At 55.3% G+C, this 115,343-nt stretch carries 105 protein-coding genes, 1 tRNA gene and 2 pseudogenes (1 of these 108 running past the window's edge); 35 read left to right on the top strand and 73 right to left on the bottom strand.

Annotated elements, in window-relative coordinates:
- From BM485_16770 to BM485_16735, 8 genes are all read left to right on the top strand, one after another.
- On the top strand, window positions 1-1,384 hold the end of the coding sequence (locus tag BM485_16770; protein ID OKY73923.1) for a DEAD/DEAH box helicase. 1,865 nt of this gene lie to the left of the window's left edge; only the last 1,384 of its 3,249 coding nucleotides appear in the window; its start codon lies off the left edge, out of view; its stop codon occupies window positions 1,382-1,384.
- Window positions 1,385-1,402: 18 nt separating this feature from the next.
- Window positions 1,403-2,410 (top strand): cell filamentation protein Fic, encoded by a 1,008-nt coding sequence (locus tag BM485_16765; protein OKY73922.1) that lies wholly within the window; start codon window positions 1,403-1,405, stop codon window positions 2,408-2,410.
- A 130-nt stretch (window positions 2,411-2,540) separates the two neighbouring features.
- Complete coding sequence (locus BM485_16760; protein OKY73921.1) at window positions 2,541-2,894, top strand: hypothetical protein; 354 nt, start codon at window positions 2,541-2,543, stop codon at window positions 2,892-2,894.
- Between the two features lie 125 nt (window positions 2,895-3,019).
- Window positions 3,020-3,622 carry a hypothetical protein gene (locus BM485_16755; protein OKY73920.1) on the top strand — a complete coding sequence of 201 codons (603 nt, stop codon included), beginning with the start codon at window positions 3,020-3,022 and terminating at the stop codon, window positions 3,620-3,622.
- A 3-nt stretch (window positions 3,623-3,625) separates the two neighbouring features.
- Entirely contained in the window at window positions 3,626-3,940 is a 315-nt protein-coding gene (locus BM485_16750) for a hypothetical protein (protein ID OKY73919.1), read from the top strand.
- 13 nt (window positions 3,941-3,953) lie between these two features.
- Complete coding sequence (locus BM485_16745) at window positions 3,954-5,003, top strand: cell filamentation protein Fic (GenBank protein OKY73918.1); 1,050 nt, start codon at window positions 3,954-3,956, stop codon at window positions 5,001-5,003.
- Window positions 5,004-5,124: 121 nt separating this feature from the next.
- Entirely contained in the window at window positions 5,125-5,910 is a 786-nt protein-coding gene (locus BM485_16740; GenBank protein OKY73917.1) for a hypothetical protein, read from the top strand.
- Window positions 5,911-6,005: 95 nt separating this feature from the next.
- Window positions 6,006-6,191: a hypothetical protein gene (locus BM485_16735; protein ID OKY73916.1), complete on the top strand. Its 186-nt coding sequence runs from the start codon at window positions 6,006-6,008 to the stop codon at window positions 6,189-6,191.
- Here the strand turns inward: BM485_16735 and BM485_16730 are convergent.
- Window positions 6,188-6,382, bottom strand: a complete 195-nt coding sequence (locus tag BM485_16730) for a hypothetical protein (protein OKY73915.1) — start codon at window positions 6,380-6,382, stop codon at window positions 6,188-6,190. The two genes, BM485_16735 and BM485_16730, sit on opposite strands and share 4 nt — an antisense overlap.
- 50 nt (window positions 6,383-6,432) lie before the next feature.
- Here BM485_16730 and BM485_16725 point away from each other — a divergent pair, with 50 nt between their 5' ends.
- Both BM485_16725 and BM485_16720 read left to right on the top strand, forming a co-directional pair.
- Window positions 6,433-7,770, top strand: coding sequence for a hypothetical protein (locus BM485_16725; GenBank protein OKY73939.1), 1,338 nt, complete (start codon window positions 6,433-6,435; stop codon window positions 7,768-7,770).
- A gap of 1 nt (window position 7,771) precedes the next feature.
- Complete coding sequence (locus BM485_16720; GenBank protein OKY73914.1) at window positions 7,772-8,743, top strand: calcium/sodium antiporter; 972 nt, start codon at window positions 7,772-7,774, stop codon at window positions 8,741-8,743.
- A gap of 40 nt (window positions 8,744-8,783) precedes the next feature.
- On the opposite strand, the gene BM485_16715 is transcribed toward BM485_16720, so the two are convergent.
- A complete protein-coding gene (locus BM485_16715; protein OKY73913.1) occupies window positions 8,784-10,409 on the bottom strand; it encodes a hypothetical protein in 1,626 nt (541 codons plus the stop codon).
- A 587-nt stretch (window positions 10,410-10,996) separates the two neighbouring features.
- On the opposite strand from BM485_16715, the gene BM485_16710 reads away from it, so the two are divergent.
- The 3 genes from BM485_16710 to BM485_16700 are packed head-to-tail and all read left to right on the top strand — an operon-like array spanning window position 10,997 to window position 16,039.
- Entirely contained in the window at window positions 10,997-14,263 is a 3,267-nt protein-coding gene (locus BM485_16710; GenBank protein ID OKY73912.1) for a glycosyl transferase family 51, read from the top strand.
- A 12-nt stretch (window positions 14,264-14,275) separates the two neighbouring features.
- A complete protein-coding gene (locus BM485_16705; GenBank protein OKY73938.1) occupies window positions 14,276-15,016 on the top strand; it encodes a monofunctional biosynthetic peptidoglycan transglycosylase in 741 nt (246 codons plus the stop codon).
- A 45-nt stretch (window positions 15,017-15,061) separates the two neighbouring features.
- Entirely contained in the window at window positions 15,062-16,039 is a 978-nt protein-coding gene (locus tag BM485_16700) for a calcium/sodium antiporter (protein ID OKY73911.1), read from the top strand.
- A 9-nt stretch (window positions 16,040-16,048) separates the two neighbouring features.
- On the opposite strand, the gene BM485_16695 is transcribed toward BM485_16700, so the two are convergent.
- Window positions 16,049-17,713 (bottom strand): hypothetical protein, encoded by a 1,665-nt coding sequence (locus BM485_16695; protein OKY73910.1) that lies wholly within the window; start codon window positions 17,711-17,713, stop codon window positions 16,049-16,051.
- On the opposite strand from BM485_16695, the gene BM485_16690 reads away from it, so the two are divergent.
- Entirely contained in the window at window positions 17,699-17,878 is a 180-nt protein-coding gene (locus BM485_16690; GenBank protein OKY73909.1) for a hypothetical protein, read from the top strand. The two genes, BM485_16695 and BM485_16690, sit on opposite strands and share 15 nt — an antisense overlap.
- A 100-nt stretch (window positions 17,879-17,978) precedes the next feature.
- Entirely contained in the window at window positions 17,979-21,791 is a 3,813-nt protein-coding gene (locus BM485_16685) for a phosphoribosylformylglycinamidine synthase (protein OKY73908.1), read from the top strand.
- Window positions 21,792-21,915: 124 nt separating this feature from the next.
- On the opposite strand, the gene BM485_16680 is transcribed toward BM485_16685, so the two are convergent.
- Window positions 21,916-22,833, bottom strand: a complete 918-nt coding sequence (locus BM485_16680; protein OKY73907.1) for a hypothetical protein — start codon at window positions 22,831-22,833, stop codon at window positions 21,916-21,918.
- Between the two features lie 233 nt (window positions 22,834-23,066).
- Between BM485_16680 and BM485_16675 the strand changes: the two genes are divergently transcribed.
- Window positions 23,067-23,312 carry a hypothetical protein gene (locus BM485_16675; protein ID OKY73906.1) on the top strand — a complete coding sequence of 82 codons (246 nt, stop codon included), beginning with the start codon at window positions 23,067-23,069 and terminating at the stop codon, window positions 23,310-23,312.
- A gap of 144 nt (window positions 23,313-23,456) precedes the next feature.
- Here BM485_16675 and BM485_16670 read toward each other — a convergent pair whose 3' ends face one another.
- Window positions 23,457-24,149, bottom strand: coding sequence for a hypothetical protein (locus tag BM485_16670; protein ID OKY73905.1), 693 nt, complete (start codon window positions 24,147-24,149; stop codon window positions 23,457-23,459).
- Between the two features lie 374 nt (window positions 24,150-24,523).
- Here BM485_16670 and BM485_16665 point away from each other — a divergent pair, with 374 nt between their 5' ends.
- Window positions 24,524-24,934, top strand: coding sequence for a hypothetical protein (locus tag BM485_16665; protein OKY73904.1), 411 nt, complete (start codon window positions 24,524-24,526; stop codon window positions 24,932-24,934).
- Window positions 24,935-24,990: 56 nt separating this feature from the next.
- On the opposite strand, the gene BM485_16660 is transcribed toward BM485_16665, so the two are convergent.
- Window positions 24,991-25,392 carry a hypothetical protein gene (locus BM485_16660; GenBank protein ID OKY73903.1) on the bottom strand — a complete coding sequence of 134 codons (402 nt, stop codon included), beginning with the start codon at window positions 25,390-25,392 and terminating at the stop codon, window positions 24,991-24,993.
- Between the two features lie 360 nt (window positions 25,393-25,752).
- Between BM485_16660 and BM485_16655 the strand changes: the two genes are divergently transcribed.
- Together BM485_16655 and BM485_16650 are read left to right on the top strand one after the other, a co-directional pair.
- On the top strand, window positions 25,753-26,109 hold the full coding sequence (locus BM485_16655) for a transcriptional regulator (GenBank protein OKY73902.1): 357 nt from the start codon (window positions 25,753-25,755) through the stop codon (window positions 26,107-26,109).
- Window positions 26,110-26,201: 92 nt separating this feature from the next.
- Window positions 26,202-27,305, top strand: a complete 1,104-nt coding sequence (locus BM485_16650; protein OKY73937.1) for a hypothetical protein — start codon at window positions 26,202-26,204, stop codon at window positions 27,303-27,305.
- Window positions 27,306-27,400: 95 nt separating this feature from the next.
- On the opposite strand, the gene BM485_16645 is transcribed toward BM485_16650, so the two are convergent.
- Together BM485_16645 and BM485_16640 are read right to left on the bottom strand one after the other, a co-directional pair.
- Entirely contained in the window at window positions 27,401-28,510 is a 1,110-nt protein-coding gene (locus BM485_16645) for a hypothetical protein (GenBank protein OKY73901.1), read from the bottom strand.
- A 357-nt stretch (window positions 28,511-28,867) separates the two neighbouring features.
- Window positions 28,868-29,839, bottom strand: coding sequence for a hypothetical protein (locus tag BM485_16640; GenBank protein ID OKY73936.1), 972 nt, complete (start codon window positions 29,837-29,839; stop codon window positions 28,868-28,870).
- Between the two features lie 176 nt (window positions 29,840-30,015).
- On the opposite strand from BM485_16640, the gene BM485_16635 reads away from it, so the two are divergent.
- Both BM485_16635 and BM485_16630 read left to right on the top strand, forming a co-directional pair.
- A complete protein-coding gene (locus BM485_16635) occupies window positions 30,016-30,423 on the top strand; it encodes a hypothetical protein (protein ID OKY73900.1) in 408 nt (135 codons plus the stop codon).
- 34 nt (window positions 30,424-30,457) lie between these two features.
- The gene (locus BM485_16630) at window positions 30,458-31,708 is read left to right on the top strand and encodes an MFS transporter (protein ID OKY73899.1); all 1,251 of its coding nucleotides are present in this window, start codon (window positions 30,458-30,460) and stop codon (window positions 31,706-31,708) included.
- A gap of 140 nt (window positions 31,709-31,848) precedes the next feature.
- On the opposite strand, the gene BM485_16625 is transcribed toward BM485_16630, so the two are convergent.
- Window positions 31,849-32,319 (bottom strand): hypothetical protein, encoded by a 471-nt coding sequence (locus BM485_16625; GenBank protein ID OKY73898.1) that lies wholly within the window; start codon window positions 32,317-32,319, stop codon window positions 31,849-31,851.
- A 125-nt stretch (window positions 32,320-32,444) separates the two neighbouring features.
- On the opposite strand from BM485_16625, the gene BM485_16620 reads away from it, so the two are divergent.
- Window positions 32,445-34,853 carry a hypothetical protein gene (locus BM485_16620; GenBank protein ID OKY73897.1) on the top strand — a complete coding sequence of 803 codons (2,409 nt, stop codon included), beginning with the start codon at window positions 32,445-32,447 and terminating at the stop codon, window positions 34,851-34,853.
- Window positions 34,854-34,861: 8 nt separating this feature from the next.
- Here BM485_16620 and BM485_16615 read toward each other — a convergent pair whose 3' ends face one another.
- Window positions 34,862-35,683: a hypothetical protein gene (locus BM485_16615; GenBank protein ID OKY73896.1), complete on the bottom strand. Its 822-nt coding sequence runs from the start codon at window positions 35,681-35,683 to the stop codon at window positions 34,862-34,864.
- Window positions 35,684-35,863: 180 nt separating this feature from the next.
- Window positions 35,864-36,046 (bottom strand): hypothetical protein, encoded by a 183-nt coding sequence (locus tag BM485_16610; GenBank protein ID OKY73895.1) that lies wholly within the window; start codon window positions 36,044-36,046, stop codon window positions 35,864-35,866.
- Between the two features lie 187 nt (window positions 36,047-36,233).
- On the opposite strand from BM485_16610, the gene BM485_16605 reads away from it, so the two are divergent.
- Window positions 36,234-38,093 (top strand): hypothetical protein, encoded by a 1,860-nt coding sequence (locus BM485_16605; protein ID OKY73894.1) that lies wholly within the window; start codon window positions 36,234-36,236, stop codon window positions 38,091-38,093.
- Between the two features lie 24 nt (window positions 38,094-38,117).
- Here BM485_16605 and BM485_16600 read toward each other — a convergent pair whose 3' ends face one another.
- A complete protein-coding gene (locus BM485_16600; GenBank protein ID OKY73893.1) occupies window positions 38,118-39,101 on the bottom strand; it encodes a dihydrouridine synthase in 984 nt (327 codons plus the stop codon).
- Between the two features lie 344 nt (window positions 39,102-39,445).
- On the opposite strand from BM485_16600, the gene BM485_16595 reads away from it, so the two are divergent.
- Window positions 39,446-40,414 carry a hypothetical protein gene (locus BM485_16595; protein OKY73892.1) on the top strand — a complete coding sequence of 323 codons (969 nt, stop codon included), beginning with the start codon at window positions 39,446-39,448 and terminating at the stop codon, window positions 40,412-40,414.
- Between the two features lie 12 nt (window positions 40,415-40,426).
- On the opposite strand, the gene BM485_16590 is transcribed toward BM485_16595, so the two are convergent.
- The 3 genes from BM485_16590 to BM485_16580 all read right to left on the bottom strand — a co-directional run bounded on the left by BM485_16590 (window position 40,427) and on the right by BM485_16580 (window position 42,417).
- Window positions 40,427-41,632 (bottom strand): hypothetical protein, encoded by a 1,206-nt coding sequence (locus tag BM485_16590; protein ID OKY73891.1) that lies wholly within the window; start codon window positions 41,630-41,632, stop codon window positions 40,427-40,429.
- 175 nt (window positions 41,633-41,807) lie between these two features.
- Complete coding sequence (locus BM485_16585) at window positions 41,808-42,215, bottom strand: hypothetical protein (GenBank protein OKY73890.1); 408 nt, start codon at window positions 42,213-42,215, stop codon at window positions 41,808-41,810.
- A 125-nt stretch (window positions 42,216-42,340) separates the two neighbouring features.
- Window positions 42,341-42,417 (bottom strand) — tRNA-Arg (locus BM485_16580).
- A 135-nt stretch (window positions 42,418-42,552) separates the two neighbouring features.
- On the opposite strand from BM485_16580, the gene BM485_16575 reads away from it, so the two are divergent.
- Entirely contained in the window at window positions 42,553-42,894 is a 342-nt protein-coding gene (locus tag BM485_16575; protein ID OKY73889.1) for a hypothetical protein, read from the top strand.
- A 91-nt stretch (window positions 42,895-42,985) separates the two neighbouring features.
- Here the strand turns inward: BM485_16575 and BM485_16570 are convergent, their stop codons facing one another.
- Window positions 42,986-44,413 carry a DUF4139 domain-containing protein gene (locus tag BM485_16570; protein OKY73888.1) on the bottom strand — a complete coding sequence of 476 codons (1,428 nt, stop codon included), beginning with the start codon at window positions 44,411-44,413 and terminating at the stop codon, window positions 42,986-42,988.
- 159 nt (window positions 44,414-44,572) lie between these two features.
- On the opposite strand from BM485_16570, the pseudogene BM485_16565 reads away from it, so the two are divergent.
- Both BM485_16565 and BM485_16560 read left to right on the top strand, forming a co-directional pair.
- Window positions 44,573-45,020: pseudogene (locus BM485_16565) on the top strand (peptidase S24).
- Window positions 45,021-45,026: 6 nt separating this feature from the next.
- Window positions 45,027-46,295: an SOS mutagenesis and repair protein UmuC gene (locus BM485_16560; protein OKY73887.1), complete on the top strand. Its 1,269-nt coding sequence runs from the start codon at window positions 45,027-45,029 to the stop codon at window positions 46,293-46,295.
- Between the two features lie 96 nt (window positions 46,296-46,391).
- On the opposite strand, the gene BM485_16555 is transcribed toward BM485_16560, so the two are convergent.
- From BM485_16555 to BM485_16490, 14 genes are all read right to left on the bottom strand, one after another.
- Window positions 46,392-48,722 (bottom strand): cysteine--tRNA ligase, encoded by a 2,331-nt coding sequence (locus BM485_16555; protein OKY73886.1) that lies wholly within the window; start codon window positions 48,720-48,722, stop codon window positions 46,392-46,394.
- Between the two features lie 285 nt (window positions 48,723-49,007).
- The gene (locus BM485_16550) at window positions 49,008-49,187 is read right to left on the bottom strand and encodes a rubredoxin (GenBank protein ID OKY73885.1); all 180 of its coding nucleotides are present in this window, start codon (window positions 49,185-49,187) and stop codon (window positions 49,008-49,010) included.
- A 23-nt stretch (window positions 49,188-49,210) separates the two neighbouring features.
- Window positions 49,211-49,540 carry a hypothetical protein gene (locus BM485_16545; GenBank protein OKY73884.1) on the bottom strand — a complete coding sequence of 110 codons (330 nt, stop codon included), beginning with the start codon at window positions 49,538-49,540 and terminating at the stop codon, window positions 49,211-49,213.
- A 17-nt stretch (window positions 49,541-49,557) separates the two neighbouring features.
- Window positions 49,558-49,788, bottom strand: a complete 231-nt coding sequence (locus BM485_16540; GenBank protein OKY73883.1) for a hypothetical protein — start codon at window positions 49,786-49,788, stop codon at window positions 49,558-49,560.
- Between the two features lie 191 nt (window positions 49,789-49,979).
- A complete protein-coding gene (locus tag BM485_16535; protein OKY73882.1) occupies window positions 49,980-51,161 on the bottom strand; it encodes a menaquinol oxidoreductase in 1,182 nt (393 codons plus the stop codon).
- A gap of 11 nt (window positions 51,162-51,172) precedes the next feature.
- Entirely contained in the window at window positions 51,173-52,015 is an 843-nt protein-coding gene (locus BM485_16530) for a 4Fe-4S ferredoxin (GenBank protein ID OKY73881.1), read from the bottom strand.
- Window positions 52,015-52,410, bottom strand: a complete 396-nt coding sequence (locus BM485_16525) for a cytochrome C (GenBank protein ID OKY73880.1) — start codon at window positions 52,408-52,410, stop codon at window positions 52,015-52,017. The genes BM485_16530 and BM485_16525 overlap by 1 nt, the downstream gene beginning before the upstream one ends.
- Window positions 52,411-52,414: 4 nt before the next feature.
- Complete coding sequence (locus tag BM485_16520; GenBank protein ID OKY73879.1) at window positions 52,415-53,983, bottom strand: menaquinol oxidoreductase; 1,569 nt, start codon at window positions 53,981-53,983, stop codon at window positions 52,415-52,417.
- Window positions 53,984-54,045: 62 nt separating this feature from the next.
- The gene (locus BM485_16515; GenBank protein ID OKY73878.1) at window positions 54,046-55,041 is read right to left on the bottom strand and encodes a menaquinol oxidoreductase; all 996 of its coding nucleotides are present in this window, start codon (window positions 55,039-55,041) and stop codon (window positions 54,046-54,048) included.
- Between the two features lie 83 nt (window positions 55,042-55,124).
- The gene (locus BM485_16510) at window positions 55,125-55,739 is read right to left on the bottom strand and encodes a hypothetical protein (protein ID OKY73877.1); all 615 of its coding nucleotides are present in this window, start codon (window positions 55,737-55,739) and stop codon (window positions 55,125-55,127) included.
- 110 nt (window positions 55,740-55,849) lie between these two features.
- Window positions 55,850-56,275, bottom strand: a complete 426-nt coding sequence (locus BM485_16505; protein ID OKY73876.1) for a hypothetical protein — start codon at window positions 56,273-56,275, stop codon at window positions 55,850-55,852.
- Window positions 56,276-56,287: 12 nt separating this feature from the next.
- Window positions 56,288-58,471 carry a hypothetical protein gene (locus tag BM485_16500; GenBank protein ID OKY73875.1) on the bottom strand — a complete coding sequence of 728 codons (2,184 nt, stop codon included), beginning with the start codon at window positions 58,469-58,471 and terminating at the stop codon, window positions 56,288-56,290.
- Window positions 58,472-58,502: 31 nt separating this feature from the next.
- Window positions 58,503-59,420: an MBL fold metallo-hydrolase gene (locus tag BM485_16495; protein ID OKY73874.1), complete on the bottom strand. Its 918-nt coding sequence runs from the start codon at window positions 59,418-59,420 to the stop codon at window positions 58,503-58,505.
- 28 nt (window positions 59,421-59,448) lie between these two features.
- Window positions 59,449-60,336, bottom strand: a complete 888-nt coding sequence (locus BM485_16490; GenBank protein ID OKY73873.1) for a metal-dependent phosphohydrolase — start codon at window positions 60,334-60,336, stop codon at window positions 59,449-59,451.
- A 122-nt stretch (window positions 60,337-60,458) separates the two neighbouring features.
- On the opposite strand from BM485_16490, the gene BM485_16485 reads away from it, so the two are divergent.
- Together BM485_16485 and BM485_16480 are read left to right on the top strand one after the other, a co-directional pair.
- Window positions 60,459-62,102: a hypothetical protein gene (locus BM485_16485; GenBank protein ID OKY73872.1), complete on the top strand. Its 1,644-nt coding sequence runs from the start codon at window positions 60,459-60,461 to the stop codon at window positions 62,100-62,102.
- Window positions 62,103-62,369: 267 nt separating this feature from the next.
- On the top strand, window positions 62,370-65,474 hold the full coding sequence (locus BM485_16480) for a hypothetical protein (protein ID OKY73871.1): 3,105 nt from the start codon (window positions 62,370-62,372) through the stop codon (window positions 65,472-65,474).
- Between the two features lie 48 nt (window positions 65,475-65,522).
- Here BM485_16480 and BM485_16475 read toward each other — a convergent pair whose 3' ends face one another.
- The 12 genes from BM485_16475 to BM485_16420 all read right to left on the bottom strand — a co-directional run bounded on the left by BM485_16475 (window position 65,523) and on the right by BM485_16420 (window position 77,528).
- On the bottom strand, window positions 65,523-66,854 hold the full coding sequence (locus tag BM485_16475) for a two-component system response regulator (GenBank protein OKY73870.1): 1,332 nt from the start codon (window positions 66,852-66,854) through the stop codon (window positions 65,523-65,525).
- 4 nt (window positions 66,855-66,858) lie between these two features.
- Window positions 66,859-68,409: a hypothetical protein gene (locus tag BM485_16470; GenBank protein OKY73869.1), complete on the bottom strand. Its 1,551-nt coding sequence runs from the start codon at window positions 68,407-68,409 to the stop codon at window positions 66,859-66,861.
- 2 nt (window positions 68,410-68,411) lie between these two features.
- Window positions 68,412-68,846 carry a hypothetical protein gene (locus tag BM485_16465; protein OKY73868.1) on the bottom strand — a complete coding sequence of 145 codons (435 nt, stop codon included), beginning with the start codon at window positions 68,844-68,846 and terminating at the stop codon, window positions 68,412-68,414.
- Between the two features lie 226 nt (window positions 68,847-69,072).
- Window positions 69,073-70,938: a tRNA uridine-5-carboxymethylaminomethyl(34) synthesis enzyme MnmG gene (locus BM485_16460; GenBank protein OKY73867.1), complete on the bottom strand. Its 1,866-nt coding sequence runs from the start codon at window positions 70,936-70,938 to the stop codon at window positions 69,073-69,075.
- Window positions 70,935-72,443, bottom strand: coding sequence for a potassium transporter (locus BM485_16455; protein ID OKY73866.1), 1,509 nt, complete (start codon window positions 72,441-72,443; stop codon window positions 70,935-70,937). Before BM485_16455 ends, BM485_16460 begins: the two co-directional genes overlap by 4 nt.
- A gap of 8 nt (window positions 72,444-72,451) precedes the next feature.
- A complete protein-coding gene (locus BM485_16450; GenBank protein ID OKY73865.1) occupies window positions 72,452-73,798 on the bottom strand; it encodes a Trk system potassium transport protein TrkA in 1,347 nt (448 codons plus the stop codon).
- Between the two features lies 1 nt (window position 73,799).
- Window positions 73,800-74,618, bottom strand: a complete 819-nt coding sequence (locus BM485_16445; GenBank protein OKY73864.1) for a hypothetical protein — start codon at window positions 74,616-74,618, stop codon at window positions 73,800-73,802.
- 15 nt (window positions 74,619-74,633) lie between these two features.
- Window positions 74,634-74,948, bottom strand: coding sequence for a transcriptional regulator (locus BM485_16440; protein OKY73863.1), 315 nt, complete (start codon window positions 74,946-74,948; stop codon window positions 74,634-74,636).
- A 9-nt stretch (window positions 74,949-74,957) separates the two neighbouring features.
- The gene (locus BM485_16435; protein ID OKY73862.1) at window positions 74,958-75,647 is read right to left on the bottom strand and encodes a methyltransferase; all 690 of its coding nucleotides are present in this window, start codon (window positions 75,645-75,647) and stop codon (window positions 74,958-74,960) included.
- Window positions 75,648-75,722: 75 nt separating this feature from the next.
- Window positions 75,723-76,535, bottom strand: coding sequence for an undecaprenyl-diphosphatase UppP (locus tag BM485_16430; GenBank protein ID OKY73861.1), 813 nt, complete (start codon window positions 76,533-76,535; stop codon window positions 75,723-75,725).
- A 121-nt stretch (window positions 76,536-76,656) separates the two neighbouring features.
- Window positions 76,657-76,863, bottom strand: a complete 207-nt coding sequence (locus BM485_16425) for a hypothetical protein (protein OKY73860.1) — start codon at window positions 76,861-76,863, stop codon at window positions 76,657-76,659.
- Between the two features lie 164 nt (window positions 76,864-77,027).
- Window positions 77,028-77,528: a cytochrome c biogenesis protein (TlpA) gene (locus BM485_16420; protein ID OKY73859.1), complete on the bottom strand. Its 501-nt coding sequence runs from the start codon at window positions 77,526-77,528 to the stop codon at window positions 77,028-77,030.
- A 156-nt stretch (window positions 77,529-77,684) separates the two neighbouring features.
- Between BM485_16420 and BM485_16415 the strand changes: the two genes are divergently transcribed.
- Entirely contained in the window at window positions 77,685-79,142 is a 1,458-nt protein-coding gene (locus BM485_16415) for a hypothetical protein (GenBank protein OKY73858.1), read from the top strand.
- Here the strand turns inward: BM485_16415 and BM485_16410 are convergent.
- The 3 genes from BM485_16410 to BM485_16400 form a co-directional block, all read right to left on the bottom strand.
- Window positions 79,104-80,141: a hypothetical protein gene (locus BM485_16410; protein OKY73857.1), complete on the bottom strand. Its 1,038-nt coding sequence runs from the start codon at window positions 80,139-80,141 to the stop codon at window positions 79,104-79,106. The genes BM485_16415 and BM485_16410 overlap by 39 nt on opposite strands.
- Entirely contained in the window at window positions 80,128-81,969 is a 1,842-nt protein-coding gene (locus BM485_16405) for a hypothetical protein (GenBank protein OKY73856.1), read from the bottom strand. Before BM485_16405 ends, BM485_16410 begins: the two co-directional genes overlap by 14 nt.
- 180 nt (window positions 81,970-82,149) lie before the next feature.
- Window positions 82,150-83,394 carry a YeeE/YedE family protein gene (locus tag BM485_16400; protein OKY73855.1) on the bottom strand — a complete coding sequence of 415 codons (1,245 nt, stop codon included), beginning with the start codon at window positions 83,392-83,394 and terminating at the stop codon, window positions 82,150-82,152.
- 365 nt (window positions 83,395-83,759) lie between these two features.
- On the opposite strand from BM485_16400, the gene BM485_16395 reads away from it, so the two are divergent.
- The 3 genes from BM485_16395 to BM485_16385 all read left to right on the top strand — a co-directional run bounded on the left by BM485_16395 (window position 83,760) and on the right by BM485_16385 (window position 84,761).
- Window positions 83,760-84,017 (top strand): preprotein translocase subunit TatC, encoded by a 258-nt coding sequence (locus tag BM485_16395; protein OKY73854.1) that lies wholly within the window; start codon window positions 83,760-83,762, stop codon window positions 84,015-84,017.
- Window positions 84,018-84,113: 96 nt separating this feature from the next.
- Window positions 84,114-84,431 (top strand): peroxiredoxin, encoded by a 318-nt coding sequence (locus tag BM485_16390; GenBank protein ID OKY73853.1) that lies wholly within the window; start codon window positions 84,114-84,116, stop codon window positions 84,429-84,431.
- A 9-nt stretch (window positions 84,432-84,440) separates the two neighbouring features.
- Entirely contained in the window at window positions 84,441-84,761 is a 321-nt protein-coding gene (locus tag BM485_16385; GenBank protein OKY73852.1) for a hypothetical protein, read from the top strand.
- A 301-nt stretch (window positions 84,762-85,062) separates the two neighbouring features.
- Here BM485_16385 and BM485_16380 read toward each other — a convergent pair whose 3' ends face one another.
- The 12 genes from BM485_16380 to BM485_16325 all read right to left on the bottom strand — a co-directional run bounded on the left by BM485_16380 (window position 85,063) and on the right by BM485_16325 (window position 97,019).
- On the bottom strand, window positions 85,063-85,395 hold the full coding sequence (locus tag BM485_16380) for a hypothetical protein (protein OKY73851.1): 333 nt from the start codon (window positions 85,393-85,395) through the stop codon (window positions 85,063-85,065).
- Between the two features lie 10 nt (window positions 85,396-85,405).
- Window positions 85,406-87,595 carry a type II secretion system protein GspD gene (locus BM485_16375; GenBank protein ID OKY73850.1) on the bottom strand — a complete coding sequence of 730 codons (2,190 nt, stop codon included), beginning with the start codon at window positions 87,593-87,595 and terminating at the stop codon, window positions 85,406-85,408.
- A 121-nt stretch (window positions 87,596-87,716) separates the two neighbouring features.
- The gene (locus BM485_16370; protein ID OKY73849.1) at window positions 87,717-88,487 is read right to left on the bottom strand and encodes a hypothetical protein; all 771 of its coding nucleotides are present in this window, start codon (window positions 88,485-88,487) and stop codon (window positions 87,717-87,719) included.
- Window positions 88,480-89,043: a hypothetical protein gene (locus BM485_16365; GenBank protein ID OKY73848.1), complete on the bottom strand. Its 564-nt coding sequence runs from the start codon at window positions 89,041-89,043 to the stop codon at window positions 88,480-88,482. Before BM485_16365 ends, BM485_16370 begins: the two co-directional genes overlap by 8 nt.
- Window positions 89,040-90,182, bottom strand: a complete 1,143-nt coding sequence (locus BM485_16360) for a hypothetical protein (protein OKY73847.1) — start codon at window positions 90,180-90,182, stop codon at window positions 89,040-89,042. Before BM485_16360 ends, BM485_16365 begins: the two co-directional genes overlap by 4 nt.
- Complete coding sequence (locus BM485_16355; GenBank protein OKY73846.1) at window positions 90,179-91,114, bottom strand: hypothetical protein; 936 nt, start codon at window positions 91,112-91,114, stop codon at window positions 90,179-90,181. Before BM485_16355 ends, BM485_16360 begins: the two co-directional genes overlap by 4 nt.
- A 67-nt stretch (window positions 91,115-91,181) precedes the next feature.
- Window positions 91,182-91,526, bottom strand: a complete 345-nt coding sequence (locus tag BM485_16350; protein OKY73845.1) for a hypothetical protein — start codon at window positions 91,524-91,526, stop codon at window positions 91,182-91,184.
- Window positions 91,516-92,106 carry a hypothetical protein gene (locus BM485_16345; protein ID OKY73844.1) on the bottom strand — a complete coding sequence of 197 codons (591 nt, stop codon included), beginning with the start codon at window positions 92,104-92,106 and terminating at the stop codon, window positions 91,516-91,518. Before BM485_16345 ends, BM485_16350 begins: the two co-directional genes overlap by 11 nt.
- A gap of 10 nt (window positions 92,107-92,116) precedes the next feature.
- The gene (locus tag BM485_16340; GenBank protein ID OKY73843.1) at window positions 92,117-92,593 is read right to left on the bottom strand and encodes a hypothetical protein; all 477 of its coding nucleotides are present in this window, start codon (window positions 92,591-92,593) and stop codon (window positions 92,117-92,119) included.
- A 1-nt stretch (window position 92,594) separates the two neighbouring features.
- Complete coding sequence (locus BM485_16335; GenBank protein ID OKY73842.1) at window positions 92,595-93,818, bottom strand: hypothetical protein; 1,224 nt, start codon at window positions 93,816-93,818, stop codon at window positions 92,595-92,597.
- The gene (locus tag BM485_16330) at window positions 93,805-95,481 is read right to left on the bottom strand and encodes a hypothetical protein (protein ID OKY73841.1); all 1,677 of its coding nucleotides are present in this window, start codon (window positions 95,479-95,481) and stop codon (window positions 93,805-93,807) included. Before BM485_16330 ends, BM485_16335 begins: the two co-directional genes overlap by 14 nt.
- 152 nt (window positions 95,482-95,633) lie before the next feature.
- Window positions 95,634-97,019: a pyridine nucleotide-disulfide oxidoreductase gene (locus tag BM485_16325; GenBank protein ID OKY73935.1), complete on the bottom strand. Its 1,386-nt coding sequence runs from the start codon at window positions 97,017-97,019 to the stop codon at window positions 95,634-95,636.
- 286 nt (window positions 97,020-97,305) lie between these two features.
- On the opposite strand from BM485_16325, the gene BM485_16320 reads away from it, so the two are divergent.
- On the top strand, window positions 97,306-97,788 hold the full coding sequence (locus BM485_16320; protein ID OKY73840.1) for a chemotaxis protein CheX: 483 nt from the start codon (window positions 97,306-97,308) through the stop codon (window positions 97,786-97,788).
- A 95-nt stretch (window positions 97,789-97,883) separates the two neighbouring features.
- Here BM485_16320 and BM485_16315 read toward each other — a convergent pair whose 3' ends face one another.
- The 12 genes from BM485_16315 to BM485_16260 form a co-directional block, all read right to left on the bottom strand.
- On the bottom strand, window positions 97,884-98,303 hold the full coding sequence (locus BM485_16315; protein ID OKY73839.1) for an ATP synthase F1 subunit epsilon: 420 nt from the start codon (window positions 98,301-98,303) through the stop codon (window positions 97,884-97,886).
- 22 nt (window positions 98,304-98,325) lie between these two features.
- Window positions 98,326-99,744, bottom strand: a complete 1,419-nt coding sequence (locus BM485_16310) for a F0F1 ATP synthase subunit beta (GenBank protein ID OKY73838.1) — start codon at window positions 99,742-99,744, stop codon at window positions 98,326-98,328.
- 78 nt (window positions 99,745-99,822) lie between these two features.
- Complete coding sequence (locus tag BM485_16305) at window positions 99,823-100,695, bottom strand: ATP synthase F1 subunit gamma (GenBank protein OKY73837.1); 873 nt, start codon at window positions 100,693-100,695, stop codon at window positions 99,823-99,825.
- A 17-nt stretch (window positions 100,696-100,712) separates the two neighbouring features.
- Window positions 100,713-102,236: a F0F1 ATP synthase subunit alpha gene (locus tag BM485_16300; GenBank protein OKY73836.1), complete on the bottom strand. Its 1,524-nt coding sequence runs from the start codon at window positions 102,234-102,236 to the stop codon at window positions 100,713-100,715.
- Between the two features lie 3 nt (window positions 102,237-102,239).
- Window positions 102,240-102,785, bottom strand: a complete 546-nt coding sequence (locus tag BM485_16295) for an ATP synthase F1 subunit delta (GenBank protein ID OKY73835.1) — start codon at window positions 102,783-102,785, stop codon at window positions 102,240-102,242.
- A complete protein-coding gene (locus tag BM485_16290) occupies window positions 102,785-103,414 on the bottom strand; it encodes an ATP synthase F0 subunit B (GenBank protein ID OKY73834.1) in 630 nt (209 codons plus the stop codon). Before BM485_16290 ends, BM485_16295 begins: the two co-directional genes overlap by 1 nt.
- Before the next feature lies 1 nt (window position 103,415).
- Window positions 103,416-103,841 carry a hypothetical protein gene (locus BM485_16285; GenBank protein ID OKY73833.1) on the bottom strand — a complete coding sequence of 142 codons (426 nt, stop codon included), beginning with the start codon at window positions 103,839-103,841 and terminating at the stop codon, window positions 103,416-103,418.
- Window positions 103,842-104,074: 233 nt separating this feature from the next.
- The gene (locus tag BM485_16280) at window positions 104,075-106,720 is read right to left on the bottom strand and encodes an alanine--tRNA ligase (GenBank protein OKY73934.1); all 2,646 of its coding nucleotides are present in this window, start codon (window positions 106,718-106,720) and stop codon (window positions 104,075-104,077) included.
- 161 nt (window positions 106,721-106,881) lie between these two features.
- Complete coding sequence (locus tag BM485_16275) at window positions 106,882-107,937, bottom strand: recombinase RecA (protein OKY73933.1); 1,056 nt, start codon at window positions 107,935-107,937, stop codon at window positions 106,882-106,884.
- 121 nt (window positions 107,938-108,058) lie between these two features.
- Complete coding sequence (locus tag BM485_16270) at window positions 108,059-109,312, bottom strand: hypothetical protein (GenBank protein ID OKY73832.1); 1,254 nt, start codon at window positions 109,310-109,312, stop codon at window positions 108,059-108,061.
- Entirely contained in the window at window positions 109,309-110,625 is a 1,317-nt protein-coding gene (locus BM485_16265) for a tRNA (N(6)-L-threonylcarbamoyladenosine(37)-C(2))-methylthiotransferase MtaB (GenBank protein ID OKY73831.1), read from the bottom strand. Before BM485_16265 ends, BM485_16270 begins: the two co-directional genes overlap by 4 nt.
- Window positions 110,626-110,628: 3 nt before the next feature.
- Window positions 110,629-111,636 carry a tRNA 2-thiouridine(34) synthase MnmA gene (locus BM485_16260; protein OKY73932.1) on the bottom strand — a complete coding sequence of 336 codons (1,008 nt, stop codon included), beginning with the start codon at window positions 111,634-111,636 and terminating at the stop codon, window positions 110,629-110,631.
- 195 nt (window positions 111,637-111,831) lie between these two features.
- On the opposite strand from BM485_16260, the gene BM485_16255 reads away from it, so the two are divergent.
- Window positions 111,832-113,088 (top strand): peptidase U32, encoded by a 1,257-nt coding sequence (locus tag BM485_16255; protein OKY73830.1) that lies wholly within the window; start codon window positions 111,832-111,834, stop codon window positions 113,086-113,088.
- An 18-nt stretch (window positions 113,089-113,106) separates the two neighbouring features.
- Here BM485_16255 and BM485_16250 read toward each other — a convergent pair whose 3' ends face one another.
- The 4 genes and pseudogenes from BM485_16250 to BM485_16235 form a co-directional block, all read right to left on the bottom strand.
- Window positions 113,107-113,376, bottom strand: a complete 270-nt coding sequence (locus tag BM485_16250) for a hypothetical protein (GenBank protein ID OKY73829.1) — start codon at window positions 113,374-113,376, stop codon at window positions 113,107-113,109.
- Window positions 113,377-113,663: 287 nt separating this feature from the next.
- Window positions 113,664-114,746, bottom strand: coding sequence for an IS91 family transposase (locus tag BM485_16245; GenBank protein OKY73828.1), 1,083 nt, complete (start codon window positions 114,744-114,746; stop codon window positions 113,664-113,666).
- Complete coding sequence (locus BM485_16240; protein OKY73827.1) at window positions 114,746-114,940, bottom strand: hypothetical protein; 195 nt, start codon at window positions 114,938-114,940, stop codon at window positions 114,746-114,748. Before BM485_16240 ends, BM485_16245 begins: the two co-directional genes overlap by 1 nt.
- Window positions 114,853-115,343: pseudogene (locus BM485_16235) on the bottom strand (hypothetical protein). The gene BM485_16240 and the pseudogene BM485_16235 overlap by 88 nt, the downstream one beginning before the upstream one ends.

Genomic DNA, 115,343 nt, shown 5'->3' with positions numbered 1-115,343 from the left:
CCGCCTGATCAAGGAAGGCATCGACCTGCCGGAGGCCATGCGGAAACAGCCGCAGTTCCAGAACATGCAGCGGCTGTCGCTGGACGATGCGTTCAAGGCCGAGGAGCACCCGTTTCGCGTTGCCATCGTCTGCGCTATGTGGCTGACCGGTTTTGACGTTCCCTGCCTCTCGACTTTGTACCTGGACAAGCCGCTCAAGGCGCACACGCTGATGCAGGCAATTGCCCGGGCGAACCGGATCAACGAGGGCAAGAACAACGGGATGATCGTCGATTACTGCGGCATCCTGAAAAACCTGCGCAAGGCGCTGGCGACCTTTGCCGGAACTGGCGATGACGGGCGCGGAGGCAACGGCGGCGAAACCGAACCGGCCAAGCCCGAAGAGGAACTGCTGGCCGATCTTCGTGAAGCGATTGCCTTTGTCCGGTCCTTTCTCGACGAGCGGAGCGCGTCGTTGGATGGGATTATCGGGCAGACCGGATTTGTCCGAAATGCGGCGATTCTTGCGGCCAAGGAGGCGGCGAACGAAAACGACGAGACGAGAAAACGCTTTGAAGTGATGTGCCGGGCGGTGTTCTCGAAGTTCAAGGCCTGCATCACCATCGAAGGCGTCAATGCTTGCCGGGGCGACTTCGACGCGATCAACATCGTCTACAAAAGCTTGCAGCAGGACCGTGAGCAGGCGGATATCACCGACATCATCCGTCAACTACATCAGGTTGTGGATGAGGCAATTGGGACCAGGGACAGCGGTCCCGAGAGCGTCACCGGCACATACGACATCAGCAAGATCGATTTCGACCGGTTGCGCCGGGAGTTTGAGCGCAGCCCGGCCAAGCGCACCACCGTGCAGAACCTGAAAACCGCCATTGAACAACGCCTGCAGCGTCTGCTCCGGCAGAATCCCTTGCGGACCGATTTCCAAAGGCATTACGAGGAGATCGTCGCCGAGTACAACCGTGAGAAGGATCGGGTGACCATCGAGAAGACTTTTGAAGCGCTTCTGCAGATCATGGATGAGATGGGCGATGAGGAGAGCCGCGCCGTGCGGGAAGGGCTCGATGAGGAAAGTCTCGCCGTATTCGACCTGCTGAGAAAGCCAAACCTGACGTCCGGTGACATCAAACGCATCAAGGCCGTGGCCGTTGACCTGCTCGAAACCCTCAAGGCGGAAAAACTGCGAATCAATCACTGGCGCGACAAGGAATCCACCCGGGACGCGGTCCGACTGACGATTCAGGATTATCTCTGGAGCGAGCAAACCGGGTTGCCGGAAACCTATTCGGAGGAGGACGTGCGGGACAAGACAGAGGCGGTTTTCGTGCATGTCTTCCGGGCGTACCCAACGGTGCCGTCACCCTACTACACCAGCATGGCGTCGTAGAGAGTAGCGAAGGACGATATGAAATATCAGCCACCCTACACCATCACCCCCGAGATCCTGAACCGGGTCGCCGCGATCAGCGAGGCCATCGGGCGGTTGACCGTGCTCACCGATCAGGCGAGAGCCTTGCGGCTACGGCGCATCAATCGCATCCGCACCATCCACGGCTCGCTGGCCATCGAGGGCAACACCCTGAGCGAGGCGCAAATCACCGCGATCCTGGAGGGCAAGCGGGTCATCGCCCCGCCCCGCGAGGTGCAGGAGGTGAAAAACGCCCTGGCCGCCTATGACCGATTCGACAGCTGGAAGCCAGAGTTCGAAAAGGACCTGCTGGAGGCGCACCGGGTTCTGATGTCAGGCCTGATCGATGAGGTAGGGCTGTATCGGCACGGCGGTGTGGGGGTAATGGCGGGCCAGCAGGTGATCCACATGGCCCCGCCCGCCGACCGGGTGCCGCATCTGATGAGTGACCTGTTCTGCTGGCTGGCCGCCACCGATGCCCACCCGCTCATCGCCAGTTCGGTCTTTCACTACGAGTTCGAGTTCATCCACCCCTTCGCCGACGGCAACGGCCGTATGGGGCGGCTGTGGCAGAGCCTGATTCTGGCCCGCTGGAATCCCCTGTTTGCCGACATCCCGGTGGAAAGCCTGATCTTCGAGCACCAAGCCGAGTATTACCAGGCCCTGCAGGAGAGTAACCAAAAGACCGATTCCGCCCCGTTCATCGCCTTTATGCTGCGGATGATTTTGGATACGGTGACCACCACCGCCCCCCAAGTCAGCCCTCAAGTCACCCCCCAAGTCGGCGAGCTGCTGGCCGCGATCCAGGGCGAGATGGGCCGCGAGGCGCTGCAAGCCGCCCTGGGGCTTTCGGACCGCAAATCATTCCGTGAGCGCTACCTGAAACCGGCCCTGACCGACGGCCTGATCGAGATGACCATCCCCGACAAGCCCAACAGCCGCTTGCAGAAATACCGCCTGACCGACAAGGGCCGCCAGTGGCTGGCGCAGAATGGCGATGGATAACTTGCGACAAATTTGCCTGGAGCAAATTTGGACAGCCGAAAGGCTGGTCCCGAAGGGACGGCCTCCAGGGATGGAGGCCGCACAAACTCGCGACAGGATGATGGACTGATATTCAACAACAGGAGACCCTATGGCGCGTTATTCCGAACACGACACTTCCAGAATTTACGAGGCGGCGGATGCATTCCGAAACAACTGCCTTCTGCGCAATGGCTCTCTGCTTTTCGAACAGGCCAACCTTTGGCGACCCGAGCTGTTGGATAGCATCCACAAGGCGTTTGTCGCCACGCCGGATGAGGGGGACCGCTCCTTTATCGACAAGTTCAGGGACCAAATCCAACCGGCGGGTACAGAGGTTATCCGGCTCGCCGCCGAGGTGACAACCTGCGGGAAACCCATCTGCTCTCACAGGCCTTCGAACACGGGATCGGCAGTGGGGGGCACGGCTACAATACGCGCCGCCCCTTTGAGATCGCCTTTCTGATTGAATTCGCCAAGGGATGGAAAGCACTGTCCTCCGAACAGCAACAAACGGCAGCGAACGATCCGTGGAAATTTCAGGAACTTGTCGACGCCACCGAGGACGCCGAATCGAAGCAGCTCCGCCACATGCTGCTCCATCTGTTGTTCCCCGACTTCTTCGAGCGCATCGCCAGCGGCAATCACAAGCGTCGTGTCATCGCGGCTTTTACCGGTCTCGTGCAGGATGGACACGAGGACGAAGACCGTCAGCTGCTGGCCATTCGCCAAGGGCTCCAAGCCCTGATGCCGAAAAAGACACTGGATTTCTATTGGCCGCCGCTGGAAGCTGCCTGGTATGACAGCAGCGAAGGCGGTCTGGCGGATGGTGCGCCACTGGAAATCATTCAACATAAGAAGCAGGTTGTGTTGTATGGCCCGCCGGGCACCGGGAAAACCTATCGCGCCAAGCGCCTGGCGGAGAGAATTATTCGTTCATCGGCCCTGGTCACCATGGGTCCCGCTCGCTATTTTCAGTCGCAATCCGCCATTGAAAAAGCCCTCAAATCGAACATCCACCGCCTGCAATTGCATCCGGCCTACAGCTACGAGGATTTTGTCCGGGGCCTTCACATTTCGGCCAATGGTGCGACTGAATACCGGCCCGGCTATCTGCTCAGGCTGATCGATGCCATCAACCAGGAGCCAAGGGATACACGGCTGCTGCTGGGTGCTGTGATGGCGGAGGTATAGCCAATGAAACGCATTCTGTCATCCGTCATGCCCGCGCAGGCGGGCATCCAGAATCAAAACCACTGGGTTCCCTTCCCCGCCTTCGCGGGGAGAGACCCTTTGTGCGCGGGAACGACGGGATGGACTTCCCTTCGCGTCTTCGCGCCTTCGCGTGAGGCTTCTTGCTGTAGGAAGCTGCCATACGTCTCAGCCGATGAGGCCAAGCCTATCTTGAAAGCTGGCCTGACTGCTGAAGACCCTCAGGTTCGCGAAAATGCTGAACGTGCCCGGGAAAATCTGTTGCGGCTCGGCCGCTTTGATTATCTGGACGTGGAATGAGGGGGAACATGCCATGACCGACCGCGACAAAAAACTGATTCGCAACTCCACCGCTGAATTCCTGATCTTCACCGGTCAGACGGGTGAACAAAGCATTGAGGCTCGCTATGAAGATGAGACCATCTGGCTGACCCAGCAGTTGATGGCAAAGCTTTTTCAATCCTCTAAGCAAAACATCAGCCATCATATTCGAAGCATTTTTGAAGAGGGAGAGCTGAACCCAGAGGCAACTGTCAAAAAATATTTGACAGTTCGCCAAGAGGGGAAGCGGCAGGTTCAGAGGGAGCTGGAATATTACAATCTGGACATGATCATCTCCGTTGGCTACCGGGTCAATTCGGTGCGGGCTACCCAGTTCCGCCAGTGGGCCACACAGGTTTTGCGCGAGTTTGCCATCAAGGGCTATGTGCTGGACAAAAAGCGCATGGAAAACGGCGCGTTTCTGGGTGAGGATTATTTCGAGCGCCTGTTGGAAGAGATCCGCGAGATCCGCCTCTCGGAGCGGCGCTTTTACCAGAAGATCACCGACATCTATGCCACCAGCGTCGATTACAATCGGGACGCGCCGACCACCAAGGCGTTTTTCGCCAAGGTGCGGAACAAGCTGCATTTTGCCATCCATGGCCATACCGCTGCTGAGTTGATTCTGCAGCGGGCCGACAGCACCAAGGCAAACATGGGGCTGACCACCTGGGAAAAGGCCCCTGACGGCAAGATTTTGAAAACCGATGTTGCGGTGGCCAAAAACTATCTGGCCAAGGAGGAGCTGGAAGCTCTGGGGCGGATTGTGAATGCCTATCTTGATCTTGCCGAGGAACGCGCACTGCGCAAAATCCCCATGACCATGGAGGACTGGGCCAAGCGGTTGGACGCCTTCCTGGAGTTCACCGAGCGTGACATTCTGCAGCACAGTGGCAAGGTAAGCGCGGATATCGCGAAGGCCCATGCCGAAAGCGAGTTCGAGAAGTACCGTATCGTGCAGGATCGGCTGTTTGAAAGCGACTTCGACCGGATAGTGAAGCAGATCGAATCCGCCGGAGAGGAAAAACCCGAGAAAGAATAAGACGGCCCGCTTGGGGGCTGACTTGAGGGGGGGGAACTTGCGACAAACCAACAACACGGCTTGCGACATGACTGGCGCAGCGACCAAGTAACCGATCAAGTAAATTTCTGAAAGAGAGTTTATGATGTATCCTGCCTTCCAACGTTATATCGGCATCGACTACTCCGGCGCGGAAACCCCGGATTCCAGTTTGAAGGGGCTTCGGGTTTTTGAGGCCGGCAGTGATTCTTTGCCGGTTGAAATAGAACCGCCGCCCAGTCCGCGAAAATACTGGACCCGGCGCGGTCTGGCGCAATGGCTGGCGCAGCAGTTATCCGGGGAAGTGCCGACCATCGTTGGTATCGACCACGGCTTTTCCTTTCCCCTGCGGTATTTCGAGGTCCATTGGCTGGAACCGGACTGGCCGACCTTCCTCGATGATTTCCAGAAACATTGGCCGACCGATCAGCCAAACACCTATGTCGACTTTGTCCGCGACGGTCTGCGGGGCAACGGCGAGGCCCGTTCCGGCAGCCCCCGCTGGCGACGCATCACCGAGGAGCGGGCCGGGGCCAAGTCGGTCTTTCACTTCGACGTGCCCGGCTCGGTGGCCAAATCAACCCACGCCGGACTGCCCTGGCTGAGGTATTTGCGCAATCAGCTTGGGGACCGGGTCCACTTCTGGCCTTTTGACGGCTGGAAGATCCCTTCCGGAAAATCCGCGCTGGTCGAGATCTACCCGTCGCTGTGGAGCAAGAGCACTCCGCGGGAGGGCCGCACCCCCGACCAGCATGATGCTTACGTTGCTGCTGCCTGGCTGCGGCAGGTGGATACGGATGGCAGCCTCGATAAATTCCTCAAGCCCGACATGCTGCCCGGCGAATACCATGTCGCCCGGGTCGAAGGGTGGATTCTCGGTGTGATGTGATCGGGGCGGTCTGTATATTTTCGAAACGGCCGTTACCATTGAAACACTGTTGCCTCAATTCGATGAATTGATAAACAAAATCAGTTCGGTTAAGTTTGCCCGATATAAAATCGCCCACCTCGGCCGGTGTCACGGTGAGTATCGGCGTTTCCGCGATGTATCTTTCCCAAAAATTAAAAAAAGAAGCAATATTGGAAAAAACAGACATGCTTTTTTATCAAGCGAAAGAAAATGGCGGAAATCGAATCGAATACCAGGCCGGGGCGATCTTAAAAAATTAGCGCAATCGCATCCTTGAGAAAACGACGTCAATTTTTCGCCGCGCAATTGCAGCAATTCGACTGAAAATTATGTTATGATGTCCTGATTCGGATCTTCTTGTGACGGTTAATTTTTCCGCAAATTCATTCGCATCGAAATGAGCCGCCCGGTCCTTTCTTTGAATTTTTTTGTGATTTTTATGAGTCGGCATTGGTGAGATGCGCACCTGCCTGACGCCAAGGGGGTAAGCTTTATATGGATATGGATATTGCCATACTCTTCGGACTGATATTGCTCAACGGTGTATTCGCCATGTCGGAAATCGCCCTGGTGACCGCGCGCAAAAGCCGGCTTCAGCGACTGGCCGAGGATGGAGACAAATCCGCTGCTATCGCGATGCGCCTCGGGGAGGCACCGACGCAATTCCTTTCCACGGTGCAAATCGGCATCACCGCCATCGGCATCCTGAACGGTATCGTGGGCGAGGCCGCGCTGGCCGGCCCGCTTGCCGAAATACTGCGTGGTCTGGGCCTGGAGGAAAAGGCAAGCGCCATGGGCGCAACCACCATCGTGGTGGTGGGCATTACCTATTTCTCCATAGTCGTCGGTGAGCTGGTTCCCAAGCGGATTGCGCAATTCAATGCCGAGGGGATCGCGCGGGTCATGGCGCGTCCGGTGGCGACCCTGGCAAAACTGTCGCGCCCCTTTGTCTGGTTGCTTTCCGTCTCGACCGACGGCATTTTGCGGTTTATGGGCAAAAAGGAGCTGAGCAGCGCCAATCTGACGGAAGAGGATATTCACGCCATGCTGGCTGAAGGGTCGCAGGCGGGTTTGATCGAGAAACAGGAACACGAGATGGTGCGTAACGTGTTCCGGCTGGATGACCGCCAGATAGCCTCCCTGATGACGCCGCGCAGCGAAATTATCTTCATGGATATCGAACAGCCTGTTGAAAGCAGCCTGGAAAACCTGATCAACTCCGATCACTCCCGTTTTCCGGTATGCCGGGGCGGCATGGACGACGTGCTGGGCATTATCACCGCCAAAAGATTGCTCAAGCAGCGCATTAAGGAAGAGGCCACCGATATCCGGGAATATCTGCAGCCCGCCGTCTACGTGCCCGAGTCGCTGACTGGAATGAAACTGCTGGAGCACTTCCGGGAATCCGGCGTGCAAATGGTCTTTGTTGTTGACGAGTATGGGGAAATTCTGGGCCTGATTACCTTGCAGGATGTCCTGGAAGCACTGGCCGGTGAGTTCAAGCCGCGCCACCCGGAGGATGTGTGGGCCGTTCAGCGCGAAGACGGCTCATGGCTGCTCGACGGTTTGATTCCCATTCCGGAGCTCAAGGATCGGCTCGCTTTGAAAGGCGTGCCCGAGGAACACAAGGGCAGGTATAACACCCTGAGCGGCATGATGATGTGGTTGATCGGCAGCCTGCCCCGCACCAGTGATGTCGCCGAATGGGAGGGATGGCGGCTTGAGGTGGTTGACCTTGACGGCAACCGGATCGACAAGGTGCTGGCCAGCCGTTTGCCGGATTCGGGGAGCGAACCGGAGAGTCCGGCATCTGTTCCCAGCATGGAAGGGGGGCATTGATATGGTCATGCCTTTTCTCGCAATCGTTTGCGGCCTGGCGCTGCTTGTCTGGAGCGCCGACCGTTTTGTCGAAGGCTCAGCCGCCACCGCGCGTCATTTCGGCATGCCGTCGCTTTTGATCGGCATGGTGATCGTCGGATTCGGCACCTCCGCGCCGGAAATGGTGGTTTCCGCACTGGCTGCTTCACAAGGAAACCCCGGCATTGCCCTGGGGAATGCCTATGGTTCGAATATCACCAATATTGCCCTCATCCTCGGCCTGACGGCGCTGATCAGCCCCATCGCCGTCCATTCGCAGGTATTGCGCAAGGAACTGCCCATTCTCACCGCCATTACGGCCCTGGCCGCATGGCAGCTTTGGGACGGAGAAATCACCCGTGTCGATGCCCTGGTGCTGCTTGGGGTATTTGCCGGCTTGATGGCCTGGACCATTCGGCAAGGCAAGCGGGGCAAGGCCGATGCGTTGGGCAGCGAGATGGAGCAGGAACTGGCGGTTCATGCCATGCCGGTTCGCCGGGCGGTCACCTGGCTTGTCATCGGCCTGGCCCTGCTGATTGTCAGCTCCCGCATCCTGGTCTGGGGCGCGGTGGAGATCGCCCATGGGTTCGGTGTCAGTGACCTGATCATCGGCCTGACCATCGTCGCGGTCGGCACCTCCCTGCCGGAGCTGGCGTCATCGATCATCGCCACCCGCAAAGGCGAGCACGATATCGCGCTGGGCAATATCCTGGGCTCCAATCTGTTTAACACCCTGGCCGTGGTGGGGATCGCCGGCGTGATTCATCCGATGTCGGTTGGGCCGGAGGTTTTTTCCCGGGATATCATGGTCATGGCCGTGCTGACCCTTTCCCTGTTCGTCATCGGCTATGGGCTGCGGGGGCCGGGCCGGATCAACCGTTTCGAGGGCGCGGCCCTGCTGGCCTGTTACATCGGCTACACCGTTTATCTGGTGAGCACGATCTTCACGGGGTGAAGGGGGGCAATGCGATTTTCCCTTTTGTTTGGTTATGCCTTTATCCCCTCACCCGAATCCATTTTCCTTGCTGGGTGCATATGGCGTCGATCCTTTCCCAGCATTGCAGGAAAAGGGTGAAATCAAAGCGGGGCAGCAGCGCATAGCCCTGCCGGGTTGCGGCATGAAGCTTTCCTTCGGCAAACAGCCGGTTGAGCAAGGCAATTCCCTGGCTGGTCCGCTCATCGGTCGGGGTCATGGCCAGCACCTGGGCCAGCGTGGTTGTTTCCGCCGGCAGCCGTAACCCTTTGAGAAAATTGATAATCCTGGCGCTGAGAAAAAGGGTGTAGAGGGCGTCGCGGCTGCATTGGGCCGAGGTGACGGCCATGGCGGAGGAACGCGCCAGGAAGAAATCCGTCTCGGTCATGGGGGGAAATTCCGTTGCAATCGGTGCTCCGGGGGTAAGATAAAAGACGCTGACGCCGATCAGCACCGGCAGCCGGGCCAGAAAAGCAAGGCCGGCGCACATGCTGTCCACGCTTTCCCCCGGCAGCCCCAGGATCTGATGGGCCAGGACGGCAAAACCAAGCGCAAAGGCATCGGCCACGACCCGGGGAAAATCCTCCACCGGGTGCGGCCGCCTGACGCGGGCCAGCACTTCGGAACTTGCGCTGACCAGGGCGAGGTTGAGGTGACTGAATCCCGCTTGCCGCATCAGGGAAAGGGTGTCGCGGTCAAGACAACGGTAGGAGACGCCGTTCATGGCCAGGAGCTCCACCTCTTTTTCCCGGAACTCCCGGATGATGGCGCGGCACAGGTCGCGGATCGCCTCGCGGTCAAAGGTGAGGTTGTCATCCTCGAAATCAAAGACCCGGTAGCCGTCCTCCCAGCGCCTCCGCATTTCCTGGACAATGGCCTGGTTGGAGCGCCTGCGGTAGGTGCCGAAGGTGGTGTGCACCGAGCAGAAGGCGCAGCGGTGAGGGCAGCCCCGGGTGCTGAGCAGCATGGCAACGGGCTTTCCTTCATAAAGATACCGGGCAGGGAGCAGATCGCTCATATCGGGCATCGGCAGTTCGTCCAGGGGAAAATTTTCCGCAAGATCATTCAGCCGGTATTGCCCCCCGTCCTTCCAGCCCAGATTCGGCACCGTCGCCAACCCCCTTCCCCTTTTCCAGGCATGAAGAAAGGAAATCAGGGGCCGCTCTCCTTCGCCGCGGATGACGAAATCGATGGCCGGATGGCAAAGAATCGACAGCGGATCGGCCGAGACATGGGAGCCGCCGGCAATGATGACGGCTTTCGAGCAGGCGCGGATGGATTGGGCGGTGCGCAGCCCTTCCCGGAAATAGGGGGTAAAAAGAAACGAGATGCCGACGATGTCGGGGGCAAGTTCGGCGACCATGCGGCCGATGGCGTCATAATCCGCGCCGAAGCGAAAGTACTGATGGAAGGAACGGAAAGGCCCGGCGTCCGGTGAGCCGTAATAGGCCTTGAGGGGGCGGAGCTCCGGCGGCAGGGCGATGGTGGCGCGGCCATGCCCCTTGTGGAAGTCGAGAACCGTGACCTCCAGGTCCGCATGATGCCGCAGCACCGCGCTTTTCAGTGAGCAGAGGCCGATGGGCTGCAGCCGGATATCGGTATCGTAAAAATCCTCGATGGGCGGCTGGAGAAGGACAAGACGGGGCATGGTTATTCCTGGTGTATGGAGAAAATGAGGGCTTTCCTCGCCACATTAGCGGCAAACACTTGCAAAAACAAGACATCTTCGTAGCAGGCAGAGCCGGCCGGGCGGAACAGGCGCGCGGGTCGTGCATGGAAAGGTGCCGGTTTTTGCCGGCGCGGTGAAACGGCGTTTTTGTTTTTCCTGGAAAAAAATGGAATAACATCATAAAACTATGCAAGATCATAACGTTGTTGTATAAACAATCGTGCATTTTTTATGAGTGATTTTCACGGACACGAGCATGTTTTGCGCAAACAAACAATTTATTTCGGGGATTTTTTCCGGCTCCCCCTGCCGTTGTGCCTGTCTCGGAAGAACCACGTGCAAATTCCTGCTCAACCACCGGTTTGCCGCTGAAAGTACTTTGCCGGCAATAAGTTCTCTTTCCTTATCCCGGTCATGCGGTCCGGTTCGCGAGGTGGGAGCATTGCAGTGAGCATCACGGTGCGGAAGGGCGTCGGGCGGAGACGATCACGTGGTGAATTCCTGCTCCGTCTTCCGTGGACGCAGGGCAGTGGGATCATCGGAACGTCAATCGGGAATAACAATACGTGTTTGGAACACCTCATCATCGGATAAAGAAACCCTCCATCGGCAAAACCATATTTATTCTTGCCGTGCTGCTTGTCATTATAGCGGCAGTTGGAACTCTGACTTTGTTTTTGACCAATGAGTTCACCACCTCCCGCTATCAGGCGAAATATCTGGCTGAATTCGGCAAAAAACTTACCTTTCAGCTGGAAGAGGGGCCGAGTTCGTCCATTGCCTATCCGCAATATGGAATTTATGATACCCGCCTGGGCTATACCCGCCTTCCTGATCACCTGAAGTCCCTTACCGGCCGGGGGTATACGGTGGAGCGGCAGACCCGTTTTTCCCCCGAACTGCACGATGTGACCCAATGGGGCATTTTCCCGCCTTATCATGAAAAGGTAAAGGGCGGCCTCACCATCCTCGATGCTGGCGCCAAGCCCCTTTATTCCGTTTCCTTTCCTGAACGGGTGTATCCGGATTTCGCAGCCATTCCCAAGGTGCTGGTCGACAGTCTGTTGTTTGTCGAGAACCGGGAATTGATGAATATGAAGCATCCCACCCGCAACCCGGCCATTGAATGGGACCGGCTGGCCAAGGCCGTGCTGGATAAGGTGGTTCAGGTTTTCCGGCCGGACCATAATGTGCCGGGGGGCAGCACCCTGGCCACCCAGATCGAAAAATACCGGCATTCCCCCGACGGCATGACCCGCACCCCGCTCGACAAGCTGCAACAGATGGCTTCAGCGTCATTGCGGGTCTACATTGACGGGGAAAACACCGAAAACGCCCGGCGGCGCATCGTCTATGAGTATATCAATACCGTGCCGCTGTCGGCCGCGGGAGGGGTCGGCGAGGTCAACGGCATCGGCGACGGCATGTGGGCCTGGTACGGGGTGGATTTCGACACCTTCAACCAGGGCTTGCGTGCCGAGGAAACCGGTCCGGGACTGACGGAAAAGGCGCGGATGTTCAAGCATGCGCTCAGTCTCATGGTGGCCCAGCGCCGGCCCTCCGGTTTTTTACGGGAAGGACCGGAACAGCTTGAAAAGATGACCAATGGCCTGCTGCGGCTGCTCGCCGGCGAGAAAATAATCAGCGACAAGCTGCGGGACGAGGCCTTGCAGGTGGCGCTGCAGTTTAACACAAACCGCCCCACCGTTGAATCCGGCTCGTTCATCAACCGGAAGGCCTCCAGCATGGTGCGGGTGCAATTGGGCGAGATGCTCGGCATGAGCCGTTTTTATGATCTGGACCGTCTCGATCTGACCGTGTCCACCACCTTGAATGAACAGGCCCAGAAGGCGGTGACCGAATTTCTGCTGCAAATGAAAGATCCGGAATTTTTGCGTCAAAACGGTTTGACGGCCGATCGTTTGCTGTCCAAGGGTGATCCGGCCAAAGTCATATACAGCCTCAACCTCTATGAACTGGGACCTTACGGCTCCATGCCCCGGGTGCAGGCGGACAACCTGGATCAACCCTTTGATATCAATGTCGGCACCAAGCTTGATCTGGGGTCAACGGCGAAGTTGCGCACCCTGGTTACCTATCTGGAAATTATCGCCCGCCAGCATGAGCAGTATGCCGGACTGGACGACAAGGCGCTGGGCAAATTGCAGATCAGCCCCAATGACCGTCTTGCCCGCTGGGCGGTGGATTACCTGTTGACCGCCGAGGACCGCGGCCTCGCGGCCATGCTCGATGCCGCGCTTGAACGCCCGTATTCGGCCAGCCCCAAGGAGGTCTTCTATACGGCGGGCGGCAACCATACCTTTTCGAATTTCAACCATAAGGATGATGAAAACATCCTGACGGTACGCATGGCCATGCGTAATTCGGTGAATCTGGTCTTCATCCGCATGATGCGGGATATTGTTCGTCATTACGTGCTGCAGGTGCCGGGGTCAACCGGCCGCATCCTGGAAGATATGAACAATCCTCTGCGCCGCCAATATCTTGAACGCTTTGCCGAGCAGGAAAGCAAGGTCTTCATGAGGCGTTTTTATGACAAATACAAAGGAAAAAATCGAGAGCAGATCCTGGAAATTCTGGTGTCGGGCATCCGTTCAACCCCGCGCCGGCTGGCGGGCATCCACCGTTATCTTGTGCCGGAAGCAACCTTTGAGCAGTTTACCGCTTTCATGGCGGACAATCTCTCCGACGCCAATGACCCGGGCGGCAAGAACCTGAAAAAATATTATGATCAGTTCGGGCCGGATAAATTTTCCCTGGCGGATCAGGGCTATATTGCCCAGGTGCATCCGCTGGAGCTGTGGCTGGCCAATTATCTGTCTTCCCATCCCCAGGCCGGATGGGAGGAAATTGTTGCCGACAGCCGGAAAGAGCGGCTTGCGGTTTACAGCTGGCTGATGCGCAGCAGCAGGAAGAACGCCCAGGACCGGCGCATTCGCAGTCTGCTTGAAGTGGAGGCCTTTCTGGAGATCCATAAGGACTGGAAACGACTTGGCTATCCTTTCAACTCCCTGGTTCCCTCCTTTGCCACCTCAATCGGCAGCTCGGCGGATCGGCCGGCCGCCCTGGCGGAACTGATGGCCATTCTGGTCAACGATGGGGTGCGGCCGCCCTCCGCCCTGATTGAATCCTTGCATTTTGCCCGGTCAACGCCCTATGAAACCATTGTCCGGCGCAAGCAGGCGGAGGGAGAGCGGGTCATGCCCGCTGAAGTGGCGCGGGCGGTGCGGGTCGTGTTGCGCGATGTCGTTGAAAACGGGACGGCCGGCCGGATTAATCATGCCCTGGTACTGCCCGACGGCAGCGAAATTCCCATCGGCGGCAAGACCGGCACCGGCGATCACCGCTATGTAACGTATAAAAAGGGGGTGGGAAAAACTTCCAGGGTGGTCAACCGCTCGGCCACGTTTGTTTTTTATATCGGCGACAGGTTTTACGGCACGCTCACCGCCTTTGTGCCCGGCGCCGATGCCGCCGGCTATTCTTTTACCAGTGCCTTGCCGGTCAACATTCTTCGTTTGATGCTGCCGCGACTGCAACCCCTCGTGGCCGCCGAGCATCCCGAACTTTTTCCGCAGCAAGGGACGCCCCCCCCAGCCGCTGCGACCCTGCAACCGGTCGAGGTTAAACCGGCAGGCGAACCTGTTCCCCTTCCGGTTGCGGCGAATGGTGCCGCGTCTGTCCGGGTCATTGAACCGTTGCAGAGCAAAAAAATAAAAGCTCAGCCAAAAACGGAGACGCAGCGCAACATAAAGGTTCTTTCAGGCACTGCCCGAAAACAGAAAGTGGGAAAAGAGTTGCAGCGTCACTGAGTGTCCGTTTTCATGAAAAGTTCATCACACAGACGTGTGAAAAAAAATGGTCGCCGCGGAGCGGGGAAGATCGTTTTTTTTCTCGGACGTATCCTTTTTCTTGCCGTATTTCTTTCAATCGCGACGGTTCTCGCTTTCCGCTGGCTGCCGCCGCCGACCAGCGCCTTTATGATGCAAAGCCGTGTGGCCGGATTGTTCAGTGGTGAAGGAAAGAGTTCCATTCGTTATCAATGGTGTGACTGGGACGATATTTCACCGTATCTGCCCCTTGCCGTGGTGGCCGCGGAAGACCAGAAGTTTGTCCGTCATTCCGGCTTTGATTTCGACTCCATCGCCAAGGCAATGGAGTCGAACAAAAAGGGCCGTCGGTTGCGGGGGGCGAGCACCATCACCCAGCAGGTGGCCAAGAACCTTTTTCTCTGGCCGGGCCGCAGCTACCTGCGCAAGGGCTTTGAGGCATATTTTACCGTGCTGCTTGAGTTGCTGTGGCCGAAGAAAAGAATTCTCGAGGTCTACGTCAATATTGCCCAATTCGGCGACGGGGTTTATGGCGCCCATGCAGCGGCGGAAAAGGTGTTTCGTAAAAAACCGGCAAATCTGAAAGAAGGTGATGCCGCCCTGCTGGCCGCGGTTCTCCCCAATCCGATGGTGTTGAAGGCAAACAAGCCTTCGCCGTATGTGCTGGAAAGAAGGCGCTGGATCACGACGCAGATGCGACAGTTGAATGGGACGAGCTATCTGCGGAATTTGTAACGATTGACTTGCCGAAGGCGGCAAGCGAAAAGGAAGGAAAATTTCATGGTTCCGGCATTTCTGGCGGTTGTTTGCGGCCTGGCCCTGCTGGTGTGGAGCGCTGATCTGTTTGTCGAGGGTGCCGCCTCCACGGCCCGCCATTTCGGCATGCCGCCGCTGTTGATCGGCATGGTCATCGTCGGCTTCGGCACCTCGGCTCCCGAGATGGTCGTTTCCGCCATCTCTGCCTGGCAGGGGAATCCCGGTATTGCGATGGGAAATGCCTATGGTTCGAACATTACCAACATTGCCTTGATTCTGGGCCTCACCGCCCTGATCAGCCCCATCAGCGTCCATTCCCAGGTTCTGCACAAAGAACTGCCGCTGTTGATCGGAGTCTCCATGCTGGCTGTTTTTCAGCTATGGGACACGGAGTTGAGCCGAACCGATGCCTGGATGCTGCTGGCTGTTTTCGCGGGGCTGATGTCCTGGTCGATCCACCAGGGGCTGCGGGGGCGGGATCCCTTGGGGGATGAAATCGAACAGGAGCTGGTCGCGCATCCCATGTCTCGGGGCAAGGCCCTTTTCCTGCTGATGTCCGGGCTGCTGCTTTTGCTCGCAAGCTCCCGCATCCTGGTCTGGGGTGCGGTGGAGATCGCCCGCGGCTTCGGGATCAGCGACCTGATCATCGGCTTGACAATCGTGGCGCTGGGCACCTCACTGCCGGAACTGGCCGCTTCCCTGATTGCCTGCCGCAAGGGAGAGCACGATATCGCTCTCGGCAACGTGATCGGTTCCAATCTCTTCAACACCCTTGCCGTGGTGGGAATTGCCGGGGCGATTCATCCCATGACGGTGGCGCCCGAGGTTCTTTCCCGGGACATGGTTGTCATGGGCGGTCTGACCCTTTTACTCTTTGTCGTCAGTTACGGATTTTTCAGAAGGCCGGGGCGGATCAATCGTTTCGAAGGCGGTCTTTTGCTCTGCGTCTACATCGCCTACAATTTCTATCTGGTGAAACAGGTTGTTGGTGGAACCGCCTGAACGGTTTTTTTATCCGGACGGCTTTGTCATGACCGGAATTTCCGCGGCAGAGACGACAAACTCCGTTTTGCAGACCAGACCGGTGCTTTGGCAGACATGGTCCGCGTAACCGGCCCCTGCCTCGGCGTAGATATTATAGGCGGCAATGGCGCCTGCCTCCAGCAGTTCGATTTTTTCATCCTCAAAACGGGACGTGGCGGTCACCGGTCCCTGGAAACCGGCCGAGCGGATCTCCTTTAAAGCCAGCAGGCTTGCCTGGTGCTTGTTCATGGCCAGCATGATCAGTTTGATCTTGCCCGGATTGATTTTGCGCCAGAAATCATAATCAGTGGCATCCCCCCAGATCACCCGACGGCCGAACCCTTTCTGTTCCTCAACCTTTTTTTTGTTGTAATCCACGGCCAGAATCTTGTCGCCCTGGCGTTCCCGGATGATGTCATAGGCCATGGAACCAAAGGCGCCCATGCCGAAAAGAAGAATCTCCGCCGGCCCAAGATTGATTTCGACATCACCGGCATGACGGGTTTTGGTTTCAAACCGGCGAAGCGGGGCGGCGTATCGTTCATAAACGGCATTGGCCTTGCTGTTCAAGGGTGCGGCGGCCAGGAAGGAAAAAGTCAGGGCCAGGGCGATGATGATCACCCATTCGGGTCCGAGCCAGCCCTTTTTCAGGCCGATGGCGGCAACCAGCAGACCGAATTCGGAGTAATTGGCAAGTGAGAAAGCCGCAAGCAGGCTGGTCCTGGCCCGCAGGCGGAAGCGGGTGAGAATGAAGAAGTAAAAAAGCGATTTGACCGCAAGCACCGGCAGCAGACCCAGGGCAATGAGGACATGTGCGATACCCGGCATGCCGGTCAGGCCGATCTGGAAAAAGAAGCCGACAAGAAAGAGATCCTTGAAGCTGTAAAGAGAGGCGGACAGCTCGGTGGAACGGGAATGGGAGCCGAGCAGCATGCCGAGCAGCAATGCACCGAGATCCGGTTTCAGTCCCACCAGGGAAAAGCTGGTGGTGCCGACGGTAAGGGCAATGAAGAAGCCGCTCAGGGGCAGCAGCTCGCCATGGCCGATATGATCGATGATGTACATGAGAAGCGGACGGATGGCGAGGAGAAAAAGCGGCAGGGCCAGGGCCCAGGGGGAGGGAAATTCTCCCTTGGAGATGGTGAGAAAGAAGACGGCCATCAGGTCCTGCATGATGAGGATGCCGATGGCGGCCCGCCCGTGCAGGGCGTTCAGCTCCCCCTTTTCCTCCAGGAACTTGACGGCGAAAACCGTGCTGGAAAAGCTCAGGGCAAAGCCGAGGAGCGCGGCCCGGGCCAGATCGAGATCGGCCAACCAGGCGATGCCGAGGGTTCCCGCGGCGAAAATCACCCCGGTTATGAGAAATATCGTCAGCAGGGCATGAACGGTTGCTCCGCCCCATATCTCCGGTTTTGTCAGACCCTTCAGGTCCAGTTTGAGGCCGATGGTGAACAGCAGCAGTATAATTCCCAGGTCGGCGATGGTGTCGAGCGCCAGGGTGCCGCCGGTCAGCCCGAGAAAATTCATGAGAAAGCCGGAGATGAGAAAGCCGAGCATCGGCGGCAGGTTGAGGCGTTTGAAGCCGAAGCCGAAAAGAAAGGCGCTGCCGATCCAGGCACTGTTGATAAATGTTGCCGAATGAAGAAATTCCATAATCTTTGCCTTCAGGGAAGCGGATGGGGAAGAAAAATGATGATGCAAAGGCTCCTGTTTCTCTTTCCGTTAAAGAACAATAAGCGGTTTTTTGCCGAAAATGAAAGGGAAAAAAACGCGAAATTTTTTCATGGGCGTGGGGCAAAGGGAGTATCGGTTACGTGAAAATTATGTTACGCTGATAATCATTCCAGACAGACTCCGGCGCTTCGTGGATGAAGCCGCCGGTTAAATTTTTGATGACTTGAAACATGCAGGTGTGAGGATGGGAAAGACGGTTTGCCGGCTGTATCGGAAAATAAATGACGGGATGGAGTATTGCTTCAATATAGAATCCGCGGGGCCGCTTTCCGGCCAAGATCTGACCCAGTTGCAGCTCTTGCTGGCCGACGGTTTCATCGGGGAGACGGTACGCGAAACGCCTCATTTCCAGGGTGACCGGGTGGCTGAGGTGGGACCGCGGCTTAATTTCGCCACCGCCTGGTCCTCCAATATGGTTTCCATCTGCCGGGCCACCGGGCTTGACACGGTCAGCCGGGTGGAACGGTCGCGTCGGTATCGTGTCGCCGAAGGCATTGACATCAAAGCATTTATCGCAGCGCACCACGACCGGATGACCGAATGCCCCTACCCTGCCCCTCTTTCCACCTTTGAGACCGGTATTGTCCCGGAGGCCGTTTACGATGTGGATCTGCTCGGCAAGGGACCGGACGCCTTAAGCGAAATTCCCGGAATTTCCATGGATGACTGGGATCGCAATTTCTATTATGACTATTTTGTCAAAAAGCACGGCAGAAACCCGACCATTGTCGAGATCATGGATCTCAACAACGCCAACAGCGAACATTCCCGCCACGGCTTTTTCCGGGGCAAACATGTGATTGACGGCCAGGAGCAGCAAGAAACGCTTTTTGACATCGTCCAGGCCACCTTCCAGGCCAATCCGTCCAACAGCATCATCGCCTTCAAGGACAACTCAAGCGGCATCACCGGCCGCGATATCCAGACCATTATCCCGCAAACACCCGGAGAGCCTTCGCCGCTGGCAATGCAGAATGTCACATACCACATTCTCTTTACCGCCGAGACCCACAACTTTCCCACCGGCGTGGCCCCTTTCCCCGGGGCGGAGACCGGCACCGGCGGACGGATCCGCGACGTCCAGGGCACCGGCAAGGGCGGTTTTGTCGTGGCCGGCACCGCCGCCTACTGCGTGGCAAATCTCCATATCCCCGGCTATGAACTCCCCTGGGAGGAAAAATATGAGTGTCCGGCCAATCTGGCCGGCGCGCTTGACATAGAAATCGAGGCCAGTAACGGTGCCAGCGATTACGGCAATAAATTCGGCGAGCCGCTGATCGGCGGATTTACCCGTTCCTTTGATCTGCGCCTTGCCACCGGCGAGCGCTGGGGCTTTTTGAAGCCGATCATGTTCACCGGCGGTATCGGCCAGATTGACAGCCGTCATACGGAAAAAGAAGAGGCCAAAAAAGGCATGCACATCGTTCAGGTGGGCGGGCCCGCCTATCGGGTCGGCTTCGGCGGCGGCGCGGCTTCCAGCATGCTGCAGGGCGACAACGTCGCGGACCTTGATTTCAATGCCGTGCAGCGCGGCGACGCGGAGATGGAACAGAAGATGAACCGGGTTATCCGGGCCTGCAACGAGATGGGCGATAAAACGCTCATCGAGGTTATCCACGACCAGGGCGCGGGCGGACCGGGCAATGTCTTGAAAGAGCTGGTGGAAAAGGCCGGCGGCCGGATCGGTATCCGCAAGATCAAGGTGGGCGATCCCACCATGTCGGTGCTGGAAATCTATGTGGCCGAGTACCAGGAGCGCAACGGTTTTCTCATCAGCGCGGCAAATATCGAAAAATTTCAGGCCATCTGCGAGCGGGAAAAGGTCAACTGCGAGGTGCTGGGCGAGGTGACCGGCGATATGCGTTTCGTCGTTTATGACGAGTTTGACGGCACCACCCCGGTTGATCTTGAGCTCAATGAGGTTTTAGGCAACATCCCCCGCAAGACCTTTATTGACAACCGGTGCACGCCGAATTTGCCGCCGCTCACCCTGCCCGTTGATCTGACGGTGAAAGCCGCGCTCGACAAGGTGCTGCGGCTGGTGTCGGTGGGTTCCAAGCGTTTTTTGACCAATAAGGTGGATCGCTGCGTTACCGGACTCATTGCCCAGCAGCAGTGTTGCGGGCCTTTACAGTTGACGGTTGCCGATGTGGCGGTCATCGCCCAGAGCCATTTCAGCAGAAGCGGCGCGGCAACCGCCATCGGCGAGCAGCCGATCAAGATGCTGGTGGATGCCGGGGCCGGGGCGCGCATGGCGGTGGGCGAGTCGCTGACCAATCTTGTCTGGGCAAAGATTGACGGGCTCGACGGGGTGAAATGTTCGGCCAACTGGATGTGGGCGTCGAAGCTTGCCGGCGAGGGCGCGGCCCTCTATGACGCGGCGGACGCCATGCGCCATGCCATGATCGCCCTGGGTGTCGCCGTTGACGGCGGCAAGGACAGCCTTTCCATGGCAACCAGGGTTGGCGCGGAAACGGTGAAGTCGCCCCGGGAGCTGGTCATCTCGGTTTATGCCGCCATGCAGGATATCGGCATGGTGGCCACTCCGGACCTGAAAGCCCCGGGGGAAAGCGTGCTTTGTTTTATTGATCCGGCCGGCGGCCGAAACCGTCTCGGCGGTTCCGCCCTGGCCCAGGTGGTGAAGCAGCTCGGCAACGAGTGTCCGGACATGGATGACCCGCTGCCCTTGAAAAAGGCCTTTAACGCGGTGCAGGATCTCATGGCCCGCGGCCTGATCCTTGCCGGACATGACCGCAGTGACGGCGGACTCATCACCACCCTGCTCGAAATGGCCTTTGCCGGCAACTGCGGCCTGGCCCTTGACCTGACGGGCAGCCACAGTGTCCTGGAAGCCCTTTTCTCCGAAGAGCTCGGCCTGGTGTTCGAGTGCCGGGAAACGGATCTGGCGGAGGTGCGGGAAATACTCAGCCGTCGCGAGGTTGCGGCTGTCGTACTGGGGAAAACAACGGCAGCAAAGCAGATCACCATCACCTACAACCATGAGGTGGTGCTTGATGAGGATATGCGCGATCTCCGGGGGATATGGGAAGAAACCAGCCATCAGCTTGAATTGCTGCAGGTTGATCCGGGCTGCGCCGCACAAGAAAAAGCCGCCATCTTTGACCGCCGGGGCCCGCGCTATCATCTGAGCTTTGTGCCGGCAGCGACGCCCGCGGAAATTCTCGCCCGAACCGCCAAGCCCAGGGTGGCCATTCTCCGCGACGAGGGCAGTAATTCCGACCGGGAAATGTCCTCCGCCTTTTATGCCGCCGGTTTTGAGCCGTGGGACGTCAGCATGACCGATCTGCTCAGCGGCCGCATTTCCCTTGATATGTTCCGGGGGCTTGCCGCGGTGGGCGGTTTTTCCTATGCCGATGTGCCGGAAAGCGCCAAGGGCTGGGCCGCCACAATCCGCTTTAATGACAGGCTGCGTCGGATGTTCACCGATTTTTACAACCGGCCCGACACCTTTTCCCTTGGAATCTGCAACGGTTGTCAGCTCTTCGGTCTGCTCGGCTGGATCCCCCGGCAGGGCATTGATCCGGCAAGGCAGCCCCGTTTTGTGCGCAATACCTCGGGGCGTTTTGAATCGCGCTGGGCCACGGTGAAGGTGCTGAAAAGCAAGGCCATCATGCTGCAGGGCATGGAGGATCTCGTTTTCGGCATTCACGTTGACCACGGCGAGGGCAGACTTGTCTTCCCTGATGCGGCAATGCTGGATGAGGTAAAGCAAAAAGGCATGGCAACCCTGGCCTATGTCGACGACAACGGCCAACCCACCGAGTCCTACCCCTTCAACCCGAACGGGTCACCGGAAGGGCTCACCGGGCTGTGTTCACCGGACGGCCGCCATCTCGCCATGATGCCCCATCCCGAGAGGACCTTTCTCCCCTGGCAGGCCCACTGGCTGCCGTACGAGATGAAAAAAGAGCTGCAGGCCTCTCCCTGGCTGCGCCTGTTTCAAAATGCCCATGCCTGGTGTGTGAACAAGGCCTGATTTGTTGCGGGCGGGGGTGTGGGTCTGAAAAAAGGAGGGACGGCAGATGTGCCGGGCCCTCTTTTTTATTGGTGACGGGGAAAAGGGTTTTGACGCAAAAATCGGTGAACCGGGGCTCCCCCGGTTATTCCTGCATGATTTCAAAGAGTTTTTCGTAAAGCATATTCGCCGTGTACGGTTTGACCAGACAATGGCACAAATTTTCCTCCAGGACCGACTGACCTTTTTTTTTCTCGGCGTTATTCAGAAGGAAAATGAAGGGGGTTGTTTTCATGTTGGGAAGTGCACGAATTTTTTCGATAAAATCAAGCCCTGAGAGTTTGGTCAGATTGAAATCAGCGATGATAATGTCTATTTTCTGCACCGTCAGGGTCTTCAGCGCGCTTTCTCCATCAACGGCTTCAAGGATATCCTTGAATTTCAGCTCCCGCAGCAGTGAACGCAGTATTTTTCTTGTGGCCTCCATTCCATCGACAATGAGAACCGTTTTGAGTTTTGCCGGTTCCTGGGGGGATTTCGAGCCTTGCGTCAAAGCCTGGGTAACGGGTTTTGAACTTTTCAGGATCTGATTTTCTTTATGCAGCCTGACGTTTTTTTCCGTGGTTTCCCTGAGCCGAACCGCCAGCACTTCGGCAAAAGCACGGTAAATGATGTAGCAGAAATTCATATCCCGGCAATTGAATTTCCGCTCGATAACTTCCGCATCAAATCCGACCAGCAGTGATTTTGAATGGGCCATAATCGTGGCGGAGCGGGGAGAGCCGTCGATGATCCCCATTTCGCCGAACATATCCCCGCACCTCCGCAGCATGCCGATCGTATGGTCCCCTTTCCTGATTTCCAGGGTTCCGGAAATGAGGAAATAAAGCCAGCAGTCGGAAGCGCCTTCCTGGATGATTATTTCCCGGGGTTGATATTCACGCAATTTTCCCGCTTCCAAAAACTCCAGCAGTTCCTTGGATTCAAATTCCTTGAATTTTTCAATCTTGCGGATAAGCTTGATGACGGTCTGGTTTTCCGCGGCGATCTGGATTTCTTTCATAAGCAGGATCGGAAGTTGATTTTCATCGGGATGGGAGCACGAATGGTGAAAACGATCCCAGTTGCGGGTGTAAGCGAAGCGGCGGCAAAATTTTTTTTATAATACCACAAAAAAAGCAGGACTAAATGAAAATTTTTTATGTTGCATGATGCCGCGACATAAGCGATATTGTTTTTCAGAATCCCATCACTGTTTCAAGTGTCCCTAAAAAAGAGTATCATTTTTCGTTCATCATGATAAAGAAAATTGTTTTTTTGGTTTTTTTGTTTCTGGCGGCATGCGGATCAAGCCCGAAAGAGCTCTTTGAAACGGCTGAGCTTGAGCTGCTGCAAACCAATTATCCCCATGCCTCCATGCTGTACCGGGAGATCATTGACAAGCATCCGGACAGTGAATTCGCCGGCAGCGCCCGCAGGCGGCTGACCGAGATCCAAGACCTGCTTGAGAAACAGCAACGCCCGCAGGCGCCGGGAAAGTAATCGGCTGACGAGGAACGTGCCATGAGCAACTGAAAACAAAGAACCACGGTATCTCCGGATGAGATAAAAAATATGTGGCATACGGTAAAGCCCATCATTCTGGGCATAGCCGGATTATGCCTGCTGGCCTGGCTGGTGAGTTTTTTATAGGCGCGGCGCAAAACCGACCACTGCCGGCAGGGTGATATGGGCGGGAAAAACAATCCTTTCGCCCTTTTTTCCGGCAGCGGCGATGGCCTGCCTGATCCGTTTCATTCCTTCGCTAAATTCATCCAACGGCAGCAGGGCGAGCTGCGAAACCCCGTTTTTGTGTAAAATGGGGTCGGCAAAGACCTCATCCCCCCTGAAATCATAATGAAGCGTCGCGCCCTGCATCAGGGTGCATCCCTCCAGACCCTCCTCCCGCATGACCCTGACAAGATTTTCAGTTGAAGGATAGCGCACAAGACCGGTTTCATGGGTTCCGGTAAAGTAATCGTAGACATACCAGCGGTCCCTGTTGCGGTGGGGATCCATGCCGATGACGGCAAGAGCGCCGCCGGGCCTGAGCAGCATCCGGGCGGCATCGCCCCGGACAAGGTTCAGGCCGCCGCCTTTTTGTCCGGCTTGACGGAGCATGCCCTGGGAAAGATCAAGGCCGAATTTTTGCGGGCAGCCCTGAAGCTGTGCAAGCCAGTGGCCGGTGCCGCATGCCGCTTCAAGTATTGTCCGCGCTCCGGTTCTCGCGGCCAGGGTTTGCAATATTTCCGTTACCCCGGTTGGCCCGGCTGCGTAACGTTTGTCATAGTCCGCCGAGCAGGAGTCGTAATCTGCCCGCTGGTGTCGATTGTTTGTCATAATGCAACCACGATATCTCCGCCGGGTTTCATCCTGTCGCGACAATGATGCTGAACAGTTTGCCCGGACCGACAGCAATGTGCTACTATGTTGTGAGTTCGGGACCGGCAATGAACGTATCGCCCGCCCTTTCAGAGAAAAAGATACTGTGCGTCGGAAATGATAAATTTGAGCCGTCATGATATCTCCGCCGAGCCCTTCACCGGCAGATTCCTGCTGGTGGATGACGACAAGGAGCACCTTGCCATGCTTGAGCGTTCCCTGTCAAGCATGGGATATCTCTTTGCCTCAGCCGCGGAGCATGGTCGCGTCCTTTAGCCGAGGCAGCCATTGCCGTTGTCTTTTTTTGTCGTAATTTTTCCAGGGAGAAAAACATGAAAAAAAACAAACTGTTGCCGACCGCTTTTTTATTTCTTTTGTTGGGTGCGCAACCGCTTGCCGCGGAAGAAGTGCTGCAATGGGAGATGCTGGAAAACCTGCCCGATGGCCGCAGCTATAATTATTCGCCGACATCGATACGCACCGTCAGCGCTTCCATCAAGGAGGTCTACGATGGGGTGGCCAGTGAAAACGGCAAGGATATCCGTCAGCTCTGGATTGATTGCGCGGAAAAAAAATGGGCGATCGGCGAGACAAAGTCCTGGCGGAACGGGGAGCAAGTCCCCTCGCCCAACCTGAGCGAAAACGGCTGGGTCTGGCACCCGATGGAAGGCACCCTCAACACAAAGCTGATCTCTCTTGTCTGCGGCGAGGAAAAAAAGGGGAAAGAGGAGCAAAAACCGTAAAGCTCGCGGCGCCACGGCCGCCTATGGCCGGGGCTTCTCCTTGGCAATGAGAAAAATCATTCCTGGTCGGCCGTTGGGATGACATTTATGACCATAATGTCGGTCTGGCCGAAAAATGGTTTCTCGTCAACCGTTATGCCGTCAAGGGTAAGCGAGTTGTAATCATTGTGATAGAGGGGGAGCGCCTTGATTTCTTCCATCTGAAACTTGCCGACGAAATTTCCCCGGTCATCAGCCTTCCAGTCGGAGATTGAGACGCCGTTCAGATAAACCGTATGGGCCGCGACATCCTCATAGGCGATCGAGGTGTGGACGGTAACCACCTGCCCTTCGGCGTTCTGGATGTTGAGGAAGTAGGGTGCCACGTCAATAGATATTTCAAAAGCGGAAGAAGCCGCGGGCAAGGGAAAAAGAAGCAGTACGACAATCCATGCCGGAAGCAGCAATATCCTGTTCATATTGTGTTCATCTCGTTTCACTGTCTTTCCCTTCGGCAGCGTGAATAGCGCGGATTTTCCCTTTGTTCAATCGAGAAAAACCTTCTTGGTCCAAAAAATGATTTTGGCGGCATATTAAAAGCTTTTTTGCGGAAAAAGAAATGTGGCAAATTGCCGCTGAGCGATGGAGCTGTCTTTTCTGCCGGTCAACAAAGAAGAACCGGGCTCATTTTTACATAACGTCGTTTTTTGCCGAAAGGTTTCATCCGGGGGGAAAAAATCATCGATGCCATGCAACCGCGGGGCACCTCCCCGACTTGACAATCAGAACTTGAATTGTTATATATGAGCAAATGCTCATATGTTGCTTAAGGGGAAGTTATGGTGGAAAGTGAAGATCGCTGCCGGCTTCGGGTTATTCATGAAGAACGGGTTGCAAACGCTCGAAAAGATATTCTCGCCGCCCATGAAATCGAGGATCTGTCCCTCTTTTTTAAGGCAATGGCGGACCCGACCCGTTTGAAGATAGTTTTTGCCTTGATGGCGGCGGAAATGTGTGTTTGCGATCTGGCCGCATTTCTGGAGATATCCGAATCTGCGGTCAGCCATCAGCTCCGCTTTCTCCGCCAGTTGAAGCTGGTCGTTAACCGGAGGCAGGGGCCGATTTTATATTATCGGCTGAGCGATGATCATGTGAGCAGAGTCGCGCAGCTCGCGCTTGAGCATATCCGGGAGTAAAACGGCCGGCGGAAGTTCGTCTGACCATTACAAGGAGGCAATTTGTGGATTTTATTTCTTTTCTTGTGTCGGTTTTGACGGCCACCTGGCACATGCTTGTCGAATCATCCGTCTATATTCTCTTCGGACTGTTGGTGGGAGGGCTGCTGAAGATGTTTCTTTCTCCGGCCTATGTGGCCCGGCATCTGGGCCGGGGAAGATTTCTGCCGGTATTCAAGGCCGCCCTTTTCGGCATTCCCATTCCGCTTTGTTCCTGCGGCGTGCTGCCGGCCGCCGCCACCCTGAAAAAACAGGGCGCAAATAACGGAGCCACTGCCGCGTTTCTCATTTCCACCCCTGAGTCCGGAGTGGACTCCATCTCCATCAGTTATGCATTGCTCGACCCCATCATGACCATTGCCCGTCCGGTTGCGGCCTTTGTTTCCGCCATGGTGGCCGGAATCGCCGAAAATCTGTTGCATCCGCCGAAACAGACGCCGGTCGATGTCTCTCCGGTCCGCGGCAGCGCAAACGAAGCCTGCTGCGGCGAGGACGATTCTCCCCCTCTCTCCTGGCGGCGTAAGGTGGGCGCGGCGCTGAAATACAGCCACGATGAACTGTGGGGCGATCTGGCAGGCTGGTTTTTTCTCGGCCTGCTGGCCGCGGGACTCATCACCGTCCTTGTTCCGGATGATCTGATAGCCGTTTATTTCGGCGGAGGCTTACGGTCAATGCTGTTGATGCTGCTTGTCGGCATCCCTTTGTATATCTGCGCGACAGCCTCCACGCCGATTGCCGCGGCAATGATCCTGAAAGGAGTGAGTCCCGGCGCCGCCCTTGTTTTTCTCCTGGTGGGACCGGCCACGAATATCACCTCCATTTCGGTTCTTTTCGGCATCCTGGGCAAAAGAGCGACGGCTCTCTATCTGCTGTCAATCAGCCTGGTCAGCGTGATTTGCGGTCTGCTGCTTGATTTTATCTACCTTCAGTTCGGTTTGTCGGCCAAGGCGGCCATCGGCCAGGCGGCCGAGGTTCTGCCGGTGGAGGCAAAGATGGTCGCCGTCGTCATATTGCTCCTGCTTTCCATCAAGCCTTTCGGCCGGAAAATAAGGAAGGTCATGGGCAAAAACGACACGAGTACGGGGTGTGGTTGCGGGGGGACGTGCGCGGCTCCTTCGCTTTCCTCCTTGCCCGTGGAAAACGGGCGAAAAGGATAACAGCCGGCGGTGTTGATAAATTCACAAAAAAAACCTGACAGGCCGGGTGGCCCGTCAGGTTTTTTTGTTTCAGGTCAGGGATACGAAAAAATGTATCAGTATTGTGCCGTGGCCGAAATAACCGCGACAACCCGGCGATTTTCCTGGCGTCCCTGATCGGTTTTGTTGCTTGCTATCGGTCGTGAAAAACCATATCCCTGGGTGGAAAGGCGGGCAGGGTTAATGTTGAATTTTTCCACCATGTATTTTTTGACGCTTTCCGCTCTTTGCAGGGAAAGGCGGTTGTTGTATGTCTCGGAGCCGTAGTTGTCGGTATGGCCTTCCAGCACGGCGCTGGTGTTGGGGTATTTGCTCATGAAGGCGGCAAACTCAGCCAGGCGGTCTTGGGCTGACGGACGAATGGTTGCCTTGTCGAAATCAAAAAGGACCTTCAGATCCATGGTGACGGTTTTTTCCAGCACCGGCGGAGCAACAGCTCGTGGCGCAACAGGCATTTCTTTTTTCTCGAGGAAAACTTTTTCGACAAAATCAGCCATGCCTTCCCCGGTTGCAACAGCGGCTGCGGTGGTGGCAAAGCCGCAATTTCCCGCCGCGGCAATATCTTCCATGGTTTTCTTTCCAGCCGGGCTGCTGCCGATAAGGATTGTGTAGATGCAGATCCTGTCGCCATAGGCTGTTTTCAGGTTCTGAGCAGCCTCAACCGGAGATTTTGTGTTGGTGTCCACTCCGTCGCTGACGATGATGACGGCAATTTTCCCCTGGCTGTCTTTCAGGTCGTCGATGCTTTTGGTGATCGGCTTCGCAAGCGGGGTCAGCCCGCCGATCTTGACGGTCTTGACGGCGTCGGCCAGAGCCTGTTTGTCATAGGCGGACATGCCGTAGATGAGTTTGCTGTCTTCAAGACTGGGTCCCACGGTGGGGCCGAAAACATGCAGTCCGGCCTGGATGTTTAAGGGCGGCATCGTCTCATTCATGTGCAGAACGACATTTTTTGCCTGAATGCCTTTCTGCTGCCCTGCCTCCACGTCATACATGGACGTCGAGGCGTCCAGGATGATCACGGCATTGTCCACCTTCTGTTGATAGCCCTGGGCAAGCTTTGCCGAGAGATCAACCGGGGTGAAGCTAGTGTCGCCCGCGTGCATGGCGCAGCCGGCCAGGAAACCTGCGAGAAGTAAAATCCATAGTGATGCCCATTTCTTCATTTTGTTACTCCTTTTCTGTTAAGTGAATGTTGTAACCTCGTTCCTTTGGAAACGCGATTGTCATTTTTTTCCATTCCTCAGGTTACGGGGGGTCATCCGCAAAACCGGAGAGAAATTACATTTTAGTTGACGCCAAACAGCAAGTCAAGCAGACAAGCGAGATGGGCGGACAGGGAAACGGGCGGAATTGTCCTCGGGAATTGTTGCAAAAATCGTGTTCATGCGCCCATTTTTTTATCGGGCGAGATTTTTTATGGCTGAGATTATTTTTATAATGGCGGAAAGAATGTGTCAAGAAGTATTGCGGGAGAGTGCTCCTCCTCGCGTGGAGGAATCGTTCTCCCGCAATGATGGGAATCAGTCGCGCAAAAAATGGCAGCTGTAACCGGAAGGGTTTTTCTGCAGATAATCCTGGTGGTATTCCTCCGCCGGATAAAACGGAGCGGCGGGTGATATTTCCGTCACCACCGGATCGGGCCATTTGCCGGAAAGGTTCACCTCTTCTTTTTTACGTTCAGCCGTTTGCCGCTGCTGTTCGGTATGAAAAAAAATCACCGAGCGATACTGGCTGCCGACATCATTATGCTGGCGGTTGACGGTGGTGGGGTCGTGCAGCCGGAAAAAATAATCAAGAATGGTTTCATAGCTCACCTTGGCCGGGTCAAATTCTATCCGCACCACCTCGGCATGCCCCGTTGTTCCGCGCGAAACCTGCTGATAGGTGGGCGTTGGAATGGTGCCGCCCGAGTATCCCACGGTTGTTGTCATCACTCCGGGTATCCGGCGGATTATTTCTTCCACTCCCCAGAAGCAGCCGGCGCCCAGCAGAGCGGTTTCGGTTCGGCCTGTGCCATCTTCCGTGAGAACGGAAGAATCAGCAAAAAGGTTCCGGTAGCGACCATAATTTTCTCCCGGCAGATTTTCCGCCGGGATAAAGCGGAGAGCGGCGGAGTTGAGACAATAGCGTTTGCCGGTGGGCGGAGGCCCGTCGTCAAACACATGGCCCAGATGGGAGTCGGCGTGTTTGCTGCGCACCTCGGTACGTTGCATGAAGAGGCCGGAATCTTTTTTTTCGACGATGTTGTCCGGTTCCAGAGGGGCGGAGAAGCTCGGCCAGCCGGTCCCGGAATCGAATTTGTCCCGCGAGCTGAAAAGGGGCTCGCCGGAGACGATATCGACATAGATACCCTCCTTTTTGTTATCCCAGTATTCGTTGCGGAATGGCGGCTCCGTGCCTTCCTGCTGAGTGACCTTGTACTGGAGAGGGGTGAGACGGGTTTTCAGATCCTCTTTGTTGATGGGATTTGCTTTCCATGGTTCATCAGCCATAAGCGCACCTGTAAAAAAAAGTGAAAGAAAAAGAAAAAACGGCAAAAGAAGTGACTGTCCGCGCATAAAATGTTCCTCCCGCAGCTTTTGCTGCTTGGGTTTTCGGCAAAAAAAAGATATTGTCTCATTTTGTGAGAGTCCCCTTTGGGGAAAAAAGTTCAGCCAAGAGGCTCAGTATGACCCTGCAAAGCGATACCCACAGCAAGACCATCGGCTATATTTTGTGGATATTCGGTTTTACCGGCTCCCATCGCTTTTATTACGGGAAGCCCATTTCCGGCACCATCTACTTCTTCACCCTGGGGCTTTTGGGCATCGGCTGGCTGATTGACCTGTTTCTCATTCCCGCCATGGACCGGCAGGCGGATCTCCGCTTCAAGGAGGGAAAAATCGATTATACGGTTGCCTGGATTCTTCTCACCTTCCTCGGTTTGTTCGGCATTCACCGCCTTTATCTGGGGAAATGGTTCACCGGCCTGATCTATCTGTTCACCGGAGGACTGTTCGGGTTTGGCTATATCTATGATTTCTGGACCCTGAACGACCAGATCAGTTTTATCAATCTGCGCCACGAAGCGATTTGAGAAATCCGTTGCTCATCACATCTCCACATCGTTTATGAACCCGCCTGATTTCTCCAACAAAAGAAACAGCATGCATTACGGTTGGTTCATCGTGGCGGCCGGGACTTTCTGCGTCCTTGCCGGGCTTGGGTTCGGCCGGTTTGCCCTGGGCATGCTGCTGCCTTCCATGGGCCGGTCGTTGTCCTTGTCCTACTCGCAGATGGGACTCATCAGCACGGCGAACTTCATCGGCTATCTGGTTGCCGTTCTTGTCTGCGGCAAGGTGACGGCGCGTTTTGGGGCGCGGAAAGTCATTACCGGGGCGCTATTGCTGGCCGGTCTTTCCATGATCGTGATCGGCGCCAGTCACGGGCTGTTGGCGATCATGGTTCTTTACACCTTTACCGGCATGGGGAGCGGCATGTCCAATGTGCCGATGATGGGGCTTGTTTCCGCTTGGTTCACCAGCCGTAAACGGGGCAGGGCCGCGGGGTTTGTCGTCATCGGCAGCGGTTTTGCCATTATCATCTCCGGTCGGCTTGTGCCCTGGTTAAACACCGGCGGCGCCGACGGCTGGCGGTTCAGCTGGTTTATCCTGGGAACCGTTGTCATCCTGATTTCCCTTATCTGTTATCTCATGCTGCGCAACAGACCGCAGGATCTCGGGCTGGAGCCGGTGGGTGCCGATGCTGTTTTGGGCGGCGGCCGTCCGCGCTCATCTTTTGCAACCAAACCGGCCACGTCGCGCACCCTGTATCACTGCGCCGCTATTTATTTTCTTTTCGGCTTTACTTACGTAATATATGTGACTTTTATTGTCACGGCGCTGGTGCAGGAGCGGGGATTTTCCGAAAGCGCGGCCGGCGGTTTCTGGTCATGGGTCGGCTTTTTGAGTCTTTTTTCCGGGCCGGTATTTGGTGTTTTTTCCGACAGGTTCAGCCGGAAGGCGGCATTGATGGTGGTTTTTTCCATCCAGGCCCTTGCCTATCTCATGGTCGCGGTTAATTTGCCCGGTCTTGCCTTGTATCTTTCCATTGGTTGCTTCGGCATCGTGGCCTGGAGCATCCCGTCGATCATGGCGGCCCTGATCGGGGATTATGTCGGACCGCGGCGGGCGGTTTCCGTTTTCGGCTTCATCACCTTTGTTTTCGGCCTCGGCCAGATTTCCGGACCCTATTTGGCCGGGGTGCTGGCGGAAAGAACCGGCAGTTTTTCCGGCAGCTTTTTTCTTGCCGCGGTTCTTGCCCTCCTTGCCGTTGGTCTTTCGGCGTTCCTGCCTTCTCCGGCGCAGCCGGATAAGTGCTGAGAGGCATGCATGAAGGTGCTGCTGGCTCGTGTTTTCTTGGAAAAAGTGGGGAAGGAAAGGAGAAAATGGCAAAGCGATTGGTTGCCCCATGCAGTGACAGGTCAAAGGAGAAGGGCGGGCTCCTTCATTGCGAGCATGCCTTATGCCAGACTTGCCGCCTTGGTGGAAATAAAGTTTATCAGTTTTTCGTTTTGTTCTTCAGATAGTTTTTCAAAAGCAATATGGCATTTCCGTACAAAAACATTGAAAATGGATTCCCCGGCGCTTCGTTCGCTTTGCAGGATACGAATGTTCACGTCGCTCAACGCTGCGGCATGATGCCCCAGACAGCGAATTTCAATGCTTCCCCCTGGTTCCGGCACATAGTCTTCATTTATGCATGAACAGCGGAACCCGCCGAGGCTGATATCTTCTATTTTGCCGATATTTTTTGCATGAATGACAAAATTACCGTTCTGCAACTTGAATCGTTGGTTTTTTCTGCGTTCAATCATTTTCACCCTCTCCTTTTTGCAAAAAATTACTGTTGTCGGCTTCTTAAAGTCTTTTTGCCGAAAAAGAAATGCGGCAAATTGCCGCGCGGCAAGGGTGGGCGCCTTTTTCTCTTTCAACGGCAGGGAATCAGCTTGAATTATTTCTGAAATATGTCAGACTAAAAAGTTAGGAAAATGCCGATTATTTCTTCTTCCCTGACCCGTCTTTTTGCACTCCTCGGCGCACTTGCAAAGTTGAAATCATGAAAAAATTATTTGTTTTTTTGTTGGTTATGTCGGTTTCCGGCATGATTTTCCCCGGCATGCCGCATGCGGGCGGCGGCCCGGTGAACCGGACAATGGAGATCCTCGGCCATCTGCCGGGGATACGCGCCGATCAGGTCGATGCCGGAAAAGGTATCGTTGAAAATATGGACTACACCAGCATGCGGGTCTTCCGGGCTTTGTGCGGCCTGCCGGACATGACCCCGGCCGAGGCATTGCGCCTGCTTCCCCATATCAAGGAAGATGCGCTGGGCTATGATCACTTGCTGCTATTTGAGCAGTTCTGCGCCCTTGATGGGGTGACGGTCGCCATGGCCTTATCCGTTCTGCCGGAGATCAGGGAGCTGGGCTACACCACTGTCTGGTCCGCCACCAGCCTTTTTCTCGTCCCGGGGATAGGCCGGGAGCAGGCGCTGTCCGGTCTTGCCGCTCTCGGCACCCTGCGCGATGCGGCGCGTTGGGCGGCCAAGGCTTTTTTTGAGACGGAGGGGCAGACGGATGCATCCATTGCTCAGGGGCTTGCGCGGCTTGCCGAAATGTCCGATCAGCGCTGCTGGGCGGCGGAGGCGGGCAATAAGATTGACGGCATTACCGCGCAGCAGGCCCTCACGCTGATGGATGACATCCTGGGAATCGGGGAGAATGACATCGCCAATGTCCGGGCGCTGCTCAGCCTGCCGGACATGACCCCTGCCGCCGCCCATGCCTGGCTCACCGGTTATTTTGTCCTGACTCCGGCTGATCGCGACAGTGCCTATTCGCAGCTTGCATCCGCTGAAAAAAAGATACTGCTTCAGGCCTTTTTTCATGCTTCCGATCATTTCGTTCGTATGATCAATGATTTTCATTCGGTCTGCAACCGGAACGGCGATGAAATTTCCGAGGGGGAACTCCGCTCCTCTTCTTTTGAGAAATTATCGTCGCTTTTTTATCGGTTGCCCGGCGGAGCCAGGGTGAAATTTTTTCCGGCCTTTTCCCTGGCGTTGCAAAAAAGAGACAAGGGGTCGGTGATTTACGTGCTGCGGGACGCGACCGCCTTTTCCCGCAAGTATGCGGCCACCCAGCTCTCCACCGCAAACATTTATGCGTTGATGACCAGGGTGTCGGTTCTTTACGACAGCTCCTTCCGTTTGATCCTTATCCCGGAACTGCAAAAGAGAATCGCGGTCCTGTCCGGGGGCCGGCTGCTGACCTTTCTGCAGGGTGTTGATCCGGAAAATATTTTTGTCGCCAATTTCGTTTCAGGTCTTTCCCTGAAAGGAAGACTCGGGGTCTTTTTTCCTTCCGACCTGGCCGGACAGGAAGAAATTCTTGAACTGGTCGCCGCTTCGGCCTTTCAGGATGAAAACAGCCTGGTGCTTTTTGCCGCCACTTTTGAAAAGCTTCTTGCCGCAATTCTGCCCGGCGCCCGCAATTTCATCATCGATAAAATGCTGGCCAAGGCCGCGGATGAAAATATTTTTGCCAAGCAGGTGCGCACCATCCTGCAGTATTTCCTGGAAGAGCAGCCGAAAATACTTGGGCAGGAAAATACGGAACGAATTGTTGCCGCGCTGCGGGGGCATGCGCCGGTCAATCTGGCAAAATTTCGGCAAACGCCTTTTGACCAATGGCGACAAGACGGGGTGTTGAGCAGTTTGTCGGTTTTTCACGGGGATGATGACGGGCACGGGTCTTTTGTCGCAAATTGCGGATTTTTACTCGATAAAGGCTATCGTCCCAGACCAAGCCTTCGTTTTCAGCCGGAATTCGATTCACCCATGGCCAATGAGGCGCTGCGGGATATTCTGCGCGATGTCGGCGGGAAAAAAAGCGGCGGCATGGGGAAATTGTTTTCGTTTCTGAAGCACAATGAGATCGTGGTTGATTTTTTCAAATATGCCGGAACGGTTGAGATTTCCCACAGCATCAGTGTTTACCGCAATCCGGAGAATCAGCAGATTCTGCTTGAACAGTTTATAAAGGAGGGGCATGAGATGTTTGCCCACCGGGGACACAGCTACTGGCTCAATGAGCATATTCTCGACCCGCTGCAGAAACTTCTGGAAACCGGCCGGATCAAGAAGGAAAACATGGCCGGCAAAATTCGTTTTCTCAGCATAGGGGCCTGCGGCGGCGTCAACATCTACGCGGATCTCACCCGCACCTTCTGCGGGACAATTGATGTCCTCGGCAGTCTGGGGGCCGGCAAGACGAGGATCAACAATCTGTATAACTGGTTTCTTTTTGAAACGGTCGCCGCCGCAAAGGCGGAAATGAGCTGGAAGGAAGTGGACAGTCGGGCGCAGCCGCTTTTTGCGGAGGATCCGGAAAAAGATTATCAATTGCCCGGTGAATTGCCGTCAATCCTCTATAAGGTGATCGGTGAAGAGCGCTGCTGGTTCTGACCGGATTTTTAATTTATTGAAAACGGCTCGCGGGATCGGTGATTTTTGGCCGTTTCGCCATACGGCTGTTCAAAAACATATCTTTTGTTTTTGACCACGGCAACAGGGGGGATGAATGTTCTTTCAAAAAGATCATACCCCTCTTTCAGGTTTGTCCAGAATTTCATCCACGGCGAACGTTTGTAAAGCGCCATATTTTCCGCCGTCATTCTGAATGGGAAAACATCGACATTGAAAGAGCGCTGGCCGTTTTTCAGCGCTGCCTCGGCCAGGGTGTATATTTCTTCCATCTGTCCGTTGGTCATGGCAAAGCAGCCGACTGAAACGCAGTCGCCGTGCACCATCAGGGCACTGCCGGAACGGCCCAGGGCCTTGTCGTATTCATTGGGGAAACCGATGTCAAATGAAAGATGAAAGCGGCTGAACGGATTGAGCCGGTCTTCCGTGACGGAATAAAAACCTTCCGGACTTTGTCGGTCCCCTTCCCGCAGTTTCGGCCCAAGATCACCGGAAAAAGCGCATATCTCATATGTTTTAAACAGTTTGTAATGGTCTTCGTCCTGCACCCATAATTCCAGTTCGTTCGACTGTTTAAAGATGCGGACATAAATCGGATTGCCGAAATCGATACCGAGTCGGGCAAGATGCGATTCCAGGGAAGGGGCCATGTTTTGGCAGACTGCCGTGGATTTTGCGCTGGCCATCATGGCGGCGAAGGCCGGAGTGTATGACAGGCCGCACAAAAGAATGATGACGGCTGCGACGAACCGGCATGGGCGGAATTTTCGGATATCTCCGCTGCGGTCAGGACGTGACGCTGATTTTTTCATGGGGTCTTTCCATCGTTGGATTCGTAAAATTTCCAATTAAACCGGAGCAACACATGAATTTATCGAGTTGGGCAATCGAAACCGACGGGGACGGCTGTTTGTGCCGAACCGTCGGAAATGATTCTTCATTTCTATCAATAGCACAGCTTTTCGGCTGAAACAAATATTTTGAGCCGTTTTTCAAATAAAAACAGGATATTCTTCTTTTTGTCCGGTTGCGTTGAAAATCAGCAAAAAGAATACCATGTGGAAATGTATTTTTTCTTTTCGCCGTTTTGACGGGCGGAAATCCTGATTGACATCAGGATGAATTGTGGGTTTGATGAATTTTGATGAACTCGTAAAAAATCTTTTTTTCACCATGGAGCGCGCAGAGACCTCAGAGCCGTTTTTTTGTTGCGGACAGCGGTTTGCTCATGAGTTTTTTGCTCTCCGGGGTAAATTTTAGTTTTTCCGCAGCCATAATTTTGAAGCCGGAACGAAATAATTATAAAGAAGAGTTGCGTTCTTTTGTAACGGTTCCTCGATTTTTCTTTAACCCTGCATGCCTATGCGCCACTTGCCGATATTTTTGACACTGCTGCTCTGCCTGCTCGCCGACCCGCCGCCGGTTGCGGCTGCCACCCTTGAACTCCCGCTGACGCTGCGCACCTCGCTGCTGAAGCGCGCCCTTGTCCGCCATCTGGACCAAAAGGAAGGGCAGCCCGTCGTGCTTTATCAGGAAGGGCCATTCCGCTTTCTCCATTCCGAACGCATCCAGTTTTTTATAAAGAACGGGAGCCCGCATTTCACCTGCCATGGTCGTGCCGGTTTGGGCTTCAAGTTTCTCGGGATGCTGCCGCTTGCCGTGCAATGGAGTGGTTCCATTGACTTGACGCTCAGCCCTTATATGGACAAAGATTGGCATTTGCGCTATCGCATCCTGGATTCAACCATCTATGACGATGAGGGGAAAACGCCGGCAATCACCGGCTTTGTCTGGGATTTGGTAAAGAAATTCCTCCATCCCCGCCTGGAAAAATTTTCCCTGGATCTCTCCCTGCCCCAGCAGGAAATTGTCGGCATTTTGCGGGCCTGTTCCTCTGAAACTGAAGCGGAACAGCTGGAGTCCGTGCTTCGCACATTGAGAGTCGGTGCCGTCCGCATCGATTCGTTTGGTATTGTGGTGCCGCTGCTGTTGACGGTTGACGATAACCCTCCGGCCGCAACAGCCCGGCTTCCGGAAGAAACTCCGCTCGTTCCCGAGGAAATCGAGGCATTTCAAAAGGTGATGGAGCCCTGGGACGCCTTCCTTGTTTTTGTCGTCAAGAATGCCGCCGCTGATTTTGTTGATGCCGGGATGCGCGAGGAGTTGTTTGATCTTCTCATCAGCAGCCGTTACCAGCTCTTGCCCATTTTGACCGGGGATGTGCCGGTGGAGCCGGGCGATCCCCTGCGGGCGCTGTTTATCGAGGCCTGGCAGGAGTTGCGCATCATCATCGAGCATGCCGAGGAGCGCGGTCTGGTCCAGGAACAGCCTTTGCGCTATGTGACATTCGTCAATGCCGGCGACGCCCTTGTTGCGCTTGATAAAGCGGCGCCGGAGCTGGGCATGCGGATCAGCAGCGAGGGATTGCGCCGCTGGGCGCGAACCCTGCAGCCGACCGAGGGGGAGGATCCTTTGCAGTTTGACTGGGATGTGGATCCCATGTTGCGGGATTTATTCAATTTTGCCCCTGAGCCGGAACCGGCGCCGCAGTCGGAACCGGAGACGATGCCTGCGCCCCGCAGCCGGATGTTTTGGAATATTTTCTTTCCCGAGGCCTGTGCCGCTGACGCGGATTTGCATAAACAGCTTGATCGCTGGGTGCCTGATCTGGATGATTTGTTGAAATACCAGCAGTTGATGGAACAGCTCATTACCGCCGTTGCCGACGATGAACTGAGGAGCAACAACCTCGATTCCCGCTATGAGGCGGTTTTTCAACATCTGCTGCCGGCAACGGCATTGATCGAAAGCTGCTGGCGACAGTATGTGCGCCGGGACGGCGAGATTTCCTTCCTGAAGTCAAAGGCCGGCAGTGTCGGCCTGATGCAGATCAACCAGAATGTCTGGCGCGGCTTTTATGATGTGGAACGGCTGCGCTGGGAGGTGGGATACAATACCCGGGCCGGGGCGCAGATTCTCATGCGCTATCTGAAGAAATACGGTTTTGAAGCGACGGAAAAGAGCGAGGATATGAATAACGGCATCCGCGCAACCTACGCGGTCTACAATGGCGGCCCCCGCGCCGCCCGCCGTTTCATGAAGCAGGACGGGCCACGGCCCAGGAACGCCTTGTATGATAAGTTCTGGCGGGTCTATCAGGGGATTGCCGCGGGCGGCACCGTCAATCTCGCCTCCTGCGCCATTGATTTACCCGATGCGTAAACGGCGGAAGGCGGCGGCCTTCTTTCATGCGGTCAATACGGGCTGATCATGGCTCCGGCGGAAGAAATCGGTTGCCCGTTCCCGGGCTTCCGCCACTGAATGGCTTGACTGAACAGCCGAGGCAAGCCGCAGTCCGAACGGGTAGGTCTTGCTGAAATAGTGGGTGAATTCCTTCAGTCGGCCAAGCCGTCGTTCCGGCCGGAAACGCGCTTCCAGCTGCTGAATAAAGGAAAAATAGATGACGGCGCGATCAATGACGGGCGGCGGATTCGTTCCATACAGCTCTGCGGCAAGCTCTTGAAACAGCCAGGGACGGACCACCGCGCCCCGGCCGAGCATCAGCCCGTCCGCCCCGGAAAGAGCCAGGCAGCGGCGAGCGTCGTTGACATTGAAAATTCCGCCATTGGCCACCACCGGGATGGAAAGCCGGTTTTTCACCTTGCCCACCCATTCCCAGCGCGGCCGGCGACTGAAGGGTTCTTTCCGCAGCCGGGCATGCACCGTCAGCAGGTCAATTCCCTCACCTTCGAGCATCAGGCAGAGATTGTTCAGCCGTGTTTCATCAAGCTCCTCACCCAGTCTGATCTTGGCGGTCAGGGGCAGTTCGGTGCGTGATCGTGCCTCTGCCACCAGTGCCCGCAGATGCGCGGCGTCATCCACAAGTTTGCTGCCGCCGCCGAATTGCCGGACTTGCGGGGCGGGACAGCCCAGATTCAAATCGATTGCATCGCCGCCCAATTGGTGCACCCGGTCAATGGCCGGGGCAAGTTGGTTTTTGTCGGCCACCAGCAGCTGATAGGAAAGCGGGTGCTCCGCCTCGGTGCTGATCAGAAAGGGGGAAATCGCGGCATTTTCCTGGGGCAGCCTTTTGGCGGACAGCATCTCGGTGGAAAGGAGCCCGACTCCTCCCAGCTGCAGGAGCAGGCATCTGAAGGCGGAATGGGTGATGCCGGCCATGGGCGCCAGCAGGAGCGGCGGATGGATGCACAGGTTACGGACTTTCAGCATGGGGGAAACGATTCTCGCAAATGATCTTAATCAAGGATCGCCAGATCGCCGTGGCCGCACTCCGAGCAGCGCAGCATGGGTTCCCATTTTTCGAAGGCTACCCGCCAGCCCTCTTCCTTGATTTGCTTTTCGTATTGTTTTTGGCAATGGTCGCAGAGCCATCGGTCGCCTTTCGGGGTCACCCAGAGTTTCATGATTTTCACCTGTCCTGTTGCAATAATTTTTGCTGTGTAAAATGAACGGCCGCCATTCTACATCATCGCCGGGATTATTACGATGTTTTGCCCGGCGTTTTTCAGGCAACCTGATTAAATTTATGCTGTGATGACAGCGCTGGACTTCTGATGAAGAGAAAAACCGCCGTATGCGTCAAACCGGAATTTGCCGGGTGCAGTCTGCTTGATTTTGTCGCCCGCCGTTTCACTTATCGCAGTCGGGAAGAGTGGCTGCGGGAGCTGGAGGCAGGTCGTTTTCTGCTTAATGAAGCGGGCCCCGCCTTGCCCACGGCGCAACTCGCCGCCGGTGACCGGCTTTGCTATCTCATGCCGGAACTTGAGGAACCCTGGGTTGAACGGCGATTTACCGTCCTTTATGAAGATGACGATCTGCTGGCGGTGGATAAACCGGCGCCCCTGCCCTGCCATCCGGGCGGACGTTTTTTTCGTCATACCCTCTGGGCCCTGCTGAAGGAGCAATACGGCCTGGCCAATCCGTCACTGGTAAACCGTCTTGATCGGGAAACATCCGGCATTGTTCTGGTGGCAAAAAACAAAAAAGCGGCACGCCGATGCTGCCGGCAGTTTGCCGATCATCTTGTCCTGAAGCGCTATCGGGTGGTGGTGGAGGGGGAATTTCCGCAGTCGCCGCTGCAGGCGGAAGGGTGGCTGGACCTTGACCCGTTCAGCGCCGTTCGTAAAAAGGTTCGTTTTTATCCAAGGCAAGGGGCGGAGGCGGTTCCGGTCGGGGCGGCAGCGTGCCGCACCTCTTTCCGCCGGCTCCATTATGAAAACGGCATCAGCTTCCTGGAGGCCCTGCCGCTCACCGGCCGCTGCCATCAGATTCGGGCGACCCTGTGCGGTCTCGGTTTCCCTGTGGTGGGCGACAAGCTTTACGGCGTGGATGAGCAGCTCTTTCTTCGTTTTCAAAAGGATTGTCTGACCGCAAGCGACCATCAGCGGTTGCGCATGAATCGCCAGGCCCTCCATGCCGAATCCCTGTCCCTCACCCACCCGGCCGACGGCCGGCCATTGTCCTTTTTTGCTCCCCTCCCCGCGGCATTTCGTTCCCTGTTGGCGGGGGGCGGCGTCATGTGATCCCGGAGCGGTTTACTGTCTTTTTTCGGTACCCGCGATCTGTTTGAGGGTGAGATAGCTGCCCTGGCTGATGCCCATGAGCAGGACCAGCTGGGTGGGGACGTCCCAGATGATGCCGTCCAGTATCGACTTGACGACAAAGAGAATGATGGAGATGATCGTCCAGAAGAGCATCTGCGCCTTGGCCAGGGAAGGCTGCGGCCCTGTCGGCGTCAGGTTCATCACCAGATCGCTCCAGGATGCCTTTGTCGGCCCGGTCTGTCGTTGCGCCTGCCGCCTGCCGTCGGCAGGAATGATTAACCCGCCTCTTTCCGGCGAAACCAACCGTTGCGTCTGCCACTGGCCGACCGAGGCCGTGAGCACGGAAAAGCCCATCAACAGCAGCAGGCTGTCGGGGATATTCGGAACCTTGAGACGCATGAAACCGTAACCGAGGACAATGCCGCCCACCGCCATGGTCCACAGGGCCACCTGGGTAAGCGAGACGGACAGCGCCCCGTTGGCGGCGGTTATCAGGCTGAGCAGGCCGCCTGGGTTTTTTCTTGTCATCAGATGCAGCAGGAAGATCATGATGCCCAGGATGCCCAGTGTCCACACCGTGGTGCCGATGCGGTTGACCAGATAGATCTGCCGGTCATTGACGGCTATGAAATTATTTCCCGTCGCGGGCCGGGTGATTTGGGGAACCGATCCGGTTTCTCCGCCCGTCTCCCCTCTCCAGCGCAGGACCGGCAGGACGCGGATGCCGGAGCGAAAATTCGAAACCGTCAGGTCGCCGAGAGCAAACAGCAGCGTGGTGCCGTTCAGGGTGAGGGGATTTTTTTCATCCGTCTCGACCCGCCATTGCTGGTCCGCAGCCACCTCAAAGGGGGTGCGCAGGCCGCCGAAACATTGGCTTTCGTGGCCGGGAACATATTCCCAGTCATTGCCGATCCGAATAAGGCAGAGATTTGGATTGTGGGCAAAGGTTATCTTTTGTCCGGGGACAAAGACGCGGATCGGTTGGCTGATCAGTTGCCCGTCCGGCACGATAATGCAACAGGGTGCCTGCTGCGGGGTTTCTTGGGTGGTCGACGCGGGCCTTTGATCGGCATTTTCTTGCCCGGCAGCGAGTGTTTCCGCAAACAAAGGAGGGGTGGGCAAAATAATGACAAAAATGAAGAACCAGACGAGGAGCGTTGCATGATTGATGCGTGATGCGGACAGATGATCAGTCATTTTGTTCACCTGGGGAAAAGGTCATTTCCTGCACGTCGGCGGGCAAATTCCTATACAAAATGACTACATTGTTTCAATCTGCTTTGTCAACTGAAAAGAAAATGCTGATTTCCGAAAAAAGAGAATTTCTGCAAGGACACGATCATTTAATCCCTGCTCCGCAGGCGGGTCCCGTTCACTCCGCCTGTTTTTGCTTGTGGCTCAGGTCTTCCGCCCAGTCCTTGCAGGCCTCGTATTCGGCAAAAATCGGATCCCGGCCTTCCTCGGCCACCAGCGCGCAGTAGGTGGAGATCACGGCATGTTTCCGGCCGAGAGCGGCCAATTCTTTTTTTTGTTCCGGGCCCGGTTTTTTGTACGCCTTGAGCTTCTCGCCGAAATAAACAAAAATCAGCGCCGGCCCGACAAAAAGGGACAGGGCCGTGGTTTCCAAAGTGTCGCTCTGCGGCGCGTCGGCGAATATGACGTACAGGATGAGCAGCATCCCGCAAGCAGCCAGGAACAGGAGGGCAATGCAGATCCAGAGGTGTTTCGGGCGATCCCGGAAGATATCGGTCGGTGGTGCCTGGGTAATGTCGATTTTCATACTTTCCTGTTGGCCCGGAGGGAAAATGGGGGAAAAAAGTTGCCGGGCAAAAGAACACAAGGGAGGAAAAACAAATATCAAAAAAAGCCCCTGATTCCCATGGAGTGAGGGGCTTATGAAATTCTTGGTGCGCCCGACAGGATTCGAACCTGTGACCTACGGCTTAGAAGGCCGGTGCTCTATCCAGCTGAGCTACGGGCACGTGCAATGTACGGCTAAAGGTGAAACTGTTTTTTTAGCACGGCACACGACAATTTGCAACTCAATTTCGCGGCCGCGCTCGAGGTCGTCACGGCCCCTTGACGTCGATAGCCTTTGTCTGTTATTTCTTGCACCCATGTTCACGTCCAAGCGCATGCAGAGAGAGGCTGACACCATTGCCGCCATGATCCGGATCTATTGCCGCCGCCGTCATGGCGGGAGGACGGAACTCTGCGCGGACTGCCGGGAGCTGCTCGACTATGCCCGGAAGCGTTTGCGGAAGTGCCCGTTTCAGGAAGGCAAAACCACCTGCGGCAACTGCGCGGTGCACTGCTACAAGCCGGCCATGCGGGAAAAGATCCGGCAGGTCATGCGCTTTGTGGGGCCACGCATGATTTTTTATCATCCTTTCCTGGCTGTTATGCACCTGCTGGACGGATTGCGCAAAAAGCCGAAGACGAGACGGGGCGCAACGTGAAATTGACCACGGAACACGCGGCGTTTATGGCGCCAAAAATATTTCGCACCGCTTTCCGTGCTCCGGGGTGAAAAAATGCCGGATGAGTCCGTCAGAATTTGACCCTGACCGTGTAGCTCAAGGTTTTTTTGCCGAGTCCCGGCACCGCCATCTGCCAGACCGCCGTATTGCTTGTCGCCTTTTCGTGGGGCAGTGATTCGGCAAGCATCTCCCAGTCCCCCGGAATGGGCTCGACGACCTTGACCACGGCCTCCTCTTTTTTGCCGTTTTTCAGTTCGATTTCATAGCTGCTTTCATAAACGTAATTATAGCGGGAAAAACCGGCGACTTTCCTGAATTCCATCTGTTTTTTGCGACCCGTCACATCAAAGGAATCGCCCAGTTTCAGGCGGATTGTTTCATTTTCCGGGGTGTGGTCGATGCGATCCTCGCCGATAAACTGCAGCCGGTCCCGGGAGTCTTTTTTGTAAACCCGCATCACGCCCCTGGGCAGCGGCCGGCCGAGATTGTTTTTCTTGCTGTTGACGGCCTCGAGAAAAACGCCGACTTGCAGATTGCGTTCTATGTCCCCGGCCTGGCTGCTGTAATAAAAGTCGTTGCCCTGCAGGAGGAGTTCTTTTTTGCAGGGAACGCCCGTTGCCTGCAGCAGGGCGACCTGTTTGGTTTGATTGTCCTTGATGGTTGTCGGCCGTTCCAGGCTGTAGAGATGGTATTCAAACATCTGCTCCTCAACCATGCCCCCATCCATTTCCGCTGACTGGACCATGGCCTTTTCCAGATAACGCCTGCGGTCCGTCTGTTCGGGGGGAGCCTGGTGCACGTCTCCGGCCACCAGCTGCAGGTCGGCGTTGTTATAGCTTGCCCCGCTTTCATTGGTCAAGGTGACCCAGCCGTTGATGTCAAGTCCGGTGTCATCCGGGTTCAGTTCGGCGACATAGTCGGCCTGCCAGCCGAGGCCGGAGGTGAGATAACTGAGCTCCACCTGCTGGGGACGGGCGGATTTGCTGTCGGCCAGCATGGTCAGGGTCGGCCGGTCCCGCAGGTTTTCCGGGACATGGGCAAAAACAAGGCGGCCGGGAATGCCGGTTTCGATGTGATCGCCCAGTTGCAGCACAATGCCGTTGCCGGCGCTCAACACCTTCGCTTTTTCGCTGCTTTCCTCGCCGGTGGTCGGATGGGTTCTGATCACCGTTACCTCGCGGCCCACATATTTTGCAAGCAGCGTTTCCGGAGTGAGCAGATCAAATTCAAAATTCTGTTCCAGTACCGAAAGCTCGCGACCGCTGAGCAGGGCGGTTTCCGGCCTGATCCTGCCGCTTACCTCCTTGAAGGCCAGGGCATGGCGGCCTTCCGGCAGGGTGATGGTGCGGCGGTCCTTGACCAGCGCCAGATCCTGGTTGTAAATGGTGAGGGATATGCCCTGCTGGTCCTGCAGGGTGGAAATGAATTCCTCTTCCGCCATGGCCGGAGAACCGGCCAGCAAAAACAGGGCAAGAGCCGTCATGATCGTTTTCTGCATCGCTTCCTCCTGGTTTGGGTGTCGGGCGTGCCTCATTATAAGCCGGTTGACCGACAAAAGTCCCTCTGTTATTTTCTGAAATGAGGTATCATGAAAATTCACAACCTCCGGCGTCGCACCATAATTTCACTAATGAAGAACTCCCTGAAGGAATCACCCATGACATCCCTCCGACCCTCTGCCGCCATTGCCGGCATCTACCGTTTTGAAAAAAAAAAACCGGGTGCTGCGGCCGCTCTTCCTGAGCAACGTTTCGGCCGGTTTTCCCTCCCCGGCCGATGATTATATCGACCGGGAGCTTGATTTGAACGAATATCTGATCGCCAATCCGGCCGCCACCTTTTTTGTTCGGGTGGCGGGCGATTCGATGATCGGCGCCGGCATCAATCATGATGATATTCTCATTGTCGACCGTTCCTTGGAGCCTGCCGGCGGCAGAATCGTCATCGCCATTCTGGACGGCGAACTGACCGTTAAACGGCTGGTGAAAACCGCGGACTCCTGCCTTCTGCGGGCGGAAAATCCCCTGTATCCGGATACGGAAATAGATCGGAGCATGGAGCTGGAAATCTGGGGCGTGGTCACCTGCGCCATTCATCGCCTGTAGGATGCCATGAAAAAATATTTCGCCCTGGTTGACTGCAATAATTTTTATGTTTCCTGTGAACGACTTTTTCAGCCGGGCCTGAACGGCAGGCCGGTGGTGGTGCTGTCCAATAATGACGGCTGCATCATATCCCGTTCCAATGAGGCCAAGGCCCTCGGCATTGCCATGGGCACCCCTTTCTTCAAGTGTCGAGAGCTGCTGGCAAAGCATGACGTGGCGGTTTTTTCATCCAATTACGCCCTTTACGGCGATCTTTCCCGGCGGGTGATGGCGGTGCTGCACCGGCTTGAACCTGAGGTGGAGGTCTATTCCATCGATGAGGCCTTTCTCCATCTTTATGAAATGCATGGAAAAACACCGGAGGCATATGGCCGAGAGATTCGGCGGAGGGTGAGTCGCTGCACCGGCATTCCCGTTTCCATCGGCATCGGGCCCACCAAGACCCTGGCCAAAATCGCCGGCCGGATTGCCAAGAAAGACCCCGGACACGGCGGGGCGTTTGCGGTCGACACCGAGGCGGCGGATGCCGTGCTCCGTCGATGTGATGTGTCTGATGTGTGGGGGATAGGACAACGCAAAACGGAATGGCTCCACCTGCGGGGCATCCGGACGGCCTGGGATCTGAAAAACTGCGATGATGCCTGGCTGCGCCGTCATCTGACGGTTACCGGCCTGCGGGTTGCCATGGAACTGCGCGGTTGTTCCTGCATCGAACTTGCCGACTGCCCGGTCAGTAAAAAATCCATCGCCAGTTCAAAATCCTTTGGATATCAGGTCGAGTCACCGGGCGAGTTGCGCGAGGCGCTGGCCACCTATGTGGAAACGGCCGCGGCTAAGCTGCGGGCGCAGCACGCCCTGGCAAACAGCCTGGAGGTCTCTCTTTCCACCAACCGTTTCAGCGCCGCTTCGCCCCATTACAGCGGGCGGCAGGTGGTCACCCTGCCCCAGGCGACGGCAAGCAGCACCGTGTTGATCCGGCATGCCCTCGCGGCCCTTGACCGCCTTTATAAGCCGGGACTGCGTTATCAGAAAACCGGTATTGTTCTGTTCGGCCTTGTGCCGGAAAAGTATTGCCGGCCGGGGCTTTTCAGCCCGCCCGACCGGGAAAGCGGGCCGCTCATGGCGGCACTTGATACGATCAACGGGCGATGGGGCCGGCAGACCATCCAGCATGCGGTGGCGGGCTTTGCCAAGCCGTGGCGGAACCGGCAGGAGATGAAGTCACGGGCCTACACCACCCGCTGGCAGGATCTGCCGCTGGTCAAGGCCGGATGAACGGCGCGTTCAGGCGGGAACCGAGGGCCTGGATTTTTTTCGCGGGTTTAGCGAAAATCATGCAGGCACCGGGTTTCCGTCAACCGCCAGGGGGCTTCACTCCGGGTCGTTGCCCTTCCACACCGGACCCTTGGCGGTATCAATCACCGTGATGCCCTGCTCGGCAAGCTGGTTGCGGACATCGTCGGCCCTGGTCCAGTTTTTTTGTTTTCTCGCCTGTTCCCGCTCCTGAATCAGCCGGTCGATTTCCGGAGCCAGCGGGCACTCTTCCAGCCGCAGCACATTGAGAATGGCGTTGATTTTTCCCAGGGACTCCTTGATATAGTCTTTCTGGTCCCGATCGAGCTGGCCCAGGCTGATGATGGGGTTTACCTTTTTGATGAAATCAAAGATCGAGCCGATGGCCTTGGAGACGTTCATGTCGTCGTCCATGGCGGCCTGAAAGCTCTCCTCCATATCCGAGACAAAGGCCGCCACCTTGGGATGGGGCATGTCCGGCGGCAGACACTGCAGCTTGCGGGTGAACTCGTCAAGCCGTTTGAGGCTTGTCCGGGCGGCATCGAGTTTTTTGTAGGAAAAATCGATGGGCTTGCGGTAGTGGTTGCGGATCAGGAAAAGGCGGACTTCCCGAGGGGTGTAGCCCTGTTCGATCAGCCGGCGCAGGGTGATGACGTTGTTGTTGTCAACACTCATCTTGCGGCCTTCAACCAGCAGCAGCTCACTGTGAATCCAGAATTTGGCCAGGGGTTTGCCGGTCATGCTTTCGGCGATGGCGTTTTCGTTTTCGTGATGGGGAAACAGCAGGTCGCGGCCGCTGGTGTGAATGTCCATGGTTTCGCCCAGATAATGCAGGGTCATGGCGGCGCACTCGATGTGCCAGCCCGGACGCATGTTGCCGCGGTCGGTTTGAAAGAAGACGCCGCTTTTCAGTTCCGCCAGGGTGGAGCGTTTCATCAGGGTGAAGTCAAGGGGATTATTTTTTTCGTAGTCATCCAGGTCAACCGTCTTGCCCACCTTGATTTTGTCCAGGGGCACCCGGGACAGTTTGCCGTATTTTTTAAATTTGCTGATGTCGAAATAGACCGAACCGTGCTGCTCGTAGGCATAGCCCTTGTGGATCAGCTCATGGGCGATGTTGATCATTTCATCAACATGCTCGGAGGCGCGCGGGTATCCGGTGGCGGGCAGGAGACGCAATGCCTCCATGTCCTTCAGGAACTCCTCAACGTAGTGGCCGGTGAACTCCTTCAGCGTCCTGCCTTCGCGGGCCGCGCCACTGATGGTGTTGTCGTCGAGGTCGGTGAAGTTCATGTAATACTGGACATTGTACCCTTTTTGCCGCAGCAGCCGATGGATGAGATCCGCGACAATGAAACGACGGCAATGGCCAAGATTGGCGATTTCATAGGCGGTGGGACCGCATGCATAAAAAGTCACCCGGTTCGGCGACATGGGCTGAAAAAATTCTTTTTTGCGGCTGAGGGTGTTAAAAAAACGCAATCCCCCGGTTGTTTTGGGTTTTTTTTCTTTTTTCGAGGTAAAGAGTTCGGTGCTCAGATATTTATCGCCGCTGTCCGGCAGGATGACGACGATCATCCCTTTGCTCAACTGCTCCGCCACGGCGAGCGCCGCGCAGATTGCGGCGCCGGAGCTCATGCCGGCAAAAATTCCTTCCTTGCGGGCCAGCAGCCGGGCATGACGGAAGGCCTCTTCATCCGGTACATTGATTATTTGATAGGGTGTCGACTTGTCGAAAATACCCGGCTTATAGGACTCCTTCATGTTTTTCAGGCCCTGAATCTTGTGGCCGAGAAAAGGTTCAACGGCGGTAACACGGACCTCGGGGTGGTTGTCGGCAAAGTATCGGCAAATGCCCATCACCGTGCCCGTGGTGCCCAAGGTCGCCACCACGTCGGTGACCGCGCCCTTTGTCTGTTCCCATATCTCCGGGCCGGTCGTCTTGACATGGGCCATCCAGTTGGCATCGTTGTTGAACTGGTCGGTGAGAAAATACTGATCCGGATGCTCCCTGGCCATGGCGTAGGCCCGTTCAATGGCACCGTCCGTACCGCGTTTTCCCGGTGTCAGAAGAATTTCAGCCCCATAGGCTTCCATGATCTTGCGTCGTTCGATACTGGCCGATTCCGGCATTATCAGGAGGCAGCGGTATCCCTTGACGGCGCAAACCATGGACAGACCGATGCCGGTGTTGCCGCTGGTGGCCTCAAGCACGGTTTTATCAGGAGTCAACTCGCCGCTTGCCTCGGCGGCTTCGATCATTGACAGGGCTATCCGGTCCTTGACCGAGCCGCCGGGATTGCCTGATTCAATTTTGGCGTAAATTTTAACGTTCTTGTGCGGGTTTAAACGATTGATCGGCACGATCTTCGTGTTGCCGATAAGGTCGAGAATATTTTTATATTCCATAAGCAGCTTTTGGTCTGAAAGGTGATGGCAGGAAGCGGCAAGAGCCGAGCTCGATAAACCGCGGTGCCGGCCTATCGCTCAGGTGTTTCTTTTGTCGCGGAGTCTTACGATTCTGCTTATAATGTGGCGGCTTATCTGTCAAGGGGAAAGCCGGACAATGTGGTGATGGGAACGAAGCACAACGGTTGCGGGTGCGCAAAAAAGTACAGGCGCCGGTTGCCCGGCGCCTGTAGGATGAGGGGAAATGAGAAAAGAAATTCCGGGTTCGGCGGCCCGGGGAATGCTTTAATCAACTTTGTTGAAATATTCTTTTTCCGCGCCGCATTTGGGGCAGACCCAGCTTTCCGGCAGATCGGCAAAAGCCGTTCCCGGCTCGATGCCGTGCTCAAAATCGCCTTCAGCCGGATCATACACATACCCGCAGGGACATTCATATTTGTCGGTTTTTGCCATGGTACCCTCCATTAGTGATTGGTTTGTCGCTTGTCCTAATCCATGTTTTCCATGATTTTGCCGCAGCACATGGGCAGATCTTCACCCGCCTTCACCTTCATGTATTTATTGCAGATGGCGCAAAGATAGGTTGCGTCCTCAGCCGCACTTTCACCGTGAATTCGTTCGGTGATACCGCCAGGTACGCCTTCAATGACGAATCGGGCCAGATTCTTTTTTTCCGGGATATATTCGCCGATGGGATTCAGCATCTTGTTTTCACCCATGCAGTCGATCATGATCCGCCAAAGTGACGTCAGCGAAGAGGTTTCTTCTTTGTTTTCCGGAACCAGCTCAACAATGTTTTTCTCGATAATAATCTTCATGGTTGGTTCATCCTGTTTTATAAGGCCGCTTTTCCCTCGGCCGTTATGGAATATTTGCAGCGGACCGGGCTGTCTATGTAGCCATTTGTCTTCAGACTTTTCAATTGACAACTGATGGCCTTGCTTTCAAGGCCGGTTTTTTCGGCGATATCCTTGCAGCCGCATGGCCCGGCAATTTCAGCCATGGCCGTGAGGATTGTTTTCAGTTCACCAGTCATTTCTTTTTTTGTCTGGGGTTTACATGCCATTTTGACCACCTCTTCAATATGTTAATTAATTTTTGATAAAGGTTATCATTTATTTTGTTTTTGTCAACCCTTTTTTATAGTGAAACAAGACGATCATTTATTCAACATCATTGTCGTGATCACGAAAAAAAAAGAGCGGAACAGGCCGGGGCCTGTTCCGCTCTGCATGAGCCGTATGACGCACGAAAAAATTATGCGGTTTTTTCGTTTTCCAGCTTGACGGAAATGGCGACCTTGTACAGCACGGTGATAATCAGGAAGCCGGTGGCCCAGATTCCCGCCGTGATGCCGAGCTCGACTGCGGTCGGAATGTACTCGGTTATCTGCTCAAGTCCGTTCGGCACAAAGCCGCCGAGAACGAGGCCGAGACCCTTGTCAATCCAGAAGGATACAAATATCAGAATGCAGGACAGTGCCAGCAGACCATCTGATTTTTTGCTCCGCGCGACAAAAATGAGACCGATACCGGCAAAGCCCATGATAACCGAGGCGCGCATGAACGGTACCAGATTATTGTAAACCACTCCGGTGGTGTGATCGGTCAGGCCCCAGAACAGATAGTCGAGGGTGTGCATATGACCGGGAATCTGGCTGTAATAGGCAACAAAGATTTCACAGCCCAGGAAGAAAAAGTTCAATAAGGCCGCGTAACCGATGATGGTCACCAGCTTGTCCTGAGCCTTCTGGCCGACATCGAATTTGGTGACCTGTTTCATGATAAGGGCGATCACCATGAGCAGACACGGTCCCGCCGCAAAGGCCGAGGCAAGAAAGCGCGGGGCCAGAATGGCGGTGAGCCAGAAATGGCGTCCGGGCAGACCGCAGTACAGGAAAGCGGTTACGGTGTGGATACTAACAGCCCAGGGGATGGAAATGTAAATAAAAGGCTTGACCCATTTCGGATACTTGATGCCCTTGTACTCCGAGTGGAGAATAACCCAGCCGCAGATGATGTTCAGGAACAGATAGCCGTTCAGAACGATCATGTCGTAGAAGAGCATGGAGTTCGGAGTCGGATGAAAGACCACGTTCAGCGCTCGCATGGGCTGGCCGAGGTCGGCCATGATGAAAAGCAGACACATGGCGACGGCGGCAATGGCCATGAATTCGCCGAGGATGGTAATCCTGCCGAATTCCTTATAGTGATGAAGATAGTAGGGCAGAACCAGCATCAAACCACCGGCGGCGACACCGACCAGGAAGGTGAACTGGGAAATATACACACCCCAGGTCACATCGCGGCTCATGCCGGTGGCGCCAAGACCGTAATTAAACTGGACAACATAGCAGATGACGCCCACCCCAATGATACTAAGCAGTAGCAGAACCCAAGCCCAGTATCCCAAGTTACCTTTGAGCGATTTTTCTAACATATCGGATCACCTTAGATTATGTAAAATACTGAGGGCTTGGTGCCCAAAGCGGGTTTCCGTTGAATGGTGAACCGCGACCGCAGAACCTGGGATACTTCGGAGTTCGGATCGTTCAGGTCACCAAAGACCATTGCCTTTGTATCACCGGTTGCCTCCACGCAGAGCGGCAACTGTCCCTTGGCCAGACGGTGGGCGCAGAAGCTGCACTTTTCGACAACACCGCGCATTCTGGTGGGGAACAGGGGATTCACCTTCTCGATGAACGGCACGCCGTCAAGCGTTCCCCGGGGATCACGCCAGTTGAAGCTTCGCGACCCGTACGGGCAGGCGGCCATGCAGAAACGGCAGCCGATACAGCGATGGAAGTCCATCATGACCACGCCGTCCTCGTTTTTAAAGGTTGCCTTGGTGGGGCAGGCCCTGACACAGGGAGGGTTGTCGCAATGGTTGCAGGTGACGAGAAACTTCATGGAAAGCGCCCTGTCATCTTTCTTGTAGTGGCTTTCCTCTGGGAAGGCGTTCATGAAAGGTTCCTGCCACAGCCACTTGATCTCGTCCTTTTTGTTGCCGAAATCAGGAACGTTGTGATAGGAATGGCAGGCTTCTATGCATTTTTCAGCCAGTCCTGCATTTTCATGGAATTTACCGGCGTCGATCACCAGGCCGTAACGCTTGCCCGTTGGCGCCGCTTCACCGTGCCCGCCGTGCCCTGCTGCCGCAGGTGCGCCGTGACCGGCTTCGGAAGAGGCCTGGGCGTTTTTGTTCAACAGCATATTCAGGGCAGACGGCGCGGCAACTCCGGCTACTGCCGAGATACCGGCAATCTTAAGGAATTTTCTTCTTGAGCTATCCATTATTTCGCCTCCTCAAGTGCCGCATCTGCCTGGGGTGCGACATGGCAGTCCCAGCAGTATGGATAAACAGAAGCAAAGGTATGGCAAACATCACAGAATTTTTTCTTGCTGGTGTGGCAATGCATACAGCCGTTCTGCAGGCTTTTCTCGTACAGTTTGCCCTCAACTTCAATCATTTCACGTTTTCCTTCACGGATGACTTCATCACGCCATTCGTTGAGCAGTACCATGTGTGATTGTTTCATATAGTCAATCGGCTTCACACATTCCTTATAGCCGACCGGTTTCTCCAGTTTGGGTGCCTCGACTTTTTTCCCGGCGTTATTGAAGATGGCGAACAACATCAGGCCAACGAAAATAATCAGGCCGGGAATAATTTTTCCTCTATCGTACATAGAATTATCCCTCCATTCCTACAAGAGGCTCGAATCGGAGATCCGTTTCCCTCTCTTTTTCGCCGTCCATAATGAGCGAGTTGCCCACCAGTTCCGAAAGTCCGCAAACCTTCACATTCGGATTCCAGTAATCCATGAGCGCCGACAGGGTCGCGCGGTCGATGGCGCAGACGCAGGCCAGCGTGTTGACCCCGAATTTTTCCTCCACGTGCTTGACCGCATTGGCCCTGGGGAGACCGGAACGCATTCTCAGTTCCATGATCTCACCGGTGTTGAGACCGGTGCCGCTGCCGCAGCAGAAGGTTTTTTCGCGGATGGTGTTTTCCGGCATTTCGTACCATTTGGGAACAACGTTATCAAGAATGTAGCGCGGCTCATCCATCAGCCCCATGCCGCGGGCCGTATTACATGAGTCGTGCCAGGTGGGGATGCGATGGGCATTACGCGTCGGATCAATTTTCAGTTTGTTGTTTTTGATCAGGTCAGCGGTGAACTCGCTGATATGGATCATCTTGGTCGACGCGGCGTTATCAAACACCGTGTTGGTGATCGGTGACTTCGGTACTTCCAGGAAGTCGGCCGGACCGTTCATGGTGTCCATGTACTGATGGAGCACGCGCCACATGTGACCGCATTCGCCGCCCAGGATCCATTTGACTCCGAGCCTCTTGGCCTCGGCGTACTGCTTGGCGTTCAGTTTCTTCATCATCTCGTTGGAGGTGAAGAGACCGAAGTTGCCGCCCTCGGATGCATAGGTTGACCATGTATAGTCAAGCCCCAGGTGCTCGAAGAGCAGCAGATAGCCCATGGCGGTGTAGATGCCGGGCTCGGCAAAGACGTCGGCGGACGGGGTGATGAAAAGAATCTCAGCGCCCTTCCGGTTAAAGGTGGGGGTGATTTTGACGCCGGTGATCGTCTCGATGTCGTCGCAGAGGTAGCCGATGTTGTCCTTGAAGGTATGGGGCTGCAGTCCCATGTGGTTACCGGTGCGGTTCGAGTTGGCCGCCGGCTCGAGGATCCAGTTGGTGCCAACGCCCACCAGATGCAGCAGTTCGCGCAGCATCATGGTCACTTCCGCCGTATCGATACCGTAGGGGCAGAAGACGGAGCAGCGGCGGCATTCCGTACACTGGTAAGCGTACATGAACCATTCCTTGAGCACGCCGATGGTCATGGGGCGTCCGCCCGCCATTTTGCCCAGCAGTTTGCCTGCCGTGGTAAAATCATTGCGGTACACGGACCGGAGCAGCTCCGCCCGCAGCACCGGCATGTTTTTCGGATCGCCGGTGCCGAGAAAGAAGTGGCACTTGTCGGCGCAGGCGCCGCAGCGGACACAGATGTCCATGAAGAGCTTCAGGGAACGGAACTTGTCGAGCCGTTCCTTCAGTCCTTTTAAGATGATATCTTCCCAGCCTTCCGGAAGCTTCCAGTCGTCCTGATCAGGACTCCACTCCCGCGGATTCGGAAACTTGTGGTATTCGACAATGGATTTCTTTGCCGGGTAACAGAAATTGCCCTCCCTAAATATCGCCGGTACATCCATCCAATCCTGTTTCGGGATGGCACCGGTCATAAGGGATGGCTCCCTTACTACACTTACTCCTAACTGATCTGCTTTTGGAATCGCCATTTTCCTTATTCCTTTTCAACTGGGATGTCGGCACCTTTCATGAATTCTCTGAACTCATCTTCGTAGGCCGCATATGAATGGGGCTTGATTGCCGGATCGTTCCACGGGTTAATGTGCCTTACAACACGATTGTTATTTGACATGTTGCGGGTCGGACTCAGAAAGACGCCGCCCATATGCATCAGTTTACTGAATGGAAAATAGATCATCAATGTGCAGACCAGCGTCACATGGATAAAGAATATCGGATGGATCCCCTCCGGCAGGGTCGGAGAAAACGAGGCCAGGCCGGCAGTAATCATTTTCACCGCGGCAATGTCCACCCGGTAGTAGTAACGCATGAGCAGACCGGTGACGCCGATGGCAAATATGAGAAAAAGCGGGAAATAATCAGCCGGCAGCGAAATATAGCGGATCTGTCTCAGCATGACGCGGCGCAGGAATAGGAAGGCCAGGGCTGCCAGAAAAATCATGTCCGTCTGGTACAGTCTGGGAGCACCGATCTGCAGAATACCGTCGGCCAATTCAATCAGGGGAACGAAAAACGGGATGGGCTCGGTGAAAAGGCGCAGGTGGCGGAGGACGATAACCAGAAACGAGTAATGAAACAACAGGGCAAAAAGCCAAAGGAACTTGCTTGAGCCGTATACCAGTTTCGGTCCGTCATGGATTTCCGCTTTCGTGTTGCGGAACAGTGACCGGAAAAGAACAATTTCCAGAAACATTCGCGCCGCGACTTCGAGTTTGTTGTGTGGACAGTCAAGCCTGTCCTGCTTGATCCAGGACAGCGATTTCGCCTGCCCGCATGTGGTTGGAATCCGGAATGGTACCGGTGATTTTGCCCATTGGATGACCCGATTGACAAAACCCACGATAAACACACCGAATGCCAGGTAGGGTAGCACCACCCCCAACAGGTACTGCAGACCTGTCACCTTCCCTCCCAAGAAGGCAACCACGATCAGTGCTAAGACTGCAATGAAGGGATACAGGACTCTCATTTACCGTTACCTCGCCTCACTTTAAGTGTGTTAAACGTTCCCGCAGAGCCTGACTTGCAACGGCATCATGCGGAGCCTCAATTTCAGCCTGCGCTTTTACCTGCAGGCAGTCCACAACCGGCACCGTTCCCTTGGGTGGAAATTTCTCCGGGATCGGCGATCGCGTTCGGCAATTTATTGTCTTTTCGCATGAGCTTGGAGGGACAGATGGTACCATCGGTGAGGAGATAGCGATTCTGCTTGAATTCGTTTATCCGTACCAGGTACACTTGTTCCCTGCTGTTCACGAACATGTCGAATATTGCCAGCGCGGCCGCGTCGATCCTGGCATCAAATGCCAGCCACTCTTTATATGATTCGGTCATACCCTTTTTGCCCAGTTGTTCCCGCACGAGCTCTCTCAATTTGAAAACAAAGGAAACGGCATCCGAAGCTGAAACTTTCTGTACGGCTTTGACCTTGATGTACTCCTGCAGATCCGGGGTGTATACCGCTTCTTCACCCGGGTCGCAGAGCACATCGTACAGTTCGGCCAATCCCAATCGTGTCTTGTGGCCGATGGGGTTGGCGAACTGGTTCTGCTGCGTTTTGAAAATGCGCATCGCGTCCGGGCCGTAACAGCTCAGCACGCTGTTTTCCCATTTTTCCAGGATGTCGGCCCTTTTTTCCTGCAGCAGTTGTGTCAGTTTTGTTCCCATAAAAACCTGTCTTCTCAGTAATGATACCTAAAAGATGAATGACCATTCATATTCTGAAAGCCTTGGTTATCACATTTATTTTTAATTTTCAATGAAAAAAAATGATTGGCCTATACCTTGATATCGATCATGATGCCGGCTTCCTGTTGCAGGTTTTTCAGCATCGAGGGGAGATCGCTGATATGGATCGCTTCGTCCCGTACAATCCGGCAGACCAGACCGTTCGTGCAGTCATAAATGTCCAGGGCATAGCCCCCCTCTTCCCTGACCAGGCCGAGATGGATGGCGATCCCCGCCTTTTCCAGGTTCCGGTTGACCTGGCTCACCAGCAGTTGCAGGTCTCTTTCCGCCTCATCGGTCAGATGTGCTTCCACTCCCTCGACATAGGGTCTGTTCTCGCCTCGCCGCCATTTTTTTTGATATTGATTGATGGGCAGGACAGGATTAATGCCGGCGATTTCCCGGATGGTGAGGGGCGATTCACCGGTGTCGATACGGGCAGGGCGGGGAAATTTGACTTCATCGCTGATGACCATGTTCTGACTCCTTTATGTTGCCAATCTTTCCTTCAGCCTGCTGTTGCGCTGCTCGATGCTGTTGTTTCTGATGGCGAAGGCTATGGCTTTCGGGCTGCCGATGACGATGACCAGGTTTTTGCCGCGGGTGATGGCGGTGTACAGGAGATTTCTTTGGAGCAGCGGGTAATGAACGGTATGCACCGGCACAATGACGCATTTGAATTCCGAACCTTGCGATTTGTGCACCGTAACGGCATAGGCAAGCTCGATTTCAGCCAGGTCGCTTTTTTCGTATGCCACTTCCCGGCCGTCAAAGTCGATGACAATTGGCTGGTCCTCGCTGTTTTTTTCGACAACAAAGCCGATGTCGCCGTTAAAGACCTCCTTGTCGTAGTTGTTGCGGATCTGCATTACCTTGTCCCCTGGCCGCAGGCGGCTCATCCGCTCGGGAGACGGCTCGTGGCTCGTGCCCGGATTGCAGACCTGCTGCAGGGTCTGATTCAGATTGTCGCAGCCGATAACCCCCTTGCGCATCGGGGTCAGCACCTGGATGTCGCGCAACGGGTCAAATCCGTATTTTTTCCACAACCTGCCGGCGCAGAGGCTGCTGATTTCGGCGGCGATCTCCAGCGGGTCATCCCGTTTGATGAAATAAAAATCCTTGTCCCCATGATAGTCGGGCAGCAGTTCGAGAAATTCGCCGCGGTTTATGCGGCCGGCATTGACGCTGATGAGTGAGCCTTCACTCTGGCGATAGATTCTGCTAAGGCGCACCAGAGGGAAAACGCCGGAGTCGATACAGTCCCGCAGCACGTTTCCCGGGCCCACCGACGGCAGCTGGTCCACGTCGCCGACCAGCAGCAGGGACGCTCCGGGGGAAATGGCCTTGAAAAGTGAATTGGCCAGGACAATGTCCATCATCGAGGCTTCATCCACGACAACCAGATCTGACTCCAGGGGATTGTCGTCGCCTCTTCGAAAACCACGCAGGGACGGGTCATATTCGAGCAGCCGGTGGATGGTCCGGGCCTCGCGGCCGCATGTTTCTCCCAGTCTTTTGGCCGCTCGTCCGGTTGGCGCGGCGAGATCGATCCGCACATTGCTTTCGGCAAGGATGAGGAGCAGGCCCTTGAGAATGGTGCTTTTGCCGGTACCCGGGCCGCCGGTGATGATCGTCACCCGGTTCTCCAGGGCGGTTTTCAGGGCCTGCTGCTGTTCCGGGGCAAGGGTGACAGCCATTTTTTTTGCCGCCCAGGCAAGCGATTTGTCAAGCTCAGCGGAAGAAACCGAACGACAAGGCCTGGAGAGCCGGGCAAGACTTGAGGCAACGCCCTGTTCGGCGTAATACAGCGGGGCCGGATAAATGCACCCTTGGTCCCGGGCGATTTTTCCATCTGCTTCGAGGCGCGCCATTTCACCACAAATCATTGCGGAGAGATCTCCGAGATCCCCGTCCGGGTCAAGCAGCGTCCGACATTGCGAGAGAAGCTCGGACTGCGGCAGGTAGCAGTGGCCGTTGCCTGACGCCTCATGGAGAACAAAAAGCAGAGCCGCCCGCGCCCGTCTGCTGTCGTGCAGGGGAATGCCCATGGACAGGGCAATGCCGTCGGCGCTTTTGAAGCCGATGCCCCGGATGTCTTCGGCCAGGCGGTAGGGGTTGTTCGCCACGACCTGCAAAGCCATGGTCCCATATGTTTTGAAAATTTTTACGGCAAAGGCGGCGGAAATATTGTGTCCCTGTAGAAAAACCATGATTTCATGGATATTTTTCTGTTCCTGCCAGGCGGTTGAGATCCGGGAGATTCTTTTTTCTCCCAACCCCTGCACCTCACGCAGCCGTTCCGGCGCTTTGTCCAGGATATCCAGGGTTTCCAGGCCGAATTTCTTGACGATGCGCGCGGCAAAGCCGGGGCCGACTCCCCGGACCAGCCCGGAGCCGAGATAGCGTTCAATTCCGTTTACGGTGTTTGGTTTTTCCAGGGCGTAATGCTCGACCTTGAACTGGCGGCCGTGCCTGCTGTCGTTCGTCCACCAGCCGGAAAGGGAGAGGGTGGAGCCCACCGGCACCCCGGAAAAACGGCCGACAATGGTGGTCAGGTCAGCGCCCGCATTCACCGCTTGCAAGCGGGCCACGGTATAGCCGTTTTCCTCGTTGTGAAAGGTGATGCGTTCCAGTGTGCCCTGGATTGTTGTCAGCTTGTCTTCCTCGGGCATGCGTATTCACTGATGGGCGGAGCGATGTGACCTACAGGGTGATCTCATCGCCCTCCCGGGCGAAAAAGATATTGGTGGAACCGAATTTGCCTTTGCCGCAATAGGTTTTAGCCAGTTCATCCATCTGCTCATCGGTACGCATGGGTTCATGATGAAAAAGGGCCAGATTCTTGACGTTGTTGCGGGCCGCCATGGGGCAGACATATTCGAAAAAAGAGTGACCCCAGCCCGCCTTGCCCGCGTCATACTCGGCCTTGGTGTACTGGCAGTCATAGACCAGCAGGTCGGCTCCGGCAACGAAATTTTCCACCACCGCGTTCTGGTCCAGGGCGGCCAGCTCGCCTTCCCGGGCCATTGCCTCATCATAGGAGGGGTCGGAGGGGTCGGTGACGAATATGTTGCGGAAGGGCTCCGTGTCATAGGCGGTGCAGAAGACCTTGCCCCGGTGTTCAAAGCGGTAGCCCAGGCAGAGAATGGGGTGGTTGAGATATTTGGTGGCCAGTTTGATGCCGTCACCCAGGTTATACCGTCCTTCCTTGAGGTCGATGTACTTGATGGCGGCGCCCAGTTCCTCTCCCCGTACCGGAAAGTAACGGTAGGTGAGCTGGCCGCCGACGATTTTTTCCAGGGTGTCCTGTTCGTAGGAAACAGGGCCGTAAACGGTGAGTTTGGTGCCGGGAATGTAAATGGGGACAAAAAAGGGAAAACCCATTATATGATCCCAGTGGGTATGGGAAAGAAATATTTCAGTTTTGATCGGGCCGTTGGGCAGGTCGTTTTTCATCATGAAATTGCCCAGTTCCCGCAGGCCGGAGCCGGCATCGATGATGATGAGGCGGTTGATTTCGGGAAAGCGCACCTCAAGGCAGGGGGTGTTGCCGCCGTACTTCATGGTGAGCGGTCCGGGACAGGGGATGGAGCCGCGGACGCCCCAGAATTTTACCTTCATGCTGTTTCCTCGGTTGGGTGGGGATTCTTTATTCCCTGGCAATCTGCAGAAAGACCTGGGCCTTTTCGATTTCCTCTTCAACGGTGGCGTGCAGGGCGGAAAGGCGGGGCCAGGGCACCCCTCCCGCGGTCAGGATCTGGTCCACCAGGGGGATTTCCTGGTAATGGTCACCGGCCGAGCCTATTTCAAAGATGTTGGCATAGAGGTTGGCGAGGGAGATGGTGGCGACGAGCTCCCGTTTTTCCTCGGGCAGGGTTCCCGGGTTGTGATGGTGGGTGAGGGAATAGGTCATGGATTGGTTGAGCTGCCATTTTTCGCCGATCATTTTGCCGGTGATGCGATGGTCGAAACCAAAGATCATTTTTTCGGCCCGCACCAGGGAGCAACGCTGCAGGCGGGCCAGCTCCAGGGCCTGTTGATACTCTTCGGGAAAACAGTTGGAAAGAGGTATCTTGCCCAGATCGTGCAGCAGTCCGGCAACAAAGTATTCTTCCCGGCTCGTCGGCGGGATGTTTTTTTCAACGGCAATGGCCTTGGCGGTAACCCCCACGCAGATGGAATGGGTCCAGAAGGTGTCCATTGCAAAGCATTGGGATTTTTCTTTTCCCAGGGTGCCGAGAATGGCGGTGCTTAACGCCAGGTTTTTGACGGTGTTGAGTCCCAGCATGATAATGGCGCGGGTCAGGGAGGTAACCTGGTTGGGCAGGGAATAATAGGCGGAGTTGATCAACTTCAAAACCTGACCGGTCAAGACAGGATCAAGGGAGATGACCCGGTTGAGGTCATTGGGCGAGGTGTTGGGCTGATTGCACACCTCCATGACCTTGGTCACGGTGGTCGACAGGCTTGGCATTCTGTCGATGAATTCACGGAGCTGAGCAAAAAGATCTTCTTTGGTATCTAAAGAATTTGCCATTGTTTTCTCTATTTTTTATAACCTGCGGAAAATAAAATTCATCATAGTATGTTCCCGACGCCGGGTCAAGAAATGCGGCAGTTGGGACAAAGAGAAATAACAATAAACGCGAGAGCAAAAAAATGAACGACTGCAAATTTATAATCGGCATTGATACGGGTGGTACTTATACGGACGCGGTTCTGCTGCACAAAGAGGAGAAGAAGCTCGTTGCCTCGGCCAAGTTTCCCACCACCCATCATAATCTCAGCCTGGGCATATCGAGATGTCTCGGCGAGCTTTTTTCCCGTTCCGCCATCCGTCCCGTTGATGTGGAACTGGTGGCCGTTTCCACCACCCTTGCCACCAACGCGGTGGTGGAGGGCAAGGGCGCGGATGTGGCGCTCTTGGTGGCCGGGCCGACGAAGCACTTCAAGCTGCCGGTGGTGGCGGTCAATTTCATACGCGGGGGACATAATCATCTCGGGGAGGAGGCGGAAAAGCTTGAGGTGGAAACCCTGGTGGATTCGGTGCGGAATTTGGCGGGGCTGGTTGATGCCTATGCCGTCTGCGCCGCCATGAGCATCGTCAATCCGGCCCATGAGTTGATCATGGCCAAGGCGATCAGTTTGATTGATCCCAAACCGGTCTTCTGTTCCCATGAGGTGAGCGATCGCCCGGGAATCAAGGAACGGGCGGCCACCTGCGTGCTCAATGCCCGATTGATGCCGGTGATGGAGGATTTTTTGACCGGCATGCAGGATTCCCTGGTGGCTTTGGGCATGGCCGGTCGGGTGGACATCATCAAGGGTGACGCCACGCCCATGGAAATCAGTCAAACCCATAAACAGGCGGCCTCGACGGTGGCCAGCGGCCCGGCGGCCACTGCCTGGTTCGGCCTTTCCTTTTCCCCTTCTCCCGACGCCCTGATCGTCGATGTCGGCGGCACCACCACCGATATCACGGTGATCAGGGACGGCCACCCCCTGCTGGATACCGAGGGCAGCCTGATCGGCGAGTGGCATACCCATGTTGACGCGGTGCAGATGAGCACGGTGGGCGCGGGCGGCGACAGTCATGCCTCGGTGGACGGAAGGGGCCATCTCAAGGTCGGCTCGGTCAGGGTGACGCCCCTTGCCATGTCCGACCGCATCCCGCCCCCTGCCGACTGGCTCGGTCGGGGCCTGGCGGACCGCTGCGTGGCGGCTGATCCGGATATTAGCCCGGAAGAGGCGCGGCATGACAAGGTGCTCGCCTTTCTGGTGGAGCATGGGCCGGCAACGCCGCAAACCATCAAGCAGCAATTTGACATGGCGGAAATCACCCTGGTTGACCACCTGAAGGAATTGAATCGTCTCCAGCTTGTTGTTGAAGCGGGTTTTACCCCCACCGATGCCCTGCACGTGCTGGAAAGGCTTCAACTCGGCAACCGCGAGGCCTCTCTGCAAGGGGCCATGCGTCTGGCGGCGGAGCTTGGAATCGGGGTGGAAGAGCTGTGCCGCCGGGTGCTTGAAGCGGTGGAACAGAAAATCGAGGACGCCATTGTCGACCACCTGCTGAAGATTGAGACCGGCAAGACGCTTTGCGGTTTTTACCCGGGTTACCGTAAAAGCACGATGCTCGATCTCCGTTTTGCCGCCCGCCTTCCCATTGTCGGCATCGGCGCCGCGGCCCGCTATCTGCTGCCCAAGGTGGCCCAGAGGTTGCAGACCGAGGTGGTCTTCCCGGCCCATTACGAGGTGGGCAACGCCTATGGCGCCGCCATGATAGGTCTGGCAAAATCATAATCCGAACGGGGTGATCTCGGCCGGAGTGCCTTATCCCGCTTCGGCCTCTTTTTCAAAAAACATATACAAATCCGGTTAGGTGAGATAAAAAATAAGGAAAGACAGAATCACGAAGTCTATTTCAAAAACAGTGATGTTGCTCTCTTTGCCTTGCCTTTCATTCTGAATACTGATTTCAGCTTGTTGCACAAAATAAGAAAAGTTGAATAAAGGTCTTCCATGCCCATTTCTTCCGGCCGCAGTTTTTCCCGCACTCTTGTTTTGTACATGAGTCTGCTGGTTGCCCTGTCAATCGGGCTGTTGGGAGGCTTGTGGATTTTTCAGGAGTATTCCGGCTTTACCCGGCAGGCCGATGAGATGCGGGCCGCCATGCTTGCCGAACGGAAGAATAATCTGATAAAAAAGGTGGCCGATGTTGCCGAATTTATCGGCTTCAAAAAATCGCAAACCGAAGACCGGGTGCGCGCCAACATCAAATCACGGGTTTATGAGGCCCATGCCCTCGCTACCCACATTCACCAAACCTACCGCCACACGAAAACAACGGCCGAGCTGCGGGACATGATCCGTGAGGCCCTGCGCGCTCTCCGTTTTGACAACGGGCAGGGGTATTATTTCGCCGCATCACTGGACGGCACGGAACAGCTTTTTGTTGACAGGCCGGAGTTGCAAGGAAAAAATCTCCTGGACATGCGGGACGCAAGCGGCGCTTATGTCATTCGCGACATGATCGCCATTGCCCGGCAGAACGCGGAAGGATTTTATTCCTATACCTGGACCAAGCCGGGGCGGCAGGGAAAAGATTTCAGAAAAATATCCTTTATCAAATATTTCGCTCCCTTTGACTGGTTTATCGGCACCGGCGTCTATATCGATGATATGGAGGAGGAGATCAAAAAGGAGGTGATCGACTGGATAGGTCAGCTCCGTTTCGGCAGCCGGGGGTATGTTTTTGCCGGACAGTGGGATGGATTCATTCTGGCCGGGCCGGGGCAAGGGGAGAATGTCCTGCAAAACGGCAGCGACGACGCCCGGCGGGTTGTCCGGGAACTCATCGACCTTGCCGAAACCGGGGGAGGCTACATCTATTATGACATGCCGAAGTTTGACAACCAGGCTGCGGGCATGAAGACAAGTTATATACTGCCGGTCGAGGAGTGGCAGTGGTATGTGGGCGCCGGAGAATATATCGACGACATCGAGCTTTCCCTGGCCGCGGCAAAAAAATCCATGCATGCCCGGATGCGGGAAAACATTATCAGCATCCTCGTTGTTCTGCTCGGCCTGCTCCTCACCTCTTTTTTCATTGCCCGCTGGATCAGCAGGAAAACCAAGAGGAATTTTGCCGTGCTCACCTCCTTTTTCGAACGGGCCGCTTTCGGGCTGCATGCCATTGACACGGAGGAGCTTGAGTTTGCCGAATTTCAGCAGATGGCGGTGGCGGCAAACACCATGGTCGCCGAGCGCAATCGGGTCATGGTCGAACTGGGCGAGAAAGAGGACCGCTACCGGTCCCTGTTTGATTCGGCCAGTGACGCCATTGTCATTCTGCAGGACGGCGTCTGCGTCGACTGCAATGAAAAAGCCCTGCTCCTTTTCGGCGCCGGCCGGCAAGAGTTCATCGGTTCGCCGCCGCACCTTTTTTCGCCGGAAATACAGCCGGACGGCATCCTGTCCCAGGCAAAAGCCGTTGCCAAAATGAAGCTTGCCATGTCCGGCCGACAGCAGTTTTTCGAGTGGATGTGCAAAAAAAAGGACGGCACATTATTTGAGAGCGAGGTGAGTCTTTCCGTGCCGCGGCTGGGGGAGAAAGTCTATGTGCAGGCCATAGTGCGTGACATCACCGCCCGCAAGCAGGCGGAAAAGCAGCTGGTGCGGCTTGCCTCGGCCATCGAGCAGGCGGCCGAGGAAATTGTCATCACCGACGGCAACGGCAATATCGATTATGTCAATCCCGCCTTTACCCTGATTACCGGCTACCCTCTGCAAGAGGTGGCCGGAAAACCATATAACTTTCTGGCCGACAAGGCGGCTGATCCCGTTTTCGATGCGATATGGGAAACAATGCTGGAAGGCGCCGTGTGGCGGGGGCGGATGTCGCACCGGAAAAAAGACGGCCGGGTATTTGAGGCCGACAGCGCTGTTTCCCCTATTGTCGATCAGCGCGGCCGGCGGATGGGCTATGTTTTTGTCATGCGGGATGTGACGGAACAGATCAAGGTGGAGGCCATGTTCAGGCAGACCCAGAAAATGGAGGCCATCGGCACCCTGGCCGGCGGGATTGCCCATGATTTCAACAATATTCTTGCCGCTGTTTTCGGTTTTGCCGAAATAGCAAAGATTGATGTGCCGCCGGATTCCCGGGCAGGGAGAAGCCTGGACAAGATTCTTGAAGCGGCCGGCAGGGCGCGGGATCTGGTCAAGCAGATCCTCACCTTCAGCCGCAGGACCGATTTGCAGCCGCAACCGATCCATCTCCGGGTTCTTGTCAAGGAGGCCATGAAATTACTGACCGCCTCCCTGCCGTCAACCATCGCGATCCAGGCAAATTTTCAGTCCGGCGAAGCGGTGATGGCAGATCCCTCCTCCATTCATCAGATTATCATGAACCTCTGCGCCAACGCCGGGCATGCCATGCGGAAAACCGGCGGCATCCTTTCCATTTCCCTTCTTGATGTCGATCTTGATTCCGATTTCGCCCGGGTTCATGCCGGTATTACCCCCGGCCGCTTTGTCCGTTTGACCGTCAGCGATACCGGCCACGGCATCCCCCCCGAGGTTGTCGACCGCATGTTTGAGCCCTTTTTCACCACCAAGGAGGAGGGAGAGGGAACCGGCATGGGGCTTGCCGTGGTGCACGGCATTGTCCAGCGGTTGGGCGGTGCAGTCACCGTGCACAGCGAGATCGGCAAGGGCAGCTCCTTTGCCGTTTATTTGCCGATGCACACCGGCGGATTGGAGGAAAAAAAGAGGGAGGATGAAAGGGTTGCCGGAGGTTCGGAACGCATTCTTTTTGTCGATGACGAGGCCTTTATTGTCGATGTGGCCAAACAGATGCTGGAGCTGCTCGGTTATCAGGTAATCGCCAGAACAAGCAGCCGGGAGGCACTCGCCTATTTCACGGAGCATGCCGATGACATTGATCTCTTGATTACCGATTACACCATGCCGGCCATGACGGGAATCGATCTGGCCGGGAAGGTCCGGGAGATTCGCCCTGATCTGCCCATCCTGCTCTGCACCGGCTATAATGCCGGCTTGTCGGTTGATGAAATAGAGGCGGCCGGCATCCGGGAGATTGTTTACAAGCCCGTGGTCCGCAAGGATCTGGCGGCGATCGTTCGTCGCACTTTGGATGCAATTGAGAATTGAGAATGAGAGCGCCTTGTTCCGTAATTACCAATTCTCCATTTTCAATTATCAATTTCTTTTTATCCCGTATTTTCCCATCTTATAGCGCAAGACCCGTTCGCTGATGCCGAGCGCTTCGGCGGCATGGGTCTGCACCCAGTCATGTTTTTCCAGGGCGGCGAGAATCATCTCCTGTTCCACTGATTCCAGCCGCTCGCCAAGGGATCCCTGCTCGCCGACCGACTTGTGGAGTCGCATTTCGGCCGGCAGGTCGGCCACCCGGATCACCGGACCGCGGAGCATGGTGACGGTGCGCTGGATAACATGCTCAAGCTCGCGGACATTGCCGGGAAACGGGTACTTGACCAGGGTGGCCATGGCCTCCGGGTCAAAACGGACCGGCCGCATGCTGTAACGCTCGAGAAAAAAATCAACCAGCAGCGGGATGTCCTCCTTGCGCCGGCGCAGGGGCGGGATTTCTATTTCCAGCACATTAAGCCGGTAATAGAGATCTTCCCGGAATTTGCCTTCAGCGGCCAGCTCTTTGAGATCACGGTTGGTGGCGGTCAGCACCCGCACGTCCACCTCGATATCGGTTTCGCTGCCCACCCGGCTGATCTTTTTTTCCTGCAAGGCCCGCAGCAGCTTGGCCTGCAGGTTAAGGGGAAGCTCACCCACTTCGTCGAGAAAAAGACTGCCTGCCTGGGCCAGCTCGAAGCGTCCTTTCCTTTTGGATGTGGCACCGGTGAAAGATCCCTTTTCATGACCGAACAACTCCGACTCAAAGAGATTTTCCGGCACCGCCGCACAGTTGACCTCAATAAAGGGCGCCTGGCTGCGGGGGCTGAGCAGATGAATGAGATGGGCGATGAGCTCCTTGCCGGTACCTGTTTCGCCTCGGATGAGCACGGTCCACGGTGTCTGGGAAACCCGTTGCACGGTGGAGAGCAGGTTCTGCATGGCGGGACTCGCGCCGATGACCTTGAGCGGCAGTTCGCGGCTGTCAAGGGTTTCCGTCACCGCGGCGACATCTTCCTCCATGGCGGTCTGCTGTTCTATCCGTTCGATTTTTTCCAGCAGTTCCAGCAGATCAACCGGTTTTTCGAGAAAATCGTCAGCCCCGAGCCGCATCACCTTGACCGCGGTTTCAACCGCTCCATAGGCGGTTATCATGATGGCGTGCACCAGCGGATTGATTTCCTTCAAGCGGGCCAGCACCTCATCGCCGTTCATGTCCGGCATCTTATGGTCAAGAAGAACGAGCTGGACCGGGTGGAGGGAGAAAAGCTGGAGGGCATGGGTGCCGTTTTCCGCCGCAAAAACCTGGTATCCTTTTTTCTCCAGGAAGCCCTGCAGCGTTTCCCGCTGCATTTTTTCGTCATCAACCACAAGTATCTTCATGGAATCACTCTTCAGGTTGTTTTTTTCCGGTGGTCAGCGGCAGGGAGATGACGGCGCGGAAAATTTTGTTGTCCGGGGTTTCAATGGCAAGCGAACCGCCATGGGCCTGGGCAATGCGCCGGGCAATGGGCAGGCCGAGACCGGTTCCCCTGGTTTTGGTGGTAAAATATGGCTCAAGAAGCTGGCTGAGGTCATCCGGCAGCGACAGGCTGCTGCTGTTTTCAATGATGATCCGCGCGATTTTCCCCTGCTCCTCGCCGGCGATAAGGGAAATTTCGCCGCCGGCGGGCTGCGCTTCAACCGCGTTTTTGATGATATTTTCAAAAAGGCGGCCGAGAAGTTCAAAATCTCCGGCCACGGCTGTCGGTAAATCGGTGGCAAGCCGCATCGTGATCCCCTTGTCGAGGCACTGGGGCTGGTACAGTTTGGCAATGGCGCTGATCACGGCAGCAAGATCAACCGGCTCGGGTTGTATGGTAATGGGTTTTGTGTAACGCAGCAGGTCGCCGATAATGGCATCGGTCCGCTTAACCGCCTGGCGCATGCTGGCGGCCAGGTCCCGGTGTTCCCGGCTCAGCTCGTCCGCCTCGATCTCGATGCGCTGCAGCCCCATGCTGATGGCGTTTAAGGGATTACGGATTTCATGGGTTATGGTTGCGGTGGCCCGGCCCAGGGCCGCGTCTTCCCGTTGCTGGGCAAGTCTGCGCTCATAATCGGTAATTTTGTGCAGGTACGTTTTCTGGTAACGGTACAGGAGCCAGGAAAAGAAGATGCCCAGAAAGGAAAGGAGCATGGTGAAGATGAGCACATTGCGCCAGATCTGACGAACCCGCATGGTATACTGTTCCGTGTCGAAACCGACCCGCAGTTCGGTGCCGCCCGCCCTGATGCGCTGCTCGACGATCTGGCCGGTCGGATTCTTGTCCCGTTCGTCGGCCAGGGTCACATACTTGATGCCCGGCAGGGCTGACAGGGCTTCGAGCAGGGCCGGCATGCGCAGCTGCTGATGGAGCTTTTCAACCGGCACGGCGGAAAAGCCGAGCAGGATGCAGCCGCCGGCCTCCCGAGGCCAGGTCATGACGTATAATTTTTTATCCGCAAGGTAATCAAGGCGTGTTTTCCCGCCGCCGCAGGTGAAGGCGGAAAGCAGGGCGTTGCCGGTGCTGGTCCTGCTGCCGTCGCCGTTGACGATGAGGATGGCGGTGAGCCCGGTTTCTCCGGCAAAGGCGTTCAGCTCGGGTGAAGAAAAAGGCTCCACCGAATCAAGATAATCAAGGAAACGGGCGGTATTGGCCAGAAATGTTTTTATCGTCTGTTGCAGGGCGTTTTCCGCCAGGATGGCGGTTTTGGTGTTCTGCTCAATAACGCCGCTGACCACCCGGGAATGCATGCCGGCGTAATTCCGGAAGTTGCCCCGCAGCTGGCTCACCTGCCAGAGGGAATAGACCAGGACAATCAGAATCAGGCCGCCGATGACCAGCAGGTTGATTTTCCAGGAGGGGCCAAGGGAGGGGTTCTCCCTGCTGTCCCGTGATTCCGGCGGGAACTGGGGCACGGCTATTTTTCTCCGCTGCCGGGGGAATGATGCTGCTGCATAAGGCAGCGTTTGCGGATGCGGGAGCGCACGCCGGTGGAGTCCTGGTCATGGCGCCAGCCCGCACCGGTTATCCGTTTTGCCTGAAAACGGTTGGCGCCGTCAGGGAGCATTTCGCCCCAGACATGCACAATGGCCTCGGGGGCGACACAGGGGGGGATGAAGTCAGTGGTCACGATAAAGGTCGCCTCCGGGCCGCCGTCATTCCCTTCTTGGGGCTCGATGACCCGCGTCTCCGGGGTGCCCGCCGGGCATTCCCGGCAGGCAAGCGCCACCACGGTTATCTCCCCTTTTTGCCGGTCAATGTCAAGAACCCTGCCCCGCAGGAACGATTCCGCCCGGGAAAAGGCCGGAACCAGGATGATCAGGCAGAGGATGGCAAGTGTCATACGTTTCATATCGGTCTGTCGCTTTTTTATTGGAGTACGGGCACCGCATGGCAACCATTGAAAGCAATATCCACGCCACCGCCTTCGCCTCCTTGTTTCCCGCTTTTCCAGTCGTTTCGCGTGCTATATTCCGGGAAAATCGTTTTTCATCGACATTTGCCGTCAATCTCGACAAAAATGTCGAAGTGACGGGCGGGAGAGGTCACTCAGAGCGCATGAACGCGATGGGACATCGCTACAGCAAGCCCTCTTTTTTCAGGTGGACCTGCAACACCGAGATGGCGGCCGGCGTGATGCCGGAAATGCGCGATGCCTGACCCAGGGAACGCGGCTGGATTCTATTCAGTTTTTCCACCACCTCATTGGAAAGTCCCGGCAGTCCGGTGTAGTTCATGCTTTCCGGCAGGGTGATGTTTTCCAGCTTTTTGAAGCGGTCCACTTGCTCCTGCTGCCGTTTGATGTACCCTTCGTATTTGACCTGCAGCTGCACCTCAAGCTCGATGGCCGGATCAACTTCGATTTTCATGCCGGTGAGCGGCCCCAGATCCCGGAGGGAAAGATCCGGCCGGCGGAGCAGCGATGCCATGGAAACCATCTGCTTGAGCGGCGCCTGACCGGCATTCTCAAGCAGCAGATTGGCCGTGTCGGTCGGTTTGACCTTGGTGGCGGTGAGCCAGTCGAAGGCACTTTTTATCGCATCGCGCTTGCGCTGGAATGCGGCATAAACCGCGTCATCCACCAGCCCCAGATCATGGCCGATGTCGCGCAAGCGCAGATCGGCATTGTCTTCCCGCAGCAGCAAGCGGTATTCGGCCCTGGAGGTGAAGAGCCGGTAGGGTTCCCTGGTGCCGCGGGTGACCAGATCATCAATCAGCACGCCGGTATAGGCCTGGGAGCGGTCGAGAACAAGCGGTTCTTCGTCGCGGCAGTATTTGACCGCGTTGATGCCGGCCATCAGCCCTTGGGCCGCCGCCTCCTCGTAACCCGAGGTGCCGTTGATCTGGCCGGCAAGGAACAGGCCGTTGATCCTTTTTGTTTCCAGGGAGGGATGCAGCTCCAGCGGATCGACATAGTCATATTCAATGGCGTAGCCGGGCCGGATCATTTTCACCTGTTCCAGACCTTTGATGCTGTGCAGCATGGCCAGCTGGACATCCACCGGCAAACTGGTGGGAATACCGTTCGGATAGACTTCAACCGTGTCGAGTCCTTCCGGCTCAAGAAAGATCTGGTGACGGATCTTTTCCGGAAAGCGCATCACCTTGTCTTCGATGGACGGGCAGTAACGCGCCCCCACCCCTTCGATGATGCCGGTGTACATGGGGGAACGGTCGGTTCCCGCCCGGATGATCGCATGGGTCTGTTCGTTGGTGTAGGTGATGTGGCAGGGACGCTGGGGCAGTGACGGGGCCCCGGACGTCGCATAGGAGAAAAAGTTGGGTGGATCGTCGCTGTATTGCGGTTCCAGCCCCTCATAGTTGATGGTGTTGCCGTCAAGCCGGGGGGTGGTGCCGGTTTTCATGCGGCCCATGGCAAAACCGAGTTCCGCAAGACTGTCGGCCAGGGAAAGGGACGGGGCATCGCCCTGGCGGCCGGCCGGGAAGGACTTGAGGCCGATATGGATCAGTCCGTTTAAAAAGGTGCCGGTGGCAATGACCACCGCCCGGCAGGTCAGTGTTTCCTCCAGCGAGGTGGCCACGCCGCTGATCCTGCCGTTTGTCACCAGCAGCCGGTCGGCAAAGGCCTGCCTGATGTCGAGATTCGGCTGGTTCTCCAGCACCTTTTTCATGCGCAGCCGGTAAAGCAGCCGATCGGCCTGGGCCCGGGAAGACCAGACCGCCGGTCCCTTGCTGGTATTGAGCCGGCGAAACTGGATGGCGGTGGCGTCGATGTTTTTTGCCATTTCACCGCCCAATGCGTCGATTTCCTTGACCAGATGGCCCTTGGCCAGGCCGCCGATGGCCGGATTGCAGGACATGGCGCCGATGGTGTCGGCATTGATGACGAGAACGGCGGTGCGGCAGCCCATGCGGGCGGCGGCCAGTGCCGCTTCGCAACCGGCATGCCCGGCGCCTATTACGATGATGTCATAGAGAGTCATTGTTTTTCCAGAGCAGATTTTCCGTTGGCAAGCTGCCATCGCATGACCGGTTTTCTCGCCATCTTCCAGAAGTCGGGGGAGAGAAGCACGGCAACCGTATACAGTTCGAGGCGGCCGGCAAGCATGCAGAAGCTGAGCACCCATTTGGCCAGGTCCGGCAGGCCGCCGAAGTTACAGGCCGGTCCGACCTGATTGAGTCCGGGGCCGACATTGTTCAAGGTGGCGACCACCGCGGTCATGCCGGTTACCAGATCAACCCCGAGCGCGGTTACCACCAGGCTGGCCAGCAAAAAAAAGCTGACATAAAGGGCGAAAAAACCGAGGATGGCGATCATGATTTCCTTCGGCACCTTCTGGTTGCCCAGTTTGATCGTGCCCACCGAGCGGGGATGGACCAGGCTGTGCAGCTGCAGCCGGGCATATTTGAAAAAAAGGAGGATGCGGACCACCTTGATGCCGCCGCCGGTGGAGCCGGCGCAGCCGCCGACAAACATCAGCGCCAGCAGCAGCACCTTGCTGACCGGCGGCCATTGCTCAAAGTCGGCGGTGCCGAAACCGGTGGTGGTGGAGATGGAAACCACCTGAAACAGGGAGTCGCGGAAACCCAGGGTGAAATCGCTGTAAACATCGGCCGCTAAATTGGCGGCCAGGATGATCAGGGTGGTGATGCCGATCAGGAATAAATAAAGGCGGAACTCCTCGTTTTCCCAGTAGTCCGATAATTTTCCGCTGATCAGGACCCGGTGGTGCAGGGAAAAGTTGATGCCGGCGAGAAACATAAAGACGATAAGCACATAATGAATGTAGGAGGAGGTGTAAAACCCGGCGCTTGCCGTATGGGGAGAAAAACCGCCGGTGGCCAGGGTTGCAAAGGCATGGCAGACCGCGTTAAAGAAGGTCATGCCGCCAAGCAGCAGCAGGAGTATCTGGATCAGGGTAAAAAGCACATAAACCGCCCACAGGATACGGGCGGTATCCTGGATTCGCGGGGCCAGACGATCCTTGGTCGGTCCGGGCATCTCCGCCTGAAAGAGCTGGGTGCCGCCCACCCCGAGCAGGGGCAGAATGGCGAGGGAAAGGACGATAATGCCCATGCCGCCCATCCAGTGGGTCATGGCCCGCCAGAAAAGCACGCTGGGCGGCAGCACCTCGACCGTGCTTAAAATGGTGGAGCCGGTGGTGGTGAAACCAGACATGGATTCGAAAAAACAGTTCACATAAGCGGGCATGGCGCCGCAGAAATAATAGGGCAGCGAACCAAGGAAGGCGAGCCCCAGCCAGCTCAACACGACAACGGCAAAGCCGTCGCGGTAGCCCATGTCCTTTTCCGGGGCGAACAGCCACACGTTGAGTCCGCCTGCTGCGGCACCGATGAGTGCGCTCTGCAGAAAAACCCGCGGCATGCCGTCGTGATAATAAAGGCTGAAGGGAATCGGAGTCAGCAGAAAAAGGGAAATCAGAATCAGCAGTTTGCCGATTATATTGAGAACGCCGCCGGTTCGCATCGCTGTTGTTACTCGAAAAAGGCTTCCACCTTGGAGATGGCATCCTTGGCAAAAAAGACGACCAGATTGTCGCCTTCCTCCAGTGTCGTCTCGCCGGAGGGAATAATGACCCTGCGTTTGCGGACAACCGCGCCAAGCACGGCGTCCCGCGGGAATTTCATCGATTTCAAGGGCAGCCCGAGAAATTTCGCCTTGTCGCTTACCAGGATCTCCATCACCTCGGCATCACTGCCCAGCAAAGTGGCGACCGCGACAATATTGCCGGAGCCCCGGACAAAACGAAGAATCATGTTGGCCGCGACCAGCCGCGGACTCAAGGGCACATCAATCCCCAGCTTGCCCAGCAGGGGGAGAAAGTCGGGCCGGGTGATTTTGGTGATGCACTTGCGGGCGCCGTGGTGTTTGGCCAGCAGGCTTGACAGGATGTTGGTGGTGTCGCTGTGGGTGGCGGCAATGACCAGATCCGCCTGATCAATGCCCTCCTCCAGCAGTTCGTGGGAGTCAAGGCCGTCGAAGTTGAGGACCACTGAGTTTCCCAGCTGTTCGGTAAGGAATTCGCACCGTTTTGCATCGCGGTCCACCAGGCTCACCGTGACCTTCTTTCTTTCCATCCGCTTGGCCACCTGATACCCGATGGTGCCGCCGCCGATGATAAAGACCTTTTTGGGCGCCCGGCTGGAAAAATGGAACAGGGACTCAACCTCGGCGATATCCTTTTTCTGGGCCACGAGAAAGATCTTGTCCCCTGCCTCGATCTTGTCGTCACCGCAGGGAATGATCGTGACCTCGTCGCGGATGATGGCGACGATGAGGAAATTATTGCGCTGCTTCATGGACTGCATCTGGTGCAGGGTGACACCCACCATCGGGTTGCCCTTGTAAACTTCGTAGCCCAGCAGCTCCACCTGGCCGCCGGCAAATTCGGCAACGGCAAAGGCATTGGAAATCTGGCTTAATGTCATGATTTCCTCCGCCATGGCAATATCAGGGCTGATGAGGAGATCAATGCCCAGTGCCTTTTCATTCAAGGCCGCGCCGGAGCTGTAAAAATCCTCGTTGCGTACCCGGGCGATCCGGCTTTTTACATTATATTGCTTGGACAGAATGCAGGCAATGAGGTTGACTTCATCGCTGTCGGTGACGGCGATGAAAAGGTCGGTCTGCTTGATGCCCGCCTCTTCGAGCACCCTGGCGGATGCGCCGCTGCCCCGCATGGGCAGGATGTTCAGGTCCCGTTCCAGTTTTCGCAGCTTGCTTTCGTCACTGTCCACCAGCACGACTTCCTGGCCTTCAACCGAAAGTTTCTCACAGAGGTAGTGGCCGACCTGGCCGGCCCCGACAATCATTATCCGCATATCAGTTGCTTCTCTTTTCCCAGGATATCAGGGCCCATTTGATCGGGGTGCTTCGTCTCAGGCTCCATGTGCCGGCCGCATCATGCTGCAAGCGCCGGCTGATATGGCGGTCAAGCGAGCGTTCCTCTTCGTCGCTCAGGTTGTCAAGCATCCAGCGGCAGCTTGCCAGGGCTTCTTTTTTGCCCGCAAAGGTTTTGACCGGATCGAGCTCAATATAGTCGATTGTAGGATGAATTCCCATCTGATGCAACAGGTTCACCGTGAAAATATAGTCGGGTCCGGGATCGAAATTTCTGCCGATTGCGGCAAAGATGTCCGGGTCAAAGGGACCGTTGCCCACCCGGTCGGCAATGAACACCTTATGCGAGGCCCATTTGTCCAGTTTTTCCAGGGCGGCCTTCAGGTCGAAGACGGACAGGGAGCGGGAGCTGACGGCGACATCATGGACAGGTATGGCAAGGGCTTGCCAGTCATCCGTCCAGCTCGCTTGAATGGTTTTGATAGCGGATATGTTTTTTTCCAGGGCGCGGGTTTCCAGTTCAGCCAGCATGGCGGCGGAGAAATCAACGGCCGTCACCGCTGTGACCCGCGCGGCCAGAGGCAGGGCCAGGGTGCCCGGCCCGCACCCGACATCCAGCACTCGCCAGCCCGGTTCCGGCCGCATCAGGGCAAGAAATTTTTCCGCATAATCCGAGTCGACATTCCGTTCGGCAAATCCCGCCGCCCTTTTGTCCCAGGCCTCTTTGTCCTTTTTTTTCCAGCTTTTCCGCAGGCGGGCCTCCTGCCACATTTTGTTCCAGTCGATGTCGTCAGGTCCCATGGCACGGGCTCCCTCTCAATCTCTGATCTTGGAGCGCAAATCAGGCATGGTTTCAGGTTTGCCGGCATCCCAGATTTTACTTTCCCTGCCGGTGGCGGTGACGTTTTCGTAGACGCCGTTGTCCCGGCGCACAAGTTTGGTAAACCCGAGGTTTTTTAAGTCACTGTTGGTCTTTGGGGTGCTGATGGCGCAGAGGGAAATGAGCCGTTTGACCGGATGACCGCATTGCGGACACTGGGTCAGCTTTGGACTGGAAAGAGACTGGCTTATCTCAAAACGTACCCCGAGGGAGCAGCTCTGGTCGCTATGTTCGTACTCGTAAAGCGGCATAGGTCGCGACTATTTTCTTTGTAACCGGTTGACAAGGATGGTCAGTTCCCCTTCCTGGGACATCATCTTGCGGGCGCTGACGGCTATCTGGAAGGTGTTTTGGGCACGTTCCAGGAATTTGGGCACACTTTTGCGGCGGACGTCGTGGGCGATGTAAATGGTCCCTTGCGGGGCAAGATAGGTATCAAATACGTTAAGCAGCGGCTGGAAGAATTCATCGCGAAAGAGAATCTCGGCGCCGATAATGATATCAAAAGGAGCAAGTTTCGGCGGGTTTTTCCAGTCGATGATTCTGAAATCAACATCGGTCAGGCCGTTTGCCGCGGCGCTTACCCGTTCAAAATCCAGGATATGGGGTTCGTAATCGCTTAAGGTGACGTTATACCCCCTGGCGGCGGCAACCAGGCCGGGTGCGGCAAGACCCGCGCCCAGCTCCAGCACTCGCCGGCCGGGTTGAACAGGAATGGAAGCCATGATATCGGCCAGCATCAGTGACGCTTCCCACAGTTTGACCCAGAAGGGAAAAATCGAGACATCGGCAAAGGGGTCGCGACCGGCCAGCAGGTGTTCCAGGTCCGTTACCTGCAGGATCTGCAGCTCGATATCCCGCACCCGCAGGGGTTCAAAGCTGACTTTGTATTCCTTTCTGATTCGTTTCAGGATATCTTTTGCCTTTTCAGGCAGATTTTTTGTTTCCACTTTCGTGCGACCTTTTAATCAGATTGATAATGGGCAGCCTCACGGCTGTTGTTGGTGCATGTTTCGCATCGTCTCTTACGAAGAGCCGAGCAGCAGGGCAACGACGACCACTGCCGACAAGGCAAAACGGTAATAGGCAAAGACGGTCAGGGATTTTGTGCGAACAAAGCGCATGAGCAGGGCAATGACAAAATATCCGGAAATCGCCGATGAGAAAAACCCCGTTCCATAAAAGAGAAATGCGCTTCGATCAAGCCCTTGACTGAAAATTTCCGGAATTTTATAGACCCCGGCACCGAAAATGATCGGCGCGGACAGCAGAAAGGAAAACCGGGCGCTTGCTGAACGGTTCAGGCCGAGAAAGATAGCCGCGGTCATGGTGCTTCCGCTTCGCGATACCCCGGGAATCAAGGCAAGTGCCTGGGAAAAACCGATGATAAGCGCATCTTTGATGGTTATTGTCGAGTACTCCCGCAGATGACTGCCCCTTTTTTCCGCCAGCCAGAGAAAAAAACCGGCGGCCGACAAAGAAAAGGCGACGGTGGCGGGGCCGCGTAAATACTGTTCCGCTGCATCTCCCCAGAGCAGGCCGGCAATAACCGCCGGAAGAGTGGCAAGACAGATGTACAGACACATGCGTTGGAGCTGCGGCGCATCCTCCCTGGCGGAGCGTCCGAAAAGGGCGAGGATAAGATCGATAATATCCTGGCGGAAGTAGATGAGGATGGCGATCAGCGTCCCCATGTGCAACGCGATGTCGAAGGTCAGTCCGGCTTCTTCGATATGAAAAAAGGCCTCGGCCAGAGCGAGATGACCGGAACTTGATACGGGAAGAAATTCCGTTGCGCCCTGAAGGATGCCAAGAAAGGCGGCATAGAGTAAATTCACGTGTAAATTTCCTGAATTTGCAGCGGATTATGAAAGGGGTATGATCCGTAAAATAAAAAAAGACCGTTTCATCCGAAGATCAAACGGTCTTTTTTTCTTATAGCGTAAGCGGGAGAGGTGATTAGCAACCCTCGATTGCTTTGCCTTTCTTTGCTTTTACTTCGACGCTGTCACCAGCTTTCAGGTCACCGGCGCCTTCGCAGGTCATGGTTACTTTGTCGCCTTCAACGCCGTCAACGGTGCATTTGATTTTAGCAGCCATGGAAAAGGTTGCGGTGCTAGCAATGAAAGCTGCGGTCAAGGCCAGAGTCAAAAGTTTTTTGCTCATTGTTTTCTCCTTTTGATGTTGTTCTGATCTAAAAAGTTGTACCCAATTAACCCTACAGCACATAAATATACTTGGTCTCAGAAAGATGTCAACCGTAAAATGAATGGAGTCTCATGCCGGCCGGGAGGACCCTTTCGTTGTGCCGGTGCTCTTTGCCCGCCCTGTTACTGAATAATCTGTTTGATGTCTTCGACAAAAACCGTGTGCGCCACATAGCCGGGATAACTTTTGACGATTTTGCCGTCTCTGTTGATCAAAAAGGAGGTGGGGATGCCGACGATGCCGCCGAAGTCGCGGGTGATTTGTGTATCAGCCATCAACACCGGATAGTTGATCCCGGTTTTTTCAATCACTTTTTTCACCGGTTTCGTGCCGTCCTGATCAACGGAAATGGCCACCACGGAAAAGCCGCTTTTTCCGTATTCATCCTGCAGGTTGATCAGGGAGGGGATTTCCTGCAGGCAGGGCGGGCACCAGGTGGCGAAAAAGGTGACAAGCACGACTTGTCCCTTGAACTGTTCACTGCTGATGTTTTTGCCGTCAGCCGCGGATTCCAGGGAAAAAGACGGCATAGCCGTTGCTGCCGCTGCGGAAAATGCGGGAAGCAGGGCCAGTAAAAAAACAGTGAGAGAAAAGTGGATTTTGTTAAGTAAATATTTTTTCATTATTTCACCATATGATGTAGAACTCTAAAAACGGGCATTGCTACCCAAGCGGAATGTCATTCAAAAAGATTGCAAATTAAGAGAGTACTAAAATACCCAAAAGGTTCGATTAATGTCAACAAAAAGATCCATGCCTTTCACATTCAAGGGATAACCGTGGATTGCGACAGCAAAAAATGGCTGGTTTTTCTCGTGGTGAGTTTCGGTGTTTTTCTTTCCACCCTGGACAGTTCCATGGTCAACATCGCTCTTCCCGCCATCATGGCTGAATTCGGCTCGCCGCTTCACAAAACCGAATGGGTGGTGATGTCGTATCTGCTCACCACGAGTACCACACTGCTGGTTTGGGGCCATTTTTCCGACCGGCTGGGCAGAAATCGTTTTTACGGATTCGGCTTTCTTGTTTTCGGAGTCGGGTCCTTGTTCTGTGCCCTTGCCCCGACGTTGAATCTGCTGATAGCCGCCCGTTTTTTGCAGGCCCTGGGGGCTGCCGTTTTGATGGCAAACGGTCCAGCCTTGATCCGGCAGGCCTTTCCTCCGGGAAAACTTGGTCGCGGCATGGGGTTTGTCGGCATACCCGTTTCTCTCGGGCTGATGAGCGGTCCCGTGATCGGCGGCTATCTCATCGAGTTTTTTTCCTGGCGGGCCCTTTTTCTTCTTTCCCTGCCGGTTTGCTTTTTGTTCGCCGTCCTATCCCGCTTTGTGCTGCCTGCCACTCCCTCAACCGGCGCATCGACCCGCAAATTTGACTGGGCAGGGTCAACTCTCTGGGCGCTGCTGCTTGCCGCGGTTTCATTTTTTCTTACCCATGCCCTGTCCACCGGGATTTCCTGGCCGATGGCAACTCTTTTTATCGCCGTTATCCTGTTTGTCGGGATTGTTTTTATTCGGGTTGAGGCAATGGCCGCGGATCCGGTTTTTCCCCTCGCCCTGCTGAAAAAATCCTTTTTTTTCATTGGGGTGATGAGCGCCTTGCTCTCTTTTCTGATTCTCTTTGCCGTGCTGATTCTCATTCCCTTTTATCTTGATCGCGTCCTGGGATTAAGTGCTTCTCGCACCGGACTTGTGATGCTGACCATTCCTTTGACCGTCCTGCTGGTGGCGCCCCTTGCCGGCTGGTTGTCGGATTATCTGGGGGCAAAACTTCTTTCCACCCTGGGCCTGGCCTGTTCCTGTTTTGGCCTGCTGTTGCTGGCTTTGCTCACACCGCAAACGTCTCCCTGGGGAGTGGCGGTGCGCTTGATGTTTCTCGGGATCGGTCAAGCCATGTTTCTTTCACCCAACAGCGCTTCCGTTCTCGGTCGGCTGGGCAATAAAAACAGCGGCACAGCCGCGGCGCTGCTCGCCACGGCGAGAAATCTCGGTATGATGCTCGGCGTGGCGCTGGCCGGTATGGCTTTTTCTTTTTTTTTCCGCCTCACTTCCGGCGGATACGATCTGCGCCATTATGAAGGACATATGGCAGAGAGCTTTTGTCAGGCGCTGCAGCCCACTTTTTTGCTTTTTCTGGGTGCCGGTCTTTTTGCCGTCCATCTTTCCTGGCAGCGGCCGTTTTTTGTGGCCAACAAAAGGGGGTCAGACGCTGATGTCAATCAGGGAGAAACGATGGAGTGATGCCTTTTGTTCCAGTTTGTCTTTTAATTGGGAGACAATGTTGTTGCTGTCCAGCCGACAGGAAAAGGCAACCGGCTGATAGCCCCGGCTTTCAAGAATGCGGCGGAGCTCAGGGACATTGGCGGCAATATGCTGAAGCGCTTTTTCCGATTGCAGGCAGAACTCGCCGCTGATTGCCGTGTCCGCCACGGCGGCATGGATGGCCAGCGGACCAATGCCGCTCATGTCAAGAAAAAAACTTAAAGAAAAGCTCTCCTTGTCTTTTTGAGCGGCATCTCTTTCCAGGGCGAGAAGCCATTCACCCCAGCCCGTGTTGCCTGCAAAAAAACAGGGGAAGAGATAAAAATTCTGGTTGCTTCCCTGGGGCGGCTGGCTGTTCACTTCTTGATGGGCCGTCATCAGCCTGGTCAGTTTATCCGCAGGGTGAGAGCCCATTTCGTCAGTTGTTTTTTGTCGGGTGAGACCGGCCGCCGGATCGGAAAATTCTTTTTTGGTTGTCGGCCGGCTGCTTAACAGTGCAATGAGAGTTCGTATGATGTCTGCGTCCGGCTCCCCGGCGATCAGCGCGGCAGCCAACGCTGCCGGCGTCGTCCCGCTTTGCGGCGTTTCCTGGATCAAGGGCGACGGCAAGGACGCCGGCGCCTTGCCCCCTGTCGTTCCGACGGACGCGAAAGATCCGGACAGGAGAATTTTCAAAAAATCCTGCACAGCGCCTTTTTTACCGGCAAGAGCAAGCAGCGGCAGGCTGCCGCCTTTGCCTATCTCCAGCCAGAGCTCACTGCCGACCTTGAGTTCGATCAGGCTTTGCGCGGTGATGGTTTTGCCGTTTACATCGAGAATGACTTTCCCGTCCCCGCCAAGGCCCATCACTTTTGCCTTGATGAGATCGCCCTGATTGAATTGCGGCAGGGCATCGAGGTTTTTGATTGTGTCGCTTTTTGGTGCGATCTGGGTGGTTTTGCCGGACAGCGGATGAGGAGAGGTGTCAGTGATTTTCATTTTGTGCCAGGGGCAGATTTATTTTCACCTCCAGGCCGTCATCGTGACGAATGAGAGAAAAATTGCCGCCGTGGGCTTTAATAAACCTGTCGACCAGGGTGAGTCCCATGCCGGTGCCGTATGTTTTCGTGGTGAAAAAAGGTTCCGCAGCCTTGTTGAGATAGGCGCCGTTCAGTCCGCCGCCTGTGTCACGAAATGAAACATGGGCCATTTCGTTGTCGTTCGCGGCGCTGATGTGTAACGTGCCGCCGGACGGCATGGCCTCCATGGCATTGCGCAGGATGTTGAGAAAGACCCGGCGAATTTGTTTGCTGTCCATGAAAATGGTGGGATCGGGTTCGGGCAGGTCAAGTTTCCAGGAAATATTCTGTTTCACCAGGCTTGTTCTGATCAGCATCAATGTTTTTTTGATGACCGGATAAAGGGGGCCGAGCTGTTTTTCCCCCTGGGGCTGACTGACAAAATCAAAAAGTTCGGTCAGGGTCGCCTCCAGCCGGTCTGTTTCCTTGACCATGACATCCAGATATTTTTTCCACTCATCACCCTCGATTTTGCGGGCCAGAATACGGGCAACCCCGCCGATGGAGGTAATCGGATTTCTGATGATATGCACCATCTGGGCCGCCATCTGGCCGAGAGCGGCATAACGTTCCGCCTCAATCAGCAGATCCTTGTTTTTGTCCAGCTCGTGGGTTACCTCCTCCAGTTCGACCAGTTTGCGCTGCATGTCACGGTGGAGACGGCTTTGCTCGATGGCGAGGCTGGCTTGGCTGGCAAAAAGCTCCAGGGCGCCGACATGCCCGTCCGGAATGGGTTTCCGGGTTACGTAGTTGTCGGCGATAATAACGCCGATGGAACGGCCCGGGGCAAAAAGCGGCACCACGACGAAGGTGTCTTCCTGGAGGAGATGGATCAGATCCTCGGGAACCGGGATTGACGCGGTGCCGTTGGTGACATTGAAGCTGATTCTCTCCTGGGCGGACTTTATCAGGATGTGATCGGCGAGGCTTACCGGAATATGCAGCGTTTTAATGATTTTGTTCACCGTGTCATCGTCACGGGAACAGGCTTGGCCGAGATTATTAACGATATCGAGGAACTGCAGGTCTTTGGTTCTCATTTCCGTCCATATCTGGGCCGCTTCTTCCCTGCATCCCGGACCGATGGCCATCCTGCCGGTCAGGACCTGATTTTCGTCGTCGAAAAGGGCCAGAAAGGCGCGGTTAAAGCGCAGCCCCTCATTGGCGGTTATGCCGACCAGAATGGCGCGGAGGATCTGGTCCAGCTCGCCGGAACTGAGATAAACGGTGTTCATCTTCACGGAAAGCTGGTGCAGGAGCTGAATGCGGAAATAGGCCTGCTCGAGATCTTTCTGGTAGCGGCGGTTTTCCAGCACCAGCCGTCTTTTTTCCAGATTTTTTTTCACCACCACCATGATTTCGTTAAATTGCACCGGTTTGGTGATGTAATCATCGGCGCCGTTGCGAATACACTCCAGCGCCACCTGGATGTCCGCCTGTCCGGATAGCATGATGATGGAGGTGTCCGGATAGCCGGCTGTGATTTCCGGCAGCAGAGCGGTACCGTCCATGTCCGGCAGGCCGATATCGAGCAGGATAAGGGCGACATTTGCCTGGGCGAGCAGCGCCTTCAGTTCCAAGCCGCCGCCGGCGTCGGTCACGGGAAATCCCTGTTGCTCAAAGTAGAGTTTCAGCGGTTCACGGATGGCGATTTCATCGTCGACGATGGCAAGCACTTCATTGCCCTGCAAAAGATGTTCAGCCGCCAGTGAGATGTAGGGGCGCAGCCCGGAGTTGGGTCCACTCATTTTCTTGTCATGTCGTGTTGTGAGGCGCTGCCTGAATTTTCCGCCAAGTCATCATAGCTGTTATATATCACTGTGCCCGGAGAACAGCATGGCTGTCAAGGGCAAAAAAAATCGCATCCCCGAGGCGATCGGGAATGCGATTTTTTGTACCGTTCTTCAGACGGCGGGAGCCGCCGCTGATTACATTTCAACTATCAGCTTATTGGCGTCCTCATTCCAGTCGACAATCAGGTACCAGGCAACCAGAAAACCGCCGATCAAAAACAGCGTTCCACCGTAGCCCATGACGTCAGGCAGGTATACGTAACTGCCCAGCACGCCGTCCGCCTCAAATTCCCTGTCGGTAAACCAGGCGGTCATGATGGAATTGGTAATGGCGAAAAAGGGAACAACGATCCACAGCTTAACCTGGCCTTCACCGACGCGCCACAGGGTGCCGGTACCGCAACCGCCGGCAAGCATGGCGCCGAAACCGAAAACGATACCGCCGACAACGCCGCCCCAGCCGAAGGTGCCGCGCACATAGTTCATGGGGCCGAGAACCGGGTCGCCATCGAGACGGACCGGCACGCCGTATTTGAGGACCACGGCGCCGAGTGCGACGATGAAGATGCTGAGCGCCACGGATTTCGCCATGGTGCAGTTGCCGGTCATGTGGGGTTCACGGAAGCCCTGGATCATGCACCAGCGGCCCCTCTGCATGGAGTAGCCCAGGCCGGCGGCGATAATCAGGATACCGCTCAGGGAAGCCATGTAGTCGCTGTCTTCGTTGCCGGCATACATGTAGGCGCCGGCAACCAGGGCGACAATGGCGACCAGGCCCAGCAGTCCGTTCAGTCCCTTGGGAAACTCGATGGTTTTGGCGCCGCCGCTGCCCCAGCTGACATGTTCCATCTCCCAGTAGATGTACTTAAGACCGATGATGACGCCGAATACCAGGCCGAGCCACATGGCGAATCCGTGGGCGGACAGGTTGCCGATGGCGTTATAGAAACCGCCGACGTTGCAGCCGCCGGCCAGTGTTGCGCCAACACCCATGAAAAGGCCCGCGACAACCGCCTTGCACATTTCCAGAACCGGCGGGATACGGATGGCGAAATCATTGCCCAGACAGGCGGAGACAAAGGCGCCGGCCACAAAGCCGATGCCGATGACGGAACCGGTATTGGAGAGAATACCGCTGGGCGCGTCTTCAAAATAACCGAATATGCCGGCATCGGTGCCGATGCCGCTTGCCAGACCGTACAAGATCCAGTCGCCCCAGTTACGAATCGCGCCGACCGCACCCCAGGGCCGCCACCACGCCATGATCAAGATGGTGAAAAGGGCTACCATGATCCCGGTCATCGTAGCGTTCCACTCCTCCTGGCAGAGGGCCTTATACAGCTTTTTCACTTTGCTGCCGAAAATACTTTCCTCACTCATTCTCTCTTCTCCCTTTTTAAATTAATGCTTCCTCTCGAGACGGTTGCCGAAACCGTCTGAACCTCTCCTCAAAGGAACCCATTAATGGTTTATCAATTTATGATTTGCAAACCTTTACTCTTGCCAAAAAAATTTGTCAAGTAAGTTTATCGCAAGGATTTCTTTCAATAAAATGGCTCGTCGTTTGCTATGAACAGTGATTCATTTTTCGCCTTGACAGAATATTTCTTTCTTGTTAATTGAAATTTTGTCGTAATCAGGAAAAATGAGGTTGATATCTCAAGGTTGCCTGGTCCGGAACGCTGGATTGCCAGGTATGTGGAAGCGCAAACGTTAAATGTTAAACCTGTTGTGAGGAGGAATCAATGAGCGACGTTAAACAAGCACCGGCCGATATTAAAGCAGACCGCACACTTGATGCCAAGGGTCTGAGCTGCCCAATGCCCCTGCTGCGTACCAAGAAGGAAATTGACAAGATCAGTTCCGGACAGATTCTGGAAATCCTCGGGACCGATCCCGGATCACGGAACGACCTGCCGGGCTGGTGCACGAGGGCCGGGCATGAGTTCGTGGGTGAGAAAGAAGAATCCGGTTACTTCCGTTTCTTTATTAAGAAAAAATAAATGATGCCCCGCATCATTTATGTCTGACGGAATCCGCGCCGCCCCCAGTCATTTCATACGGGAGCAGCGCAACATCTGATTAAATGGAGGAATCAAATGGCAAAAAGTATCGGGATTTTTGTAACCTCTCCCCAGAACATGAGGCATGTCCTTGGCATTACCAAGGCCGCTCTTGCCAAAGGGTCCAAGGTTAAAATTTTCTGCACCTGGACGGCAACCCATCTGACCAAGTGTCCGACCTTCAAAGAGCTGTGTGCCATGGACAACGTTGATGTTTCCATCTGCGCCGACAGCTATAAGAAAATGGGTTATGATGTGGCTGATATTCCGGCAGGTCTGACCCAGGAGAAGATGGCGACCCAGGCCCAGCATGGCGCTATTATCGAAGACTACGACTGCTACCTGACCTTATAGGAGGAAACGATGTCGAAAAAAGTATGCTTTATGTACCCCAGCAGCGAGTATATTCTGGATGGCGTCAGATCAGCCCTTGGTCTTGCCGTGGAGAATATGTATGCCTATGGCGTCGTCATGAACACCGAAATCACCGACGAGCAGATGACCGAGTATCACAAGGAAAATATCGACTGGATTCGCGATATGGAAGGCGAAATCTTCACCATTCCGGACGGCAACGTCGAAAAACACGGTCTGGTGAAAATGACACTCGAAGAGCTTGGCCAGAAACTGCGGGAAATGGAATATATCGTTCCCTATGGCATCATGCGAAGCGACAAGAGCTGATAGAGCTTTAAGATATTATACAGGGAGAATGGACAATGAAAATCCTGCATGTATACCGTTCCGAACCCAATGATCAGGTAAAAAAACTGGTTGAAATCGTCTCCGAGGGCCGTGATAATCAAACCTTTAATTTGAACGTCGAGGCTCCTGACTATGCAAAGCTGGTTGATATGGTCTATGAGGCTGATCAAACAATCTGCTGGTGGTAACAAATCTCAGCAGTAGCTGGTTTCAAATGGACGCAAAAAAACCCGTCGGAATCTTCCGGCGGGTTTTTTTGCGCGCGAAGAAAGCAGCTTCTTCAGGCCTTGATATGTTCCTCCGTCACCATGCGATCAACGAAATCCAGCAGAAAATCGCGCTGCGCACGGGTGGCGTAACTGATACATGAACAGTGCAGGTTGCTCTGGCTGCGAACCAGCAGTTCGACGATCACCTTTTTTTCCGTCAGCTCGATGCCGAAAAAAAAGGGTCCGCACTCGTCATGGCCCTGCTGGGCCTCAGCCAGCAGATCATCCGGCATGGGCAGCCAGAACATGCCTTCCATCCCCCCCTGCTTCACGGTTCTTTTCAGATAATTGTCCAGGTTGGCGTGCTCTTCCCTGCTCAGTTCGTCAATTACTATCTGTCGCATTGCTCGTCCTTTACCAGTCTATTCTCGGATTTTTGTCGACCGGGGTATGAAGATGGGGCCGCAGTTTGGCCAGTTTTTCCTCAAAATCTCGGACGTACTGCTCAAGTACATCCTCTGATTCAATGACAAAAGGCGTGATGATGATAATCAGCTCCGTCTTGCGTGTCGTGTCTTTCTGGTATTTGAAAAGATTGCCCAGCAGCGGAATATCCATGAGAAACGGCACCCCGCTTTGGATGGTTGCATTGTTTTTGTCAATCATGCCCCCCATCAGGATGGACTGCCCACCTTTGACCGCTAATTTCGTGGTCAGTTCGCGTTTGGAAATTTCCGGAGAGCTGATATCCGATGTGGTGTTTTCCTGCGCCTTGCTGACGGTCTGGCTCACCTCAAGCAGAATGATGCCGTTGTAATTGATCTGCGGGGTGACTTCCAGAATGACGCCGGTATCCATGTATTGTACGGTCTTGTCAACTTGGTCGATGGTATTCGTGTTTTCCGTTACCGTGGTGACGATGGGCACCTGCTTGCCCACGTTGACGCTTGCCTTTTCATTGTTGAGCACCAACACCTGGGGCGAGGAAAGGATGGCAAAATTGCTTTTGGTTGCCAGGGTTTGGAGAAAGCCGTCCAGGTCTCCGTAACTGAAGGAATAGGAAAAACCGCTGGGGAAGGCGTTTTCCCCGACTTGGCCGACCGCGGAAAACTGCGTGCCCAAGGACCATTTCTGATTGGTGACAAACCATTCCACACCCAGTTCAAGTTCATTTTGCAGCTCTATTTCCGCAATCATGACCTCTACCAGCACTTGGCGCGGCAGATTGTCAAGCCGCTCCAGCAGTTTGACGATGCGGCTGTAATCCGCCGGCAGGGCGCGAATGAGAATGACATTGCGGTCATCATCGGCAAAAACCACCGGTTCGCCGACAAAGCGGAGGCTCGATGATGTCTTGAGGCTCCCGGAGGTGGTCCCTGTGGTGGATTTTGTCGCTTTGTTCGTCTTGGTTGCCGATTGCGAGCGGTCTGTCCGGGACGATGACGTGGGATCCGCTTTTGATGACAGGGGATCGGTGGTTTTCCTGGATAACATGTCGGACTGGGACCCATCCTCGGAAAGAAGCTCGTTGATCAGCTCGGAAAGTTCCGAGGCCACCGAATTTCGGACATTGTAGATGTAAATGTTATCCCGGTCCTGGGTTTGCTCCACGTCGAGTTCCTTGATCCATGCGACGCCATTGACGAGCTGCTGCTCATTGTTGCTGACGAGCATCAGCGAATTGATCCGTTCCAGGGGCACCACGAAAATGCCTTCATAATCCGCGCGGTTGATTTTCAGGGCAAGAAAAATCTCCGTCAGTTCATCCCGCAGATCAAAAACCGGGGCATGGTCCACACGCACTATCTTGATATGGAGGGAAGCAAGGGTGGAAATGTCGATCTTGGCGATAATCCGCAGAATGTCGACCACCTTGCTTTCATAATCACTGATCAGCAGGGTGTTCTGGTCCGTCAGTTCATGAACGGAGCCCTGACCCGACAGATATGGTTCCACCAGCTTTACAACCTCGGCCGCGGCGATATGGGCGAGCGGGATGACCTGGGTGACAAACCGGGAGGAATCCGTCAGGTCGCCGACTTCGTTCGGGCTGTTGATGATTTGCGTTGCCGTCTTCTTGGCGACGTAAATGTAGTCATAGTCTCCTTCATTGCGGATGTCGAGGCCGTTGATGTGGAGGATTTTCTTGAAAACGCCGAAAAGCTGATCAGTCGGTATCTTTGTGCCGGAATGGATATTGACCACGCCTTTGACCTGGGGATCAATGATGTAATTGAGGTTCAGTGTTCCGGCAATAAGCTGGATGACCTCATAGATGTCGGCATTGTCGAAGTTCAGCATGAGGCCTTCGACCTCTTCCCCCCCGGCTGCGGCCTTCGCCTTGCCGGCCGTGCTTTTCTCCGGGGTTTGCCGAATCCGGGAAGCGGCGCCCCCCTGAAGGTCGTGCGTGCCGACCTCCAGATCCCGGACCTTGGGGCGGGTTTCAGGCTTTACCTGTGATTCCTCCACCTCGAGCATGGTGGATTTATTTTGATCGCGGACAATGGTATCGCTGGTTTTCTGCAGATCGACCTGCGGCATGTCGATTTTTGCAGGAAAAGAGGCACAGCCGCTGAGCAGAAGAAGGAAGAGCACGGCCGCCATAACGGTTCCTATCCGGGAACATGGCGTCCACTTTAGTGGCGAATGCCTGTCGGCACGGGAGAAAAAGATATTGTTGCAACTTTCCATGGGTGACCTTTTTTGAGGAGACACGGTTGTCATATCAGTTATTCCGGGGAACACCGGGTGTTTGGATCCTTACATTGTTCGGCAAGGCACGCGGCGCGGGGATTCTTCTTATCGTCGATGTCTGTCCGCTTCCGGCCTGGGAACCGCTTCGCACGACCGATTTCGTCCCGGTGGTGCTTGCCGTTGGTGGTTTCGGGCTCACGTGGGGTTTCGGCGGCGGCGGCGGAGCAATCCGGGCCTTTTTCGGGTCGTTAAGAAATTTTTCAATGGTTTCTTCACCCTGTTGCAGGACCAGGCGATCCGCTTCGATTGCCACAACTTTATACCCGCTAACCGTGTCCCCGGCAACCAGTTGCGTATAATTTCTTGGTTTCGAGGCAGTGGGCATTTTGGGATTCGCGCCCTGCGCCGCGGGCGACGGGGATGCCGGAGTTGGATAGACGATCAACCCTTTCCGGGTATCGCCGACGATAATTGAGCCGGCATAAAAAACCGTGGCAATATCCACCGTGATCTCCTGGCCTTTTTCGCCGGTCATGTCGCTCGCCGTTTCATCCTCCTTGTCGCCGGGCAGAAATCTCTCGGCGTTGAAGAGGTACCCCTGGTTCAAATCCGGCAGAACGGCTGGAACAGGCGGATAAAAGACAACCGCCTTGTCCGGCGGAAGGACGGGCTGGGGTTTCGTCGTTTTCTGCGCGGTGGATTCTCCGGCCTGTTCCTGGTCGGAGCGCATGGAAACCAGCGCCTCCTTGACCAGGAAGAGAAGAGAGAGGCTGAGGATGACGGATGCGATGAGTTTACCCATTGGTAATTGTATAAAAACCTTTGATATCGAGAAAAATCTTCATTTCCGCTTTTTTATAGGGCTTTAAGGTAAAGCTTTCAATCTGGAAAAGTTTATCGGAGCGGTAAAGCCGGCTGATTAAATCCATAAACTGGCTCATGGTGCCTGACAGCCGAATTTTGATGGCTATTTCGTGGAAGTCTCGCGGCGTACTCGTGCCTCCCGTTACCAGCGGCCTGATTGATTCAGGCTCAAGCCCGGCCCTGGTAACCTGTTCCTGGATCATTATCTGCATGGCCGAGGAGACCTCCTCCTCGGAAACACCGGCGAACAGATATTTTTCCAGCTTTGCGGAACGCTGTTTGAGACGGGCCACCCCCTTTTTCAGGGTCGGCAGCGAGGCAACCGTGTCCTGATACTGTTCCAGAAGGTTTTGTTTGGCTGCCAGTTCCGCATTCTGATCGCTGTATGCGCCCCACGACAAACGGACAAGGTTGAACAGCAGCAGAATGCCGCCGAGGCCAAGCAGAAGGGCCTTCCGGTCAACACCTTTGAGCAGGAGGATGATCCGGTTCATTTGCTGGTGACCTCCACATGGAAATAAGTCTGGTTTTTGCGGCGGCTGGTGGATTTTAACTTCGCCTGATTCAAGGCATCGAGCTTGCCCGTCAGGTCCGCGATGTCATCCGTGTACCCCTGAAGCTGGATCGCCCCGGTTATGTCGTCCATGCGGATCTGATCCAGATAGCTGTTTTTCGGCAGATCCTTTGTCAGCTTTGCAAAAAAACCGATAATATCGAAATTTTGGCCGATACCTTCAATGCGATTAATCGACTCACTCAACTGTTTCTCTTCCAGGCGGAGCTGCTCCACTTCCTTGATTTGCGGCTGAAGCGCGGCAATTTCCCCGTCCGCTTTTTTTAACTGGTTCAGGATGGTGTATTCCTTGATCGCCGCGACTCCCAGAAGAGCACACAGGTTGAGGATGCAAAGTCCGATAAGGACGTAGCGGAGATAGTCAGGCCTGCGGTAAGAAGCCGGCAAAAGGTTGAATTCCTTGTGCAGCGGCAATTCGGCAAGCAGCGGCGCGCTGTCCTGCAATCCGCTGCCCGCAGCCGGAGCAGGTGAATAGATCACCTCGCCGGGACTGAGTTTCTGTAATTGGTCGGCAGAAGGGACGGCATGGCAGAGAATGCGGTCAAGGATGCTGTGCTCGGAAAATATCAGCAGTTTGGTAAAGCGCCCCGGCAACAGCAGGCCCCACTGCTTTTTTTTGCAGTGGCGGGTCACATAACGCTGGCTTTCGGGAAAAAGACCGGCCAGATGGAAGCCTTGCCCCGCCACCGCATCCAGCAGGGGGATTACTTTTTCCTCCTGCAGGGCGTAAAGGCTTATGCTGTACTCCTGCTTGCCTCGCAAGGCGGTATAACCGTGCAGTATTTTTCCTTCAAAGGGGGCGAGCATGGCCAGTTGATAGCCGACCGCCTCTTTGATATCCGCGGTTTTGAGCGGCAGGCTGAATTTTTTGTAAAAAAGCAGATCCTCGGACAGGTAAAAAAAGACATTCAGGCCGGAGGGATTTTTTGCTCCGCAGAAACGGGTTACCCTGATCCCCAGGTCGGTGACGGGATGGGATACGAATTCCGGCTCCGGCTGGAATGCGGCCTGAATTTGCAGACCGTCCGGCCGAATGAATATCTCGACACTCTCCTTCATGACCACCCTTCTTCCCGGGAATAATAGGTTACTTTGGTGCCGTGCAGTTCAAACAGGACACGCACCTCGTGGGCCGCCGCCGGTGGTTTTGGGTTGTCGTTTTCCCTGTCGGCAAGTTCCTGTTCGTCCACTCCGGCCTCGCCGCGGACGACGATGGAATAGAACCTGTTGTTGCCGGAATTGTATGTGAGTGCATCCCGCACCTGGCTGAACCGTTCAGCCCCCAGGATCTGCAGCGCATGTTCCTGGCCCAGATTGACATACAGTTCTTTTGCCTCACGATAGGCATTTTTTTTCACCTCATCCCCTTCTGTCAGGAAATCAAGCATCAGCGGGGAAAGGCTGTTGAAGTTCACCAGACCGGTGGTGTTGTGGGTGGTGAAGATGTCGCTTGCCGGAAATTTGCCGGCCAGCGGAGCCGTGCCGTGAATCAGGAAAAATTCCGAGGGCTCCATGATTTTGCCGTTGCGGGGGATATAGGGATCATCAAGTGCTTCGTAGGTCTCCAGTTCCGCTCCGTTGAGACGATGAAGATTGTCACTGTCCTGCCAGTCGTACAGTGAATCGATGATAATTTCCCTTTCAGGTGCGTCTATCTGCATATATTCCAAAAAAAGTTCCAAAAGAGTCTGGTTGAATTTGTTCAAATCGATTTTACCAGATTCGTTGACGACATAATAGCGTAAATGGCCGGTGGGAAGAAATGCGTCATACTCATACCCCTCGGCAAATGTTGCATCCTGTTCATTAATATATTCCAGGGGCTTGTCAAGGATTCTGAACAGCCCGAGGTTCACTCCCGCTTCCGCCAGAGACAGTCCGGCTGCCCGTTCCTTGGCATTGGCGGCGATCCTCAGTTCAGTCCGCACATTGAGGATGAGCTGGCCGGCAAGAAACGATATCAGCAGCATGATGACAATAACCACCAGCAAGGCAAATCCCTGCTGGTGGTGAGGTTGGTTTCTCCTGTGATTGCCCCGCTCCATATTACCGCTCGTCTTACAGTAAGGGCCGCAGTTGCAGAGTTGCCAGTTCCCCGCTTTCGCTGCGGACCTCCAGCAGCCGGAACTTATGCCCTTCCATGAAAAGGGTGGCGTTCTCCTCCTGCTCCTGTTCCTCGTCCGCGGCGCTTTCGGAACCGGTAAATCTGGTGGCCAGGCTGAAAGAAACCATTTCATCAAAAACGTTTGTCCGGGTTCGGGCTATTTTGTCGATATTTATCAGGGCAACGGAAAAGCTTTCCAGGGTTGCCACATAGGCCAGAGCCAGGATGAGCACCGCGGCCAGCACCTCAAGCAAGGTGAAGCCCTTTTCGTTGCGTGCACTGAGCCGGTCAGATATCATCAGGTGTTGCTCCCATTGCCCGCAACTCAGTCTGGCACCAGGGGGTAAATTCATATTCCTTGCCGTCGTAAATAACCTGCACCGCGCTGCTGTCTTCCTCGTAGACAAAGGCAAGCGGCGCGCATTTTTCGACCAGTATTTTCATGCTTTCATAATCCGGGATATAGTCTTCCTTGTAGTCACTGTTGTAAAAATCCCGTTTTTCCAGGTAATAAAGAGAACCGCTGTCCGGATCGTACCGATAGACGGCCAGCACGGTTCCGGCCTGGGAATAGAGGAGCGGTGCACGGGTCGTCACCTTGAGGACCGTGTCTTCCGCCGCGACGGCAACCATCTTGGTCTGGCTGTCATACACCCCGCATGTTATCTGGCGCTGGAGAAGTCCAAGCAGCCCCTGTTCCCTTTCAATCCGGATAATTCTTTTTTCACCCTTTTCCGAGAATTTGATACTGACATTTAAAATGGAATAGATCATGGATGAAACCATGGCAAGCAGCAGAACCGCCACCATAACCTCAAAAAGGGTGAAACCCTGCTGCCCTTTCTCCGTATGCCGATATGTCGCCGTCGGTTCAACCATGGGGCATGCCTTATTGGATTATCGGCAGGCCGGTCAAGGCGTCCAGGGTGATGAAACGACTCCTGTTGCCCAGGGTAAAGGTCAATGTCGCGGGAGTGGCGGTTGATTGCGGCGTGAAATAAATGATTTCCGGCGTGATGGTGAGTTCACTTTCCGGATGGAGGCCAAGATTTTTTTCCTGCGGCTCCTCTGTCCCGCTTTGCAGCAGAAAGTTGTTTTCCTGCATGCGCACTTCTATCTCCCTTCCTGACGTAATCGCCTGTAGCCGGATGGATCTGAGATTTGCCGTGATGTTCCCCATCTGTTTTCTGAAGTCAAGGCCGGTCAGCAATTTACTCATCTGAGGGGCACTGATCCCGGCCACCACAGCGAGCAGGACCAGCACGGAGAGCAGTTCGAGCAGGGAAAATCCGGCTGCGCGGAAACGACCCGAAAACAACCTGTGATATGGCACGCCCGACCAGTCCGACATGAAAAGAAATTCCACCCTATCCCGCGATGTCGTTAATACTTAAGATGACCGACAGCATGGAAACAACAATATAACCGGCGATCAGGGCAATGGCGAGAATAAAGGCCGGCTCCACCAGGGAGATCAGTCTTTTGATCCGGGTGCGCAGTTCCTGGTCGAAGTGATCGGCAATCTGACCGCACACCTCTCCCACCTTGCCCGATTCCTCACCGATGGAGAGCAGATCAACCGCCAGGCTCGGCAGCAAGGATTCCCCTTTCAGTTTCGAGCTGACCCGCTGCCCTTCCTTGAGGGCCTCGGTTGCCCGATAAAGCAGCTGCTGAAATTGTTCATTGACCGCAATGCCGGTGCAGATGCGGAGCGCGGTGGCCAAGTGGACGCCGTTGTTGACCAGGACCTCCAGGGTTCGGAAAATACGGGTTGTCTCCAGCTCCCGGATGAAACCGGACAGTCCGGGGATTTTCAGGGATTGCCGGTGATACCACTGTTTGCCTTCCGGTGTCCGCATGTACCAGACAATCAACGCAATCGGCCCGAAGATCAGAATGAGGGTGATAAAAAGATGATTGGAAACAAACCCGGCCACCGCCATCATAAAGGCCACGTTGGCCGGGAGCTGCTGGCCGATTCCCTGAAACAGCACTTCGAAACGGGGCAGAATGGTGGTGATGAGAATGATGACTGCGATGATTCCCACGATGAGGAGGATCAGGGGGTAGACGGATGCGGAGATGATAAATTGCTTGAGCTCCTGAAAGGTGGACTGGTATTCGGAAATCTTGTTCAGCATGGCCGGGAGAATGCCGCCTTCCTCTCCCGCCCTGGCGATATTGATGTACATGGGGGAAAAATAGGGATAGTCGCCAAGGGCCTGGGAAAAAGATTTTCCCTCCTTGAGTTTCCTTTCCATGGAGCCGCAGAACTCTTTAAAGGAGTCTTTCTGGCTGTTGTTTTTCATCACCCGCAGCGCTGCGTCAAGCGACAATCCGGCATTGAGCAGCATGGCGATCTGTTTGGTAAAGAAATCTATTTCCAGGCGGGTAATTTTTCCCCGATGAAAATCAAGGAAGGCGGGCAGGCGCAGTTGTCTGCCCGAAGCCGGGGTGTACGCCTTTATTTCCAGGGGGCGCAGCCCCTGTTTCATCAGCTTTTTTGCCGCCGTTTCTTTGTCCGCTTCCTCCAGCACCCCTTCCTTAATGGAGCGGTCGCCATCAACTGCTTTGTATTTAAAGATCGGCATTGGTAACTCCCCGGCTCACCCGGATAACCTCGGCCAGAGTGGTTTGTCCCATTTTTATTTTTCGCAGTCCGTCCTGATACATATCCTGGAAACCTTCCGCCCGGGCGATTTCTTTCAGTTCCCCCAGATCCTTTCTTTTCGCCACTGCCCGGCACAAGGCATCACTCATGATCAGCAGTTCATAAATGCCGACCCGTCCGCTGTAGCCGCTGTTTGAGCAGCGGCTGCAGCCCGCGCCGGTGAACATCTCGAAATCGCCGCCCGTCGGCACATAGCCGAGATGCTCGGAAATATTGCCCTGGGTGGTGCGGCATCCCGGGCAGATGCGGCGAACAAGACGCTGGGCCAGCACGCCTCGCAGGGCGGAGGAGATAAGGAAATGTTCCACGCCGATGTCGATCATGCGGACAACCGCGGAAAGAGCGTCGTTGGTGTGCAGGGTGCTGAAGACAAGATGGCCGGTCAAGGAAGATTGAACGGCGATTTCCGCAGTGTCCAGGTCCCTGATCTCGCCCACCATGATAATGTCCGGGTCCTGGCGGACAATGGAGCGCAAGCCCTTTGCAAAGGTCAGGCCGATTTCCGGGCGCACCTGGGTCTGGTTGATCCCTTTCAACTGATATTCCACCGGATCCTCCAGGGTAATGATTTTGTTGGTGCCCGTATTGATCTGGTTCAGGGCGCAATAGAGGGTGGTGGTCTTGCCGCTGCCGGTGGGGCCTGTGACCAGGATGATGCCGTTCGGATAGGTGATCAGCTCCTTGAACTTCCGTTCTATGTCATCGCCCATGCCGAGGTGGCTCATCTCAAGAATGATCGAGCCTTTTTCCAGAATGCGGATAACCACCCCTTCGCCGTAAACCGACGGCATGGTGGAAACGCGCAGATCGATTTCCTTGCCGCCGATGCGCATGGAGATTTTGCCGTCCTGCGGAATTCGCCTTTCCGCTATATCAAGTGCGGCAAGAAGTTTGGTGCGGGAAATGATTGCCGCTTGCATGGTCGTCGGCGGAATTTCATAATCGTGGAGAATGCCGTCGATGCGAAAACGGATCAACTGCCCTCCCTCATAGGATTCTATGTGGATGTCGCTTGCCCGCCGGTTCACCGCCGTGTCGATCAGGTTGTTGACATATTTGATGACCGGAGCCTCCGAGGCCATGTCTTTCAGCTTGTCGATGTCCGCCTCGTCCATCACGGACGGTTCCTGCTCAATTTCGTCGAGTCCGAGATCATAATGCTCGTCAACGATTTTCTTGACCTCTTTTTCCAGGGCAATCTGGATTTCAAAAGGTGCTGTTGTTTCTATCTGGGCGGTCGAAAGAATGTCCCCATCCATCGGGTCATTGCAGACCAGAATGATGTCACGGCCATTACGTTGAATCAGGGCAAAAGGATGTTCGCGGTGGAAAATTTTTGAAATAGCGATGGGCAGAAAGACGTCGTCTTCCTGTGGGGTGTAGATCTGCAGAGACAATTGTTCGGCAAGGGCGTCGAGCAGGTCGTCCTCGCTGATGAACCCCAGGGACACGAGAATTTCTCCCAGTCCCTGGGGCACTGATTCAAGATGGGTCAGGGCCCGTTCCAGCTGGTTTGGCTGCAGTTTGCCTTTCCGGACCAGCAGGTCTCCCAGTTTTTCTTTCTTGGCGAAGAATACGGTCATGGGGCCTCTTGCAGGGTGTACCCGCTCATTCCAGGTCACCTTCAAACCGGTACCTTACCCGCATGCGCTGTGCGTCGCGGCGCCCTCCTCCGACGAGGAGGGTGCTGTTCGCCCGGCTATGCAGTCTTGGTCTGAATGCACCGTTGAATAATTTACGATAAATCGCGGACATTTCGTCCCGCTTTCAAGTCACTTCCCTCTAGATACCGTTTAATCGATTCCGCTGCAACCTTTCCTTGATAAACAGCCTTGGCTGCGGTCTGGGGACCGAGCACGGAATCGCCGCCGGAGAAAATCCAGGGCACGGAAGTCTGCAGGGTTGCGGGATCAACAACGTAGGTTCCCCATCGCGTCAATTCGAGATCCATGCCGCTGTCTGCCTCGTGGCCGACATTCTGGCTGATGGCGGCAATGATCGCGTCCGCCTCGATGAAAAAGTTGGATCCCTCGATGACAACCGGTCGGCAGCGGCCCGAGGTATCGCATTCGCCAAGCTGCATCCGGTGACATTCAACTTTTTTCAGGCGGCCGTTTTCTCCATGCAGCTTGATCGGCGCAGCCAGGTACTCGACATGGACGCCCTCTTCCTCAAGATGGTGGATTTCCGCCATGGAAGCCGGCATCTCCTTCTTGGTTCTGCGGTAAAGGATGAAAACATCATCGGAACCGGTACGCAGAGCGGTCCGGGCTACATCGATGGCCACATTCCCGCCGCCGACAACCACCACTTTTTTGCCGAGGGTGATCTTTTCTCCGAGACAAACCCGGCGAAGGTAATCGACACCATGGGAAACACCCTGCAGATCCTCCCCTTCAAGTCCGAGTTTGCGGCTGACGTGGGCGCCAACACCGATAAAAACCGCATCAAACCCTTTTTCATCCTTCAGCTGCCGCAGGGTGATATCCTTGCCGATAACGACATTGTTCCGCACGGTAACCCCGCAGTTTTTGAGGGAATCGAACTCGGCATTGATGATGTCGCGGGGCAGCCTGTAGGGCGGAATGCCGACGGAAAGCATGCCGCCGAACACCGGCAGGCTTTCGAATATGGTGCAGTGGTACCCTTCATGTGCCAGGTAATAGGCTGCGGTCATGCCGGCGGGACCGGAGCCGACGATGGCCACTTTTTTGTTTTTCGGCAGGGCGCAGGGTGTTGCGATATTTTTGTTGTTTTTCACCATCCAGTCGACAAGAAAACGCTCCAGCATGCCGATGGCAACCGGTTCGCCCTTTTTTCCCCTGACGCAGGATCCTTCGCACTGGAATTCATGGGGGCAAACCCGGGAACAAACTGCGGGTAAAGAGCTGGTTTCGCGGATTGTCCAATAGCCTTCTTCAAATTGTTTCGTACGAAGCTGCTCGATAAACAAGGGGATATTGTTGCCGATGGGGCAACCCTCGCGGCAGGTTGGTTTTTTGCACTGCAGGCATCGGTTCGCTTCGCGAACGGCTGTTTCTTCATCAAAGCCCGCGGTCACCTCGGCAAAGTTTTTGATGCGGCCGGCAACATCGAGTTCTGCGGCTTTTTGCCTTTCAATGGCAAGACGTTCTTTCGGTTTCACGGAAATCTCCTTCTTGGGTCGTCGTATTCCATAGCATCAATGCTAGGTATAATTACCTGTTAAGGTTGAAAATTTACAAGTCCTATTTAATATGTTTGCGCGATCTTTTCACGCCAAAAAAATCGAAGGAGAGCTGATCTTTTACGACCGTATAATGACCGGGGCAAATACAAAGTTGATTCTGTTTCGGGTTATGCTATAATTTGCAGAGATCAGCAGCTCGTAACCGTCATTTTTTACCAGGAAACCGCAAAGGAAGTCTATGAAAGCAGAATTTATCAATCCTTTTTTGAATGCCACCAAAAATGTTCTTGAGACCATGTGCCAAACCCAGGTGAAGGCCAAGAAACCGAGCCTCAAGGACAATGCATTGACCTATGGCGAGGTGACCGGCATAATAGGCATGGTTTCCGATGACATCGTCGGCTGCATGATTCTCAGCTTTTCCGAGAGTTGTATCCTGCATGTGGTTGCCAACATGCTGATGGAATCTCCCAAGGCCAAGGTTGATGATGAAATCGTCGATGCGGTCGGTGAGCTGACGAACATGATCTGCGGCGGTGCCAAGGCGCAATTGGCCAAAATCGACTATAAATTCGATCTAGCCACCCCGACCATGGTGGTTGGCAAAAATGTCGAAATTTCGTATTATTCCGATGCGCCGACAATTGTCATCCCCTTCAGCACGGAACATGGCGAATTCGTTATAGAGGCAAATCTGGGATCAAAAAAAGGCAATGGCTGATTCCGAGCGCGGCAGTATTGGCGGGCGAGGAATAGAAGAAAAAAAAAGGCCGCGCGTCTCAGACGGGCGGCCTTTTTTTGGTTTGCGGATTCTACTTATTTAGGTGACTTTTCAGCTACCTTCAGTCTGGCCAAGGCGCGATGCAGTGCTGCTTGCGCCCTGGTGAGATTGATCTTCTCCTGCTGCCCCTTGGCGTCGGCAAGACGCTTTTCAGCGCGTTCCTTGGCACGAAGCGCCCGGTCAACATCGATGAGATGACCGGATTCGGCAGATTCCACAAGAAAAGTGATTTTATTGTTTGATACCTCACAGAAACCACCGCTCACCATCAGATAGTTTTCCTTGCCGTCTTTCTTATAGACAAGTCCCCCTATTTTAATGGTGCTGAGAAAAGGCGCATGGTTTGCCAGCACGCCAAAATCACCACCGTACCCGGGAGCGCTGACGATGTCGACATCCTCGCTGACCACGGGACCTGATGGGGTGACAACTTCTAAATGTATAGTTTCAGCCATTGGTCGTTACCTTCAGTGATGATTACGCAGCTTTTGCTTTTGCAGCTTTTTCAACTGCCTCTTCAATGGTACCCACCATGTAAAACGCGGTTTCAGGAAGATCATCGTGCTTGCCTTCAAGGATTTCCTTGAAGCCGCGGACGGTGTCATCAACCTTTACGTATTTACCGGCCATACCGGTGAATGTTTCAGCAACGGTAAAGGGCTGGGAAAGGAATCTCTGAATTTTCCTTGCCCGGCCGACCAGCTGCTGGTCTTCCTCGGAAAGCTCATCCATACCGAGAATCGCGATGATGTCCTGCAGGTCTTTGTATTTCTGCAAAGACTGCTGAACCTTCTGGGCTACCAGGTAGTGGTCTTCGCCGAGAACATGCGGGTCAAGAATACGTGAAGTCGAGTCAAGCGGGTCAACCGCCGGATAAATTCCCAGCTCGGCGATCTGACGGGAAAGAACTACGGTACCGTCAAGATGGGCGAATGTGGTGGCGGGAGCGGGGTCGGTCAAGTCGTCCGCCGGTACGTAGACGCACTGAACAGCGGTAATGGACCCCTTGGTGGTTGAGGTAATACGTTCCTGCAGGGCACCAAGGTCGGTGGCCAGGGTGGGCTGGTAACCAACAGCGGAAGGAATACGGCCGAGAAGGGCGGAAACCTCGGCACCGGCCTGGGTAAAACGGAAGATGTTGTCAACAAAGAAGAGAACATCCTGACCTTCCTCGTCACGGAAATACTCGGCAGCGGAGAGACCGGTGAGGGCAACCCGGGAACGTGCTCCGGGAGGCTCTGTCATCTGCCCGTAAACCAGAGCTGCTTTCGGCAGTACGCCTGACTCCTTCATCTCATGATACAGGTCGTTTCCTTCACGGGTCCGCTCGCCGACGCCGCAGAAAACGGAAATACCACCGTGGTGCATGGCGATGTTGTTAACCATCTCCATCATGATAACGGTCTTGCCGCAACCGGCTCCGCCGAACAATCCCATTTTCCCGCCGCGTGGGAAGGGAACAAGAAGATCGATAACCTTGATACCGGTTTCAAGAACATGAACTTCCGTGTCCTGCTCGGTAAACAAGGGGGCGGGTTTATGAATGGGCGCTTTTTTGTCTGAATTAATCGGTCCCAAACCGTCAACCGGGCGACCGACAACATTCATGATGCGGCCGAGAGAAGGCGCTCCGACCGGAATCTCGATGGGTGATCCGGTGTCCCTGGCTTCCATGCCGCGGACAAGACCGTCGGTCTGATCCATGGCGATACAGCGGCAGACATTGTCGCCGAGATGCTGGGCAACTTCAATAACCAGATTGTCCGGCACATCGCTGATACCCGGATTGGAAACAAACAAAGCATTCATGATCCGGGGAAGTTGACCCTGCTCAAACTCAACGTCAACACACGGCCCGATTACCTGGACAACTCTTCCTACATTTTGATTACTCATATCGCTATTTGCCTCCTAGCAGCTTTAAAATTCTCTGTTCAAGAGGCTGAGCTCTTAAACTCTGAACTTTTCATTCTATTAACCTTTAAGTGCCTCTGCACCGCCGACGATATCCATCAGTTCGCCGGTAATGGCTGACTGACGTGCCTTGTTGTAGATCCTGGTCAGGTTGTCGATGATGTCTCGACACGCTTTCGTCGCATTATCCATCGCGCTCATACGGGCGGCATGTTCGCTCGCCCCGACTTCCAGCATGGCATTGTATACCATGACATTCATATAAAGCGGAAGGAGAACGTCCATGATCTCTTCCGGGCTTGGTTCCGCAATATAGGCGCCGGTCTGACCTTTTTTTTCACCTTCAGCGGCCGCAACCGGCTTCACCGGTAAAAAATTCAGGGTAACGGGAGCCTGGCGGCCGACACTGATGAAGCTGCCGTAAACAACCTTCACTTCATCCGTTTCACCGGATATGAAGTTGGCGGCGATGTCCTGGGCTATTTCCCGGGCGTTGAACATCTGAAAATTGCCCATGATGTCCCGGTAGACCTTGCGAACCTTTCCTGTTTTTTTGAAGTATTGCTGACCTTTTTTTCCGACACAGACGATACTGACCTTTTTGCCCTCGGCTTCATATTTCTGCATCAGCTTTTCGGCCATTCGGATGATATTGCTGTTAAAACTACCGCACAGACCACGATCGGAGGTGACAACAACAATTTCAGCGGATTTGACGTCACGGACCCTCATCAGCGGGAACTCGCTTGATTTCATGTTGCCACTGATGCTGCCAAGAGCTTCATTGAACTTGCCGGCATAAGGACGGAAATTTTCCATCTTCATCTGGGCGCCGCGCAATTTGGCCGCAGAGACCATGTTCATGGCCTTGGTGATCTGTGATGTCTTCTTTACACCAGATATCTGGTTTTTGACATCTTTTAGACTCGGCATGACTCGCTACTCCTGGTTTATTGGATTCCTTTGGATGCCTTGAATGTTTCGGTAAAGGCCTTGATGGTGCTGTGCATTTTTGCTTCAAGATCCTTATCGATGGCCTTTTTTTCCTTGAGGGTGTCAAAGACGTCAGGGGCATTCGCTGCAATATAGGAATACAGATCAGCTTCGTAATCCGCCAGTGTATTGAGCGGCAGGGTGTCAAGGTAGCCCTTGGTGCCGGCAAAAATAATGGAAACCTGTTTTTCCATGGGCAGGGGCTGATACTGGGGTTGTTTAAGGATCTCGACCAGACGCGCGCCGCGGGTCAACTGGGCCTGGGTTGCCGCGTCAAGATCCGAGCCGAATCCGGCAAAAGCTGCCAGCTCGCGGTACTGAGCAAGATCCAGACGAAGGGTACCGGCAACCTGTTTCATGGCTTTTACCTGTGCCGCGCCACCAACACGTGATACGGAAAGACCGACGTTGATAGCCGGACGAACACCGGAGAAGAAAAGGTTCGGCTCAAGATAAACCTGACCATCGGTAATAGAAATAACGTTGGTCGGAATAAAGGCGGAAACGTCACCGGCCTGCGTTTCAATGATCGGCAGAGCGGTCAGTGAACCGGCGCCCAGTTTGTCATTTACTTTTGATGCACGCTCAAGCAGACGAGAGTGGTTGAAGAAAATGTCGCCGGGGAAGGCCTCACGTCCCGGCGGACGGCGAAGCAGAAGCGACAGCTCGCGGTAGGAGACGGCCTGCTTGGAAAGGTCATCATAGATGATCAGGGCGTGCTGGCCGTTGTCACGATAATATTCACCCATGGCGCAACCGGCAAAAGCCGCGATATACTGCATGGGCGCAGGGTCGGAAGCACAGGCGGCGACTACGGTGGTGTATTCCATGGCACCGTGTTTGCGAAGCGCCTCAACAACCAGCGCCACCGTGGATTTTTTCTGGCCGATGGCGACATAAATGCAATGCATATCGGTTTCTTTCTGGGCAATGATGGCGTCAACGCAGAGAGCGGTTTTACCGATCTGACGGTCGCCGATGATGAGCTCGCGCTGGCCGCGGCCAACCGGAGTCATGGCGTCTACCGCTTTGCTGCCCGTGTAACAGGGCTCATGCACACCCTTTCTGGCGATAACACCGGGGGCAAGAACCTCCATTTTCGAGGAGAGCTTGGCATTGATCGGGCCTTGGCCGTCAATGGGATTACCGACGCCGTCGACAACCCTGCCTTCCATTTCCGGACCGACGGGAACCTCGGCGATCTTGCCGGTACGTTTAACGATATCGCCTTCCTTGATGTATTTTACATCTCCGAAGATGGCGCAACCGACGTTGTCCGCCTCCAGGTTGAGGGCGAGTCCGAGGATCCCGTTGGGGAATTCCAGGAGCTCCATTGCCATGCAGTTTTCAACTCCATGAACCCTGGCAATACCGTCACCAACTGAAATGACGGTTCCGGTTTCACTCAGATCAACTTTTGTTTCGTAGTCTTTGATCTGTCCCTTGATAATCTGACTGATTTCTTCAGCTTTAATTTGCATTGCTTATTCACTCCCTTTGATGGACTCTTTTAAACCCTCAAGCTGCGTTTTGATACTGCCGTCCAAGATAAGATCCCCGACCTTTGCAATCATACCGCCGATGATGGAAGGATCGATCTTGGTTTTCAAAACAACCTGCTTGCCTGTTATCTTTTCCAAAGTTGCTTTTGTTTTTTCCTGCAGCGCGGGCTGTAACGCCTTTGCCGTTATGACAAGCCCCTGACAGAAATTCCGATCGGTGTCGACCATGGCCTGAAAGGTTGCGGCAATTTCGGGCAGCACATTGACCCGGTTTTTATGCGCCAGCAGATTAAGGAAATTCGACATGATCGGGGTTACGTTCGCCGATTTGACTATTTCCGCCATGACCTTGGCGCGCACATCCGCTGGGTACATGATATTTGTCAGGCCGTCGCGTACCGCAGGGGTGGTCACGTACAACTCGGCAAAAGCCTGCAATGTTTTTTCATACTCATCCAGGGCATTTTCCTCTTTGCCCACTGCAAACAAGGCCTTGGCATATCGTTTGGCCAGAATGTCGTTTTTCATTATTTCAGACCTCCCACCTTGGTCAGATAATCTTCAACCAGTTTGTCCTGGTCAGAGTCCTGGAGATTTTTCTTGATAATCTCTTCAGCCATGACGGCTGCCTGTTCGGCGATTTCATTTTTCAGACGGCGGCGCGCCTCGGTTATTTCCGTTTGAACCGCCATTTCAGCCTGACGCTTGATGTTTTCCGCAGCCTTATTGGCCTCTTCGATGATACGTGTTTTTTCCGTCTGGCCCGCGGCAATGGCCTTTTCAACCATATCTTTCAATTCCGCGTCTATGCCGGCAAGCTTGGCCTCATATTCTTTGTAGCGGCGCTCTGCCTCGGCACGGCGTGTTTCCAGGTCTTCAAATTCCGCGGCAATGTTTTGCCGGCGGCCCTTGAGGGCGTCAACCAGCGGTTTTTTCAAGAATTTGATCAAAATGACCATCAGGGCGGCAAAGTTCATGACGCGCCACATCAGGTCTTTCAATTTTTCCGGTGACAGGCTGCGTGACATGCCGCCCCCGTGAGCATCCGCTGCATGCGGATCACCGCCTGATGCGTATATGATCCCCGCTGTGCCGACAACAGTCGTAATCGCCAATGCCGCAAGGGCAATCTTTGACCACTTTATCTCCTTTTTCATCTTACAGGGCCCTCCCGAGTATCTTTCCTGCCATTTCTGTTGCAAAACCGCCAATCTGTCCCTTTAATGCCTGTTCAGCGGCCTGAACATCAGCGGCTACGGTGCGAAGCTGATCCGTTTTGGCCTTGTCCGATGCCTCGCGGATTTTCTGCAGAGTCTCTGTTCCGACGGCCTGGGCCTCGTTTCGTGCCGTATCGAATTCCTGTTTGGCTTTGCGGCGCGCATCATTCAGCTTCTGGTCGAATTGTTCAGCCCGCAAGGCGGCATTCTTGTGAAATTCATCGATATCGCTGTTCAGGTTTGCAATCTTTACCTTTCGCTCTGCAAGTATTTTCCTCACAGGGCGGTAAAGTACTGCGTTTAGCACCACTATCAGAACAAGAATGTTCAAAATGTGGATCGGCATGGTGATGTCAACTGTAATCATTTGCGCCCCCTCTTGTGAGTTTCTTTATAGAAATTTTGTAAAAAATGAATAGTCCTTCAGTAAAACACTGGTCTGTCTACTACATTCTTTTTGGGCTGTCAACTTTTTTTAACCATCGTTTTTTTGAATATTTCGTCTAAAATTCTGTACATTTACCTAATTATCATACCTGGAATTTATTTTTGGTGATACAAAGTGTCTTTGCCCGGTATGGAAATTATGAATGTCGATTTTTATGACAAGAGTGATTTGACAATGTCATAGACCGATTCAAGGGCCTCAGGCAGCTTGTCGGGCATTGTCCCCCCGGCCTGAGCCATATCCGGGCGTCCTCCGCCTCCGCCTCCCACCTTGCCGGCAACTTCCTTGATAATATTTCCCGCCTGTATCCTGCCGGTCAGATCCTTGGTGACAACGGCCAGCAGCGACACCTTATCGTTTAAAACCCCGCCCAGCACCGCCACCCCGCTGCCCAGCTTGTCGCGCACCGTGTCACCCACTTCGCGCATGGTTTTGGCGGAATCGAGCGGGATCCGGGCCGCAACCACCTTGATCCCGGCAACCGTCTGCCCGCCGGCAAGCAGGGTATCGAGACTGGAAAGAGACAGCCGGGCATTGAGCTGGCCCACCTCTTTTTCCAGTTCCTTGATCCGGGTCATCATTTTTTCAATTCTGCCGGTTGCTTCATCGGCGGTGCAGCGCAACAGGCCGGCGACGGAGGCGAGTTTTTCCACATCCTGCTGAAAGATCTGCAGGGCCTTGGCTCCGGTCACCGCCTCAATACGTCTGATCCCGGCGGCAATGCCGCTTTCCGCAATGATTTTCAGCAGCCCTATTTCACCGGTTGCTCCGACATGGGTGCCGCCGCACAGCTCCTTGCTGAAGGTGTCGATGGACACCACCCGCACCGTGTCGCCGTATTTTTCGCCGAAAAGAGCGGTGGCGCCCGACTGCAGTGCCTCTTCCCTGCTCAGGTTTTCAACGGAGAGATCGCTGTTTGCCCGGATCGCCTGATTGACGATATTCTCTATTTTTTTCAATTCATCGGGCGAAATGGGGGAAAAATGGGTGAAGTCAAAGCGCAGTCGTTCCTCATCCACCAGCGAACCGGATTGTTTGACATGGTCGCCCAGCACCTGTTTCAGGGCGGCGTGCAGCAGGTGGGTTGCCGTATGGTTGCAGGCGATTGCCTGACGCCGCAGGTCGGTAACGACAAGTTCCGCTTCCTCGCCGCATTGCAGACAACCGGCCCTGATTTTTCCTTTGTGCAGGATAATTCCTTCACCGGCCTTGATGGTGTCAATGATTCCGGCCGAACCGCCGCGGGTGGTTATTGTGCCGTGGTCGCCGATCTGGCCGCCTGATTCCGCGTAAAAAGGGGTTTCCCGGCTGACAAGCAGCACCTGGTCTCCGAGGCCGGCCTGCGGCACGGACTCGCCTTTTTCGTTGATGATGGCGATGAGTTCCGAGCGGTGGATTTTTTTGTCATAGCCGACAAAGGAGGTTTTAACCCCTGATGCGATGAGGGACTTGATGCCCGGCCCGATCTCGGCAAGGCCGCAGCCCTTCCACGATTTTTTCGACTGCTGCCGCTGGTTTTCCATGGCACGGTTGTACCCTTCTTCATCAATGCCGTAACCTTCCTCAATGGCGACGTCACGGACGATATCCACCGGGAAGCCGAAGGTATCATACAATTTAAAAATAAAATCACCGGAGATCATCTTCCGGCCCGCCTTTTTCAAACCATGCATCTCTTTGGCCAGCATCTCCAGCCCGTTATCGAGCGTTTCCAGAAAACGTTCTTCTTCGTTGGTGACAACCTGGACAAGCAGCCCGGCTGCATCATGCAGATGGGGATAGGCATGGCCCATTTCCTGCGCCACCTTTTTCGTGATTGCGCTTAAAAAAGGCCGGGTCAGGCCGAGGGTGCGGCCGAAGCGGATGGCGCGGCGCATGATGCGTCGCAGCACATAGCCGCGACCTTCGTTGGAGGGCAGAACACCGTCCGCCACCAGAAACGACATGGTGCGGCTGTGATCGGCAATAACCCGCAGGGCCGTGTCGGTGCGGCTGTCACGGCCGTAGGCTGTTCCCGCTACCCGGGCAATCTCCTGGATAATGCCGGTGAAGAGGTCGGAGTCATAGTTGCTGTGAACACCCTGGATGACCGCGGCAATCCGCTCAAGGCCCATGCCGGTATCGATGCTGGGTTTGGGCAGCGGGGTCATGGTACCGTCCGCGCTGCGTTCAAACTGCATGAAAACCAGGTTCCACAGTTCGAGAAAACGGTCACAGTCGCAGCCGACCGCACAGTCCGGCCGGCCGCAGCCAACCTCGGAACCCTGGTCGATGTGTATTTCCGAACAGGGGCCGCAGGGGCCGGTGTCGCCCATGGCCCAGAAATTATCCTTGGCGCCGAGCCGTATGATGCGGCCTTGGGGCAGATCGTCAATTTTCTCCCACAAGGCGTAAGCCTCATCGTCGTCCTCAAAAACGGAAACCCACAACTTTTCCGGCGGCAGGCCAAGCTCCTTGGTAAGGAAGTCCCAGCCGTAACGGATGGCATCTTCCTTGAAGTAGTCGCCAAAGGAGAAATTGCCCAGCATTTCAAAAAAGGTGTGGTGCCGGGCGGTATATCCGACATTGTCCAGGTCGTTGTGTTTGCCGCCGGCGCGGACGCAACGCTGGCAGGTTGCGGCGCGAATGTAGTCCCGTTTTTCCTCGCCGGTGAAAATGCGCTTGAACTGCACCATGCCCGCGTTGGTAAACAGCAGTGTGGGGTCATCATGGGGCACCAGCGCGGAGCTTTCAACAATGGTGTGGCCTTTGTCGGCAAAGTAGGACAGAAATTTTTTCCGAATATCGTTTCCAGTCATGGTTTTCAAAATTTCGCAGTTGGTGAAATGGTGATAAGTTCGTAATAGTGTCTGTTTTTCATTACGGAGCAGACGGAGATCACGGCGGATTTTATTCCCCGCCGGTCGGCACTGCGGGTTCAATGGTCAATTTTTCGTGTTTGCCGCAGCGACAGGTGAGATCATCCGGCGTCACTTTCCGGCGCCGGATTTTCAGCTGCCGGCGCCACCTTCAGCTCTTCGCCAGGCAGGGGCAGGCCAAATCCCATTCTGACCTTGCGGTCGATTTCCGCCATCAATTCCGGGCGTTCTTTGATGAAATCCTTGGCGTTTTCGCGTCCCTGGCCGATGCGCTCGTTGCCGTAGGAATACCAGGCGCCGCTTTTGTCGACGATGTTTTGTTCCACTGCCAGGTCAAGCAGGTCGCCGGCCTTGGAGATGCCCTCACCGTAGATGATGTCGAATTCCGCCGTCTTGAAGGGCGGCGCGACCTTGTTTTTTACGATTTTTACCTTGGTGCGGTTACCGATAACCTCCTGCCCGTCCTTGATCGGTGTCAGCTTGCGGATATCAAAACGCATGGATGCATAGAACTTGAGGGCCGTGCCGCCGGTGGTGGTTTCCGGGTTACCGAACATCACCCCGATTTTCATGCGGATCTGATTGATGAAGATGAGGGAGGTGTTGGTTTTTTTCAGAATGCCGGTCAGTTTGCGCATGGCCTGGGACATCAGTCTGGCCTGCAGCCCCATATGGGAATCGCCGATATTGCCGTCGATCTCCGCCTTGGGCACCAGGGCGGCTACCGAGTCGATGACAATGACGTCAACTGCCGCGCTGCGGACAAGAATCTCGGCAATTTCCAGGGCCTGTTCGCCGAAGTCGGGCTGGGAAACCAGCAGATCGTCGGTATTGACGCCGAGGCGGTCCGCGTAGTGAACATCCAGGGCGTGTTCGGCGTCGATAAAGGCCGCGGTGCCGCCCGCCTTTTGTGCCTCGGCAATAACATGCAGGGCCAGGGTCGTTTTACCGGAGGACTCGGGCCCGAATATTTCCGTAATCCTTCCTCTGGGGAAGCCGCCGACACCGGTTGCGATGTCAAGGCTTAAGGTGCCGGTGGGGATAACGGGAACGGCCTCGGTTTCATCCGAGCCGAGGCGCATGATCGACCCCTTGCCGAACTGTTTCTGTATCTGGAGTATCGCTGAATCAAGTGTTTTGCTTTTGCCCTCAGAGATGGCCATGTTGTTAGCTCCTGCTCTGCTGTTGCTGAAAAGGGGGAAATCCATGCTCCCCCGCCTTCGGTTTCGTGTTCAATCGCTCTGTGGTTGCCTGGAGCAAAGTGTGAAACAGTCATCACTACCAGCCGTTATCAAGAAAGTCAAGCCCGCGAAGATGACGGCGTAAAAGATCGAGGCCGGTCATGGCGGCTTTTGTTTGAATCATGGTCCGGTTGCCGGAAAAACGGTAGCGCAGGGAAATGGTTTTTTCGTTGCCGGCTATGGCAAAACAGACGGTGCCCACCGGTTTCTCAAGGCTGCCGCCGCCCGGGCCGGCAATGCCGGTTATGGAGAGTCCGATGTCGGCGCCGCTTATTTTTTTTGCCCCCAACGCCATTTCCGTGGCCGTTTCCCGGCTGACCGCGCCGAAGTTGTCCAGCGTTTCCTTGTTGACGCCGAGCAGCTGTTCTTTGAAGGCGTTGGCGTAGGCAACAACCCCGCCCAGGAAATAGTCGGAGCTGCCGGCAATGAGGGTGAGGTGATGGGCCATCAGGCCGCCGGTGCACGATTCCGCCAGGGCCAGGGTCAGGCCCTTGTCCTTGAGGATCCGGCCGACGATGGTTTCCAGTGAATTGTTTTCATCATCATAGATGCAGCAGCCCAGAATTTCCCGGATGGAGGATTCGCCCAGCCGGAAACGGTCGGCGGTTTCCTCGGGAGTTTTTCCCCGCACCGTCAGGCTGACGTGAACCTCGGCGGCATTGGGATAATAGCCGATGCGCAGTTTCTGATTGCTTTTTTCGAAAGCAGCCAGCTTTTCCTGAACCAGCGGTTCGGGCAAACCGAAGACCTTGAACACCTTCTGTTTGACCATGGAAATATTTGTTCCTCCCCAGGCGGCAAGGCGGGGAATGACCCGGTCCAGCATCAGTTCCCGCATCTGATGGGGGACTCCGGGCAGGAAAAAAATCGGCTTGTCACGGTAAATGAGCATATAGCCGGCGATTTTATCCCCAGGCTTGAGGATTTCCGCGCCGGAAGGCAACCAGGCCAGCTTTTCCAGGGACGGCATTTCCTTGAACGATTCGGATTGTTTGATTTTTTCAAAGATTTCCGGGTAAAGGATGGTCGGCCGGTCCAGCGCCTCAGCCACCGCCTGATTGGTCATGTCGTCATTGGTGGGGCCAAGCCCGCCGGTGACCACGACAAAATCGGCCCGCTCGATGCTTTCCCGCAGTGCCTTGCCGATCATCTGCGGTTCGTCGCCGATGGTTGCCATGGCGGTGATTTCGTGGCCCGCGCCATAGAGATGGCTGGCGGCAAAATAGCTGGTTGAGTTGAGGATGCGGCCCGAGGTCAATTCATTGCCGATGGCGATAATTTCTCCAATCATATCTGCCGTCCAAAAACGATCCCCTCTTCCAGCCGCTCCAGACGCACATCGATAATGGTGTTGCCGTCATTGTCCTGAGCCGGAAAGAGAACCGGGATATAATTTTCCGTGAAGCCCCGCATGAGTTTGAAGCGATTTTTTTTGTTTTCCGCCAGCACCCGGTGGGACGTGCCCAGGTGTCGGCGGTAAAATGTCGTTTTTTTTACCTGATCGAGATTGCGCAGCACGGCCACCCGTTCTTCCTTTTCCGGGCCCGAGATCTGGTTGCGCATGCCGGCGGCCAGCGTGCCGCTCCGCCTGGAATAGGGAAAGACATGGAGATAGGTGACCGGCAGCCCTTCCAGCAGGGCATGGGTATTGGCAAAGGCGCTTTCCGTTTCCCCGGGAAAACCGACCAGCACGTCCGCGCCGATGGCGGCATGGGGGATTTTGGCGTGGATGCGCTCAATCAGACCGGCAAAATCGTCTGCGGTGTAGCGCCGGTTCATCTCCCGCAAAATTCTGTCGTCACCGCTTTGCAGGGGGATGTGAAAGTGGGGCATGAAGTTTGGCCGTGCCGCCATCAGGGCAAGCAGCTCATCAGAGGCTTCACCCGGTTCAAGGGAACTGAGGCGGAAGCGAATGTCCCGATAAAGCGAGGTTGCCCGGTCAATAAAATCGACCAGGCCGGTGCGGGGGGAAAGGTCCATGCCGTACATGCCGACATGAATGCCGGTCAGGACAATTTCCTTATACTGCTGGGCCGCGAATATGCCGATCTGCTCCAGGGCCGCTTCCGGCGCCAGGCTGCGGCTGCGGCCCCTGGCATAGGGCACGATGCAGTAGGAGCAGAAGTTGTTGCAGCCGTCCTGCAGTTTGAGATAGGCCCTGGTGCGGCCGGGAAAGCGGGTTACCGTCAACGGGCAGATGGTTTTGCGGTTGCCGATGTCGCCCATGTGCATTTCCAGGTCGCACTGTTTTTCCGAAAGGGCGATGTCCACCAGCCGGTGCTTGAAGCCGTTGCCGACAATGCAGACCGACCAGTCGGCAAGCTCCAGAACCTTGGACGAGGCAACCTGGGAATAGCAGCCGGTAACCACAACCCGGGCCCCGCTGCTGGTCTTCAACGCCCTTCTGATCATCCGGCGGGATTGGGCCGCAGCCTTGGCGGTAACGGCGCAGGTGTTGATGATGTAGACATCGGCCGGTTGGGAAAAGGGAACCGTTTCCGCTCCCCGTTCTTCCAATTGAGAGAGAAAGGCGGCCGATTCAAACTGGTTTACCTTGCAGCCGAGGGTGGTGATGGCAACTTTCAGTTTTTTTGATCCCGTCATCTTTTACCTTGCAATCTCCCCGCCGCCGATCATTTCGTCCCCCTGATAGAGGACGGCAAACTGGCCCGGGGTGATGGCCCGTTGCGGCTGGTCAAAAATAACTTTGTAAAATTCGCCCGCGCGGATCACCTCGGCCCGGGTTTCATGATGGCGGGAGCGTATCCTGACCATGGTTCGTAGCGGCAGCGGCGGCGGTGAGCCGCAAATCCAGTTCATGCGGCTGACAAGAAATTCCCGGCGCCACAGCCCCTCTGCCTTGCCGACAATGACCCGGTTTTTTCCCGCATCAAGCGCAACGACATAGGAGGGCGTACTGTCGCAGATGCCCAAGCCCCGGCGCTGGCCGATGGTGTACTGAAAAAAACCGTCATGATCCCCGACCTTGTCGCCGTTTGCCGTGACAATATCACCTTTGGCCCAATCTGTCTCCTCTTTCAGGAAGTCGGCCACGCTGCGGTTCTGCAAAAAACAGACATCCTGGCTTTCCGTGCCTGATCCCTGAAACTGGCTGAATCCGAGCCCACGGGCCTGGTGATAGACCTCTTCCTTGGTCAGATCTCCCAGCGGAAAAAGCAGGTGAGAAAGCTGTTCCCGATTGAGACCGCACAGAAAGTAGGACTGGTCTTTTTTCGTGTCCCGCCCCTTGAGCAGATGAAAACCCTTGTCGTCCCGTTGGAGGCGAACATAATGGCCGGTGGCCATTTTGTCCATGCCGCAACGGCGGACGCGTTCCAGAAGCTTGCCGAACTTGATCAGCGGATTGCAGATGACGCAGGGATTCGGGGTTTTTCCGGCATGGTAGCTTCGGCGGAAGTAGTCGATGACCTCCTGCTGAAAGCTGCGGCTGAGATCAACGATTTCCAGTGGGATATCCAGCCCCGCGGCCACCCTGCCGACCCTGTCGATCTGTTTTTCCCGGTCCGGCAGCCCGATATCCATGAAAAAACCGTGAACCGTATGGTTTTCCCGCAGTCGTGCCGCGCAGACCGTACTGTCCACCCCGCCGCTCATGGCAACGCCAATTTTTTTTTTCGTCGTATCCACGGTTGAAGCATCGGAAGAAAAGGTTTATTTAGGAACCGTCACGAAAGAAGTTGCTTCGCGCAAACTTTCGTGTTCCGGCTCATTCATTATGAGCCGCCGTGCAAAAAAGAAACATTCAACCAGTTTTGATGGAATTCAGTCAACAGCAAAGTTGAGAATATCGTGGAAAAGAAGAAACCTTTTGCCTGTGAACTGCTGGCCCCGGCCGGCAGCCTTGAAAAACTGAAAACCGCCGTCAGTTACGGGGCGGATGCCGTTTATCTCGGCGGCCGGGAATTCAGCCTGCGGGCCCATGCCGCCAATTTTTCCCCGGCCGATCTGGAAGAGGGCATTGCCTTTGCCCATGGCCGGGGCGTCCGCGTCTTTGTCACCGTCAACATCTTTGCCCACAACCGGGATCTGGAGAAACTGGCCGGCTATCTGCAAGAACTTGCCCGGCTCGGCGCGGACGGCCTGATCATTTCCGATCCGGGTGTGCTGCGTCTTGCCCGCCGGGTGGTGCCGCAGATGTCCGTCCATCTCTCCACCCAGGCCAATGTCACCAATGTGGAAAGCGGTCTTTTCTGGCAGGAACAGGGGGTGACCCGGCTTAATCTGGCGCGGGAGCTGTCCCTTGAAGAGATCCGGCGGATCAGGGAGGGAATTTCCGCCAAAATAGAGGTCTTTGTGCACGGCGCCCTCTGCATCTCCTATTCAGGCCGCTGCATGCTGAGTTTGTATCTCACCGGCCGGGACGCCAATCAGGGCAAATGCGCCCATCCCTGCCGCTACGGGTACCGCCTGCAGGAAGAAAAGAGGCCCGGTCAGTACTTCCCGGTGGAAGAGGATGCGCGGGGCATGTACATCTTCAACAGCAAGGATCTCTGTCTCTTGAACCGGCTGCCGGAACTGGTGCGGGCCGGGGTTGATTCGATCAAGATCGAGGGCCGGATGAAGGGTATTTATTACGTGGGCGGCATTGTCCGGATTTATCGGGCCGCGCTTGATTATGTCCTGACGGCCCTGAATGATGATCCCCTCCGGGATATCGTCATGCCGCCGGTGTTCATGGAGGAAATGGCAAAACTTGGCAGTCGCGGGTATACGGAGAATTTTTTCGCCGATCCTCCCGGCGAGGAGGATATGTGCTACAGCGGCGCAGTGGTGGACCAGACCTATGTGCCGGCGGGGATAGTGCTGAAAAGCGGCGCCCGGCCGCTTATCGAGGTGCGGCACCGGCTTATGCCCGGCGACAGCCTTGAATACATGGAGGAGGGGCTGAACAATGTTCCCTTCCAGGTCCTTTCATTGGAAACCGCGGAAGGCAGGCCGCTTGCCCAGGCGAATCCGGGCAGCCGGGTTGTGCTGACGCCGGATCAGGAGCTGGACTGCCCTCCCTGGACGTTGATCAGGCGCATTCAGGGGAGCGAGAAGGGATAAAAGGTGCGGGTTGCGCCTTTATCGGGATATATTCAGCTCCGGGAAATGTTTTTGGGCGCATTCCGGACAGATGCTGTGGCTGATGTCCGTGTCAAAGTGCTTGTGGATGTAAACGTCAACCTGCTCCCAGTAGCCTTTGTCGTCGCGGATTTTTTTGCAGTAGGAACAAAGGGGCAAAATGCTGCGTAATGTTTTTATTTCAGTCATGGCCTCTTGCAGCGCATCGTTTTTTTGTTGGAGCGCGGTATTGACCTGACGCAGTTCCTCGGTTCGCAGGGTAACGAACAAGGTTAGATTGTGCAAGCGTAGCGCGCCACAATCTGAACCGGTGGTTGGACAAGCCCGGTGGACGTATATAGAAAAGAGCTTTTGGGTTCCGGAGGGATCGGATCAGGCGAAGGAAGACGGGAGTGGCCCCCGCAATGTTCTTTGAAAAGGATTTTGGTGCTGTATCATGCTGCTTTACGCTGATTTCCGGCGTTTTTCGGGCGCAGGAGTCCCGTCCCGGTGCAATCCGGCTTGTGTCCTCGGCAAGTTCACGGCTTTCGTTTACATACCCGATGCCTCCGGCTCGTCTATTGCCGTAACGGAGCGGCCATGGCCGGTGGCCGGGCGATCATTGTCGCGGCGATCACCATGGCGGCCCCGCAGGCCGGGCAGATGATAGCCGGCCGTTGCTTCAGGTTGCGGACAAGGGCGCGCCATGGCGCGACCCGCAGCACCAGCTGCAGGAAGCGGAGCAGCTTTTTGCTGCATGCATGGAGAAAACCATACGACCTTGCCCGTCGAAACCCTCGGGGCAGCACATGGAGCATAAGCAGGTAGAGGAAGTACTCGCCCTTGACGGTTCGGGTCCGGTCTTCTCCGCTTTTGGCATGGCGATACCGGAAGGTGACCATGCCGTCCCGGCAGTGCAGGATGTCTTTTTCCCGGATAACACCCCGGTACAGATAACGGCCAAGATAGATAAGGGCCTTCTCGCCGTTGCCCGCGTCCTTGCAGTCAACCACCCACTGATCGGGGCAATCATGGGGAACCGGCAGCTTGTTTTCGACCAGGGTCTGGAGCAGCTTCGCCCGAAAGACCTTGGCCATGGCCTTGTGGCTGAAGAGATATTTCCCGGATTTTTCCTTCCACAGCCCGGTTTGCGGGTTGATGCTTGCTCCGGGCATGACAACGTGGATGTGCGGATGATAGTCCAGGGTTCTGGAATGGGTGTGGAGGATGGCGGTGAATCCCGCTGATCCGCCGAGTTTTTTGTCGTTATTGGTGAAGGATTTCAGGAGGTCCTGTACTGCCCTGAACATCAGGGCGTAAACGGTTTTCTGGTGTTTCCACGCCAGATCCCGCATCTGCCCGGGCAGCGTGAAGGTGATCAGGTAGTATTGACACGGCAGTCGTTTGTCAAGCTGGCTTTCCAGCCACTGCCGGCTCTCATGGTTCTGGCAATGGGGGCAGTTTCTGTGGCCGCAGGAATGGGGAATATAGATCCGTTCGCCGCACCGGTGGTCCGAACAACGGGCCAGCATGTGCGGTCCATGCTCGTATCTGCATCGGGCCATGGACTCCAGAGCCTTGATGTGGCCTGACAGGAGATTTTTGTTGTAGGTGCGGAAGAAGCTGTCCCTGAACTTGTTGATGATCGTGGAGAGCAGCATTATTTACGCCCTCCCCATCTGATGTCCAGGGAGTTGACCAGGGAATTGACGGCCAGTCTCGCATTGTTGGCCGTGGTGGAGGTCAGGTGGGTGTATCTGGCGGTGGTCAGGATGCTGACATGGCCAAGGATCTGCTGCAGCTCAAGCAGATCAACCCCGGCCTCCAGCATGTGGGTGGCATAGCTGTGACGCAGGGAGTGGCATGAGATTTTTTTTTATGCCGAGTTGCCGGACAACGGTCTGCATGGTGGTTTGAATGCCGCCCCTGTCCAGGGGCAAATCAACCAGGTGGGCATTTTTCAGACCTCTTTTCCTGCTGGGGAAGAGGAACCGGGGATGCTTGTGCATGGCCCAGAACTCCCGCAGCACCCGCAAGGTCTTGTCTGGCAGCGGCACCAGCCGGTCCTTGTTACCCTTGGCATCACGAATATGGACCCGCATGTTGCCTGCGTCGATGTCGCCGACTGTGAGTCGAATGCCTTCGCCAAGGCGCAGGCCCATGCTGTAGCAGGTAAAAAAGAAGACCTTGTAGCTCAAGGTTTTGGTTGCGGCAAATAGTTGCCCCGTCTGCTCGACGGACAGGATGTCAGGGATTCT

Source organism: Desulfobulbaceae bacterium DB1, assembly GCA_001914235.1.
Taxonomy (GTDB): domain Bacteria; phylum Desulfobacterota; class Desulfobulbia; order Desulfobulbales; family SURF-16; genus DB1.
Note: the sequence above shows the minus strand (reverse complement) of the source record. Positions and strands in the feature narration are given on the sequence as shown.

Excerpts from the sequence above, each read along its gene's own strand:
- BM485_16765 (OKY73922.1), top strand. The coding sequence starts at position 1,403 with ATGAAATATCAGCCACCCTACACCATCACCCCCGAGATCCTGAACCGG.
- BM485_16760 (OKY73921.1), top strand. The coding sequence starts at position 2,541 with ATGGCGCGTTATTCCGAACACGACACTTCCAGAATTTACGAGGCGGCG.
- BM485_16755 (OKY73920.1), top strand. The coding sequence starts at position 3,020 with ATGCTGCTCCATCTGTTGTTCCCCGACTTCTTCGAGCGCATCGCCAGC.
- BM485_16750 (OKY73919.1), top strand. The coding sequence starts at position 3,626 with ATGAAACGCATTCTGTCATCCGTCATGCCCGCGCAGGCGGGCATCCAG.
- BM485_16745 (OKY73918.1), top strand. The coding sequence starts at position 3,954 with ATGACCGACCGCGACAAAAAACTGATTCGCAACTCCACCGCTGAATTC.
- BM485_16740 (OKY73917.1), top strand. The coding sequence starts at position 5,125 with ATGATGTATCCTGCCTTCCAACGTTATATCGGCATCGACTACTCCGGC.
- BM485_16730 (OKY73915.1), bottom strand. The coding sequence starts at position 6,382 with ATGCCGACTCATAAAAATCACAAAAAAATTCAAAGAAAGGACCGGGCG.
- BM485_16725 (OKY73939.1), top strand. The coding sequence starts at position 6,433 with ATGGATATTGCCATACTCTTCGGACTGATATTGCTCAACGGTGTATTC.
- BM485_16720 (OKY73914.1), top strand. The coding sequence starts at position 7,772 with ATGGTCATGCCTTTTCTCGCAATCGTTTGCGGCCTGGCGCTGCTTGTC.
- BM485_16715 (OKY73913.1), bottom strand. The coding sequence starts at position 10,409 with ATGCCCCGTCTTGTCCTTCTCCAGCCGCCCATCGAGGATTTTTACGAT.
- BM485_16705 (OKY73938.1), top strand. The coding sequence starts at position 14,276 with ATGAAAAGTTCATCACACAGACGTGTGAAAAAAAATGGTCGCCGCGGA.
- BM485_16700 (OKY73911.1), top strand. The coding sequence starts at position 15,062 with ATGGTTCCGGCATTTCTGGCGGTTGTTTGCGGCCTGGCCCTGCTGGTG.
- BM485_16690 (OKY73909.1), top strand. The coding sequence starts at position 17,699 with ATGAAGAAATTCCATAATCTTTGCCTTCAGGGAAGCGGATGGGGAAGA.
- BM485_16695 (OKY73910.1), bottom strand. The coding sequence starts at position 17,713 with ATGGAATTTCTTCATTCGGCAACATTTATCAACAGTGCCTGGATCGGC.
- BM485_16685 (OKY73908.1), top strand. The coding sequence starts at position 17,979 with ATGGGAAAGACGGTTTGCCGGCTGTATCGGAAAATAAATGACGGGATG.
- BM485_16680 (OKY73907.1), bottom strand. The coding sequence starts at position 22,833 with ATGAAAGAAATCCAGATCGCCGCGGAAAACCAGACCGTCATCAAGCTT.
- BM485_16675 (OKY73906.1), top strand. The coding sequence starts at position 23,067 with ATGATAAAGAAAATTGTTTTTTTGGTTTTTTTGTTTCTGGCGGCATGC.
- BM485_16670 (OKY73905.1), bottom strand. The coding sequence starts at position 24,149 with ATGACAAACAATCGACACCAGCGGGCAGATTACGACTCCTGCTCGGCG.
- BM485_16665 (OKY73904.1), top strand. The coding sequence starts at position 24,524 with ATGAAAAAAAACAAACTGTTGCCGACCGCTTTTTTATTTCTTTTGTTG.
- BM485_16660 (OKY73903.1), bottom strand. The coding sequence starts at position 25,392 with ATGAACAGGATATTGCTGCTTCCGGCATGGATTGTCGTACTGCTTCTT.
- BM485_16655 (OKY73902.1), top strand. The coding sequence starts at position 25,753 with ATGGTGGAAAGTGAAGATCGCTGCCGGCTTCGGGTTATTCATGAAGAA.
- BM485_16650 (OKY73937.1), top strand. The coding sequence starts at position 26,202 with ATGCTTGTCGAATCATCCGTCTATATTCTCTTCGGACTGTTGGTGGGA.
- BM485_16645 (OKY73901.1), bottom strand. The coding sequence starts at position 28,510 with ATGAAGAAATGGGCATCACTATGGATTTTACTTCTCGCAGGTTTCCTG.
- BM485_16640 (OKY73936.1), bottom strand. The coding sequence starts at position 29,839 with ATGGCTGATGAACCATGGAAAGCAAATCCCATCAACAAAGAGGATCTG.
- BM485_16635 (OKY73900.1), top strand. The coding sequence starts at position 30,016 with ATGACCCTGCAAAGCGATACCCACAGCAAGACCATCGGCTATATTTTG.
- BM485_16630 (OKY73899.1), top strand. The coding sequence starts at position 30,458 with ATGAACCCGCCTGATTTCTCCAACAAAAGAAACAGCATGCATTACGGT.
- BM485_16620 (OKY73897.1), top strand. The coding sequence starts at position 32,445 with ATGAAAAAATTATTTGTTTTTTTGTTGGTTATGTCGGTTTCCGGCATG.
- BM485_16615 (OKY73896.1), bottom strand. The coding sequence starts at position 35,683 with ATGAAAAAATCAGCGTCACGTCCTGACCGCAGCGGAGATATCCGAAAA.
- BM485_16610 (OKY73895.1), bottom strand. The coding sequence starts at position 36,046 with ATGGTGAAAAAAAGATTTTTTACGAGTTCATCAAAATTCATCAAACCC.
- BM485_16605 (OKY73894.1), top strand. The coding sequence starts at position 36,234 with ATGCGCCACTTGCCGATATTTTTGACACTGCTGCTCTGCCTGCTCGCC.
- BM485_16600 (OKY73893.1), bottom strand. The coding sequence starts at position 39,101 with ATGCTGAAAGTCCGTAACCTGTGCATCCATCCGCCGCTCCTGCTGGCG.
- BM485_16595 (OKY73892.1), top strand. The coding sequence starts at position 39,446 with ATGAAGAGAAAAACCGCCGTATGCGTCAAACCGGAATTTGCCGGGTGC.
- BM485_16590 (OKY73891.1), bottom strand. The coding sequence starts at position 41,632 with ATGACTGATCATCTGTCCGCATCACGCATCAATCATGCAACGCTCCTC.
- BM485_16585 (OKY73890.1), bottom strand. The coding sequence starts at position 42,215 with ATGAAAATCGACATTACCCAGGCACCACCGACCGATATCTTCCGGGAT.
- BM485_16575 (OKY73889.1), top strand. The coding sequence starts at position 42,553 with ATGTTCACGTCCAAGCGCATGCAGAGAGAGGCTGACACCATTGCCGCC.
- BM485_16570 (OKY73888.1), bottom strand. The coding sequence starts at position 44,413 with ATGCAGAAAACGATCATGACGGCTCTTGCCCTGTTTTTGCTGGCCGGT.
- BM485_16560 (OKY73887.1), top strand. The coding sequence starts at position 45,027 with ATGAAAAAATATTTCGCCCTGGTTGACTGCAATAATTTTTATGTTTCC.
- BM485_16555 (OKY73886.1), bottom strand. The coding sequence starts at position 48,722 with ATGGAATATAAAAATATTCTCGACCTTATCGGCAACACGAAGATCGTG.
- BM485_16550 (OKY73885.1), bottom strand. The coding sequence starts at position 49,187 with ATGGAGGGTACCATGGCAAAAACCGACAAATATGAATGTCCCTGCGGG.
- BM485_16545 (OKY73884.1), bottom strand. The coding sequence starts at position 49,540 with ATGAAGATTATTATCGAGAAAAACATTGTTGAGCTGGTTCCGGAAAAC.
- BM485_16540 (OKY73883.1), bottom strand. The coding sequence starts at position 49,788 with ATGGCATGTAAACCCCAGACAAAAAAAGAAATGACTGGTGAACTGAAA.
- BM485_16535 (OKY73882.1), bottom strand. The coding sequence starts at position 51,161 with ATGTTAGAAAAATCGCTCAAAGGTAACTTGGGATACTGGGCTTGGGTT.
- BM485_16530 (OKY73881.1), bottom strand. The coding sequence starts at position 52,015 with ATGGATAGCTCAAGAAGAAAATTCCTTAAGATTGCCGGTATCTCGGCA.
- BM485_16525 (OKY73880.1), bottom strand. The coding sequence starts at position 52,410 with ATGTACGATAGAGGAAAAATTATTCCCGGCCTGATTATTTTCGTTGGC.
- BM485_16520 (OKY73879.1), bottom strand. The coding sequence starts at position 53,983 with ATGACCGGTGCCATCCCGAAACAGGATTGGATGGATGTACCGGCGATA.
- BM485_16515 (OKY73878.1), bottom strand. The coding sequence starts at position 55,041 with ATGAGAGTCCTGTATCCCTTCATTGCAGTCTTAGCACTGATCGTGGTT.
- BM485_16510 (OKY73877.1), bottom strand. The coding sequence starts at position 55,739 with ATGGGAACAAAACTGACACAACTGCTGCAGGAAAAAAGGGCCGACATC.
- BM485_16505 (OKY73876.1), bottom strand. The coding sequence starts at position 56,275 with ATGGTCATCAGCGATGAAGTCAAATTTCCCCGCCCTGCCCGTATCGAC.
- BM485_16500 (OKY73875.1), bottom strand. The coding sequence starts at position 58,471 with ATGCCCGAGGAAGACAAGCTGACAACAATCCAGGGCACACTGGAACGC.
- BM485_16495 (OKY73874.1), bottom strand. The coding sequence starts at position 59,420 with ATGAAGGTAAAATTCTGGGGCGTCCGCGGCTCCATCCCCTGTCCCGGA.
- BM485_16490 (OKY73873.1), bottom strand. The coding sequence starts at position 60,336 with ATGGCAAATTCTTTAGATACCAAAGAAGATCTTTTTGCTCAGCTCCGT.
- BM485_16485 (OKY73872.1), top strand. The coding sequence starts at position 60,459 with ATGAACGACTGCAAATTTATAATCGGCATTGATACGGGTGGTACTTAT.
- BM485_16480 (OKY73871.1), top strand. The coding sequence starts at position 62,370 with ATGAGTCTGCTGGTTGCCCTGTCAATCGGGCTGTTGGGAGGCTTGTGG.
- BM485_16475 (OKY73870.1), bottom strand. The coding sequence starts at position 66,854 with ATGAAGATACTTGTGGTTGATGACGAAAAAATGCAGCGGGAAACGCTG.
- BM485_16465 (OKY73868.1), bottom strand. The coding sequence starts at position 68,846 with ATGAAACGTATGACACTTGCCATCCTCTGCCTGATCATCCTGGTTCCG.
- BM485_16460 (OKY73867.1), bottom strand. The coding sequence starts at position 70,938 with ATGACTCTCTATGACATCATCGTAATAGGCGCCGGGCATGCCGGTTGC.
- BM485_16455 (OKY73866.1), bottom strand. The coding sequence starts at position 72,443 with ATGCGAACCGGCGGCGTTCTCAATATAATCGGCAAACTGCTGATTCTG.
- BM485_16450 (OKY73865.1), bottom strand. The coding sequence starts at position 73,798 with ATGCGGATAATGATTGTCGGGGCCGGCCAGGTCGGCCACTACCTCTGT.
- BM485_16445 (OKY73864.1), bottom strand. The coding sequence starts at position 74,618 with ATGGGACCTGACGACATCGACTGGAACAAAATGTGGCAGGAGGCCCGC.
- BM485_16440 (OKY73863.1), bottom strand. The coding sequence starts at position 74,948 with ATGCCGCTTTACGAGTACGAACATAGCGACCAGAGCTGCTCCCTCGGG.
- BM485_16425 (OKY73860.1), bottom strand. The coding sequence starts at position 76,863 with ATGAGCAAAAAACTTTTGACTCTGGCCTTGACCGCAGCTTTCATTGCT.
- BM485_16420 (OKY73859.1), bottom strand. The coding sequence starts at position 77,528 with ATGAAAAAATATTTACTTAACAAAATCCACTTTTCTCTCACTGTTTTT.
- BM485_16410 (OKY73857.1), bottom strand. The coding sequence starts at position 80,141 with ATGAAAATCACTGACACCTCTCCTCATCCGCTGTCCGGCAAAACCACC.
- BM485_16405 (OKY73856.1), bottom strand. The coding sequence starts at position 81,969 with ATGAGTGGACCCAACTCCGGGCTGCGCCCCTACATCTCACTGGCGGCT.
- BM485_16400 (OKY73855.1), bottom strand. The coding sequence starts at position 83,394 with ATGAGTGAGGAAAGTATTTTCGGCAGCAAAGTGAAAAAGCTGTATAAG.
- BM485_16395 (OKY73854.1), top strand. The coding sequence starts at position 83,760 with ATGAGCGACGTTAAACAAGCACCGGCCGATATTAAAGCAGACCGCACA.
- BM485_16390 (OKY73853.1), top strand. The coding sequence starts at position 84,114 with ATGGCAAAAAGTATCGGGATTTTTGTAACCTCTCCCCAGAACATGAGG.
- BM485_16385 (OKY73852.1), top strand. The coding sequence starts at position 84,441 with ATGTCGAAAAAAGTATGCTTTATGTACCCCAGCAGCGAGTATATTCTG.
- BM485_16380 (OKY73851.1), bottom strand. The coding sequence starts at position 85,395 with ATGCGACAGATAGTAATTGACGAACTGAGCAGGGAAGAGCACGCCAAC.
- BM485_16375 (OKY73850.1), bottom strand. The coding sequence starts at position 87,595 with ATGGCGGCCGTGCTCTTCCTTCTTCTGCTCAGCGGCTGTGCCTCTTTT.
- BM485_16370 (OKY73849.1), bottom strand. The coding sequence starts at position 88,487 with ATGGGTAAACTCATCGCATCCGTCATCCTCAGCCTCTCTCTTCTCTTC.
- BM485_16365 (OKY73848.1), bottom strand. The coding sequence starts at position 89,043 with ATGAACCGGATCATCCTCCTGCTCAAAGGTGTTGACCGGAAGGCCCTT.
- BM485_16360 (OKY73847.1), bottom strand. The coding sequence starts at position 90,182 with ATGAAGGAGAGTGTCGAGATATTCATTCGGCCGGACGGTCTGCAAATT.
- BM485_16350 (OKY73845.1), bottom strand. The coding sequence starts at position 91,526 with ATGATATCTGACCGGCTCAGTGCACGCAACGAAAAGGGCTTCACCTTG.
- BM485_16345 (OKY73844.1), bottom strand. The coding sequence starts at position 92,106 with ATGGTTGAACCGACGGCGACATATCGGCATACGGAGAAAGGGCAGCAG.
- BM485_16335 (OKY73842.1), bottom strand. The coding sequence starts at position 93,818 with ATGCCGATCTTTAAATACAAAGCAGTTGATGGCGACCGCTCCATTAAG.
- BM485_16330 (OKY73841.1), bottom strand. The coding sequence starts at position 95,481 with ATGACCGTATTCTTCGCCAAGAAAGAAAAACTGGGAGACCTGCTGGTC.
- BM485_16320 (OKY73840.1), top strand. The coding sequence starts at position 97,306 with ATGAAAGCAGAATTTATCAATCCTTTTTTGAATGCCACCAAAAATGTT.
- BM485_16315 (OKY73839.1), bottom strand. The coding sequence starts at position 98,303 with ATGGCTGAAACTATACATTTAGAAGTTGTCACCCCATCAGGTCCCGTG.
- BM485_16310 (OKY73838.1), bottom strand. The coding sequence starts at position 99,744 with ATGAGTAATCAAAATGTAGGAAGAGTTGTCCAGGTAATCGGGCCGTGT.
- BM485_16305 (OKY73837.1), bottom strand. The coding sequence starts at position 100,695 with ATGCCGAGTCTAAAAGATGTCAAAAACCAGATATCTGGTGTAAAGAAG.
- BM485_16300 (OKY73836.1), bottom strand. The coding sequence starts at position 102,236 with ATGCAAATTAAAGCTGAAGAAATCAGTCAGATTATCAAGGGACAGATC.
- BM485_16295 (OKY73835.1), bottom strand. The coding sequence starts at position 102,785 with ATGAAAAACGACATTCTGGCCAAACGATATGCCAAGGCCTTGTTTGCA.
- BM485_16290 (OKY73834.1), bottom strand. The coding sequence starts at position 103,414 with ATGAAAAAGGAGATAAAGTGGTCAAAGATTGCCCTTGCGGCATTGGCG.
- BM485_16285 (OKY73833.1), bottom strand. The coding sequence starts at position 103,841 with ATGATTACAGTTGACATCACCATGCCGATCCACATTTTGAACATTCTT.
- BM485_16280 (OKY73934.1), bottom strand. The coding sequence starts at position 106,720 with ATGACTGGAAACGATATTCGGAAAAAATTTCTGTCCTACTTTGCCGAC.
- BM485_16270 (OKY73832.1), bottom strand. The coding sequence starts at position 109,312 with ATGATTGGAGAAATTATCGCCATCGGCAATGAATTGACCTCGGGCCGC.
- BM485_16265 (OKY73831.1), bottom strand. The coding sequence starts at position 110,625 with ATGACGGGATCAAAAAAACTGAAAGTTGCCATCACCACCCTCGGCTGC.
- BM485_16260 (OKY73932.1), bottom strand. The coding sequence starts at position 111,636 with ATGAGCGGCGGGGTGGACAGTACGGTCTGCGCGGCACGACTGCGGGAA.
- BM485_16245 (OKY73828.1), bottom strand. The coding sequence starts at position 114,746 with ATGCTGCTCTCCACGATCATCAACAAGTTCAGGGACAGCTTCTTCCGC.